The following is a 98555-nucleotide window of genomic DNA, read 5'->3' as shown; positions in this document are numbered from 1 at the left end:
TCGCCGGCATGCTCCGGCCGTGCGGACCGCGCCAGGCCTGTTCGGCGCCGTCCGGCGGGCTCCCCCTCTCTCTGTCTCTCTTTACGTCAGGCCGGCATGTTCAGCAGGGAGATCGGCGCGGCGGTCGGCCGCGGCGAACCGCCGGCCGGCTCCACCGTGACGCCGACGCCCGAGGCGCTGCCCACCGCGCCCGAAAGCAGCACCGTCTGGTCTCTTCGGCCGGGGTCCATCAGACCGGCCGGACGCATGGTTCCGGCGTCGTCGAACCAGAGCTGGTACACCTTGCCCCGAGGCGGCTCGGGCATCTGCCCCGCCAGGAAGACGGCCTGGTCGCGGTCGGCGGAGACCACGAGCGTGCCCGAACCGCCGCCCACCCGGGCCGAGCGGGTGCGGGCGTCGGGCGCGGTCAGCACGGCGGTGATCTCGTCCGCGTGCCGCTCCGCCTGAGCCGCCTGCTGCTGGGCGTCCTGCGCCCGCTCGTACTGCCACGCGGCGGTCCCGCCGAGCGCGGTCGCGCCGGCCAGGCAGGCGGCGAGCGCCCAGCGGACCGCGCCGCTCCCGTGCGGCAGCAAGCGGCGCACCCGCTCCGTCGGCGCCGCGGTCGGCGGCGCCTGGCGCACCGTGGTGATCCGGTGCAGAACCTGGTCCCGCATGTCGGGGCGGGCGCGGACGGTCGAGGCCAGCGCGAGCCGCTCCGCCGTGGCGGCGAACTCCGCGATCTCCTGCCCGCAAGAGGCGCAGTCGTGCAGATGACCCTCGAAGGCGGCGCGCTCGTCCTCGGGCAGCGCGTGCAGGGCGTATGCCCCGGTCAGGCTGTGCAGGTCCATCGTGGTCACGCCGCCACCCCCAGGCAGTCACGGAGCCGGATGAGGCCGTCGCGCAGCCGGGTCTTGACCGTCCCCAGCGGCAGCGCGAGCGCCTCTGCGACCTCACGGTAGGTGAGGCCGCGGTAGTACGCGAGGGTGACCGACTGCCGCTGCAACTCGGTCAGGGTGCGCAGGCAGCGCCGTACCTGCTCCTGCTCCAGCCGGGTCTCGACCTGCTCGGTCACCTGGTCGTAATCCGGCGTCCGGTTCAGCAGCGCGGCCTTGTGGTCGCGCAGGGCGGCGGCCTCCGCCGAGCGGACCCGGTCCACAGCCCGGCGGTGGGCGAGGGTCAGGATCCAGTTGATCGCCGTGCCGCGGTCGGCCCGGTAGCGCGGGGCGGTGCGCCACACCTCCACCAGGACGTCCTGCGCCACCTCCTCCGACTGCGCCTGGTCGCGCAGCACCGCGCGGACGACTCCGAGCACGGAGCCGGCCACCGCGTCGTAGACCGAGGCGAAAGCCTCCTGATCTCCCAGCGCCACCTCGTGCAGCAGCTTCTGCAGATCCGGTTCGGCGGATGGATTTCTGCCGATATGCACGGCTTCCTTCACTACGGTCCTCCCACAAGGTACGACGGGGTCGGATCCTCCCCGCGTAATCCGAGGCGGCGGCGGGTGCGGATTGGTCGAACCGCAGAACGGTACCCGTCACGCCGTCCGGTCCTGACCCCGCCTCACACCAGCCCGGTGACGGTCACGCGGACGCGGGCCGCGGCGGCCTGACCGGGCAGCAGCTCGGCCATCCGCTCCCGCGCCGCCCGCCCGGCGGCGCGGGCCACGTCGGCCGTGCGCTCGCGGTGCGAGACCACCAGGTGGACCTCCACCTGCCAGGGCCCGTCTCCGCCGGGCCGGCTCACGCGCACGCCGGACGTCCGCGCGCCGCCCGCGCCGCCGGGCCGGGCGGCGCGCGGCGGCCCGGCGGATCCCGGACTGAGGAAGGCCACGCCCGGCACCCGCTCCACGGTCCGGGCGATCTCCTCGGTGAGCGCGGTCTGCGCGGTGCGGTCATGCATCGTTCGCGTCCTCCTCGGCGCCGGCCGCCTCGTCCGCCGCGTCGACCAGATCGGTCACACAGATGTCCACGGCGGCCACCCGCAGCCCCAGCCGCCGGTCAGCCGCCTCTCGCACTCGCCGCCGCACGTCCTCCGCCATCTCGGTCAGCGGCACGCGAGCGGGGGCGTGCACCTCCAGACGGACCGAGACCTCGACCGGTGCGGTCGGTGCGGTCGGTGCGGTCGGTGCGGCGCCGGGCGCCGGGGCCAGGCGGCAGGAACCGGCGAGCACGCCGGAGACGGTCTCCGCCGCCGTCCGCAGGGTCCGCGCGGCGACCGTCTCCATGATCCACAGATCCTCGTCCGGCTCGCCCAGCGGCAGCGGGCGCCCCGGCCGAGGCTCCACCCGCACCACGTCCATCACCCGCTGGGCGAGCGCGGAGGCGTCCTGGCCGCCGGGCGCCTGGGCGGTCTCCTCGCGCAGCACGCGGACGGCCGTCGCCAACTCCTCCAGCTCGCGCGCGGTCGCAGTGCAGTGCGCGCAGCCGGCGGTGTGCGGGTCGTCGGCCTGCCGCTCCCAGGCGTCCCAGACCGCGGACAGCAGCCGCCCGCACGGCAGCCGCTCGTCGTCCCGGCCGCACGCCTCCGGCCCGTCGGGGGGATCGATGCGGTCAGTCATCGCCGGGCCCCCAGAGCTCGTGTCAGGGTGCGTCGTGCGCGGAAGACCCGGGCCCGCACCGCCTCCTGGCTGATGCCGACCGCGTCCGCGACGAACGCGTACGATCTCCCGTCCAGTTCCCGCAGCACCCAGCAGGCGCGCTGCTCGGCCGAGAGCAGGTCCAGGGCCGCCCGCATCCGCCGCACCTCCTCACGCGCCTCCGCGATCCGCTCGGGCGAGACCGCGTGCTCCGGCGCCGGGATCTCCCCGGCCGCCTCCAGCGGCGCCGCCGGCCTGCGCGCCCGCAGGACGTTCAGGCAGCGGTTGGCGACGATCCGGTGGATCCAGGCGCCGAACGCGGAACGCCCCTGGAACTCCGGCAGCCTGCGCCAGGCGCTGACGAACGCGTCCTGCACCGCGTCCTCCGCCTCGCCGCGGCGGCCGAGCATCCGGGTGGCCAGCCGGACCATGGCGGGCGCGTGCCGGCGCACCAGCACCGCGAAGGCGTCCTCGTCGCCCTCGGCCGCCCGCACGGCCAGCAGGCCGTCGTTCAGGTCCGGGGGGTCGTCCACCGCCACGGGGCGGCTCCTCTCCTGTCGTCTCCTGCCGTCCTCGACCGTGGGACGCGGCCGAGCCGTGCTCTGCGGCGCCGTGGCCGTCCGCCTCCTCGCGCCTACGTCGTATTCACGCATGCCCGGGGTTCCTCATCGTGTTCACGAGCGCGGGCGTCCCCCGGATGCGGTACGGGAACGCATCCCGGAAGGGAATCCGGGCATACGCGTCACAGCCGCGGCCGAGCCGGGTCCAATGCGGCAGAGAGCACTCCGCACCGCAGGAAGGACCTGGCTCATGACCGCCCACACCGTACCGGCAGCGCCCGCCGCACCCCCAGAGCCCACAGCGCCCGGGGCCTCGACGCCCCGGACCGTGACGTCCCGCACCGTGACGCCCCCGCAGGCCGCCACCGCCCTGGCCGACGGCGTCCCGGGCGCCGACCAGCCGGCCGCCACCCGCGGCAGGACGTCCGTCGCCGACGTCGTCGTGGTCAAGATCGCCGGAAGGGCGGCGCGGGAGGTCCCCGGCGTGCACGACATGGGCGGCGGCCTGTCCCGGACCCTCGGCGCCGTGCGCGACCGGGTCCCCGGCGGCCGTCCCAACGTGGGCCGGGGCGTGAAGGTCGAGGTGGGCGAGCGGCAGACCGCCATCGACCTCGACCTGGTCGTCGAGTACGGCGTGCCGATCGCCGACGTCGCCCGCGACGTGCGGGAGAACGTCATCGACGCGGTGGAGCGCATCACCGGCCTGGAGGTCGTCGAGGTCAACGTCGCCGTCAACGACGTCCGCCTGCCCGACGACGACCCGGCGCCGCCCGCCGAGTCCCGCGTGGCGTAGTCCGCGAGGCGAGGCGCGGTGGGACGGAGAGGGGAGGAGACGATGGGCACAGCGGTGGCAGGGATGTTCGCCGGGATGGCTCTGGCCTTCGCCGGCTGGTTCGGAGGCTTCGCGGCCTTTCTGCTCGTGGCCGCGCTCGGCGGCCTGGGGTGGGCCGTCGGGCACTGGGTCGACGGCGGCGGCCGCGCCCAAGACCTGCGCGACGTCTTCGGCCGGCGCCGCCGATGACCGCGCCGGCCGTCCCCGGCGCCTGGCGCGCGGCGAGCGAGCCTTTCGCGGCGCCCGGCCTGCCGTACGGATGGCCCGCACCGTCTCCGTACGGTGCGCTGTCCTTGTACGGTGCGCTGTCCCGGTACGGCCCGCTGCCCTCGTACGGTGCGCTGCTCAGGTACGGCGCGCTGTTCTCATACGGTGCGCTGCCCCGGTATGGCGCACTGCTCCCGAAGGGTGCGCTGCTCCGGAACGGTGCGCTGCTCCGGAACGGTGCGCTGTCCCGGTACGGCGCACTGTCCGGCGGCGGGACGATCGCCTCGCTGCGGACATGCGGCTGGCGGAGGCTGGCCGGCATGGCGGGCGCCCCGGCCGGGACCGCGCGGTGCGCGCTGTGGTGCGCCCGGCAGTTCCGCGGCGGCGGCCGTCGCCGCGTGCCGCTGCCCATGCCGGGCGGCCGCCTGCGGACGCGAGTCTCGGCGGACGCCGTCGCCCGGGACGCCGTGGCGCTCAAGGGCGTCGTCGCCCGCTGCCGCGCCCGGGTGCTCGGCGGCCGACGGCGGCTGACCGCGCGCCCGTCCGTGCGGCTCCGCCCGGACGTCACCCCCGCCGCGGTCCTCCCCGCCCTGACCCTGCTCCCGCGACGCGCCGAGTCAGCCGCCGCCCCGTACGCAGTGCGCGGCCGCATCCGGCCGAGCGCCCGACCCCACCGGATGCCGCATGCCCGCTGAACCCGACACCCGCCACGAGACCGTCGCCCGCGACGAAGCCGACGTCCCCCGCCGGACCGAGCCTCGTCACGAGGCCGACGCCCGCCGTGAGGCTGACGCCCGTCACGGGACCGACGCCCGCGACGAGGCTGACGTCCCCCGCCGGACCGAGCCTCGCCACGAGGCCGACGCCCGCCGTGAGGCTGACGCCCGCCGTGAGGCTGACGCCCGTCACGGGACCGACGCCCGCGACGAGGCTGACGTCCCCCGCCGGACCGAGCCTCGCCACGAGGCTGACGCCCGCCGTGAGACCGTCGCCCGCGACGAAGCGGACACCTCCCACCGGGCCGAGCCTCGCCACGAGACGGACGGTCGCCGTGTGACTGACGCTCGCAATGGGACCGTCGCCCGCGACGAGGCGGACACCACCTCCCGCCGGGCCGAGCCTCGCCACGAGACAGACGCCCGCCGCAAGCCCGGCGCCCGCCGCGAGAGCGTTGTGCCCCCGCGCGGCCGTTCCGCTCCGTCCTCCGCCTGGTGGCCGGCGTTGTGTCGGGTCCCCGGCGCCATGTGGCGCGACGACGTCACCGACCATGCCGCCGCCCTCACCTACTACGCCATCCTCACCGTGCTGCCCGCCCTCCTCGCCACGGTCATCGCCTTCGCGCTGATCAGCCCGGACACGGCCGAGCGGTTCATCGCCCAGGTCGCCGCCTACGCCCCTGCCCAGTCCGGCGCGGATCTGCACCAGGTGCTGGCCCGGATGCTGCGCGCCGACTCCACGGTGTGGACGCTCCTGGTCACCGGCGTGGGCAGCGCCCTGTGGTCGGCCTCCAGCTACCTGGCCGTCTTCCGCCGCGCCCTGCACCGCATGCACCGCGTCGAGGACCAGCGCTCGCCCTGGCGGCGGGCGCACCGCATCGTCCTCACCGCGCTGGCGGTGCTGGGACTGCTCGTGGTCAGCGCGCTGGTGCTGCTGCTGACCGGTCCCGTGGCGGAGTCCGCCGGACGCCTCATGGGCCTGGACACCACGGTCGCCTGGGCCTGGAGCCTGCTGCGCTGGCCGCTCCTGCTGTGCCTGGTGGCCGTCCTGGTCGTGGTCGTCTTCCACACCGGCCCCGTGGCGGCCCGCCGCAGCCGGCACAGCCTGCCCGGCGGCATCGTGGCCGCCGTCCTGTGGCTGACCGTCTCGGCCGGCTTCGCCCTGTACGCCTCCGCCCTCGGCGCCTACAGCAAGTTGTACGGATCGCTCGCCGGCTCGGTGGTCTTCCTGATCTGGTTGTGGCTGTCCAACCTGGCCCTGCTCACCGGCGCCCAGTTCACGGCCGAACTGAGCAAGGAACCCGCACCCGCGCACCCGGCGGCAGACCGCATCCCGCCGCACCCCGCCCAGCCCTGATCCCCGCCCCGCCGCGCCACGGAGTCGGGAAACGCGTACGCGGGCCGGTGAGCGGCGCCGCGGTCCCGGTCCCGGTCTCCGTCGCGATTGCGGATGCGGACTCCAGACCCGTCCGGCAGGCTGGCCAAGAGCGAGACCTCGGGGCCCGGCATCCGGCGCCCTCGGACACCGCGTCCGCGTAGACCCCCTGGGTGAGGCGTCCGCGCGGGCCCTCGGCAGGAGGGGTTCGCCATGACGGCAGACGCCACGGCCGCACCGGTCACCTTCGCTGACCTCGATCTGAAGCCGGAGCTGCTGCGCGCACTGTCCGGACTGGGCTACGAGGAGCCCACCCCCATCCAGACGGAGGCCATTCCACCGCTGCTGGACGGACGCGACGTCCTGGGCCAGGCGGCCACGGGCACCGGCAAGACCGCCGCGTTCGCCCTGCCGGTGCTCCAGCGCCTGCCCCGCGACCGGGAGGGACGGGGTCCGGCCGCCCTCATGCTGGTGCCCACCCGTGAGCTGGCCATCCAGGTGTCCGAGGCCGCCCACCGGTACGGCAGCGACCTGGGCGCCCGCGTCCTGCCCGTCTTCGGCGGCCAGCCGATCGGGCGGCAGTTGCGCGCCCTGGAACGCGGCGTGGACGTGGTGGTGGCGACGCCCGGCCGGGCGCTGGACCACATCGCCCGCGGCACGCTCCGGCTCGACGACCTGCGGACGGTCGTACTGGACGAGGCCGACGAGATGCTCGACATGGGCTTCGCCGAGGACATCGACGCGATTCTGGAGAACGTGCCGGAAGACCGGCAGACCGTGCTCTTCTCCGCGACGATGCCGGATCGCATCGGCGCCATGGCCCGGCGCCATCTGCGCGACCCGGTCCGCATCGAGATCGAGCGCGAGACCCCGGCGCCGGGCGAGGCCCCGCGCATCCGGGAGTCCGCCTACGTCGTGGCGCGCGCCCAGAAACCCGCCGCGCTCGGAAGGCTGCTGGACCTGGAGGCCCCGGACGCCGCCCTCGTGTTCTGCCGGACCCGCGAGCAGGTCGACCAGCTCGCGGAGACCCTCAACGCGCGCGGCTACCGTGCCGAGGCCCTGCACGGCGGCCTGAGCCAGGAGCAGCGGGACCGGGTGATGGGGCGGCTGCGCGGCGGCACCGCGGACCTGCTGGTCGCCACGGACGTCGCGGCCCGCGGAATCGACGTCGAGCACCTCACCCACGTGATCAACTACGACGTTCCCTCCGCGCCGGAGTCGTATGTGCACCGGATCGGCCGGGTCGGCCGCGCCGGACGCGAGGGCGTCGCCATCACGCTGGCGGAGCCGAGAGAGCACCGGCAGCTTAAGGCGATCGAACGGGCGACCAAGCGCCGGGTGCCGGTGGAACGGGTGCCGTCCGTCGCCGACCTGCGCGCCCGCCGCCTGGAACTGACCCGGGCCGCGCTGCACGAGAGCCTTCTGGAGGACGAGGACCTCGACCGGTTCCGCGTGGTGGTGGAGACCCTCGGGGACGAGTTCGACGTGATGGACGTGGCGCTGGCCGCGGTGAAGCTGGCGCACGAAGCGGGCGGCGCGGCGGCCGACGAGGAGGACATCCCCGAAGTGGCGCCCGCGGAGCGGGGCGGGGAGCGCCGACCGCGCGGGCGCGGGAGCGGCGGCCGTCCCGGCGAGGGGATGGCCCGTCTGTTCGTCGGGGCCGGGCGCAGCGTCGGCATCCGGCCGCAGGACCTGGTCGGAGCCATCGCGGGCGAATCGCGGCTGAGCGGTCGCGACATCGGCTCGATCGAGATCGCCGACCGCTTCTCCCTGGTGGAGGTCCCCGAGGGCGCCGCCGAGGACGTGATCCGCTCCCTGCGCGGCAGCACCATCAAGGGCCGCAAGGCGCCGGTCCGGCGGGACCGCCCGCAGTCACGCTGACCGCGTCCGCGTCCGTCGACTACGGCACGGACGAGGTGTTGCCGCGTCGCCTATGACGCGGACGAGTCCTCGCCCCGTCGCTCACGGCGCGGACGAGTTCTCGGATCGCCGCCCACGGTGCGGGCACGGCGTTGCGTGGTCGCCTCGTCGCTCACGACGCGGACGAATCCTGGATCGCCGCCCAAGGCGCTGGCACGACCTTGCCCCGTCGCCTCGTCACTCACGGCGTAGCCGCGTTCACCCGACCTGGCCCGCAGCGGGGACGGCAGGCGCCGTCACCGCGCCGACGGCGTCTTGGGGGATCCGGGCGGAGAGCGGTCCTGCGCCAGGGCCTACAGTTCCAGCGCCGCGCCGCTCGCCCAGCTCTCCGCGGCCGGACCGGAGCCGGGCGGGCCGTCGGGGCGGAGCAGGTCCGCGACGATCCCGGCCGTGACCTCGTGCCAGAGCGCCGGGCGGCGCAGCATCGCGTGATCGCCGCCGCGGATCAGCACCGCCCCGGCGCGCGCGCCGCGGGCGCGGGCCCGGCGGACGTAGGCCACGGAGTCGGGGGCGCTGGTCACCCGGTCCCGGTCGCCGTGCAGCACGACGAACGGCACGCCCCGCAGATGCTCGGTCGGCTCGCCCGGCGGCAGCCAGGGCGCGAGCGCCACCACTCCGGCCACCAGCGGATGCGCCGCCGCCCGCAGGGCCGCCCGGCCGCCCATGGAGTGGCCGACGAGCACGACGGGGACCTCGCCGACGAGCCGGCTGAGTTCGCCCAGCGCCCGGCAGGCGTCCTCGGCCGGGTCGCCCTGGTTCCACCCGCGGTGCCGGTAGCGGACCTGGGCCAGGAGGACGTCTTGCGGCGACACGGCCGACGCGGCGGCCCGCAGCACCGGACGCATGCGCAGCGCCGCGAGGTGCCACGGCCGCGAGGTCTGGTGGCTGTCCGCCCGCCCGCCGTGCAGGGTGACCACGGCCGCCCGCGTCCGGGGCGGCCGGTACCGCACCTGGAGGGCGGCGGCGCCCCGCACCTCGTCCTGTACCTCGCCCTGACCCCGCGACATCAGCATGACGTCCCTTTCCGTGTCGGCCCGCACAACGTCCGCGCGCACCGCACCTGTTCCCGGTACCGCTCTGTCCTCAAGGGAATCCGTCGCCGCGCGCCCAGCGGCTTGGTGTCCGCTCCGCGGATCCGGGGAGGCCCCTGACCCGGCCGGGGGAGACCCCCAGTGCAGCCGGACGGGTGACCCGCGGATGCGGCCCGCCGACGGCGCGCATAGCGTCGGAACCGCACACCGGCGAGGGACTCGCCAGGCGGCACGGGAGGCGGCCCGATGATCACACCCACCCAGCCGCGTCGCCGTGACGACGCGGACCGGCGGCTCGTCCGGCGGTGGCGTGAGACGGCGGACCGCCGTCTCACCCCGTTGCAGCGGTCGATGCTGATCACATGGATGTCCTTCGGGACGACCTTCGCGACCGTGCGGGTCATCACGCACGGCATCCGGGACGGCTGGCTGCCCTGGGGCAACGTCTCGGCGGGCGGCGAGCACCTGCACCACTACAACTTCGGCATCGCCGCGCTGGCGGGCGTCGGCCTGATCGCCGTACGCGGCGACGAGCGGGCCGCCGGTCATCCGGCCGTGGCCGCCGCCTACGGCTGCGGGACCGCGCTGATCTGCGACGAGTTCGCGCTGCTTCTCGACCTTCAGGACGTGTACTGGGCCAGGCAGGGCCGGATCAGCGTCGACGTCTCGCTCGGCGTCCTGTCGGTGCTGGGCGCGTACCTGACCGCGAAGCCGTTCTGGCACGAGATCGGCCGCATCACCGGGCGCCACGTCGCCGGCGCCGCCAGGCGCGGGCTGAGCGCGGCCGGCTGACGCCCTGCCGCCGCGCCCGCCCGACACGCACCTCCGACGCCTCGCCGCCCGCGCCCCGCACGACCACCACCCCCACGATCTCGACCCGCTAGGAGCGACATGGGCCGGAGCAGACGTCCCGCGGGAAACTCGGACGGTCGTCGGCGCACGCCGCCCCTGGCCGACGCCGCCACGGCACAGTGCCCCGCGGCCCCCGAGCACCGGCCTACGGCGCGTGAGGACGACGCCGCCGCCCCGACCGCCGAGGCGCGCAGCGGCGACGCCGCTCGGTCTCGCCCGGAGGGCGACGCCGCTCGGTCGCGCCCGGAGGGTGACGCGGCTCGGTCCCGCTCGGACGGCGACGGCGCTCGGTCCCGCCCGGAGGGCGACGCGGCTCGGTCCCGCTCGGACGGCGACGGCGCTCGGTCCCGCCCGGAGGGTGACGCGGCTCGGTCCCGCTCGGACGGCGACGGCGCTCGGTCCCGCCCGGAGGGTGACGCGGCTCGGTCCCGCTCGGAGGGCGACGGCGCTCGGTCCCGCCCAAAGGAGGGCGACGCGCGACTGAGCCTGGAGGGCGACGTGTGTTCCGGGGCCGAGGAAAAAGGGGAGACCGAGGCGGGGTGGATATCCCCGCCCGCGTCGCCCTCCTCGCCGCGGCTGCTGCCGACGCGCCTGGACGCCGCCGCCCCGGGGACCGTGCTGGCTGCGAGCTTCCTCGTGTCGGCGGGGCTCGTGGTGTGCGCGGCCGTCACCATGCCGCCCGTGTGGATCCTGCTCGCCGTCCTGGGCGAGGACCCCTGGCCGCCCGCGAGCTGGGTGCTCGGTCTCGCTGTCTGCGCGGTCGTGGCGTTCAGCGTGTTCGCGGCGCTCTGCGGCCTCTTCTACAACCTGATCTCGCGTTGGCTCGGCAGCATCCGGCTGACGCTCGCCGAGGAGGCCCCGGCGGCGACCGGCCCGGAACCCGGCTCGCCGTCGGACGATTCCCGGACCGGGCCGTCCGCGCCGACGGCCGCGTCATGAGCGGGTGAGCGGTCTCAGAACCGCTGCCGCGCGGTCCGGCGGCCTCCCGAACCGGCCCCGCGCTCGTCCGGCCCCGCGTCCCAGGCGTCGCCCGCGGCGGCGCCGGCCAGGCCGACCGCTCCCGCGCCGATGAGCGCCACCCCGACCAGTTCGGGCAGCACCCGGACCCCGAGGCCGATGTGCTCCTGGAACAGCACCCAGCCCAGCACCACGCTGGCGAGGGCGTCGCCGAGGGTGAGCGCGGGCTGCGACGCGGTGAGGCTGCCCGCCCGGAACGCGCTCTGGAGCAGCAGGAAGCTCACGCCGCCGGCGACGAGGACGGCGTACGGCGGCCACTGCGTCAGCAGCCCGACCACGCCGTGCCCGAGCCGCCCCATGACCTCCTTGAGCAGCGCCGCGGTGGCCGCGAACGACACCGCGGACGCCAGTCCGAGCAGCGCCGCCCGCGCGGCGCCGCGCACCAGACGGGACGCCGCCAGCACCGCCGCGACCGTGCCGAGCACCGCCGCCCCCACCGCGAGCCACCCTCCTGGCTCGGTCGTCGGGACGCCCTCGGACGGCGAGGCCGCGCCCAGGAAGAGCGCGAGACCGACGGCGAGGGCGGCGAACGCCCCCCACGTGCGCCCGTCCGGGCGGTGACGGAAGACCACGCTGCCCACGGCGAGCGTGAACAGCAGCTCGCTGGCCAGCAGCGGCTGCACGAGCGACAGGCTGCCCACGGCCAGCGCCGCCGCCTGGAACACGGTGGACAGGGCCAGCAGCCCGGCCCCGGCGATCCAGTACGGCCGGCGCAGAAGGCGGACGAGCCACCGCAGCGCCTGGCGCACTCCGGAACCGCTCGCCGACTCGTCCGTCGCCGCCCGCCGCTGGAGCACCGAGGCCGAGGCGTTGGACAAGGCCGCCAGCAGGGCGAACACGACGGTGGTCGCGTTCACCGGCGCGCGTACGCACGCGGTCGCGCCCGGCGTGCGGCGGGCCGTGGCCGCCCTGCCCGCCGCAGCGGAGGCGCGGCGGCGGACAGGACGCCGGAGAGGACAGGGAGCGCAGGGAGCACGATGGCCGACCTCGGCTGCGACGGCGGACCCCGGGTGCGGCGGACGACGCCGCGGCGACCAAGGGCCCGGTTTGGGCGGTTTGGTCACACAGTATCCCGCCGTTCGCGCCGCCGGACGCCCTCGCCTCGCGCGGCCCGCCCGGACCGCGGACTACGAGGCATGCGACTGCCGCTGTGCCGGCCGCCCCGCCTGCGGCGCCCGGTGATGGTGGTCCCAGAACCAGCGGCCGAACATCGCGCCCCCGAAGACCACGAAACCGACCCCGGTGAGCCAGGACGTCACCACCAGCACGATCCCGACCGTGCCGTAACTGACCGCGTTGTCGACGATGAGCGGGGTGAACACCAGATAGGAGAAGTACCGCAGGCCCCCCAGGCCCACCATGGTGGCGAGCGCGCCCGGCAGCAGAGCGCGCCACGGAACCTGACCGCCGAGCAGGAAGCGCTGGCCCCACCAGAAGAAGAGCGCGCCGGTGGTCGCCGACACCGCGATCCGCGGCGGACCGTGGAACTCGTGCCCGTTGAGGATCTCCTGGTACAGGTAGGCGGTCATGACGGCCAGCCAGGTCGCCTGCCGCCACACGCGGTGCCACGGCCCGGGAGGCAGTCCCCAGATCCGTTCGTAGCCGTTCTGCACGCTGCCGGCGAAGGACACGCCGAACACGGCGAGCAGGACCCCGCCCCAGACGCTGGTGGTGCCTATCACTCTCACCGGCGGGTTGATGATGTCGCTGACGGCGCGGGCGGAACGGCCGGACAGGCCCATGCCGTCGACCAGCCAGGAGGCGAAACCGCCCTCGCCGAGCGGGTCGGCGGCGGCGATGAAGATGAGCAGCGGCGCCAGCGTCACCAGGGAGAGGGTGGCGAAGCCCATCGCGCGGTGCATCAGCTCCAGATCGCGGCCGCGCCGGACGAGCGTCAGCGCGGCGAGCCGGTGCTCCCACTCCAGCACCGTCCGCTTCATCCGCGCGAGATGGCCGCTCATCCGCCGCTTCGCGATCCGCCCGTCGCCCTCCGCGTCCCTAACCGCACCCCGCAGGCCGCTCGCTCACCGTCGGGAACGGCCGGGGGCGCTCGGTGGAGACAGCGGCGGCGCGTGCGGACGGGAAGGCGAGCGGTACGAGCGAGAGCGCGAGCGGTACGGGGACGCGGGCCGCGGGCGGGAGCGGATACGCGGCGGGCCGCCGCTCCGAGCCGGCCCGCCGCCGTCCCGCACCGGGCCGCGCCACGCCGATCTGCTGGAACGTCGTGAGTTCGGCTACCCGCAAGGGATCGCGCGTCGCGGGCCGCTCCTCGATCGTCCTGGGCTGCTTCTCGATCTCCGCGTGTGCGCGTTCGACGTTCACGATGACTCCTTCGGATCCGGCGGTACGCCCCGGACGCGGCCCGCGCGACGGTCGCCGCCCTGGGTCCGCGCGGGACCGGGAGGTCCGCAGACTCCGCAGTACCCCCCGCGGCCGCCGATGACGCGGAAATCCCCGGCGCCGACGCTCACCCGGGCGGCATGCCTCGCGGCGCCGGAGGGAGATGTCCCTCGCGCATCGCCCGGCGGCCCGCCAAGATCGGGGAGACACCCCCCAAGGCGCGTGGAAGAATCTGCGGGTGTGAGCAGGCCGCAGGCCGGGCGCGTCCCCAGCGGCCTGATTCCGGCGCCGTCGACGCAGCCGGTCCACGACGACTCCTCCGTCCGTTGGGAGGCCCCCGTGAGCGAACATGCCGAGGCGTGGCCGGTGCTGGACCACGCGGAACTCGCGCCGATGACCGAGTACGTGAACCGGGTGGTGCAGGTCGCGGGCAAGTACTCGCTGGACGAACCCTTCGAGGTGGGCTGGGGGAACATCGTCCTGGAGGTCACCCCGCGCGGCCTGTGCACCCCGCCGTTCCGGCGGGACGGGGTGACCTTCTCGGTGCACTACCGGCTGCTCGACGGCGAGGTGGTCATCGAGAGCGACCGCGGCTCGCGCACCCTGTCGCTGGCCAGGACCTCGGTCGCCGACTTCTACGCCGCGTTCTGCGAGACCGCGGGCCAGCTCGGCGTACCGCATCCGCGCAGCGACCGCATCTGCGAGATCCCCCAGGCCCCGCCGCACTTCGAGGACGACGGTGTGGAGAGGGTGTGGGACGCCCGCTCGGCGCGCCTGATGTGGGAGGCCTTCGACCGGGCCGCGGACGGCCTCGAAGCGTGGCAGGCGCCGTTCCTCGGGCACCGCCCGCGCGTCGGCGTGATGTGGGGCGGCTTCGACCTCTCCGCGACCCGGTGGCGCCCGGACCGCACGGCCCCCGGGCCCGAAGGGCCGCCGTTCCAGCGCAACGCCCAGTTGCACGAGTATGTGTCGGTGGGGTTCTCCTTCGACAACACGCACAGCGGCGGCGGGAGCCCGCTGGACATCGGCATGTACGCCTACATCTGGCCGCAGCCGAAGGGCTTGGCGGACCGGTCCTGGGGCGTCGAGGGCGCCGCCTGGCATCCCGACGCGGGACTGGCGCTGCTGCCGTGGGAGGCGCTGCGCCGGGCGCCGGACCCCCGCGCGGCGATCGTGGCCTTCGGCGACGCCGTCTACGACGCGGCGGTCGCGACAGCCGGCTGGCCGGCCGACCTCGTCGACCCGCGAGTCGACGGCTGGTACATGAGCGAGCATCAGCCGGGCACGCCCGTGCGGAGCTGAGCCGGAGTCGAACCGTATCCGCCCCTTCCCGCCGGGCTGCGGCCGCCGACGACCGTTGCCCCATGCACCAAGACGACCCTTGCGCCACGCACCAAGACGGCCCCTGCGCCACGCAGCGTGACGCGCGACGAGCCGTGTCCCCGAGGCTGCCTCGTGGACACGGCTCGCCCTGTGCGCCGAGTGGGCGTGAAGGGGTGAAGGGGTGAAGGGGTCAGTGGTTCAGTGGTGATGACGGCTGCGCCGCGCCAAGCCGATGGTGAGGCCCAGGGCGGCCATCCCCAGCACTACGGTGACCGCGCCCGTCCAGCAGTTGTTCCAGATGATGCCCGCCCGCGCGCTGTGCGTGAGCGTCACCACCCAGGGCGAGATGAACAGCCATACGCCGAGCGGGACCAGCGCCCACGCCATGCGGAACATGCGTTCCGGGGCCAAGGCCAGTCCGAGCCCGATGGCGCCGATGGCGAGCCCGATGATCAGGTTGTTGACGGTCAGGGTCGACTGGATCGCGAAGTGCACGACCCAGGGGGAGATGGCGGCGTAGAGCCCGGTCAGCAGGACCAGACCCTCGATGGCCACTGCGGGGCCGCTGGACGCCGTGCGCGCGAGTCGCTGGCGCATCTCGTCCATCTCAGGATGCGTGCCCATCATCTCCTGATGAGCGCCCACGTCACTGGAGCGATGTGGATACGACATGTGCTGTCGTCTCCTCTCCCAGAGGAAAGCCTTGCCTGAGACTGGTCTTCCCCTGTTTGAGTGACTTATGCGGCTTTTATACCATTAGGTGGGTTTTGCTGGTGGAGGGGGCCACAGCGCGGCGCGACCGGCCCGGCCGCGCGCGGCGACGTACGCGCGACGTGCGGCGTCCGGCCTTCGGCCCCGGCGGCGAGGGCGCCGCACCCGCGCCGGGGGAGCGGGCGGCGAAGGGGCAACTGCACGTCTCGGCAGGGGACATGATGTGCGAGACTGCGGTGATCGACATCCCTGCTCGCGCCCTCGCACGACGGAGTCCGCCATGACGAACGGAACACCCGACACCCCGGTCCCGCAGATAGACACCAGCAAGGCTCACCCGGCCCGGGTGTACGACTGGCTGCTCGGCGGCAAGGACAACTACCCGGTGGACGAGGCCGTCGGGCGGATGCTGCCGCCGGAGGCGCACTCCGGCGCCCGCCAGAACCGCGACTTCATGCAGCGCGCGGCGGCGTGGCTCGCCGGACAGGGGCTGGACCAGTTCCTCGACGTCGGCACGGGCATTCCGACCGAGCCGAACCTGCACCAGATCGTCCAGCGGATCGTGCCCACCGCCAAGATCGTCTACACGGACAACGACCCGATCGTGCTGCGGCACGCGGAGGCGTTGCTGGTCAGCCGGCCCGAGGGCGCCACCGACTACATCGAGGCCGACGTGCGCCGGCCGGACCAGATCCTGGAGCACGCCCGGAAGGTGCTCGACTTCGACCGCCCGATCGTGCTGTCGCTCATCGCGCTGATGCACTTCATCCCCGACGACCAGGACGCCCACGGCATCGTGCGCGAGCTGCGCGCCGCGCTCCCCTCGGGCAGTTACCTGGTGCTCTCGCACGCCTCGTCCGACCTGTTCCCGGAGCTGTCGGCGCAGGTCACCGAGGAATACGCCAAGGGCGGCATCCGCCTGGGCTTCCGCACCCGCGACGAGGTGGCCCGCTTCTTCGACGGCCTGGACGTCGTCGAGCCCGGTCTGGTCACCGCCCCCGAGTGGTTCAGGACGGCCCCGGCGCCGGAGTCCGAGGAGAGCGGCGTCTACGCCGCCGTCGCCCGCGTGCCCTGAGCCAGTGCCGGAACACAGGAACCGCCGGGCGCACCGAAGTCGTCGATGACACGGACAGCGGCCCGCACCGCGGGCCGCGAGGGCTTCCCGGTGAGGGCCAGTGTCGTCATCGCGGCTGGTCGGGACCCCGGTTCTGGTCGCCGAGCTGGTCCTTCAGCCGGTCCTGAGCGGTGTCCATCTGGCCGCGGTACTTGCCCTGGGTCCGCTCGTCGACGTAGTCACCGCCCTTGTCGATGCCCTTGCCGGCCTGCTCTTCATGCCCCTTGAGCAGTCCCTTGAGCTTGTCCATCATGCTCATCGCGCGCTCCTTCACGGCGGGGTTCCCTCTCAGCATGGCCGACCGCCGCGGGGGACGCATCCGCAGCGAGCAGCGACATCCGCACACTGATCTCCTTGCCGGGATGACGGTTCGTGACCGTCATGACGTCGCTGAGCGCCCCGACGATCTCCAGACCGTGACCGCCGATCCGGTGCGCGTCCCGTGGCCGGGGGCGCGGAGGCAGGGGCGAGGCGTCCCAGACGCCGATCAGCAGGCGCCCTTGGTCGGGCCGCACCTCCACGGACAGCCCGCACGCTCCGGGAGCGTGCCGGACGACATTCGTGATCAACTCGCTGACCACGAGTTGCGCGTCTTGGATCACGCGGTCGGAAACGAGGGCGCCGCCGGTCTCGCGGACGCGGACCAGGAACGCGGCGACGGCTGCGCGGGTCTCCGCGGCGCTGATCGCACCGCTGTGCCATGCGGCGTTCCAGCGCAGCTCGCCTCGCGCGTTCCTGTTCCGTTCCGGCTCATCCGACGCCTTCTGCCTAAGCGGGACGGCCATATGGTTGCCTCAAACTGTCACACTGCGTTACTTCTTCCGCCTTTGCGGCTACCCCACCCCGCGACGATTAGACCGCGTCCGTCCGCGGAGCCGGTCCGCGCCCCCCGACCGGCGCAGCGGAATCGGACGGCGACCGGCGCCGCGGCAGTCCGACGGCTCCCGTCGCTCACCAGTAGTGCCTGCGCCCGGCCACCGCGTGGCCCATCGCGCCCAGAATCCACAGCACCGCGCCGATCACGGCGAGGATGATGCCGATCGTCCAGAGAATGGAAATGCCGGTCACGAAACCGACGACGAGAAGGATGACTCCGAGGAGGATCATGGCCGCCTCCTGTCAGGGGATAGTGCTTCCTCCACTGTGCACCCGAAGCGGCCCTGACGGATACATAACGAAACGCCCGCCCCCTCCGCTCAGGTCCCGTCCCCGCCTACATCCGCCGCCCCGCCCCCCCTCTCGGGCTCGGCGCACCGGTCGACCCCGCGCTCAGCGCACCGGGAACCCGAAGACGTACCCCTGCCGCCTCAGCCACGGCAGCACCTCGCGCAGGGCGGCCACCGTCTGCGCGCGGTCGCCGCCCGCGTCGTGGAAGAGCACCGTCGGGCCGTTCGCGATCTCCCTCTCGACGGTCGCCACGATGGCGGCGCTGCCCGGACGCCTGAAGTCCTCGCTGTCCACGTTCCAGCCCAGCGGCCGCATCCCGTGGGAGGCGGCGAGCGAGCGGCTGTACGGGGTGAACGCGCCGCCCGGCGCCCGGTAGTACACCGGCCGGACGCCCCCGGACGCCTCGGTGATCATGCGTGCGGCGTCGATGATCTCCCGCGCCTGGTAGGACGGCGGCTTGCGGTCCATCCCGGTGTCGTGCGACACGGTGTGGTCGCACAGCCGGTGCCCGGCCGCCACCACCGCCTCGACCAGGTCCGGGTGGGCCTTCGCCTGCGTCCCCACCATGCAGAAGGTGGCCTTCACGCCGTTCTCCCGCAGCACTCGCAGCACTTGAGGCGTCCACACCGGGTCCGGCCCGTCGTCGATCGTGATGTCGACGCCCCGCGCGCCGCGGTCCGAGGCGTGCGCGATCGACGCGGACACCCGCTGCCGTGCCCCCGTCCCCTGAGCGGCGCCGGGGCCCGCACCCTGCGCGGCGGGCGCCGCCGCGGCGCCCGTGCGCGCGGTGCGCCCCACGACCGGATCCGCCGAAGCGGTCCAGACCGACGTCGCGGCGGCCAGCGCGGTCACCCCGATCGCCGCCGCGAGCACCCGGCCGTGCTGTCCCCGACCCCGTTCCCCGCCGTACCGCACCATGGCCGTCCCCCGTTCTCCGCCGTCCCCGTACCGCCTTCGCACCCGGCAGGACGGCGGAACGGCGGCCCCGGATCCCGCTGTTGCCGAACTCGGACATTCTCCAGCGGAAAACGGTGACAAGCGGGGGAGACGGCCGCGGGGGAGCGGGAGGCAGTGGCCCGGCTCACATGGCGTGCGGCGGACGCCGCCGCCACCATGGGCATCCTCACCGGCAGGCCCGAAGGGATCCAGGATGTTCCGCAAGGTACTGGTCGCCAACCGCGGCGAGATCGCGATCCGCGCGTTCCGCGCCGGGTACGAGCTGGGCGCGCGCACCGTCGCCGTCTTCCCGCACGAGGACCGCAACTCGCTGCACCGGTTGAAGGCCGACGAGGCCTATGAGATCGGCGAGCCGGGCCATCCTGTGCGCGCCTACCTCTCCGTGGCGGAGATCGTCCGGGCCGCCCGCCGTGCGGGTGCGGACGCCGTCTACCCGGGCTACGGATTCCTCTCCGAGAACCCCGAACTGGCGCGCGCCTGCGAGGAGGCGGGCATCGCCTTCGTCGGACCCGACGCCGCCACGCTCGAACTGACCGGCAACAAGGCGCGCGCGGTGGCCGCCGCCCGCGCCGCCGGCGTACCGGTGCTCGGCTCCTCGGCGCCCTCCACCGACGTCGACGAACTGGTCCGCGCCGCCGAGGACATCGGCTTCCCCGTCTTCGTCAAGGCCGTGGCCGGCGGCGGCGGGCGCGGCATGCGCCGCGTCGGGGAGCCGGCCGCGCTGCGCGAGTCCATCGAGGCCGCCTCCCGCGAGGCGGCGTCCGCGTTCGGCGACCCCACCGTCTTCCTGGAGAAGGCAGTCATCGAGCCGCGCCACATCGAGGTGCAGATCCTCGCCGACGGCGACGGCGACGTCATCCACCTCTTCGAGCGCGACTGCTCGCTCCAGCGCCGCCACCAGAAGGTCATCGAGATGGCGCCCGCGCCGAACCTCGACCCGGAGCTGCGCGAGCGGATCTGCGCCGACGCCGTGCGCTTCGCCCGCGAGATCGGCTACCGCAACGCGGGCACCGTGGAGTTCCTGCTCGACCGCGACGGCAACCACGTGTTCATCGAGATGAACCCGCGCATCCAGGTCGAGCACACCGTGACCGAGGAGGTCACCGACGTCGACCTGGTCCAGGCCCAGTTGCGCATCGCCGCCGGGGAGAGCCTGGCCGACCTCGGACTCGCCCAGGACACCGTGCGGTTGCGCGGCGCCGCACTCCAGTGCCGGATCACCACCGAGGACCCCGCCAACGGCTTCCGTCCCGACACCGGCCAGATCAGCGCCTACCGCTCACCCGGCGGCTCCGGCATCCGCCTGGACGGCGGAACCACCCACGCCGGCACCGAGATCAGCGCGCACTTCGACTCCATGCTGGTCAAACTCACCTGCCGGGGAAGGGACTTCAGCACCGCGATCGGCCGGGCCCGGCGCGCGGTCGCCGAGTTCCGCATCCGCGGAGTCGCGACCAACATCCCCTTCCTCCAAGCCGTCCTGGACGACCCGGACTTCCAGGCCGGACGGGTCACGACGTCGTTCATCGAGCAGCGCCCGTACCTGCTCACGGCCCGCTCTTCCGCCGACCGCGGCACCAAACTGCTCACCTACCTCGCCGACGTCACCGTCAACAGGCCGCACGGCGAACGCCCCGACTCCGTCGACCCGGTGACCAAGCTGCCGCCGCTGCCCGCGGGCGAGCCCCCCGCCGGCTCCCGGCAGCGCCTGATCGCACTCGGCCCCGAGGGCTTCGCCCGCGCGCTGCGCGAGTCCCCGACCATCGGCGTCACCGACACCACCTTCCGCGACGCCCACCAGTCGCTGCTCGCCACGAGGGTGCGCACCAAGGACCTGCTGGCCGTCGCCCCGGTCGTCGCCCGCACCCTGCCCGAGCTGCTCTCCCTGGAGTGCTGGGGCGGCGCCACCTACGACGTCGCCCTGCGCTTCCTCGCCGAGGACCCCTGGGAGCGGCTGGCCGCGCTGCGCGAGGCGGCGCCCAACATCTGCCTCCAGATGCTGCTGCGCGGCCGCAACACCGTCGGGTACACGCCGTACCCGACCGAGGTCACCGACGCCTTCGTGCAGGAGGCCGCGGCCACCGGCATCGACGTCTTCCGCGTCTTCGACGCGCTCAACGACGTCGATCAGATGCGCCCCGCCATCGACGCCGTACGGCAGACCGGCACGGCCGTCGCCGAGGTCGCCCTCTGCTACACCGCGGACCTCTCCGACCCCGCCGAACGGCTGTACACGCTGGACTACTACCTCCGCCTGGCGGAGCGGATCGTCGACGCCGGGGCGCATGTGCTGGCCGTCAAGGACATGGCGGGGCTGCTGCGCGCGCCCGCCGCGGCCGCCCTCGTCTCGGCGCTGCGCCGCGAGTTCGACCTCCCGGTCCACCTGCACACGCACGACACGGCGGGCGGCCAGCTCGCCACGTACCTGGCCGCGATCCAGGCGGGCGCCGACGCGGTGGACGGCGCGGTCGCCTCGATGGCGGGCAGCACCTCGCAGCCCTCGCTCTCGGCGATCGTCGCGGCCACCGACCACTCCGACCGCCCCACCGGCCTGGACCTCAAGGCGGTCGGCGACCTGGAGCCGTACTGGGAGAGCGTCCGCAAGATCTACGCGCCCTTCGAGGCGGGCCTCGCCTCGCCGACCGGGCGCGTCTACCACCACGAGATCCCCGGCGGCCAGCTCTCCAACCTGCGCACCCAGGCGGTCGCGCTGGGCCTGGGCGACCGGTTCGAGGACATCGAGGCGATGTACGCCGCCGCCGACCGCATCCTGGGCCGGCTGGTCAAGGTGACCCCCTCCTCCAAGGTCGTCGGAGACCTCGCGCTGCATCTGGTCGGCGCCGGGGTGTCCCCGGAGCGGTTCGAGCAGGAGCCGAACCGGTTCGACATCCCCGACTCCGTCATCGGCTTCCTGCGCGGCGAGCTGGGCACCCCGCCCGGCGGCTGGCCGGAGCCGTTCCGCACCAGGGCGTTGCAGGGACGCGCCGAGGCCAAGCCGGTGGCCGAGCTGACCGAGGAGGACCGCGCGGGCCTGGAGAAGTCCCCGCGCGCCACCCTCAACCGGCTGCTCTTCCCCGGCCCGACGCGCGACTTCGAGAACCACCGCCAGAGCTTCGGCGACACCAGCGTCCTGGACAGCAAGGACTTCTTCTACGGGCTGAGCCCCGCCACCGAGTACGCCGTCGACCTCGAACCCGGCGTCCGGCTGCTGATCGAACTCCAGGCGGTCGGTGAGGCGGACGAGCGCGGCATGCGCACCGTGATGTCCTCCCTCAACGGCCAGCTCCGCCCGATCCAGGTGCGCGACGACGCCGCCGCCTCCGACGTCCCGGCGACGGAGAAGGCCGACCGGAGCGACCCCGGCCACGTGGCGGCGCCGTTCGCCGGCGTGGTGACGCTCGCGGTCGCCGAGGGCGACCAGGTCGACGCCGGGGCGACCGTGGCCACCATCGAGGCGATGAAGATGGAGGCCGCGATCACCGCCCCCCGGGCCGGGCGCGTCACCCGGCTGGCCGTCAACCGGATCCAGCAGGTGGAGGGCGGCGACCTGCTGATCGAGATCGCCTGACCGGTCAGTCGGGCCGCTCGCGGCGGCCCGCCGTCACGGCGTGCGTCGGCGGGCGCGGCGCCGCGAGCCGGTGAACCTTTCCGGCCGCAGCACTAGCGTGGGCCATATGTCCGATTCCTCACATGGGGGGCATGGCCGCCCGCCCACCGCCGCCGAGCGTTGGGCCGCCTTCCGCGCGTCCCCCTTCCTGCCCGCGAGCGTGCTGGTGCTCATCCTCGCCGTCGCGGCCGGACTCTTCGCCGGCTCCTACACCTACGCCATGGCCAACCCCACCCCGCACTCCATCCCCACCGCGGTCGTCGGGGCCTACGACCAGGACAGGACCAAGCGCTTCGCGGCCGGCATGGAGAAGGCCCTGTCCGCCTCCCTGCGCACCCGCCCGTACAGCAGCCTGGAGGCCGCGGAGCAGGCGGTCGACGACCAGCAGGTGTTCGCCGTCCTCGACGTCCCCCGCACCGGGAGCGGCCTCACCCTCTACGTCTCCGGCGCCTCGGGGGCGAGCGTCGCCCAGGTGCTCGTGCAGTCGGCGGTCCAGGTCGGGAAGGCGACCGGCGTGCCCGTCGCGATCCACGATCTCAAACCGCTGCAGAAGGGCGACCCACGCGGCCTGGCGATGTTCTACATCACGCTCGCGGCCACGGTCCTCGGCTTCGTCGGCGCCATTCAGCTCAACGTGCACGCGAAGGCGCTCCGTCCGGGCGAACGCATCGCCTTCACCGTGGCCTACTCCCTGCTCGGCGGGTTCGTGATCGCCGCGATGGTGGACTGGGTGCTCGGCGCACTGCACCTGCCGTTCCTGGAGTCCTGGACCATCCTGGCGCTGACGATGTTCGCCTCCGGCATGGTCTTCTCGATGTTCGACACGCTCATGGGGCGCTGGGCCATGCTGCCGACCTGGGGGCTGATGGTCCTGCTCGGCAACCCCTCCTCGGGCGGGGCGGTCTCCTGGGCGCTGCTGCCCTCCCTGCTCGGCCAGATCGGCCGCTGGCTGCCGCCCGGCGCCTCGGTGAACGCCCAGCACACGGCCGTGTACTTCCCAGGCCACCAGCACGCCTGGCCGTTCGTCATCCTGATCGGCTGGGCGGTGCTGTCCTGCGCCGTCTTCTGGTTCATGCGGGACCGGCGCCTCGACGGCCGCGAGGGCCGCCCGGCCCACGCGGCCTGACCCGGCCACTACCCGGGAGGTCATTGATCGAGGGCTCCGGCGCGTGCCAGGATCGCGCCGTGCCGAGATCCAGCGACCGACCGGAGGACGCCATGACCGCCTACGCCATCGCCCACCTGCGCGAGGCCGCCCCGCACCCGGACATCGCGGAGTACATGGAGCGCATCACCGAGACCCTCGCACCGTACGACGGCCGCTTCCTGGTGCACGGCGCCCAGCCCGAGGTCAAGGAGGGCGACTGGCCGGGGCACGTCGTGGTGATCGCCTTCCCCGGCACGGCCGAGGCGTGGGCCTGGTGGGACTCGCCCGCGTACCGGGAGATCGCACCGCTGCGTTCGCGTCACATCGACGGCGACATCATCGTCGTCCCCGGCGTCCCCGAGCACTACGATCCGGCGGACACCGCCAAGGTCTTTCGGGAGTCGCTGTCCGGCGGAGGGGAGTCGCTGTCCGGCAAAGGGGCCGCACGATAGGGGTTTCGTCCGGTCCCGGCGTCCTCGTGCCCGGTCGACGGCCCCGCTTGCGCGGGCCGCGCGCCCCGAGGGGCGGGGCCGGTCCCGACCCGCGTGACCGGACCGGCCGCGGGCGGCCCGGAACCCGCTGCCCGGCCCGTCCCCGAGGACCGTCGCGGCGATCGACCGGCTCGCGGCCGACCGGCGTCCAGGCGCCGGCGCCGCCCGCCGCCCTGCCCGGCTCCCCTACGGCGTCGGCAGACCGGCCGTCTGCTGCCGCTTCCACCGCACCGGTGCGGGGCGGAGGCCGTGGCGCGCCGCCCTGGCGCCCGGCGAGGCGACCCCCGGCGCGCCGGGCGGGTTCGCGTGCTCCAGCCACTCCCGATACGCGCGCGACTCCCGGGCCGCCTCCCAGTAGGACGCCTCCAACTCCGGGTAGGCGGCGTCCAGATCGGCTTCCGTGCGAGCCGCGAGCAGCAGCCGCACGCCGATCGGATCGCCCTCCAAGGGCCGGATGGCGCAGTCGGGCCGGGGGAGAGCGGTGGGCTGACTGACCGTCACCACCTCGCCGACCGCGGCCAGCGAGTAGGCGGTGAGGTAGTCGCCGTGCAGCATCTGGGACGCCAGTCCGGCCCCGCGCAGCATCCGGCACAGGGCGTCCCACTCGCCGTCGACCGTGGAGTCGACCATCCAGCGTTCACCGGCGAGGTCCGCGAGCCGCACCCGCCGCCGGGACGCCGCCGGATGGCCGGCGGCGAGCGTGACGAACTGCGGCTCGCGCTCCACCAGCACCCGCAGGCACAGCTCCGGCGGGACGCGCAGCGCAGCGCCCTCGACCTCGTGCACGAAGGCCACGTCGAGCCTGCCCGCGGCGACCATCGCCAGCAGGGCGTTCGCGGACACGTCCATCTGGAGCGTCGGCTCGGTGCGCGGCGTCCGGGTGCGCAGACGGCTCAGCCAGCCGGGGATGGCCCGGCTCGCGGTGGCGCCGATGCGGAGCTGGAACCCGCCGGCCGCACGGGCGGCCGCCGCCCTGGTCTCGGCGACGATCGCGGCGAACTCCGCCACCAGCGGCCGGGCGCGGCTCAGCACCGCGTGCCCCAGAGGCGTGGGACGGCATCCGGTGCGCGCCCGGACGAACAGCGGGGCGCCGAGCGCGTGCTCGATGCGGCGTAGCTGGGTGCTCAACGACGGCTGCGCCATGCCGAGTTCCCGGGCCGCCTTGTGCAGACTGCCGGTGTCGGCGATGGCGCAGAGCACCCGCAGATGCCTCACCTCCAGCTCCATGCAGGGAGCGTAGGGCGGCCCCGGGCGTCGCACCAGACGTTCAAATCCCGACGGAACCGCCCGAGTCGGCCCCTGATAGTTCGGTGCTATCCCCGACTGCCATCATCCGCACGCCCCTTGGCCTGCCCGACACTCCTGCGTAACCGATCGTTCCGACCCCACACAGAACGAGTAGGAGCCCCCATGACGTCGTCCCGTACGGGCGCCAAGTCCGCGAAGAACGCCCGGAGATCACTGGCCTTCGCGCTCGGCCTCGGCCTGGCGTCCGCCGCGCTGGGCGCAGCGACCCCGGCGAGCGCCCAGACGACCGCCGCCGGGCCTGCCGCCGGTCAGGCGCGGTACGCAGGCTCGGCCGAGAGCGCCGCCGGCAACAAGGCGTTCTTCGAGGCGGTGATGCGGTCGGTCGCGAAGAAGCAGGCCGCCCACCCGGACCTGAAGTCCGTCACCGTGTACTACAACCCCTCCCAGGCGCCGACCTTCCGGTCGCAGATATCGAGCGCCGCCTCGATCTGGAACAGCTCCGTGTCCAACGTCAAGCTCGCGTCGACCTCGGGCAGCGGCGACTTCTCCTACTACGAGGGCAACGACTCGCGGGGCTCCTACGCCTCCACCGACGGCCACGGCCGCGGCTACGTCTTCCTCGACTACGCGCAGAACCGGCAGTACGACTCGATCCGCGTCGCCGCCCACGAGACCGGGCACGTGCTCGGTCTGCCCGACCACTACAGCGGCCCGTGCAGCGAGCTGATGTCCGGCGGCGGCCCCGGCCCTTCGTGCACCAACCGCTACCCGAACTCGGCCGAGCGCGCCCGCGTCAACCAGCTCTGGGCCAACGGCCTCGCCGCCGCCGTCGCCGCCGCGGCGACCCCGGCGCGCTGACCTCCTCGGAGGCCCGGGGCCAGCGCTAGCTCAACCCTGCCCCACTCGGAACAGCACCCCCCACCCGATGCGGACCGCGGCGCCGAGCCGCGGTCCGCATCGTCGTTCCCGCCTCCTCGCCCCTACCGGGTGAGGTCCTGCGCCGTCAGGCCGCCCCGAGGTGTGGGCCGTCCGTCCCGCTGCCACGATGATCCAGAGAGGACCCGCGCGGCCGCGTCCCGGGCAGCGGAACGGAAGAGACACCGGATGACCGATTCAGCACCCCGTCGGCCCCCGCAGGAGCGGCCGCCGCGCGGGCGCGCGGACCGCGAGGGGCGCCGCCGGCTCTCGGCGCGCGGGCAGGCCGTCGTGTCCATCGGCCGCTCGGCGTGCCTCACGGCGGCCCTGGTCGCCGTCTACTACCTGCTGCCGCTGGACGCCCGCGCCACGGCCAGGACGTCCGTCGTGCTCGGGGCCGACCTGGCGGCCGTGGCCGCGCTGTTCACCTGGCAGGCGGCGGCCACCGCCCGCTCCCCGCACCCCCGGCTGAAGGCCGTCGAGGTGCTGGCGACCACGCTGCCGCTGTTCCTGCTGCTGTTCGCGGGGGCCTACTACCTGCTGGAACGCACCTCTCCCGGCTCCTTCAACGAGCCGCTGACCAGGACGGACGCCCTGTACTTCACTCTGAGCACGTTCGCCACCGTCGGCTACGGGGACATCGCCCCCCGCTCACAGACGGGCCGGGTCGTGGCCATGATCCAGATGGCGGGCGGACTGCTCCTCGTAGGCGTGGCCGCCCGGATCCTGACGGGCGCCGTCCAAAGGGGCCTGCGGCGCCGACCGGACCCTCCGACCGGGTAGCCGCCGCCTCACTCGGGCAGGCGGCGCATCTCCAGCACCCGCAGCCCCAGCGACTGGCGCCGGCCCAGCAGCCCGTACAGGTGCGCGCCGTCCACCACGGGACCGGACAGCACGGTCCGACCGGACGTCACCACATGATCCAGCTCAGGAAAAGCCCTGGTCAGCGTCTTCGTCAGGGAACCGTCGACGCGGATCCCACCGCGTGTCGACCGCTCTCCGCGATGGCCTGCCGACGAGTACGCGGCACCCGGAGGCCGGCCTCCCTCCCGGCCGGCCGGCGGACCTCGCCCGCGCAGGTGAGACGGGCGCGACGCGCGGGCGGGCGCGAACACTGAGATCCTGTCCCGAGAAGCGCTGCTCATGACATGACGGACAGTGGTGGTGAGCGCGATGCCCGCATCCGGTGAGAACGAGCCGGAACCGTCCGGCCAGCCCCTCGATCCCCTGGGCGACCCGATCCTGCGCACCCGGCTGACCGTGCCGTCGCTGCCGGCCGCCTACCAGCGCAGGCGCCGCCTGATCGACCACCTCGACCAAGCCCTCGATACGCCGCTGACGATGGTCAGCGCAGGCGCGGGCGCGGGCAAGACACTCCTGGTCGCCGACTGGGCCGCCCGCCTCGGACAGCAGGTCGCCTGGCTCACCGTAGACGCCTGCCACCAGTCGCCGGGGGTCTTCTGGGCCTACTTCCTGGAGTCCCTGCGCGCCGCCGGAGTGTGCGCGGCCGGGGACGTCGGCGCTCCGGCGGACGCCGGACCCGTCGACCACGCCCTGCTCGCCCGGCTCGCCGCGCAGCTCAGCGCCGTCGGCCCGGCCGCGGACGCACGCGGCCGGCCCCCGGTCGCCGTGCTGGACGAGTTCGACCGGGTGACCGCCCCGGAGCTGGCCGAGCAGCTCGGCTTCGTCCTGCGCCACGCCGGGCGGGGCCTGCACCTGGTCCTGGTCACCCGCACCGAGCCGACGCTGCCGCTGCATCGCTACCGCGCTGAGGGCACCCTCACCGAGATCCGGGACGCGGAGCTGGCCTTCACCGCCGAGGAGGCGCGGACCCTGCTGGCAGAGCACGGGCTGCGCCTGCCGGACGCAGGCGTGCGGGCGCTAGTCGAGCGCACCAGGGGCTGGGCGGCCGGGCTGCGGCTGTCCGCCCTCGCCGCACAGCAGAGCGAGGACCCCGAGACGTATCTGAAGCAGTTCGAGGCCGGGCAGAGCACGATCGCCGACTTCCTGCTCGCCGAAGTCCTCGACGGCCTGCCCGCCGCCACCCAGGACCTGCTGCTGCGGGTGAGCGTGCTGGACCGGTTCTGCCCGGACCTGGCGAACGCGCTCACCGGCCGCGACGACGCCCAGGCCGTGCTCGCCGCCCTGCACCGGGAGAACGCGTTCGTCGACCGCCTGGACCAGGGCTGGTACCGCCTCCACCCGCTGTTCGCGGAGACCCTGGCCGCCCACCGGACGGTCCGCCGCCCCGGCGAGGACGGCGCACTGCACCGCAGGGCCGCCCGCTGGCTGCGGGACGCCGGACGCCTGCCCGAGGCGCTCGCGCACGGCGCCGCCGCGGGCGACTGGGACGTCACCGCCCGCGCCCTCATCGACGACCTCGCCATCGGCCAGTTCCTCACCGGACCCCGCTCCGGCGGCCTGGCCGAGCTGTTCGCCCGGATGGCCCCGGACGCACGCAGTCCGGAAGCCGACCTCGTGCGCGCCGCCCGCGGACTGGCCGCCGACGACGCCGACCGCGCCCGGTCGCCCCTGGAGCGCGCGAGCGCGGCGCTGAGCCGGGACGGCGGCGGATCGGCGGCGGCCCGGCTCAGCGCCGTCCTGCTGCGCGTCCTCGCGGCCCGGCTCACCGGCGCCCCGGACCAAGCCGAGCAGGCGGCGCGGGAGGCGCGCCGGGCGTGGCCGGACGTTCCGCCGCGCCTGCTGGACGAGCACCCCGAACTGCTCGCCCTGCTGCACGCGCACCTCGGCGCGGCCCGGCTGTGGGCGGGACGCCTCGACGACGCCCGGACCGCCCTGCGGACGGCCGCCGCCCCCACGGGCGCCGCGGCCACCGCTCCCGCCCGGGACGACGCCCTCGAACAGCTCGCCCTCATCGACTGCCTCACCGGCTGGCCCGCGCGCGCCGAACGCATGGCCGTGGCCGCGCTCGGCGACGCCGAACGGTTCAGCCCCGCCGAGCCCCACGGCCGCGGACTGGCGCACCTGGTGCGGGCGGCGGTGGCCGTCGACCGGGACCGGCTGGACGCCGCCCAGGCCCTGCTGGAACGGGCGACGGCCGGGCGGCCCGCGCCACCGGACCCGGTGACGGCCGCCGCACGCGTCCTCGTCCGGGGGCGCCTCCAGTTGGCCCGCGGCCAGGTGCGCGCGGCCCTGCGGACCGCGGAGTCCGCGGCCGCCGTCACCGCCGCCTCGCCCTGGGCGCGGGACTGCACCGCTCTGCTCGTCTCCGCGGCCCACCTGGCCGAAGGCCGTCCCGAGGCGGCCCTGAAAGCGGTCCGGGACCCCGCCTGCCACCGGGCGGCCTGCGCGGTCGCCGCCGCCCGAGCGCGACTCGCCGCGGGCGACCCCGTCGCCGCCCTCCGCCTCCTCGACGACCTGCCCGCCGACGAGCGCGACGGGCCCGCGGTGACGGTCCGCGCCCTGCTGGTCCGCGCCGAGGCCGCGGAACGCACCGGCGACCGCGCTGCCGCGCACAAGCTGGCCGCCCGTGCGCTGCGCGAGGCTCGCCCCGAGGGGCTGCGGGGCCCGTTCGCGGAAGCCGGCGCCTGGGGCCGCCGCCTGCTGCACGCGTACGCAGACACGGCCGCAGCCGCAGACCTGGACGCACAGCGCGACCCGCACCCGGACTGGCCGCCGACGGCGCCCGCGCCGCAGACCGGGACGCCCGAGCAGACCGGGAACGCCGCGCGGACCGGGACGGCCAAGCGAACCAGTACGCCTGGGCGGACCAGCACGACCGAGCGAACCAGTACGCCTGGGCGGACCAATGCGGCCGAGGGCGCCAGCACCCCTTCGCGGGCCAGCGCGGCCGAGGGCGCCAGCACCCCTTCACGCACCAGTGCGGCCGACCGCACCAACACTCCTGCGCGGACCGGTACGGCCGAGGGCGCCCATACGGCCGCGCGGGGTGGAACAGCCGCGCGGGGCGGCGACACCCCGCGCCCGGGGGCGGCGCCGCCCGCTCCGGAACGGTCGCCGTTCGTAGAGGAGTTGAGCGGCCGGGAACGGGACGTGCTGCGGCGGCTCGCGCAGGCCATGTCCACCGAGGAGATCGCCGCCGACCTCTTCGTCTCGGTCAACACGGTCAAGACGCACCTGAAGAGCGCGTACCGCAAACTCGGCGTGAACCGCCGCAACGAGGCGGTCCGCCGAGCCCGGGAGCTGCACCTGCTGTGAACCCGGGCCCGCCGTCCGCCCGTTCGGGCCCCACCCGCGACGCCGACGGCCGGGCGCCTCCCGCGCGGGAGACGTCCGGCCGTCGTGATCTGGGCGCGGGCCGGCTACTTCCGCATGGCGAAGCGCATCAGGGCGTGCTCGTCGCCCTGGGTGATCTTGCCCGTCGAGTTGATCACTTCGAGCTTCCAGACGCCGCCGACCCGCAGCGCCTTGGCCACGGCGCAGCCGTTGTCCTGGGTGAGCAGGCTCGGCCAGATGTCGGCGACCTGCTGGGAGCTGCCGCCGGTCGCGTCGTATACCTTGAAGCTGATGTTGCGCGCCTTCTGGAACGAACTCCCCTTCTTGAACGCGGCGGCGACGAAGACGATCGAGGTGATGTGCGCCGGGATCCGGGAGAACTCGACCGTGACCGTCTCGTCGTCGCCGTCCCCCCGGCCGGTCTGGTTGTCGCCGCTGTGCACCAGCGAGCCGTTGCCCATCGGGTCCAGCGAGTCGAGTCCGGCCAGACGGACCGGCTCCGAGCCCTGCATGGCGATGGCGATGAGGTCCAGGTCGGTGCCGGTCTTGCGGCGGATCATCCCCATCACCCCGCCGCTGGCGCCCGCGGTGGGGTCCCAGGACACCCCGAGGGACAGATGGGTCACTCCGTCCAGGTCCGCCGGGCCGTCTTCCTTGGTCAGCGTGATCATGCGTTGTTCATCCTCTGGTGACGGGACTTCGACAGGGCAAGTGTGCCTGGAACACGCGCCGGCGCCCATGACCGGTTCCCCTCTCGTCGATTCGTCCCGTCCCCAGCGTTCATGAGGCGCCGTCAGTCGCCTCCACGAGGTGCCGTCAGTTGAGCGCGGGAGGGCCGTCGTGCGCGCCGGTCCCCCAACCGGACGGCACGGCGCCCAGCGTGTACGCGAGGGAGCGCGTGCGCCGCAGGGCGCCCGTCGTCAGATAGGTGCGGCGGTACGGGGCGCCGTCGACGCGGGCGGTCTGGACGTAGCGCCGGACGTCCGAGGCGCCCGGCGCGGTGATCGTGAGCGAACCCCGGGGGTAGAAGCGCCGGTCGAGGGAGAGGTCGACGCGCGGGAAGACCGGCGTGGACAGGCCCCAGGTGTCGTAGCCGGGCTGCACCGGGAACAGGCCGATCGAGGACAGCACGTTCCAGGCGGACATGGTGCCGAGGTCGTCGTTGCCGGTCATCCCCGTCGGCGCGTCCGTGAACAGGGTGAGCGCCGCGTGCACCACGTCGGTCGTCTTCCACGGCTGGCCGGTCGACAGGTAGGTGTACGGGGCGATCAGGTCGGGCTCGTTCTGCGGGTTGTACTTGTCGGCGTTGTAGTAGTCGTACGGGCCGTTCACCCACACCTCGCGGGCGGTCTTCGCCGGGTCCTTCAGCAACTGGTCGTAGGCGAAGAAGGAGTCCAGCCGGTCGTTGGCCGCCTTCTCACCGCCGATGAGGGAGATCATGCCCGGCAGGTCCTGCGGCACCAGCCACTGGTACTGCCAGGCGGTGCCCTCGTGGAACCCCTCGCTCCGCGCCGGGTCGGCCGGGCCGGTGAAGGCGCCGGAGGCGTCGCGGGCCCGGAAGAAGCCGGTCGACGCGTCGAAGATTTTGCGGTAGTTCTGCGCCCGAGCGGCGTAGCGCGCCGCGTCGGCGGGGTGGCCGAGGCCGCGGGCCATCTCGGCGAGCATCGCGTCCGACAGGGCGTACTCCAGCGTCGCCGACGCACCGTGGTCGAAGTCGGAGTCGCCGGGCTTGGCGTGCGGGCGGTCCTTGACGTAGGGCGCGAAGCCGTTCGCCAGGTACTCCCGGTTCGCCTCGCGGCCCACGGCCGGGGAGTCGGCGGGCGGCACGCCGTCGGCGTTCTTCTTCAGGACACGGTAGGCGCGCTCCTCGTATCCCCGGAGCAGGCCCTGCTGGTAGGCGTTGGTGAGGAACGGGGTGACCGGGTCGCCGGTCATGATGTTCGTCTCGACGGTGCCGTAGCCCCACTTGGGCAGCCAGCCGCTCTCCTCGGCGATCTTGACGACGGAGACGGCCATGTCGCGCGCCTCGTGCGGCGCGAGGAGGGACAGCAGTTGGGACTGGGTGCGGTAGGTGTCCCACAGCGACCAGTTCTGGTAGTACGTGTAGCCCCTCGCCCGGTGCACCCGCTGATCCCAGCCGGTGTAGCGGCCGTCGGCGTCGCTGCCGACGTTCGGCGCGAGGAACGACCGGTACAGCGACGAGTAGAAGGTGCGGCGCACGGTGTCGCCGCCGCCCTGGACGCGCACCTGGCCGAGCCGCCTCTCCCAGGCCCGGCGCGCCGCCTCGCGCACCCGGTCGAAGGAACGGCCGCCCTCGGCGCGGAGGTTGAGGGCCGCGCCCCGGGCGTCGACGTACGACAGCGCCGTCGTCGCCTCGACCGTGCGGTCCTTCGTCGTGTCGAAGCGCACGTACGCGCCGTCCTGCCCGGTGCGCGAACCGGCCGTCACCGCACCGCCGTTCCAGGTGCCGTAGGCGGTGAACGGACGGTCGAAACGGGTGACCGTGTAGACCGTGTAGGGCTCGGTGTCCTGGCAGAAGCCCCGGCCGGTGATCGCGGTGCGCACGGTCCGGTCGTCCAGGACCTCGACCTTGCTGGACACCGTGCGGTGCAGCGACTGGCCCGCGTTCAGCAGGACGTCGGCCTTGTCGGTGGCGGGGAAGGTGTAGCGCTGCACGCCGGTGCGCGCGGTCGCGGTCAGTTCGGCCTCGATGCCGTTCTTCAGGCCGACCTTGTAGTAGCCCGGACTGGCCTTCTCGGTGTCGTGGCTGAACTCCGCCGCATACGCGGCGTCGTCCGTCTGCGTGACGTCGCCGAGGGCGGGCAGCGCCGGCAGGTCGCCGCCCAGGCCGCAGCCGACGCCGGAGAGATGGACGAGCGAGAAGCCCCGGATGTGGTTCTGGGAGTGGTCGTACCCGGTGTTGTGCCCGGTGTCCGGCGACAACTGGACCATGCCGAAGGGCACGGCGGCGCCCGGATAGGTGTTGCCCTCGTTCTCGGTCCCGATGAACGGGTTGACCAGGTCGGTGAGGCGGTCGTGCCGCGGTCCGGCCGCCTGCGCGGCGGGCGCGGCCAGGGCGGCGCCGCACAGCACGACGGCCGCGACGACCGTCCCCGCCCGGCGGATGCGCTGGGTCCCTCTCATGGACGTGCACTCTCCCCAGGAGATGTCGACAACGTTGTCAGAGCCGCCCCATGGTGCGCTCCGGGCGTGTACTCGTCAAGGGTGACCGTGCTCGCCCTCGCCGCGGGTGACCGTGCTCGCCCTCGCCGTCCCGGCTCTGGCTTGTGAACGCCGTCGCCGCCGCGCCGATGACCGCCGCGTCAACGCTTGAAAAGTTATCCGCGTTCAGGGGGTTGCCGTCGTTGGCGAATCATCAGTTAAATCAAGTCGTGAACTAAGCGCGTGAGGCGTGCTGTTGAGATCCCCTCCCCGATGTGCCGACGGTGCGCCCGGCGCGCTCGCCCCCCCCCGCATCCCCCCATCGCACCCGCAGGGACCCCTATGAGACTCAGATCCTTGGGTGTCGCGCTCGCCGCCGCGGCGGCGCTCGTCACCCTCCCCGCGCACGCCCCCTCCGCGGCGGCGGCTGAGACCCCGCTGTCCCAGGGCAAGACCGCCACGGCGTCCACGGTCGAGAACGGCGGCACCGGCGCCGCGCTCGCCGTCGACGGCGACACCGGGACCCGCTGGTCCTCGGCCGCCGCCGACTCCCAGTGGCTCCAGGTCGACCTCGGCGCGACGGCCGCCGTCAGCAAGGTGGTCCTCAACTGGGAGGCCGCCTACGGCAAGGACTACAAGGTCCAGATCTCCGCGAACGGCAGCGACTGGACCGACCTCAAGTCCGTGACCGGCGGCGACGGCGGCGTCGACGCCCTCGACGTCTCCGGTCAGGGCCGCTACGTCCGGATGCTCGGCGTCCACCGGGCCACCCAGTGGGGCTACTCCCTCTGGGAGTTCCAGGTCTTCGGCACGGCCGGAGGAACGGCCCCCGCCTCCTGCGGAAGCGCGAACGCCGCCAAGGGCAAGCCCGCCTCGGCCTCCTCCGTCGAGAACGCCGGCACCCCCGCCTCCGCCGCCTTCGACGGCGACCCCGGCACCCGCTGGTCCAGCGCCGCCGCGGACCCGCAGTGGGTCCAGGTCGACCTCGGAGCGGTGCAGAGCCTGTGCAAGGTCGACCTGACCTGGGAGGCCGCCTACGCCAAGGACTTCCAGATCCAGGCGTCCGCCGACGGCCAGAGCTGGACGACGCTGAAGAGCGTCGCCGGCGCGACCGGCGGCACGGCCTCCTACGGCGTCAGCGGCTCGGGCCGGTACCTGCGCGTCTACGGCACCGCCCGCGCCACCGGCTACGGCTACTCGCTCTGGGAGGTCGCCGTGCACACGGCCTCGTCCGGGACCACCGGGCCGGTCCAGGGCGGCGGAGACCTCGGCCCCAACGTCATCGTGGTCGACCCCTCCACTCCCGGTCTCCAGCAGAAGTTCGACCAGGTCTTCTCCCAGCAGGAGTCCGCGCAGTTCGGCTCCGGCCGCTACCAGTTCCTGCTCAAGCCGGGGACCTACAACGGGATCAACGCCCAGATCGGCTTCTACACCTCGATCTCCGGTCTGGGCCTGAACCCCGACGACACCCAGATCAACGGCGACGTCACCGTCGACGCGGGCTGGTTCAACGGCAACGCCACGCAGAACTTCTGGCGTTCGGCGGAGAACCTGGCGATCACGCCGTCCAACGGCACCGACCGCTGGGCCGTCGCCCAGGCCGCGCCGTTCCGCCGGATCCACGTCAAGGGCGGCCTGAACCTCGCCCCGAACGGCTACGGCTGGGCCTCCGGCGGGTACATCGCCGACTCCGCGATCGACGGCACGGTCGGCCCCTACTCGCAGCAGCAGTGGTACACCCGGGACAGCTCCGTCGGCGGCTGGACCAACGGCGTGTGGAACATGGTGTTCAGCGGCGTCCAGGGCGCCCCGGCGACTGACTTCGACAGCGGCCCGTACACCACGCTCGACACCACGCCCGTCTCCCGGGAGAAGCCGTTCCTCTACCTGGACGGCGGCGCGTACAAGGTGTTCGTGCCCGCCAAGCGCACCAACGCCCGGGGAGTGTCCTGGCCCGCGAACGCCGGCGCCTCCCTCCCGCTGGACCAGTTCTTCGTGGTCAAGCCGGGAGCGACCGCGGCGACGATCAACCAGGCGCTCTCCCAGGGTCTCAACCTGCTGTTCACGCCGGGCGTCTACCACCTGGACCAGACGATCGACGTCACCCGCCCCGACACCGTCGTGCTGGGCCTCGGGCTGGCCACCCTCGTCCCGGACAACGGCGTCGACGCCGTGCACGTGGCCGACGTCGACGGGGTCCGGCTCGCCGGCCTCCTGATCGACGCGGGCCCGGTCAACTCCGACACCCTTCTCCAGATCGGAGCGCCGGGTTCGTCCGCCGACCACTCCGCCGACCCCACCACCATGCAGGACGTCTTCGTCCGCATCGGCGGCGCGGGACCCGGCCTCGCCACCAACTCGGTCGTGGTCAACAGCAACAACGTGATCATCGACCACACCTGGCTCTGGCGCGCGGACCACGGCAGCGGCGTCGGCTGGGACACCAACCGGGCCGACTACGGCCTGCGCGTCAACGGCAACGACGTGCTCGCCACCGGCCTGTTCGTCGAGCACTTCAACAAGTACGACGTCTACTGGAACGGAGAACGCGGCCGCACGATCTTCTTCCAGAACGAGAAGGCGTACGACGTTCCGAACGCCGCCGCCGTCACCCACGACGGCATCGTCGGCTACGCGGCCTACAAGATCGCCGACACGGTCAGCCAGCACGAGGCGTGGGGCCTGGGCAGCTACTGCTACTTCACCGCCGATCCCTCGATCGTCCAGGCGCACGGCTTCCAGACGCCGGTCAAGCCGGGGATCAAGCTGCACGACCTGCTGGTGATCTCCCTCGGCGGCAAGGGCCAGTACGCCCACGTCGTCAACGACACCGGCGCGCCTACCTCGGGCACGGACACGGTGCCGTCGAAGGTGACCCAGTTCCCGTGACCCGACGGTGCCGACCGCCGGGCCCGGACCGGGTCTGACCTGAGTGTGCGGCGAACCCTCGCGGGGGTTCGCCGCACACCTGCGCCTGGCCGCCCGAGCGGGCGGGCGGCAGTGATCCGTTCAGGCCGAGGACCGCGCCCGGCGAGCCCAGTCCAGGACGACGGGGACACAGGCGTCCGCGAACCGTTCGTAGTCCGCCGGGGTGTTGTAGACGTGGGCGGACAGCCGCAGGTAGCCGACGCCGTCGAAGCTGGTGAAGGCGGCCTCCGCGGCCAGTTCGGCGGTGGCGCGGTCGCGCAGCGCGTCGGCGGCCACGCGTGTCGCGCCCAGCCCGTCGGGCAGGCGGACCAGGCGCATTCCCGGCACGGGCATGCCGACGTCTGCCACAGGCGCCGCGGCCGACGACCCGGCGAGCGCGGCGGCGACCACATGGGCGCCGTAGTCGGCCAGTTCGTCGAGGTAGCGGCGCGCCGCCTGCCAGCCCCAGGCGTCCTCGACGAAGGCGAGGGCCGTGGGCGCCGCCAGCATCCCCGTGGCGTCCAGCGTCCCCTGCTGGTCGAAGGGGAGCGGGAACGGCTCGTCCGCGCTCCAGGAGTCGATCAGCGGACGCAGGTGCTCCCGCAGCGGGCCGCGGGCCACCAGGGCCGCCGTGCCGCGCGGCGCGCAGCCCCACTTGTGCAGGTTGCCGACCCAGGCGTCGCAGGCCAGCCCGTCGAGCGGCGCGGGCAGGAGGCCCGGCGCGTGCGCGCCGTCCACGAGCAGCGTGACGCCGCGCCGGGCGAGTTCGGCGCCCACGCGCTCCACGGGCAGGCGGCGGGCGGTGGCCGAGGTGATCTGGTCGAGCACGACGAGCGCGCACCGGTCGTCCACCTCGTCCAGCACCGCCCGACACGCCTGGTCCGCGTCGGCCGCCAGCGGCACGTGCGCCGTGCGCACCCGGGCGCCCCAGCGCCGGGCCAGCCGCGCCGCCCCCATGGTGACCGCACCGTAGCCGTGGTCGGTGACGACGACGTCGCCGCCCGGACGCGCGGTCAGCGCGGCGTACACGACGCTCGCGCCCGCGCTGGCGTTCGGCACGAGCGCCAGGTCCCCGGCGTCGGCGCGCAGGAACCGCGCCACCTCGGCGCGCGCGGCGGCCAGCCGGGCGGGCTGCCGCGGGAACCAGGCCACCGGCGCGCGCTCCATCTCGTCCCGCAGCTCGCTCTGCCGCTGCTGCGCGACCAGCGGGACGGCGCCGAAGGAGCCGTGGTTGAGGTGCAGCATGCCGGGATCGAGCGACCAGGCGGCAGCGGCGGGCCGTCCGTCGCTCAGCAGCAGCGGTCCGGGCGCGGTGACGACCTGGGTCTCGCTCACGTGACTCCTCGGGCTGATCATCGGATCGCCCACACGATACCCAGCCGTCCGCCGCGCCCAAGGGCCCAGGTCCGCGGGCCGGACACGACCCGAGCGCGACGCGACCGCACACGTACCGCCGGTCACCGGGAGGGCGGCGCGGCATGGTGGGTCCGGCGCGGGAGCGTGAGAGTGGCGCGGCAGCGTGAGGGCGGCGCGGCATGGTGGGTCCGGCGCGGCAGCGTAAGAGCGGGCGTCGCGCCCCCGCGTTCAGACCTCGCTCTCCGCGTTCAGACCTCGCTCTCCGCGGTCCGTACGTCGTGCCCGACGCGTCCCGTCCGCGCGAGCGGCCCCGTCCGAACACTGTGCCGCCCGGGGTCCCTCCCGCGCTCGTCCGACGGCCCGCCCGGGTGAGAGCAGGTCCCCGCCCGGACCCGTGTGGCGGCGCCGCGCGCCGACGCTGAGACTGGGAGACAGCCGCTCCAGAAAGCAGGTGGGCCATGCGCACCCCGCAGGAGACGCCCCGGACCAGGGCCAACGCGCTCGCGACGCGCGGCTCGCACGCCTCGTACGCCCCGTACGCGCGCATGCCCCGGACCCCGAACCGGGCGGGGCCGGAAGGGGCCACGACGGGTCCAGGACCGACGAGACGCCGCCGGCCGAGCGCCGCGCCGCGCTGACCGGCCCGCCGGGCCCGCGCCGTGAACAGGCCGCACCGCACATCCGCAGCCCCGGGGGGCGCGCTCGACGGCGCCCTCTACGCGGCCCTGTTCGCCGACTCGCCCCGCCCGCTGTACGTCCTGGACACCGAGCAGCGCCTCGTCGGCTACAACGCCGCGGCGACGAAGACCCCCGGCGCTCCCGCGCTCCACGACTGCCTCGACCGCCCGTTCGGGCAGTGGGCGCGATTCGCCGCGCCCGAGCGCGAGCGCCTGGAGGCGGCGCTGCGCGAGGTGCTGGCCACCGGCGCCTCCTTGCACGACACGGAGGTGCGGGCCGACGTCCCCGACGCCCCCGGCGTGGTGGTCTCGGTCGCGTCCTGCGCGCTGCACGACCCGGCGGGCCGCCCGGTCGGGCTGGCCGTCACGGTCGCGGACGTCACCGACCGCTACCGGAACCGGATCCGCCTCGACGTGCTCCGGAGGGCGGGCGAACGCATCGGGACGTCGCTGGACATCGTCCAGACCGCGCAGGAACTCGCCGATGTCACCGTGCCCGACTTCGCCGACACGGTGATCGTGGAAGTACTGGACGCCGTCCTGCGCGGCGACGCTCCCGCCCTGGACTCCACCGGCGGCGACCTGACGCTGCGCTGCGCGGGCCGCCGATGCGGCAGCGCGCAGAACGAGTCCGGGCGTCCCGACGCCCCCGCCGAGGCCGCGTATGCCGAGGCCCTGGCGCAGCGGCGGCCGCTGCTGATCGGCGGGCGGCGCGACGACGCCGGGCGGTCGCGGCGGGACGCGGACGGCGAGGGCGCCGCGGAGGCAGGGCAGTCCTCGATGGCCGTGCCGCTGTCCGCCCGCGGCGTCCTGCTGGGTCTGGCACGCTTCCACCGGGAGCCCGCGCGGCCGCCGTTCGACGACGACGATCTCAACGTGGCCGTGGAACTGGCCCGGCTCACCGCCCTGTGCCTGGACAACGCCCGCCTCTACACCCGCGACCACTCCGTCGCCCGCATCCTCCAGCGCACCCTTCGCCCGCAGGACGTGCCCGCCACCGCCGCGGTGCGCACCGCGCACGCCCACCTGCCCGGCAGCCCCGGCGGCAACTGGTTCGACGTCATCCCGCTGTCCGGCGCCCGCGTCGCGCTCGTCGTCGGATCGCCGCCCGGCCGGGGCATCCGCGCCGCCGTCACCATGGGCGGACTGCGCGCGGCCATCGGCGTCCTCTCCGTTCTCGACCTGTCCGCCGAGGAGATCCTCGAACGCGTCCACGACCTGGTCACCCGCCTCGACGGCGAGCAAGCGGCCCAGCACGACGAGGACCAGGACGCCCGCCGGGTGGGCACGACCTGCCTGTACGTCGTCTACGACCCGGTCACCAGCCGGTGCACGCTGACCTCCGCCGGCCATGTGCCGCCCGCGCTCGTCCACCCCGACGGCCGCGTGGAGTTCGCCCGGATGCCCGTCGGCCCGCCGCTCGGCCGCGGCGCTCCCCGCTACCAGACGGCCGAGACGCACCTGTCCGTGGGGTCCCTGCTGGTCCTCGGCAACACGCTCCTGTCCGGCTGCGGCCCCTCCGGCGGCGCGGTGCGACCCGATGAGGAATACGACGAACTCGGGGAATATGACAATCTAGAGGAATACGACAAACCCGAGGAACAAGCGGAATGCTGTGAAAGTCAGGAAGCGGAGCGGAAGCGGCTGACCGAGGCCGTGCGACCGCACGACCGCCCGCTGCCGGAGGTGTGCCACAGTCTCCTGGAGTCGCTGGCCCGCCAGAGTCCCGGAAGCGGGGGAGCGCTCCTGCTGGCGCGCACCCGCGGGCTGGGCGCGGACCAGGTCGCCTCCTGGACCCTGGGCAACGATCCCGCCGCCGTCGCCGAGGCGCGCGCCGACACCCAGCGCCAACTGACCGCCTGGGGCGAGGACGACATGGAGTTCACCGCGGCCCTGGTGGTCAGCGAACTGGTCACCAACGCCGTCCGCTACTCCGAGGGACCCGTCCGGCTGCGCCTCATCCGCGACCACGCCCTGATCGTGGAGGTCACCGACGACAGCAGCTCCGCCCCGCACCTGCGGCACGCCGAGGACGACGACGAACACGGACGCGGCCTGCACATCACCTCTAAGCTCACCCAGCGCTGGGGCGCCCGGCGCGAGCGCCGCGGGAAGACCATCTGGGCCGAGCTGGAGCCCGAGCCGTCGCCCTCTTCCGCGCACGGGTGATCCGAACCGCGCGATCCGCGAGCGGTGCGTCCGCCGACCGAAGCACAGGGTTTTCGGGAGCCTCCCCGCCGTTCGAGAGCCGGGCGGCGCCTCGTGAGGGCGGGAACGGCGTCGTGCGCCGGTACGGGCCGCGGCAGTGCGCCATGCGGGCTCACGTCCCGCCGCCTCGCGGCGCCGTGGGCGTATCGTCCCGGTATGAGCGCACAGGGCGAGGGGGAGCCGGAGCGGGGACGACGGGCCGAGGGCGCGCCGGTGCTCGACGCCCGGGTGGGGTCCCTGAGCGGCCCCGGAGCGGGCGGAACCACCGCCACCGTCATCGTGGCGGCGGCCGCCAACTTCGGCGTCGCGCTCGCCAAGGCCGTCGCGGGCGTCCTCAGCGGCTCCAGCGCCATGCTCGCCGAGGCCGGGCACTCGGTCGCCGACACCCTGACCGAGGTGCTCCTGCTGACCTCCCTCAAGCGCGGCACGAAGGCCGCCGACGAGGACCACCCGCTCGGCCACGGGGCCGAACGCTACATCTGGGCGCTGCTCGCCTCCGTCGCCACCTTCGTCGGCGGCGGCGTGTTCGCCCTGTACGACGGCGTCCGCGCGCTGACCCACGAACGGACCCCCGGCGACCCTCTGGTGTCCTACCTCGTGCTCGCCGTCGCCTTCGTCCTCGAAGGACTCTCCCTGCGCACCGGACTGCGGCAGGCCACCGGCAGGGCCCGGCACTTCCGCGTGCCCATCCTGCGCTACCTCCAGCACACGCCCGACACGGCCGTCAAAGCGGTCGTCATGGAGGACTCCGCCGCCCTCGTCGGCCTCGCCCTGGCCGCGCTCGGCCTGCTCGGCGGCCAGCTCACCCACTCCGGCGTGTGGGACGGCGTCGCCTCCGTCCTCATCGGCGTGCTGCTCATCGTCGTCGCCGTGGTCCTCGGCAGCGCCAACGCCCAACTCCTCGTCGGCCGCGCCCTGCCGCCGCCGATGCGGGCCGCCGTGCGCCGCGAACTGCTGGCGGTGCGGCACATCGAGGCCGTCATGGAGCTGACCACGCTGGTGCAGGGACCCGGGGAGATCCTGATCGCGGCGAAGGTCGACTTCCGCGACCTGTCCACCTCCGACCAGATCGAATGGGCCTGCGAGGAGGCCGAGTCCCGGCTGCGCGCCCTGATCCCCGCCGTCAGGCGCGTGTACCTCGATCCGACGCCGCCCCGCCCCGCGGCATCGCGTGGCGGGCCCTGATCGGGCGGCTTAGCCTGGCAGGGACGCCACCGTCGGCCCGTGCCCCACAGGACGGAAGGGGGAGCGCGCCGTGAACGCCCGCGGCGACGAGCCGCAACGCCAGGAGCCCAGGGCAGGCCGCCCCGTCCCCGAGGCCGCACCGTTCCTCCCTCCCCGCCGCAGCCGCGCGGCGGACCGGCGCGCGGCCGAGAGCCGTCGCCCCCATCGCCTACGTCGCCCGCGTCCTAGCACTGCTGTCCACGTCCCGGCGCCGCGGCGCCGGGACGTGGACTCCCGGCGAGCGGCGGGGACTCCCCGCGAGCGGCACCGAGAGCGACCGGCCGCTCGTGAGCACGTCAAGGTCACCCTCGCGGCCGCCCTCTGACCACAGACCTCACGCGTGAGGAGTCACGTCATGTCGATGTCGTTCGGTTCGGCTTTCGGTTCGTCGGACCCGTTCAGTGATCTGTTGAACCGGTTCTTCGGGATGTCGCCGGCGACGTCGCCTCCGGCGGTGCAGCGGGTGCCGATCGGCAGGCTGCTCAGCGAGGCGTCGCAGGAGCTGCTCAACCTCGCGGCGCGGCGCGCCCTGGAGGACGGGACGTCCGACCTGGACACGGAGCACCTGCTGTGGGCGACCACGCAGGTGGAGCCGTCGCGCTCCTTGCTCACGCGGGCGGGCGTCGATCCGGACACGCTCGCGGAGAAGATCGCCGAGGTGCTGCCGAAGGAGGCGTCGACGCCGTCGGCGGAGCCGGGACTGACCCCCGCGGCGAAGCGGACGCTGGCGTCGGCCTACGCGCTCTCCCAGGAGACGGGCGCTTCCTACATCGGCCCGGAGCACGTCCTCGCCGCCCTCCTGGAGACCGGTGACAGCGGCGCCGCGCGGGCGCTGCGCGCCGACGACGTGGACGTGCAGCGGCTGCGGGACCTGACCGAGAAGTCGGCCTCGCGTGGCGAGGGCGCAGGCGCCGGGGCGCCCGGCGGGCGCAAGCAGCCGGGACAGGGAACGGGCTCGTCGACGCTGGACGAGTACGGGCGGGACCTCACGGAGGAGGCGCGCGCCGGGAGGCTGGACCCCGTGGTGGGCCGGGCGGAGGAGATCGAGCAGACGGTCGAGATCCTGTCGCGGCGCACGAAGAACAACCCGGTGCTGATCGGCGAGCCGGGCGTGGGCAAGACCGCCATCGTGGAAGGTCTGGCGCAGCGGATCGTGGCCAACGAGGTGCCGACCACCCTCAAGGACAAGCGCGTGGTGTCGCTGGACCTGTCGGCGATGGTGGCCGGCGCCCAGTACCGCGGGCAGTTCGAGGAGCGGCTGAAGAAGGTCATCGAGGACGTGCAGGCCTCCGGCGGCGACATCATCCTGTTCATCGACGAGTTGCACACGGTGGTGGGCGCCGGCGCGACGGGCGAGGGATCGATGGACGCGGGCAACATGCTCAAACCGGCCCTGGCACGAGGCGAGTTGCACGTGGTCGGGGCGACGACGATCGACGAGTACCGCCGGTACGTCGAGAAGGACGCCGCGCTGGAGCGCCGCTTCCAGCCGGTGATGGTGTCCGAGCCCACGGTGGAGGAGACGATCGAGATCCTCGAAGGGCTGCGCGACGCCTACGAGGCCCATCACCAGGTGCGGTTCACCGACGAGGCGCTGGCCGCGGCGGCCGAACTCTCCAACCGCTACATCTCCGACCGGTTCCTGCCCGACAAGGCCATCGACGTCCTGGACCAGGCGGGCGCCCGGGTGCGGCTGCGCAGCGCGGACCGCTCCACCCCGTCCGTCGAGGTGGAGGACCGGCTCGCCGTGCTGCGGCGGGAGAAGGACCAGGCGGCGGCGGGGGAGGACTTCGAGAAGGCGCACGAGCTGAAGGCCCGCATCGACGAGGCCGAAGCGGAGCTGGCCGGGATCCGGGAGCGCCGTGAGGGCGTCGTGTCGGTCACCGCCAAGGACATCGCCGAGGTGGTCGCGCGCCGGACCGGCATCCCGGTCGCCGAGCTGACCGCCAGTGAGAAGGACCGCCTGCTCAAGCTCGAGGCCGAGATGCACGAGCGGGTGGTGGGGCAGGACGAGGCGGTGACCGCGGTGGCCCAGGCGGTGCGCCGCAACCGGGCCGGAATGGGCGACCCCGACCGGCCGGTGGGCTCCTTCCTCTTCCTGGGCCCGACCGGAGTGGGCAAGACGGAGCTGGCCAAGACCCTCGCCGGGCTGCTGTTCGGCAACGACGACCGGATGATCCGGTTCGACATGAGCGAGTTCCAGGAGAAGCACACCGTCGCCCGGCTGGTCGGCGCCCCGCCCGGATACGTGGGATACGAGGAGGCCGGCCAGCTCACCGAGAAGGTCCGGCGCAACCCCTACAGCGTCGTGCTCTTCGACGAGGTGGAGAAGGCGCACCCGGACGTGTTCAACACGCTGCTCCAGATCCTGGACGACGGCCGGCTGACCGACGCGCAGGGCCGCACGGTGGACTTCCGGCACTGCGTCATCATCATGACCTCGAACATCGGCGCGCAGCTCATCATCGACCACCACGGTGACGTGTCCGGGCTCAAGGACGACCTGATGGAACTGCTGCGGACCAGGTTCCTGCCGGAGTTCCTCAACCGGATCGACGACATCATCGTCTTCCACAGCCTCACCGAGGCCGACCTCACCGAGATCGTCGACCACCTGCTGAACCAGAGCAAGCACCGGGTGCACGCGCAGGGGATGACGCTGGAGGTCACCGAGCCGGCGAAGAAACTCCTCGTGGCCCACGGCTACCAGCCCGAGTTCGGCGCGCGCCCGCTGCGGCGCACGATCCAGGCCGAACTCGACAACCGCATCGCCTCACTCCTGCTCGGCGGCGAGGCCGAGCCGGGCGACACCGTGCTCGCCGACGTCGAACACGACACCCTCCACCTCACCGTCCACGCCGAGGACGAGGAGCACCGGGAGTACGAGGAGCACAGAGAGCATTAGGAGCAGGCCGGGCGCGCGCACACGGCGGAGGCGCGAACCGGCGGCGACGCGACCTCCCGCGGTGCCGACGCCGAGGAAGCGACGGCATCCGGAACGGCGCCCGCCCTGTCTCGTGACCGCCGCGACCGTCAGGCGCCCTCGCGGGGCTCGTCCCCGCGGGGGTCGCCGGGGTCGCCGAGGGACAGGACGGTCACCGACGACCGGCCGTCCGGCGCGTCGAAGTCCACGGTGTCTCCCGCGCGGCGGCCGAGCAGCGCGCGGCCGAGCGGGCTGTCCGCGGTGACCAGGGTCCGGTCCGCCTCCTCCGCCATCTCGCCGAGCCGCACCGTCTCCTCGCCGCCGTCCGCGAACCGGACGGTGACCGTCGAGCCCACGCTGACCGCGTCGGTGCTCGGCGGACCCGCGTCGGCCGCCTGGCGCAGCCGTACGTCGATCGCGGCGATCCGGTCGTCGAGGCGCCCCAGTTGCGTGACCCGTTGCAGCTCGTCCGCCTGGTCGGCCACGTCGCCGGGCGCGTCGGCGTCGCGCAGGGTCGCCGCCACCGTCGCGCGCTCGGCGCGCAGATCGGCCAGTTCCCGCTCAAGGGCCTGGCGCGCTCGCACGCTGATCGGTCGGGGATCACCGGTCATCGCTGCTCCCGTGGTGAGGTCGGGCGAAGGAGCTGGGACGACGCTCACCCCGCCCTCCTCCGCAAGGGCAGCGTAGCCCGGCGGCCACTCCCCGGCCCGCCCGGAGGCCGCGCCGACGGGCCGATCCACGGGGGCGCCGCTACGGTTGTGGCCCATGAGTTCCTGGTTGCCGGCGGCCGCGACCTCCCGGCTGGCCGTGGCGGTGGTCTTCGGAGCGGTGGTCGGCGCGGTCGTCGGCGTCCCGCGATCGACGCCCCCCTGGGCGTCCTGGCGGGCATCGCCGGGATGGAGGCGTCCTTCGTGCTGGCGGGCTGGATCGTCCTGTGGTCGATGGACGCCCCCACCACGCGGCGCACCACGGGGCGCGAGGACTTCCGCCCCAAGGTCGACGAGATCGTGGTCGTCGCGGTGGCCCTGTGCGGCCTGGCGGGCATCGCGGTGCTTCTGACCGGCAGGTCCGGCCCCGTCCACGCGGTCACCGCCCTGCTCGGCGTGTTCATGGCCTGGGCGGCCCTGCACCTGATGTACGCCACCCGGTACGCGTACCTCTATTACGCGCCGCCCGTCGGCGGCATCGACTTCAACTCCGACAGCCCGCCGGCGTACCGGGACTTCTTCTACTTCAGTTACAACCTGGGGATGACCTACCAGGTCTCCGACACCGACGTCTCCAGTACGGCTGTCCGGGCGACAGTGCTGCGGCATTGCCTGTTGTCCTATGTGTTCGGCACCGGCATCCTGGCCACCGCCATCAATCTGGTCGCGGGAATGGTCGCTGGCTGAAGCGGCCGTCTCCCGCCCGTGACCCTCGTCGATCGATGTTCCTGGGGAGTCAAAGAGGCGCCCGGGTGCGCGAGCAGCGGCGCCTGCCCGGCCGTTTCCCAGGGATCCGCGGGCCGTCAGGCGTCCGCGACGCCGATGTCGATCCGCCGCCGGGAGGGCTTCCCCGACTTGGGCAGCCGGATCGTCAGGACGCCGTCCGCCAGGGTGGCCCCGATCCCCTGGTCGTCCACGTCCCCGGGCACCCGGACGCCGTACGAGAAGGCGCCCTTGCGCCGGTTCAGCGCGTCCCCGCCGCCCGCCTCGTCCAGCGAGCCGGAGACGTGCAGTTCCTTGCCGTCCAGCTCCACCAGCACCCGCTCGCGCGGCACGCCCGGAAGCTCGGCGCGCACCACGTACGCGTCCCCGGCGTCCTCCTCCTCCGCGACCGGCATCCAGTGGCCGGGGGCGCCGGAGGCGTCCACCGAGGCCCGCTCGAACAGCCGGCTCACCTCGCCCCACAGGTGCTGGAGCTCCATGCCCGGATCGTGGGCCGCCCACCAGGCCCGGCGCGCGGGAAGGGCGCCGGGGGAGCGGCGCGTCGGTTCTTCCGCCATGGGGACTCCTGACGTCGTCGTGCGGCCGGTTCGCCGGGTCGGGAAGACCCTCGCACCGTAGGCGCGGGCCCAAGGGGCGGGCCATCGGGTGCGCGCCGTTCGGGTGACGCGGCGGCCCCCTGCGGGGAAGCGCCGGATCGCGGCGCCCGGCGCCCTGTGGAAGGATCCGGAAAGGGAACGTCCATGTCGCCCCTGCGGGGCGCGGGCCGCATCAGGAGGTTGACGTGTCCTCGAAGCGACGCCGGAAGAAGAAGGGCCGCCGTAAGAAAGCGGCGAACCACGGCCGACGGCCCCAGTGCTGAGACGCCGAAAGGGAGCCGGCCCTTGCGTCCGGCTCCCCCCTCGCGTGTTCCGTCCGCGTCAGTGCAGGTTCTGGACCGCCGGGTCGTTGAATCCGACGGCGAAGACCGAGCGCAGCGACGTGGTGACGGTGCTGCCGTTGTGCGCGTAGCAGACGTCACGCGGGTCGGTGGCGTCCGCGAAGTCCTCGGGGTAGCTCTGCTTCAGGGAGACGCTGGGGCAGATGCCCTCGGTGTCCCCCCACAGCTCGTCGACCTGCGTGGAGTCCAGCTTCGGCCAGTAGCTCAGGCCCTGCGGCGGTCCGGCCGCCCAGTTGCCGCCCGCCGCGCACGTGGTGGCGGCCCTGGTGTCGCCGACCCAGGTGTGGGAGTAGACGCCGGACAGGGTGCCGCAGCCCTTGTGGAAGGCGAAGTTGAGCACGCCCTGGGCGTCGGTCCAGGACATGCCGCCTTGCAGCCCCCGGTAGCGGGAGGCGGCGTAGGCGTCCTCGATGACGGTCTTGCCGCCCGACATGTTCAGCAGACCGGGATAGGTGCTCGCGCTGGTCGGGTTGAGCTGGTAGCGCACCACCCGGCCGCCGTCGACGTCGCCGTACCACTCACCGGTCACCAGCTTGTACGGGCTGCCGCTGGACTTGTCCAGGGAGAGCCACGAATAGCAGAGGTGGTCGGGGTCCAGGGCGCCGTTGTTCGCGTCGGAGGCGCACGAGGACGGCGTGCCCGCCTGCTGGTAGTAGTGCACCTCGGGCAGCACGTAGGGATAACCGCACGCGCTGGAACGGCCGCTGTGGATGCCGTACGTCGTCAAGCCGGAGCCGTAGTCGTCGACTTTGGCGAGCTTGTTGACGTCGAAGACGCGGATGCCGTGCGTGGTGTCGGTGACGTAGAGGTAGTTGGCGTACCAGACGATGCCGCCGCCGTGGCCCGTCACGTACTTGAAGTCGCTGGCGCCGGAAGAGGTGCTGGTCGGCTCCGCGAGCAGGACGTGACGGTACTTCCCGGTGTCCCGGTCGATGAAGGTGAGCTTCAGCAGGTTGTCCGACTTGCAGCCGGTGGTGTCGGACGCGGCGTCCCGGGCGAACGTCCTGTAGTGCCAGGCGACCGCCGCGACATGGTCGCCCTGAATGGCGCCGTCGGACCCGTCGGCGGCGCCGGTGGTGGTCATGCCCTGCGGCCACCACCGGGGAGTCGTGTCATCGGCGTACGCCGACGACCAGCACCAGGCCGTCGAGGTCGCGGCGGTCGGCAGCGCCTTCGTCTCGTCGCCGACGCAGGAGCGCATCGAGCGCAGATTGAGCCAACTGTCGGTGTCCCCAGCCGAGTTCTTCGTGTAATCGGTGGTGATGACATCGGTGAGGTCGGCGTGCCGGGTCAGGTAACGGGTGTACAGATTGTCCGTAGCCGAGGCGTAGTTGGTGTCGGACATCTTGAACTGGCTGCTGCCGAGCGACAGTTTCGTCATCGTCGGTGAGTCCGCCGTGGCCGTCGCCTGCCCGGTCAGCGTGGCGAGCACGGCCGCCGCCGCCGCGACGGCGGCCACGACCCTGGGTCTGCGGATGAGTGCCACAGGCGTCTTCTCCTCAACATTCACCGGCCTGTCCCTTTGCGGACATGCCAAAACAGCCTGATGATAAGCCGCCCGAGCACGGGGATCCGACGGACGGCCAGACGGTACGGCCGAAGGGAGCCGGATCGGTCAGCGTCCGCCGAGGCGGAGCGGCAGGCGCCGCCGAGCCAGACCGGCCGCCGCCGAGGTGTACGGGCCAGCGTCCGCCGAGGCGTACGGGCCAGCGCCCGCCGAGGCGTACGGGCCAGCGCCCGCCGAGGCGGACGGGGCGCCGCGCCCGCCCCGTTCCTCCCGCGCGCCTCGCGCCGCCCGGCGCCGGGACCGACGAAGATGACGGCCCGCCCGCCGCACCGGGCCACCGAGCCCGCACCCCCACGCCGAAGGGCACCGACATGCGCATCGACCTCACCGGACGCACCGCCCTGGTCACCGGATCCACCCAGGGCATCGGCGCCGCCATCGCGGCGGAACTCGCTCGGGCCGGCGCCCGGGTCGGCGTCAACGGACGCGATCCCCGGCGGGTGGAGGAGGCCGTCGAGCGCCTCGCCGGACGGGCGCCGGACGGCGACTTCGTCCCCGTCCCCGCCGACGTCGCCACGGAGGAGGGCGCCGACCGGGTCTGTGCCGCCCTGCCGGACGCGGACATCCTCGTCAACAACCTCGGCGTGTTCGGCGTCAAGGAACCCCTGGAGATCTCCGACGAGGAGTGGCGGCGCTACTTCGAGGTGAACGTGCTGGCCGCCGTCCGGCTCACCCGCCGATACCTGCCCGGGATGAGCGAGCGCGGATGGGGCCGCGTCCAGTACATCGCCAGCGACTCGGCGGTCGTCACCCCCGTCGAGATGATCCACTACGGCATGTCCAAGACCGCTCTGCTCGCCGTGTCCCGCGGCTTCGCCAAGCAGGCGGCGGGCACCGGCGTGACCGTCAACTCCGTCGTCGCCGGTCCCACCCACACCGAGAGCGCGGAGGACTTCGTCCGCCAGCTCGTGGGCGCCGACCTGCCGTGGGACCAGGCCCAGCGCGTCTTCATGAAGGAGCACCGCCCGCAGTCGCTGATCCAGCGCCTGATCGAGCCGGAGGAGATCGCCCACATGGTGGTCTACCTCAGCTCCGACCAGGCATCCGCGACGACGGGCGGGGCACTGCGCGTGGACGGGGGCTACGTGGACGCGATCCTGCCCTGAGCCGCCGCCCCCGGCCCTAGCCGACGGGCGCGCGGCGGGCGCGGCGGCACATGCGGCGAGGGCGCCTCGCACGCGTACTGACGGCGCCCCGCACGCGCACCACCCGCCGGGCGGGCTGGCGGGCGGGCGGCCGGTGTGCGTGCGGCTCCCGGCGGGACTGGCGCGCGCGGCGCCGATTGCCGCCGCGCGCCCTGGCTACCCGGGACCCATGACGCACAACACTCTCCCCCGGCGCGCCGCGGAGACAGCGGAGCGCATCCTGCCCCATGACGCGGGCCCCGGTCGGATCCTGCGCGCCGTCGACCGCATCGAGCAGTTCACCGGCGCCGACCGCGTCCTGGACGTGATCCAGCGCGCCGTCCTGGCCCTGCCGCTCGGCTCGGCCCGGGACGGTCTGCACGGACGGTGGCTGGGCCATCCGCTGCACCCCGTGATGGTCCAGGTCCCCCTCGGTAGCTGGCTGTCGGCGGCCGTGCTCGACGCGGTGCCCGGACAGCGGCGGGCGGCACGCATCCTGATCGCCACCGGTCTGATCACCGTCGCCCCGGCGGCGGCGTCGGGCTGGGTGGACTGGGCCGACCTGCACAAGACGCAGATGCGGGTCGGCATGGTGCACGCCGTCACCAACCTGGCGGCCGTGGCCCTGTACTCCGCCTCGCTCACCGCCCGTCTGCGCGGGCGGGAAGCGGCGGGCCGGATGCTCGGGCTGGCCGGTCTCGGCGCGGTCGGCGTCGGCGGCGCGCTGGGCGGTCACCTCGCCTACCGGCAGGCGTCCGGCGCCAATCACGCCGAAGCCGTCCCGCACCTGGTCTCCTCGGGGTGGCACCCGATCGGCGCCCTCGCCGACCTGCCGGAGGACCAGCCCGTGCAGCGCGAGATCGAGGGAATCGCCGTCGTCGCGGTCCGGCAGGGGGACCAGACGGTGCACGTGCTGGCCGAGCGGTGCAGCCACATGGCGGGCCCCTTGGCCGAGGGCGCCCTGGAGAACGGGTGCCTGCGCTGCCCCTGGCACGGCAGCGTCTTCCGCCTCTCCGACGGCTGGAACGTCCAGGGCCCGGCCACCGCGCCCCAGCCGGTCTTCGACACCCGGATCACCGGGGGACTGGTCGAGGCGAAGCTGCGCACGCGGTGAGCAAGTCCCGAACCTGACACCCGGCGCCCCCCGCCTCGGCCGGGTCGACGCGCATGAACCACTCGGTGGACGACGACTCCTCCCGCTCCCGCGACGAGAGCCCGGCGAGACGTCCGGGCAGCGCGCCCCGCTCCACCTCGGCCTCGGCGAGGGCGTGGCTTAGGCGTAGGCGGGGTCAGGCGTCGGTGGAGGTCGGGTGGGGCTGGGCGCCGGAGGACGTCGGCTGCTCGGGGGCGTCCTGCGGTGTGTAGAAGACCGACGAGCCCTGCTTGGCGCGCTGTGCCTGGTTCTTGGCCACGAGTGCTTCGAGCGTGGTGCGGACGACGGTGGCCTTGACGTCCCGGTCCGGGTGCTCCTGCCCGAGGGCGGCGGCGACCTCTCCCGCGGAGCGCGGCTCCTGCTGGGCGGCGAGGTGCTGCCGGACCAGTTCGACGAGCGTGGGCTGCGCCGCCGTCGCGGTCGCCGTCTCAGCGGTCGCCGCTTTCGCGGCGGTCGCCTTCCCGCTCGGCGCTGACTCCGCCGCCCTCTTCCCGTCGGCCGTCTTCCCGCTGACCGTTTTCGCGCCGACCGTCTTCGCGGGGGCTTGCTTCACGGGCGCGGTTTTGGCGGTCGCCGTCCTGGAGGGGGACTTGGCGTCCTCGGCCGCCGTCTTCGCCGTCGCCGGGCCCTTCGCCGCAGGACTCTTCGTCGTCCCGCTCTTCGCGGCCGTGCTCTTCGCGGTCGCGGCCTTCGGCGCCGCCGTGTGTTTGGCGGTCCGCGTTCGCTTGGCAGCGGCGGACCCGGTCGTGGCCTTCTTGCGGGGCGCGGGGACGGCGGTGGCCGCCGACGGCCGCGCGGACGTGGCCGCCGCCTTCGTGCCGAGCGCCTGCTGCATGGTCACGAGCACGCCGTGGTCGTGCTGAAGAACCGCCAACTGCTCCTGTAGCGCGCTGATTTCCGCGCCGATGCGCTCCTGCTCCTTGACGTTCTGATCCAGGTCGCCGGCCACCTGGGCGACGTACTGCGAAGCCAGGTCGGTGACAGTGGTGGAGTCGGGCATGAGTCGGCCTCTTCTCGTGTGACCGCGTTGCGTTGACACGTCCGCGTGTGCTCTGCGTAGAGATACTACGGATTGACTGAGTTGGCGGTTGCTTTCCCAGGATTCGTCGCCCAGCCGAACGCCGCAGGTGTACACGGCCGCCCGCTTGTTCGCACCGGACGGTCCCCTCCGACTCGGCCGCCTTCGGCTCCCTGGACGCCCCTCCTCACCCGTTCACTCCCATGGGTCACCATCGGTCGCGCCCCCTTGTTCCCCGGGGTGTCCTGGACCCACCCGACGCCGGCCGCGCCAGGCGTGGACACCCCAGGCCGCAGGAGGCGACCCATGGCCCCCGCCGCAGAGCGACCACCGGAGCCCGTAGCGGGCGGACGGTGCTCGGAGCTGGAGGACGTGCGCAAGCACGACGCCGCGCCCCGGCCCGACCGGTCCGGCCGGGCGGCGCATCACCGCCTGCGGTCCTTCGTCTCCGCGCTGCTCGTCGTGCTCGGCTGCGTGCTCGCCCCGTTCGGCGCCGTGGCCGCGTGGAGCGCCGCCGTGGTCGACGACACCGACCGCTACGTCGCGACGGTCGCCCCGCTGGCCGCCGACCCCGCCGTACAGGCGGCCGCGGCGGACCGCGTCACCGACGCGCTGATGGGCCACATCCACCTTGCGGACCTGCTTCAAGGGGCCGCACCCCAGGACCGGCCGAGGCTGGCGAAGGCTCTGGGCGGACTCGCCGTACCGCTACAGGACGCCGTGCGCGAATTCGTCCGCGTGCGGGCTCAGGAGGTCATCGCCTCCGGCGCCTTCCAGCGGATCTGGGTCGACGCGAACCGCGAGGTCCACGCGGCCGTGGACGAAGCGCTGACCGGCGAAGGCGCGGTGGCCGTCCACGACGGCGCCGTGACCGTCGACCTGGCCCCCGTCATCGACCAGGTCAAGCAGCGCCTCGTCGACCACGGGCTGACGATCGCCGCGCACCTGCCGCCGATCCACACCGACTTCACCGTCCTGCGGTCCGACGCACTGGGAAAGCTCAGGGTCGGGCTGTGGCTGCTGCGGATCGCCGGGCTCTGGCTCCCGGTGCTGGCGGCGCTGCTGCTGGCCGCGGGCGTGCTGTCGGCGGCTCACCGCCGACGCGTCCTCGTCGCGGGCGTGCTCGGCGCCGCGGTCGCCATGCTGGTCCTCGGCGTCGGCCTCACCGTCGTGCGCGAGCTGTACCTCGGCGCCCTGCCGAGCGGCGTCTCCCGGCCGGCCGCCGGCGCCGTCTACGACACGCTGATCCGGTATCTGCGCATCTCCATCCGCGAGGTCGTGGCCCTCGCGGCGGTGATCGCGGCGGCCGCCTGGCTCTCCGGCCGGGGCCGTCGGGCGACCTTCGCACGACAGGCGTGGCGGTCCGGGATCCGTGCGGTGCGCACCGCCGCGGACGGCGCCGGGCTGCGCACCGGTCCGGTCGGTCCCTACGTCCACCGCCACCGGACGTGGATCACCTGGCTCCTCGTCGCCGCGGCCGCCGTGACGTACCTGCTGTGGAGCTACCCCACCGGGTGGGTGGTCCTCGTCCTCGCTCTCGCGTTGCTGTGCGCGCTGGCGGTGGCCGAGTTCCTGGACGAACCGGGGCCGCCGGGGACGCGCGGCCCGGACACGGGCGCGGGCGTCCCCGGCGGCTGAGGCAGGCCGCGGTGGACGTGCCGCGGCAGGGCGGACGCGCGGCGGGGTGGACGCGCGGTGGGGTGGACGCGCGGTGGGGTGGACGGTCTTCGGCCGGTGCGCTGCCGGGCCGCTGGGCCGCCGCGTGGGCCTAGCGGGCGGCGCCGAAGTCCTGCGTCCAGTAGCTGCCGGGCTGCGCCAGCCCGACGCCGATCTCCTTGAACCCGCAGTTGAGGATGTTGGCCTTGTGGCCGGGGCTGGCCATCCAGCCCGCCATGACCTGCTCGGGGGTGCCGTAGCCGTAGGCGATGTTCTCGCCGTAGGAGCTCCAGGTGTAACCGGCCTTCGTGATGCGGTCGCCGGGGTCGGACCCGTCGGACCCGGTGTGCGACATGTTCTGGTGTGCGGCCATGTCGTCGCTGTGCGCCTGCGCCGCCTTGGTGAGGACCGAGTTCAGCGTGAGAGGCGAGCAACCGACCTTGCTGCGCTCGGCGTTGACGAGTTCCACGATGCGCGCGGCGGTCCCGGACGCGGGCGCGACGGACGCGGGGGCGCTGCTCGACGGCGCGGCCGGAGTCGGCGCAGCCGCAGTCGGCGTCTGCGAGGCCGCGGCGGAGGGGGCGGCCGTGGGCCGCGCGGTCGCGGTCTTCACTGCGGTGGGGGAGGAGGTCGTCGGCGCGGAGGCCGTCGCCGTCTCTACGGGCGCGGCCGGGGTGTGCGCGCGCCAGGTGTGCCGGTGGCGGTGAGCGGCCCTCTTCGCCCGGTGCGAGTGCGCGAGCGTCGTGGGCTTGGGCGCGGTGGACGCGGAGACGGTCGGCGCGGTGGACGCGGCGGTCAGCGTCACTGGCGCCGAGAGGGCGGCGGCCTGGTCGCCGGAGTGGTTCCACGGAGCGACGTTCCACCAGTCCGCGCTCGGGGCCTCGGTCGCGCTGGGCGTCTGGCCTCCCTTGTCCTGCGGCCAGTACGTGCAGGCCATGGCCGCGGACGGTATGCCCACCATGCCCACGGCTGCGGCGGCGATGACTATCCGCCGATAGCGTGATTGCTGACGGTGCTTGCCCATGTCTGACCTCACCCGGTAGTCGCCGTCGCCGAGCTGCCTTCGTGCGGCCGGCCTTGCGCAGACACCGCCTCTGAACTGCGGAGACGCGGTGCGGGCCTCATTCTTAGGACGCTCCGACAGGAAGGGCAAAGAGCCCGGCTACTACCGCGCCTCGTAACGTTCTCCGTCCTTGCCATACGGGTGCGGGCGTGCTGCTCCGCGTTCCACGAGTCGCGCTCGTTCTGTGAGCCCGTCAGGAGCCGTACGGCGAGGAGCGATGCGCGGACATTCCGACTGGGCGCACGGCCGTAGGGCGCAGGGCGATCCATATCCCTGTCAAGATGGACAAATCCTTTATGTCGCCAAGAGGCCCGACTACTAACCGGCTTCCTCAGATCGTCGGAGCGCTGTGACTGATGTCACGGAACCGTGGACGTCAGAGCACGTCCGCCTCTCGCCGCTCGCGCTCCCAGGGCAGGCGCTGAGCGGGCAGCCGCTGTGCGGGACCAGCGTGCGCTGCCGCACGACCATGCCGAGTGCGGCCTCACTCTGATCGGCCAGTACGGCATCCGCCGCGCCGCGCCGCGCGAACATGCCCCGATCTTCATGAGGCCCGCTCTGCGGTGCGGCCGCCGGCCCACCCTGGGGTGCGGCCGCAGGCGCGCCCCGGACGCGCTCGGAGCACCACAGGTTGCTTCGCCAGGTACTCAATCGCGTGAGCAGGCGCGCGGTTACCGATGCGGTCGACGGCGGCCAAACTCGCCATTGTCGAACTCAGTTGAGGAGGCATCACATGCGCGCACCACACTTTGGGGCCGTTCGCCGGGGAGCGGCGATGGCCGTCGCGGCGGCGTTGGCGTCCGTCACCCTGGCGGCGTGCTCGGGGCAGGACGCGGTCTGCGGCGGCGGCGAGTACCCGGTGCAGGCCGTGGGCGGCACCGGCAGCGCCTGCGTCCCGAAGGGCCAGGAACCCTCCAAGGGCTACGTCCGGTACCCGAAGGGCCAAGTGCCCGAGACCGTCGGCGATCACTGGTACGAGTACTGGAACACCCACGTGATCGACGGGAACGGCAGAGTCACCAAAGCCCGATCGGACCAGTGACCGGCCGGGAGGGGGGAGCGGCCCGCGCGGGCCGGGAGCGGGAACGCCGGATTGACGGCGTTCGCCCAGCCAGGTGAGGCGACGTGCCGAACGGCGCTCATCCGGGCGCCCGGGACGGTGCACCGGCGACTCGGACGACGTGCTGAGCCCTGCGCGCGGCACCCGCTTTCGCGCGCGGCACCCGCTTTCGCGCGCGGCATCCGCCTTCCCGGGCGGCGCCGCGCCAGTCCGCGCGGACGTACGAGGGTGGGTCCGGACGGACGCGGAGATGTCTGGAGCAACGCGGGAAGGTCCGGAGGAACGCGGGGGAGCCGCAGAGGGACGCAGAGAAGCCGCAGACGGACACACAGGACCGCGGCGGGACGAAGACGAAAAACGTCCTGCGGACCGTCCCCTCACGTGAGTGAGGGGCAATGCGCAGGACGTCCTTTTCGCCTCCCGTCCGCGGGGCGACGCCTACGGACGGGTTCTAGGGCGCCGAAAGGTCAGCCGCGGACGATGTTCTCCGCCTGCGGACCCTTCTGACCCTGGGTGACGTCGAAGGTGACGTGCTCACCCTCGACAAGCTCGCGGTAGCCGTTGCCCGCGATGTTGGAGTAGTGCGCGAAGACGTCCGGCCCGCCGTCCTGAGCGATGAAGCCGAAACCCTTTTCGGCGTTGAACCACTTCACGGTGCCACTTGCCATGTACATTCCTTCGTCTGAGCCGAGGACCACCCAACCCTAGGCGTGGGCGGTCCGCTAAGGCGGGAACGTTTCGGCCGCAGCCCGCTCCGCCTTCGCCGCGCCCATGCTATGTCGAACTCCCCCTGATTTCTCTGGTGGGCGGCCTACGCTTCGTGTCGTGACGCGGCATCCCGACCCCCAAGACCTCGCCGGCGCGCTGTACGACGCCGTCGGCCTGATCGCCCGACGGCTCCGGCACACCCGCGCGCCAGGCGAGCTGTCGTCGCCCGAGCGTTCGGCGCTGTCGCGGCTGGCCCGGTCGGGTCCGGCGTCCTCGGCCGAGCTGGCGCGGGCCGAGCAGGTGACCGCGCAGGCCATGGGGGCTGTGGTGAACCGCCTGGAGGGGAGCGGGTTCGTCGAGCGCCGCCCCGATCCCCAGGACGGACGACGGCTCATCGTCTCCCTCACGGAAGCCGGCGAGGACGTCCTCCGGCGCAAACGCCAGGCACGTGGACAGCAGTTGGCCCGCGCGCTGACCGACCATTTCTCGGCGGACGAACTGCGCGCGCTGGCCGTCGCGGCGCCGCTGCTGGAGCGGCTGGGCGAAAGCCTCTGACCGAACCGCCGGGATCGACGCCGCCGGGACGCCGCGGAGCGCCGCCGGGGCACGGCTCCCCCCAGGGCACGGGCGAACCCGCCGAGGCGCAGTCGAACTCGCCGGGCACGATTGAGCCCGTCGAGTGACGGGAGCGGAGGCAGGACCCGCCCCGGTCCCACAGCGCAGTGGCTACTCCGCCCCACAAGCCCCCTCGACTGCTGGCCGCCGGCGCACGGGTCTACGTCCGAGGCGACGGCGCCCGGATGCCGCCGAGCACGGCACGGGCGCGGACCACGTAGGGCCGCCGGTGCTCGGTGGTTCAGTCCGCGTGGGGCGCCGCGAAGTAGTGGCCCTGGTCGAGGTCTTCGAGGAGGCCGGGGCCGGTGGGTCGCCAGTCGAGCAGGTCGCGGGTCAGATCGCTGGACGTCGGGATGTCCATCCCGAGGAAGCCGCCGAGCCAGGTGAAGTGCTCGGCCGCGTCCTCCGGGGCCACGGAGGCCACCGGCACGTCCAGGTGGCGTCCGATCACCTCGGCGACGTCGCGGATCGCGACGCCCTGCTCGTCGACGCCGTGCAGCACCGTCCCCGCCGGGGCCTTCTCGACCGCCAGGCGGAACAGCCGCGCCGCGTCGAGGCGGTGGACCGCGGGCCACCGGTTGCCGCCGTCGCCGAGGTAGCCGGACACGCCCTTGTCCCGGGCGAGGGAGACGAGGGTGGCCATGAACCCGTTGTCCCCCGCGCCGTGACAGGTCGGGGAGAGCCGCACCACCGACGAGCGCACGCCGCGCGAGGCGAGGTCCAAGACCGCCAGCGCGGTCGCCGAGCGGACGGACACCGGCGAGCCGTCGACGCTGGGCATGTCCTGTTCGGTCGCCGTCTGCCCCGGCTTGAGGCCGGCCAGGCCGGAGGCGATGACGAGAGGCCGGTCGGTGCCGGACAGCGCGTCGCCGAAGGCGTCGACAGCCCGGCGGTCTGCCTCGGCGGCGCCCTGGAAGTCGCCGGAGAAGGCGATCTCGTGCTGGAAGGCCAGGTGGATCACCCCGTCGGACGCGGCGGCCGCGCGCGTCAGGACGTCGAGGTCGTCGAGGCTGCCGCGGACCGCCTCCGCCCCGGCGGCGGTGAGGGCGGCGGCGGACGCCTCGGAGCGGGCGAGCCCCACCACCTGATGGCCGCCGTCGATGAGGTCGGGCACGAGCGCGGAGCCGATCCAGCCGGACGCGCCGGTCACGAAGATGCGCATGGGAAGTCCCAAACTGATTGATGTCAGTGACTGTCATCGAGACTACACCCGATGTCAGTCGCTGTCATCGCGTACGCTCTCCCCATGGGACGATGGGAGCCGAACTCGCGTGAACGCCTGGCGGCGGCGGCGCTGGAGCTGTACGGCGAGCGAGGCTTCGAACAGACCACGGTGGCGGAGATCGCCCAGCGCGCGGGCCTGACCGAGCGCACGTTCTTCCGGCACTACGCCGACAAGCGCGAGGTGCTGTTCCACGGCGCGGCCGCGCTGGAGCAGCGGTTCGTCCAGGCGGTCGCCGCGGCGCCGGGGGCGGCGGCCCCGATGGACGCCGTGGCGGCGGGACTTGAGGCGGTCGCTGAGGTGTTCATCTGCCTGCGCGAGCAGTCACGGCGGCGGCAGGCCGTCATCGCGTCCAACGCGGAACTCCGGGAACGCGAGCTGATCAAGCTCGCCTCGCTGTCGGCGGCGCTCGCTGACGCCCTGCGCCGACGCGGCGTCCAGGATCCGGCCGCGAGCCTGACCGCCGAGGCGGGAATCGCCGTCTTCAAGATCGCCTTCGAGCGCTGGGTCGCGCCGGAGGAGCGGCGGGAGCTGTCGCCGGTGATGCGGGAGTGCCTGCGTGAGCTGAGAACGGCCGTCGCCGCAGACGGCGACCGCGACCGCTGAACTCGCGGGGACCGCGGCGCCCCGGCCGCTGGCTCTGCCGGCGGGGCCGGGCACGATCCCCGCACCCCGGGGACGGGGTGGGATGCGGGGACCGTGCGTTCTCGGCTGAACGGGGGGGTGTGTCAGCCGAGGCACAGAAACGTATCGCCCCGGCACGTCGGTGTCGTTCCTTCGCACGGGTGAAGCCTTGGCTATACGTTCGCTGCCGCGTGACCCTTTGGCCAGCCGTGGTGGGTCCGGCCGGCTCGGCGGAACGCGCGGCGACGGGAGCGCGGGGACGCGTCGCCCGAGAGCGGCGGCCTCCTGGGCGCGCCAGCGCCCACGGGACGCCGGTCCCGTGGGCGGCCGTCGACAGGGGAGGCCCGTCAGGGTGGCCCGTCAGCAGGAGAGGTTGTCGCCCGCCGGGACGCCCAGGATCTGCACGAACCGCTGGTAGGCGTCGACACGGCTCTGCACCTGCGCCGGATTCCTGCCGTCGCATTCCAGCGAGCCGTTGATGCTGCGGATCGTCTGGCCGAAGCCGGCGCGGTTCACCATCGCGTCGTGCGGGGTCATCGTGCCGGGACCCGACTGCGTGTTCCAGTACCAGAGCCCCGTCTTCCAGGCCACGGACGCGTCGGTCTCCACGAGGCCGGGGTTGTCGAGCAGATCGATGCCGAGCGCGTCGCCCGCGGCCTTGTAGTTGAAGTTCCAGCTTAGCTGGATGGGCCCGCGGCCGTAGTAGGCGGACTGGCCGGCCGGGCAGCCGTAGGGCTGGCTCCCGTCGCAGTAGTGCGAGTAGTTGGCGGTGTTCTGCTCCACCACGTACACCAACCCACCCGTCTCATGGCTGACGTTGGCGAGGAAGGCCGCCGCCTCCTGCTTCTTGACCGTGTCGTCCCCGGTGTCGGCGAAGCCGGGGTAGGCGCTCAACGCCGCCTGAAGGCCGCTGTAGGTGTAGAAGGAGTTCCGGTTCGGGAACATCTGGTCGAACTGCGACTCGCTGACGACGAAGTCGCCGGACTGGGTGCTGGAACCGCCGTCGCACGCGTAGGGATCCCAGAACCAGGTGCTGATGGTGGGGTCGTAGCCCGGGTTGTCGTGCTCCGCTACGTACGCCTTGCCGTCGGTGTACCGGACGACGTCGCCGGTCGCGTACGACCTGCCGGCCACCCAGTCCGGGTAGCTCGAACAGGACGCGGCGGACGCGCTGGAGGCCGGCAGCAGGACCGGTGCGGCGGTGCTGACCACGATCGCGGCCAGGAGGGGGGAGAGGCGGCGCTTGAACACGTGATGCATTCCTTTGCGTTGCCAGGCCGCGGCGGAGGCGGGGCCGGAACCCGCGCGGACGGCGCCGACTGACTCGGCCACGGCTCCGGGGCGGCTGCGGTGGGGGGATGACGACCTACTCAACCGGTTTGGTCTGGACCAGTCAAGAGTGCGGGGCGATCAATCTGACGACTTCGGCGTCAAGTGCGGTGCGGCGGCGGCTCGGTGGAGGGAATGGTCCATGTCGCCTCGTGTAGGCGGGAGTTGGCCCGGTCGACCAAGGAGAAGCAGGCGCACCTGCGGAATGTCTCACCGCACGATGTCGACGCTCATGTCAGGATGCGCGGCGATCCCGTCGTGACACCGGCCTCGGCGGACCGCTGCCGCGTGCGGGCACGGCGGACGAGGTCCGATGCGACGCGCAGGAGGCGGCGGCGGACCCGGCGTGGCTGAAGACGAACGTCCCTGATCCGTCCCGTCCCGTCCCGTCCCGAGAGCGTGGCAGGAGCCGTTCACCCCGACGGAGGCGGGCCCGGCCGGGGTGAGCGGACGGTGTGCCGGAGGCCGTCCCAGTCGGCTCGGCCGCCGGCGCCCAGCACTCCGGTGTCCGAGGTGAAGTCACCGGTGCTCAGTGCGCGCAGCTCCCGGCGGGCGATATGCGCCACCAGCGCCGGGAAGAACGGACGCAGGGGCTGGCACCAGCGCAGCCAGGGCGGTGCGTAGACGTGCCGGGCGCGGTGTTCGATCCCGGTGGCCAGCCAGTCCGCGACCCGGGCGGCGCTGTGGACGCGGCGGGCCGGGCCGGGCTGGTGCCGGCGCAGGGCCGACAGGACGGGATGCTCCTCGATCCCGGCCACCATGTCGGTGCCCGTCCAGTGCAGATAGCCGATGCCCACGGCGACGCCGTCCGGCTCCACCTCGCCGCGCAGCGCCTGGGCGAACGACTCCACTCCGGCCTTGGACGCGCAGTAGGCGCTCATCATCGGCGACGAGCCGAACGCGGCGGTCGAGGCGATCTGGAGGAAGTAACCCCGGCTCTCCTGGAGTTGCGGCAGGAAGGCGCGGGCGGTGTTGGCGGAGCCGATCAGGTTCACGTCGATGACCCGCTGCCACAGGTCGGCGTCCGTGGCCGCGAAGGGGCCGCCGGCCGCGATGCCGGCGTTCGCCACCACGACGCTCGCCGGCCCCCAGCGCTCGGCCACCAGTTCGCTCGCGTGCCCGATTGCGGTCCGGTCGGTGACGTCGGCCTCGACGCACAGCCCAGGAGCAGGCAGTTCCAAGGCGACCCGGCGCAGCGACGCCTCCTCGCGGCCGATGAGGGCGACCCGCATGCCGCCCGCCGAGAGGCGCCGCGCCAATGCCTCTCCGACGCCCCGCGCCGCTCCGGTCACGACCGCCACGCGCCCCCGCAGCACCGTACCGTCGCCGCTCCGTCCGGCCGGGCGGCCGCGGACTCCCCGCATGATGCAGTCCTCCTTCGAACCCGCCGTCGCCGGCTGCCGCGCACGTTTTCCCGCGTCGGGGCATCGGCACGGCCGCCAGGGACAGTGCGCTGCGCCTCCCGCCGGGCCGGTCCGCGACGAGGCCGCCGACCGTGAGGCAGTGCCCATCATGCCCGCTATGTCACGAAAACAACGGTTTCAGCACGCCGCGCGCTCCCTTCCGGCCTGGGGATCGGTAAGCGACGTGAATCCTGAGCGCGGTGTTCGGTAGTGTGAGGCTGCTGCTCTTCACGCTCGGTGACCGTGAAATGTGGTGGGACGGGCACTGAACGTGCTCATAGGATGCGTGGGAACTGCATCGACCACCTGCGGGGTACGTATTGAGTGAGCTGGCCTGCGTCGCGCCATAGGTCCGGGACCGGCTCGTCGTTCGGTTCGGCGCTGATGTGCTCGGTTGGTGTGACGAGTTGCCGGCTCTCGTCCATGAACTCGCTGCTCGTTGGAATCTGGATCTTGTTGCGTCGGGCGGCGGAGGCACCTCGAGGGTGTTCCGCTGTTCGCAGCGTGACACTGGCGCCTCGCTGTGGCTGAAGCTCACGCCAGAGCCCTTGATCGCCCGCGAGGAGGCCGAAGCCCTGCGAGCCTGGGCGGGGATATGCCGTCGGTCGTCACTCTGCTGGCAGCAGATCTCACCGTCGGGGCCCTGCTGCTGGAGCATGTGGAGCCGGGAGTGCCGGTGCGGCAGCTCGCTTGGAATGTGCCCGAGGTCGCGGCCCTTCTGCGAGACCTGCGAGTCTCGCTTTCCGTGCCAGGGAAGCACTCGGTGCTGCGGCCACTCTCACACCGGATCGACTTCCTGTTCGACTTGACTGAACGCAGGCTGGCGGCGGCCCGCGCGAACGGCGCGGTCGCCCTGCCGGTGCTCGGTCAGGCCCGAGCGGCGGCCCTGGAACTTGCAGCCAGTGGGCCTGTGGGGCTCGTGCATGGTGATCTCCATCCGGCCAACGTGCTGTCTGGTCCGGGCGCCCGCATGGTAGCGATCGATCCGAGGCCGACGTGGGGCGACCCGGACTTCGACGCTGTGGACTGGGTGCTTGGAGGAGTCGCAGATCCGGCCGTGCTGGAGCAGAGGGTCGAGGAGCTGACGGCGCTCGTGCCTGGCATGTCTCCTTGTCGTGTGCTGGATTGGTGCCGGGCCTTGGCCGCTCTCATTGCGGTCCCGAGAATGTGCGCGGGGCGGGACGATGCCGAAACCCGGTTCCTCATTGCCCTGGTCGGCGGCTGACTCGCGCGGTGCCTGTGGCCGGATCCGCTGCGACGCCCTGGCCGCCGTCGAGCGGCTGGCGGCGGCGAGCTGCTTCCACTTCTCATTGACGGTGACCCCGGTCCGGCCCAAAGGACAGCACGATGAGACGACCTCTCCTGATCGCTTGACCGCAGTACCACTGCCCCCGGTCCCACTCGTCGGCAAGAGTGGGACCGGGGAACAACCTCACTACACTCGTTTCCCACTTGCACGGCCGGGGGGTTGTTGCAGAGACTTCCGCGCCTGTGCCAGGTGAAGGGGAGGGATGCCGAAGTGGAGACGAGTCCGGAGGCGCCGCGTGGGTACGAGGCGCTGGTGCATGACACGAGTGTCCTGGATGTGTCCGGAGGCGGCCGGAGCGGGCAAGCCCGGCTGGAGTTCGCGTCCAGCACGCGGCTGCTGGAATTGATGGAGACGCTGAGATACGTGTTCGCTGCCGACCCCGTGCTGGACAGTGTGCTCCTAGTTCCGGATGGGCGCCCCGTCGGCTTTACCGCGCGCGTTCGCTTCGAGCAGCAGGTGCTCGGTACGGATCGGCGCGACGGGAGACCTCCGCTGCGCGGCGGACTGGGCGCTGGGGACCATGGCACACTCCCCGGCGCCCCCACACGGTTCACGGCGTACTGCTACCGGTGCGGGCAGTGTGGACGGGTCACCTACCGGATCGCCGCCGACGAGGCGCCGCCTGCGTGCCCGGTGGCCGGTCACGGCGCGATGCGGATGGCGCGGTGAGCCTGACCGCGGTGGGGGGGCCGCCTACCGGTGCGCTGGGCGGCCGGTTCTTCGTCATCGGTTACGTGCCGGTGTGCGCCTGCTTTCTGTTCGTGCTGCTGCTTGTCTGGGCCGGGGCCCCGGGGGCCGTCCTGGACTGGGGCGCCGCCTGGGGACGTATCGGCGCACTGGGCGCGGGCGGGGCCGTGCTGCTGTTGTTCGCGACGACCGTGGTGGCATTGGCGCTCCACCCGCTCCAACTGCCGTGTGTCAGGCTGCTGGAGGGCTACTGGCCCTCCTGGTGCGGAGTGCTGGCGCGGCGGGGTGTACGACGTCAGGAGCGTAGTCGGCAGCGGCTGATACGTGCTGCGGAACTGCCTGGTGGTGAACCGCCCGGTCCGACAGCCGTTCACCTGGCGGGGCTTGCCGACAGCGCGCTGCGCGCCGGCTTCCCGCAGCAGCCGCACCTGCTGCGCCCCACCCGGCTCGGCAACGCGCTCGCTGCCGCCGAGGACCGATGTGGCGCCCCCTACGGATGGGACGGGCCGACCGCGTGGCCGCGCCTGTACGCGGTCCTCGGCGGCGTGGCCAAGGAGACCGTTGAGGATCGGCGCGACGCACTCGACGCCGCCTGCCGCGTCAGCGTTGTCTCGGCCCTGTGCGCCGCGGCCAGTGTCGTCCTGCTGGTCCGCGCTAGCTGGTGGCTGCTGCTCGCGCTGGCGCCGCTACTGCTGTCTGTTCTGGCGTACCACGCCGCAGTTCACGCCGCGATTGCCTACGGGCAGGCTGTGCGCGTCTGCTTCGACTTGCACCGTTTCGATCTGTATCCCGCGCTGCACTTTCCCCTGCCCGGTGACTCCGAACAGGAGCGCCGGGTGAACACGGAACTGTCGGCGTTCTGGCGGCAGGGCAGGGCGTTGGAAGCGGGTTACGAACATCCTGAACCGGCGCAGGAGCGGTGCTGCTGCCGTCCGCGCCGGGGACAGACGCCCGATGGGGCAGGAGCGGGGGAGACGTAGTGATGCGCGGGGAAGCCGAGGCGCAGGAGATCTTCGGGAGGCGCGGAGCAGATGCTGTCCGATGACCTCGCCGTCGAGGCGTTGGCCGCCTACGAGCAGGCCAGGCTACGACGGGAGCTTCCCGCGGTGGAGCGGGCGCTGGTGCTGGTGAATGCGTTTCGTGAAGACTTAGCGGCGGGGTGTCCGGGACAGCAGGCGGTCGCCGCCTACCTTGCTTCTGCCCTGTTCCTGCTCCGTGCCGAATTGGAGGGCGGCGCGGCGCAGGTCGATCTCGACCACGCGCTGGACGAAGCAGGACTGGCGGTACGGCTGCGTGAACGGGCGGACGCCGATCCCCGTTTGCCCTCGGTCGCGCGGTTACTCGCGCACGCGGCCGAGGTACGGCGGGGCCGCCTCCGGCTCACTGGTGACGCACGCGAACTAGATGGTGCGATCGACGCGGCTCGGGCCGCCGCACGACACCCTGACGCCACAAGGCCGGAATGCGCTGCGATCCTGGCGGATCTGTGCGGCCTTCTCCTTGAGCGGCATCTGCTCACCGGGGCTCTGGTCGACCTTGACGAATCGGTCCGGACCGGTCGTGACGCTGTCGGAGCGGTAGGCATGGAGCGTAGGCCGTACGCGATGGCCTGCAACAACCTGGCCCTTGCGCTGCGCAATCGGTACGAACGCCAGGGGAACCGGGCCGACCTGGACAAGGCCGTCGTTCACGCGCGCAACGGAGCGGAGGCCGCCGCGGACGGATTTCTGCGCGCGGCATGCCTGAGCACGCTGATCGGTGCGCTGGTCCTGCAGTACGACTGCCAGGGCGATCCGCACACTCTTGACGAGTCCATCGCAGCAGGGCGAGCGGCACTCGCCATCATGGGCTTGCCCTCACCCGCTGAGATCGTCGATTCGGACGGCGCCGACGGTCCGGAACCGCCGGTGCACGGTGCTCCCGGTGCTGTGCCCGTGCTGCTCAACCTGGCCATTGCGCTACGCCACCGGCACGAACGCTCCGGTGACATCGGTGATCTCGATGAATCCGTCGCCGCTGTCCGAGGGGCCCTCAGTGTCTCGCCCCCACGCGGCGCTGATCACCCGGGCTGCCTAGATCAGATGGCTAGTGCGCTGCAAATCCGCTATCAGATGACAGGCGATGCGGAGGACTTGAATGAGGCGGTCGACGCAGGCTGGAAGGCGCTCCGGCGCTGTTCCGCCCGACATCCGTCGCGTCTGCTGATTCTCAACAACCACGCCCGTGCTCTGCGACTGCGGTTCGAGCGCGAGGGCGACGCTGCGGACCTGAACGAGGCGATCGCCGCTGTCCGTCAAGGTTTGCGCGCCGGGACTTCCGAGGACATAGGACACGCCCTGCTTCTGGTGCAGTTGAGCACTCTGGCTTTGCTGCGCAACTGGCTCGTCGCCGACCCTGTCGACCTCGACACGGCGGTCACCGCCGCAGCCGAGGCCGTGATGGCCATCACTCCAGGCGATCCCCATCAGGGCATGTACCTGAACAGCCTGGGCGTCGCCCATCAGGAGCGGTTCGCTAAGCGCGGGGACCCCGCCGACCTAGACGCAGCCGTGCAGCTCGGTCGGAGGGCTGTACACGCCACCCCGCGCCATCATCCGCTGCATCCAACGTGCCAGCAAAACCTGGGCAATACCCTCGTTACTCGCTGGGTCTGGCGACTGGAGCACGGCGACGACAGCGGATCGAGCCGGCGCACCGGGGAGCCGCTCCAGGGTGAAGCAGTCGATCTAGCCGATCTGGAGGACGCCATCGCAGCCCACCGTGCGGCCCTGGACACGTCGGCGGCCGCAACCGATCGGACGATGTGCTTGGCCAATCTGGGCACGGCGCTGAGCTGGCGGTACCACCAGGCGGGCATCGCCCGCGACGCACGGGAGGCAGAGGCTCTCCTGCGGGAGGCGGTGCACGCCAGCCCGGTCGGCAGCTCTGTGTTTGGTCGTCACTTGTTGGCGTTCGCCGCGCTGTTGAGCGCGCGTCACCAGCGCACCGGTGATCGAGGCAGCGCGGCCGAGGCCATCGCCGTGTGGCAACGGGCAGCGAAGCTGCCAAGCGCCGCGGCGGCCGACCGGATCGCGGCGGCCACCTCGTGGGGCGAGCTGGCGATACGGCTGGAAGACTGGGCGCAGGTCATGGAAGGCATGGCCACGGCCGTGGACCTTCTGCCATTGCTCGCCTGGCGTGGCCTGGACCGCGCACAACGCGAACGGCTGCTTGCCGACTGCGCCGGACTAGCCCAGGACGCCGCCGCGGCCGCGCTCTCTGCAGGTCGGCCGGAGCAGGCAGTCGAACTCCTCGAACGCGGAAGGTCCGTACTGTGGTCGCAGTTGCTCGAGCAGACCACCGAACTCGACGCCCTGCGCGCCGCGGTGCCTGCGCTGGCAGCCCGCCTGGACCAGGTCCGCTCCGTGCTGGACGCACCGGACGGCGCGGGAGCTGCCGCCCTGCCGGCCGCGGTTCCCCTCACCGGCGCCTCCGAGGCCGGCACGCCCCTACCGGCCGTCGCGGTGCGCCCCGTCTGGCTGGAGCGTCACGACGCCGCAGACCGCCGCATGGCACCGGCCCACGAGTGGGATGAACTGATCGAAGAAGTGCGCAGCCTGCCCGGCTTCGAGAACTTCCTGCGTCGGCCTCGTTTGCGCGAACTGCAGTCGGCGCTGCCCGGACCGGTGGTCCTGGTCAACGTGAGCGCTCTGCGCTGCGATGCCCTGATCGTGACGGGCGACGCGGTGCGCGTGGTGCCGCTGCCCGGCCTGACAGCCCGCGACACGCACACGCGCGTGATCCGGTTCCTCACCGCGCTCGACGAGGCCGACCGCGCTGTGGGCGCCGTCGGCACGGCCGCACGCATGGTCCGTGAGCAAACTCTCCTGGACATACTGGAGTGGCTGTGGGAAGCGGTCGCCGCCCCGGTGCTAGAGGCGCTGCACCTCACCTCCTCAGTATCCTCGGGCGGTCCCTGGACGCGGCTGTGGTGGTGCCCCACCGGTCCGCTCACTCTGCTGCCCCTCCATGCGGCAGGTCGCCCCGCGGATCCAGGCTCGGATCGGCCCCGTCGCGGGGATAGCGTCCTGGACCGCGTCGTCAGCTCCTACACCCCGACGCTGCGCAGCCTGGCGCACGCGCCCACCCGGGCCGGCGGCCGACGCCGGGGCCGCAGCGCGGGTGGAGACGGACTGCTTGCCGTCGCCGTCGCCGAAGCGCCCAGGCTGCCCGTCCTTCATGGCGTACGCCGCGAAGCCGAAGCTGTGACACGGCTCTTCCCCGGCCAGTTCCACACACTGCTTGACGGACCGAACGCCACCCGTGACGCCGTTCGCGCCGCGCTCGCCGAGCACGCCTGGGCACACATCGCCTGCCACGGCAGCCAGGACCTCATGGCTCCCTCCCGTGCCGGACTTCATCTGCACGACGGCCCGCTGACGGTAGCCGAGCTTGCTACCGCCCGGCCCGGGGAGCCTGGAGAACTCGTCTACCTGTCCGCCTGCGAGACGGCCATGGGAGGAACCCGCCTCCCTGATGAGGCGATCACACTCGCCCACGCCCTTCAGTTCACCGGCTACCGGCAGGTGGTCGCCACCTTGTGGAGCGTCGAGGACGCCGTGGCGATACAGGCGGCCGAGGACTTCTACACTCGCATAGCCCGCCCCGCCGGCCCGGACCCAACGCTGGCTGCTGAGGCCCTCCACCACTCGGTCCGCACTTTGCGTGCGCAGATGCCCCACGCCCCCGGCCGGTGGGCCTCGTACGTGCACGTGGGCGCGTGAACCCGCGCTCGGTCGGACCACTCGTGAACGGCCCGTTCCCTCCGCGAGCAACTCCGAGTCGTTATCGGTCGTCAGTCATGCGCGACCACGTCGTCTACGAGCAAGGTCCTCACCGGGGACGGCAGCGCGGACTACGACCGGCAGGTGGCCCGGTTCGCCCGGGAGGCCGCGGTCACCGATGGCTTGTCCCATCCCCGGATCGTCACCGTGCACGACTTCGGCGCCGCGACGTGCCACGGACGGCCGTACGCCTACCTGGTGATGAGCTGCTCCCAGGCAAGTCCCTCAGCGCTGTTCTGGAAGCCGGCCAGATGCCGTTGCCGACTGCCCTGTACACGGGGGCTTGCGCCGCCGACGCCCTGGACGCCGCGCATGAGGCGGGCCTCACCCACCGGGACATCAAGCCCTCCCACATCATGGTCCGGAACAACGGTGAAGCGACAGTCGTCGACTCCGGCATCACCAAGGGAAGCGACGCCGGGCACGACATCACTGCCACCGACGCCCTGATCGGCACCCCGGCCTACATGGCGCCCGAAGCGCTGTCCGGCACTTTCGATCACCGATCCGACCTGTACTCGCTCGGATGTGTGCTCTTCGAGGCGATCACCGGCCGCCGACCCTTCATCGGTACGTCCTGGCACCTGACCAACCAGCACCTCAAGGAACCGCCAGCCCTTCCGCGGACCCTGCGCCCGGATGCTCCTGTGGAGCTGGAACAGTTGGTCAGCCGGCTCTTGGCCAAGGATCCCGCCCACCGACCGGACAGCGCCGATGAGGTCTACGACCTCATCGAAGAGATCAACGACCGCTACTTCGGTGACACCCCGCCGCCCAGCCGCGGGGCGGGTATCACCCCGGAGGTCTGGCTCTCCTTGAGCGGAGCCACCGGCGGCGCGGCCATCCCCATGCGCTTGACCGCCCCTGAGAACCGTCGGCCTGGTCGTCGTCGACGCCCCAGGATCGTCCGCCGGCTGGGGGCTGCCTCTGGTCCCTTTTACAGCGGGGCCGGCAGGCTCATCGGACACCGGATGAAGGCCTGGCGCATCGGCATGAAGTTCAGCCGAGGCTTCGGACGCGGAACCGACTTCGTATGGAAGGCGAGCCGCAAGTTCGGCCTCCACAGCCATAGAATCAAGGCGATGTCTCGCTGGAAGTTCATCCACTACCACCGGCGCGGTCCCGGTGGAATCGGCAATCACCGACCTTGGCAGGGCAAGGGGTAGAAGCGCCTCACTCGGTCAGCAGCACGGACGCCCCGCGCAGTCCGCTAATCATCGTGGACGATGACCAGTGGGTGTACGTCTACTCCACCGCGGAAGGCCTCGCACACGACGTCGAGCCGGCCTTTGCGGACGACATCGTGGACGCCTTCGACGGATCAGCACGCCCGCTGCTGATCACATGGGCGGAGGACTCTGCCCATGTAGTCGTCGCTGACGTGACGCCCCATCTGCGACAACTGACAAGAGCACGTGGACTCCTTTTTCCGCGCATGGACGACAAACGCTCCTCCGTCGCATACAGCAACGGCGGAAGAGTACGTCCGGAGCGTGCTTGAGGCATACGCCTTGAGGAACGATTTGCTCGCAAGAACAAGCGGCGTCGGAAGGACGAGTAAGCAGACACAGCCTGATAGGTGAAACGGCGGGGCTCTCCGGACGCGCAGTCGCTCCGGAGAGCCCCGCCATCTCCTTATGCGGGCTCACCTACGCACTTGGCGCGGAGGTGCAGCAAAAACACGGCAGTTCCCAGAGCAGCACCTGCACCTGCACCGTCGACAGCGGTACGTCGTGCCCGCCTCGCGGGCCGGCCTGTGTCAGACGGCGAGGCCGTTGCTGCCGTCGGCTCGGGTGCGCCCGCAAGGTGGCGGGGTCGCGAACATCGATGATGAGGCGGTTTTCGCCGCGATCGTCTATGTGCTGGTCAGCGGTTGTGCTTGGCGGGCGTTGCCGCCGTGCTTCGGGGCGTCGAAGGCGACCGTTCACCGCCGGTTCGTCATCTGGTCGAGAGCCGGGGTCTGGGGGCGGCTGCATCAGAAGGTTCTCCAGCTCCTGGACGAGCGGGACTTGATCGATCTGTCCCGGGCGGTCCTGGACTCCGCGCACGTCCGCGCTAAAAAAAGGGGGCGAACTCACAGGTCCGAGCCCCGTGGACCGGGGCAGGCCCGGTTCCAGGATGCATGTCCTGTCCGACGCGGACGGACTGCCCCTACGCGTCGGGCTCTCCGCGGCCGACACCCACGACAGCCAGGCCCTGCGGGTCACTGGCGGCCACTGTGGGCGCTTCTCCGGTCTGAGGCTCGGCCGCTCCCCGGCAGGGCTGCGGGGCGGTGGCGTGTCCTCCACGCCACCGCCCGCGATCCTGTGTGCGGCTCGGGTCAGCTGGTGAAGTAGAAGTAGTTCCAGGCGCCGTAGGTCGTGGCGTTCACGTAGTCGCCCGAGGAGGGGTCGATGTACGACGTGCGCACGCGGGCCCGGACGCCGGAGGTTCCGGGGTGGCCGAGGTTGACGACGCACCTGCCGCCGGCGCCGAGGGAGAAGTACTCGGAGTCCGTGGTGTACCACTGGCCGCCGGAGTAGACCTGCAGGTCCAGGCGCTCCTTGCGGCCCCAGTAGTAGGTCATCGTGGTGGTCAGGACGGCGTCGGTGTTCTTGTGGTAGTAGCGGTAGCGGGTCGATCCGATCGTGCCGGTGCGGTAGTACTTGGAGAGTGAGCTGACGGTCTGCACGCGTGCATAAGCGGTGGACTTGACGGTCCGGCCGGCGTAGCGGGCGTCGCCCTTGAAGACGGCGGTCACAGCGGTGTCGCGGGACAGGTTGACGGTGGCCGAGAGGTTGCCGTGCGAGTCGGTCTTGCCGGTCTTCAGGAGCTTGTTCGGTCGGTCGCCGCCGTAGGGGTCGGCCCAGATCTCCACCGTGCGGTTGCTGTAGGTGGTGCCGAGGTGGGCGGTGAAGACGACGTTCTTGCCGTAGTCGTACGACTTCTTGTCGTTGGTGAGCGTCAGGTCGGGCATGGTGCGGGACACGGTGACGCTGTCGGAGGCGGACACCGCGGTGTGCGCGGCATCGCCGGCGTAGGTCACGGTGTAGCGCACCGAGCTGCCGGCCGGAGGCGCGTCGGTGAAGGACCATGCGCCGTTCGCGCCCAGCGTCTTGGCGCCGAGCGAGGTGCCCGACGGGGACAGCAGGTCGGTGCGCACGACGTTCAGCCGCGTTCCGGCGGGCAGCTTCTGACCCGACGTCAGAGTGCCTTTGACGGTCAGTGTCTTGCCGCGCGTGCCGGTGGCCGGAGCGTCGACCGTGAGTTTGGTGACGTACTTGCGCGGCTCCGTCACGGTCTGCAACTGCTGGGAGCCGTAGGTCTCGGTCAGCACGAACAGCTTCGCGCCGTCCGACGACCAGGCCGTCGAGTGCCCGCCCCACGGCATCCATGAACCGGAGAGGTTGCGGACGCTGGCCGGGGCGTCGGCCCCGCCGGGGAAGACGTAGGTGTCGCCCGTGTTCGCGGTGTCGAGCGTGGTCGCGGCGACCGTGCCGTCCGGTGCGACGCTGACGGTCTCCGGCTCGTCGTTGACAGGGTAGGTGTGTACCTTCTTGAGGTCGGAGAGCCGGAATTCGTCGACCGCGCTGCTGCCGGCCACGACGATCGACTGTGCGTCCGGGGCGAGCGCACCGTCGTGGTAGAAGCCGCCCTCGTCCGCGGCTACGCGGATGACCGGGGTGCCGGAGGAGATGTCGTAGACGATGATCGGACCGCTGCTGATGCCGGGGTCCAAGGCGACCAGGGTTGTCGGGTTCGCCGGGTCGGCGAACAGCCTCGGCGTGGTGCCGAAGTCGTGGTCGCCGGCGAGGTCGAGGGTCACCGCGGCCGGGGTCGTGCTGAGGTCGACCCGGCCGAGCCCGGAGTTCCACTGGTCGCCGTAGCCGAACCACAGCCGGCCCTCGGTGAGTGCGATCCAGCGCGGCTGCGTCCCCTGGCCGGTCGGGTACTCGGCGGTCTTGGTCAGCGTCGCGGTGTCGTAGGCGAGGATCTTGTCCGCGCCGGTGACCGCGGCGTACAGGGTGCCGCCGTCCGGGCTCAGTTGGAGATCGGATACCTGAGGCAGGCCAGTGATCTTGCTCAGCGCCTCGCCGTTGTAGCCGACGACGGAGATCGTGTTGTCGCCGCTGATGTAGAGGCGCTGGTGGGCGCCGTCGACGACGGTGTCGTTCACGGTGCCGACGTTGATCGGCACGCTGGTGTCGGCTGCCGCCGGCTGGGCGGCCGTCAGCGCGACGGAACCGAACAGAGCTGCCGTCGCGACGGCAGCCGGAAGTGTGCGGATGCGCACGGTGATTGAAACCCCCAAGGTCCTGCAGCCGCTGTGCGCGGCCCGTGTCGGTCCTGTGACCGGTGAGTGAAGGGTAGGGCAGGGGTCGGACATGCGGAGCGGCGCCCCTGACTCCGCGCAGCGCGCCAACCCGGCCTCCACCGCGAGCCGTCGGCGTAGGGCAGATGCTCGGTGCCCAGGTGGAGAAGGCGGTGGGCGAGACACGGGTGTGGCCTGCGGCTAGGCGCGCGTGCCTCGCGGCACCGCTCGTGGGCGGACTGCCGCTCACGAGCGGCGGCGATCTGGGGACGGGGTCGGGGGGAAGCGGCTGCCCCCTCCGGCGCGGCTCGTACAGACCGCCGCCCGCCATCGCGACCTCGCCGCGCAGAATCCGTTCGTCGACGCGGCCGTGGCTAACCCACTTGGCCGGGGGCCAGGTCGGCGTTCGCCGCGAACATCGGAGCGAGGGAACGGTGCGGCTATGGGAGCGGATCGAGACGGTGACGGTGCTGTCCGCGTCGAGGGGGCCGGCCGGGACCGGAGACCTTCATCCTGCGCGTCGACGGCGTCAGGCAGCGCCTGCGCCGCCCGCGCCTTGGCGGCCTGCCGCCGTCGAGGCTCCGACGGGCCCGGCAGGGACTCCTGGCGCCCTGAACCGGCCCCTGAACCGGCCCCTGACCCGGCCGACCGCTCGACGGCCACCGGGGCTGGGCGAAGCAATGACTCTGCCCCCGTATGGTGCGACCGGCATCGTTCTCATCGTCGACACTCCGATGATCAGTCACTCATCAGCGGCGTCCGGGTTGCCTCCCTGGCCGAATCGCTGGTGCCAGTGCAGGGCGCCCAGGTTCTGCCACAGCACACCGAGCTCGATCTGGGCCGGAGTGAGCCCGGTCGCCTCAACCAGCTAATCCTCGCTCATGCCGGCAGGGTGCTCGTCCATCGCGCGACGGATCTCGCCCGCCCATAGCTCAGCGTCAATGAAGGTCGCTGCCGGTACTGGCCTTGCACGTCCACAGATGCTCGCGAGAGCAGCCGACGATCATTCGGCGGCCATCGAGTCTCGATTCGTGGGCGTGGATCACGGAGGAGTCCCGCACGACGGCATACAACTCGGAGCCGTGGTCGATCACGGCCCCGCACTGGTCACACAGCTCGGGCTGAGCCTCGTCCTCGCCGACTGCGTCCGGCTCGCCGTCCGTCACCCTTCCTGTCTACCGCTCCGCAGCGGCTACCGCGTCCTGAGGCCCGAAATTCCGGCACCCGGCGCCCTCGCAGCGCGAGGGCCAGACGTGCTCTCGCTCATGCAGCAGGACAGCGGAAGAGGGACTGGGGCAGGGGGCAGGCCATGCCTCCAGGGTTCAGACTTGCGAAAACCACCCGGATCACCCGGGTGGCTTTCGTGCTGCATCGGCCTCCTGCGGCGGTAGGGCGGCTACGGGGTGCAGTAGCGGTCGTGGAGGGGGCAGGGCGGCCCGTCGGTGGTCTCCAGCCGTACATCGCCGCCTACAGCGTGCCAGGCATCGGTGCTGTTGATCGGGCCTGGCCCGGCGGTCGCCCGGATGCGGCGGAGAAGGGGCGAGTAGATCGAGGGTGGATCGCAGGGCGAGGCGACGGCCGCCGCGTAGGCGGCGCGTTCCGCGGGTGTCCAGTCCGACTTGGGCTGCAGCAGGTCGTAGTCGGGGACGAGGCGGTTGACGACGCGATCCCACCAGTGGGGATTGAAGCCGGTGAGCAGGATGCTGGCCGGCATGCCTGGGCGGTACAGGCAGATGCCGCCCCTCCCTCTGCGGTAGCGGAGGCCAGGCACGCCGATAACCCAGTCTTGGGGACTCGAGAATTCGTCGTAGTCGTTCAGCCGGGGGAGGAGGAACTCCGCCCAGCGGTGGGTCACATATGGCTCAGCGGCGAGCCGGAGGACAAGCTGGTCCTCATCTGGCCGGACCTGGACGATGCCCAGAGGGTGCTCGCAGACACCGCCGATCGTGCAGCAGGCGAGGAAGACCGCGGCCTCCAGCATCGCCTGTTCCGGGCGGCGGGCTGAGGGGACGGGAAGCGGCTGGCCGTCGTCTTCGAGGAGTGCGCTGAGGGCTTGGTGAGATTCGCCGGTACAGCGGCGGCGGTCTTCGGTGAGGGCCAGGGTGGCCTGAGGAGGCATGGCTGCTTTTCCGCGCCGGACCGGCCCCCGGCGGTGAGCGCATTGTTGAGATGGTGCTGACGGTGTCGTGCGTGGGTGATGCTTCTGGCCGGTCCTCGGCGAAGGAGCTGCGGGGGCTTCTTCCATCGCGCGGCCGGGCGTTCACGCTGCCCGCGCTGATGACATCCGTTACACGGCCGAGGAGCAAGGAGGCGCGGCGGCTGACGCTTCGATCGGGTGAAGCAGTCAACGCCGTCACCACCTGGCCTGCCCGGCCCGACGGACGCGGACAGGCGTCGTCCCTCCCGTGGGGAGGCTGGGAGGGACGACGCCTGTCCGCACCACGACAGCACGGCCTTGTCCGTCCGCTGCTGCCGGTGTCGTTGCGTGGGCGGAAGCGGCTGGACGACCGCACCGTGCTCAATGGGATCGTGTGGAAGTTCCGGACCGGCACGGCCTGGCGGGATGTGCCGGAGCGGTACGGCTCGTGGCACACGCTGTACACCCGCTTTCGCCGGTGAGACCTGGACGGCACGTTCGACCGGATGCTCCGGGCCGCACAGGCCCGGGCGGACGCCGCCGGGAAGATCGACTGGCTGGTGTCGGTCGACTCCACCGTCGTGCGCGCCCACCAGCATGCCGCCGGAGCCCGAAAAGGGGGGTCCGCAGCCCTGCACTCGGACGTTCCCGAGGCGGTCTGACCACCAAGATCCACCTGGTCCGTGATGCCTTCGGGCGTCCGCTCGCTCTCGTCCTCACGGGCGGTCACGCCAACGACTGCACCCAGTTCATCACGGTGACGGAGGCGATCCTGGTGCCCCGCACGGGCCCGGGACGTCCCCGGGTACAGCCCACCCATGTGCTGGGCGACAAGGGCTACAGCTCCCGCGCGATACGGACCTGGCTGCGACGCCGCGGCATCAGCCACATCATCCCCGAGCGGGCCGACCAGGTCCGCAACCGGCTCCGGCGCGGCAGCCGCGGCGGACGCCCGCCGGACTGTTCGAGGACTGCGAGGACGCCGTGCAGGGAGCCGTCCTCGCCGCTGCCGTCCCGGCCGGCCGAGGGCATCCCGCACCACCCGCGCGGCTGGCTGGCGACGGTCGCCTCCCGCCGGCTCATCGACCAGATCCGCATCGACTGCGCCCGCCGCGCACGGGAGGCGGGCCCCGCCGCACAGGCCGCGCCCGCCGACGTGCCGGACACCGACGACACGCTCGTCCTACTGTTCCTGTGCTGCCATCCGACGCTGACTGCGGCCTCCCAGACCGCCCTGACGCTCCGCGCGGTCGGCGGCCTGACCACCGCCGAGATCGCCCGCGCGTTCCTGGTGCCGGAGGCCACGGTGGCGGCCAGGATCAGCCGGGCCAAACAGCGCGTCAAGGCCGCCGCCAGCACCTTTACCCTGCCGGACGGCGCGGAACTCGCGAAGCGGCTGCGGGTCGTCCTGCACGTGCTCTACCTGATCTTCAACGAGGGTTACACCGCCTCCTCGGGCAGCCGCCTGCACCGCGCCGACCTCGCACACGAGGCGATGGTCACCCTCAACCGGGCGATCGCGCTCGCTGAGACCGACGGCCCTCACGCCGGGCTCACCCTGCTGTCCGCGCTGGACGGCGACGACCGCATGGCCGGGCACCACAGGCTGCTGTCCGTCCAGGCGCATCTGCTGGAGAAGACCGGCGACGCGGCGGGGGCGTACGAGCACTACCGGCGCGCCGCGAAGTCCACCGCCAGCCTCGCCGAGCGCCGCCACCTGGAGGCACGGGCCGGCCGCGTGGCGCGCCCCGCACCGCAGGCGTCGTGACCGGGACAGCGCTGAGGCCGCCGCCGCTGAGATGCGAGCCGGCGCCGGCCTCTCGCCGCGCACTGCCGTCCCTGATGCGAGGCGGCTTCTTGGCGGGTCAGGGCAGGTAGTGGACCGTCACCGGTGCGGTGTTGTCGGTCTGGTTCGGGTCGGTGGCGGGGTCCGAGGTCACAGTGATGCTGCCGCGGGCGCCGTTCACCCGCCGGTCGATGCGCACCCCCAGCTCCGTGCCGATCTCCGTCGGTCCCGGGCACAGGACGGAGCCGTCCCCCGACGGACTCGCGGAGCAGTAGCGGACGTCGCCCTCCTGCCAGCCGGGGCCGTGCTCGACCAGGGTGAGGCCGGGCGGAAGGACCACGCGCAGCGCGGTGTTGCCGCCGGCGACCCAGTCCTCGCCTTTCGGATACGGGACGGGGACGAAGACGACCCGGCCGACCCTGCCCGTGACGGTGATGCCGACGGCCTTCACGTCGTGGACGTGCGTCGTCGTGAAGGGCACGCCCCCGCTGGAGGCGACGTCGACGCGCAGCGCGTCGCCCCGGGCCTTGAACGCGCGGCCGTCGACCGGCCGCAGCCGCAGCGTGCCGCCGGCGCCGCGCGGGGCGGACGCGGGGACGGCGGCCAGCGGGGGCACGTCGGTGAGGCGGTACACGCTGTAGCGCAGGGCCCCGTTCTGCGCGTCGGCGCATGCGCCGGCAAGCAGGGGAGCGTCCGTCTCGAAGGCCGCTCCAGCGGGCAGCGGGCCAGGGAAGTCGCACTGCGCCGTGGACTGGTGGGCGACGGTGGCGTAGCGGCAGTTGCGGTACCGCAGGGCGAAAGCGGCGCTCTCGGCGCTCAGGACCACGCTGACGCCGGCTTCGACGCCGACGTCCCCGCTGTTGCCGAAGGCCGGGGTGATCTCCATCGGACCGCCGGGGCGCACACCGGTGAGTTCCGGGTAGTCCTCACGTGCCGTCAGGATCGGGGTGCCGACGACCACGCGGGTGACGTGCCGGACGGCGGGCATGCCCGGGGCGCTCACGGTGGTGGTGACCGTACCGGCGGGACCCCGGAACGCGCGGGATCCGGCCAGCGGAAAGAACGGGCTGAACAGCCACCGCGTGCCGGCGAACGGCCTGCACCGCACCACGAGGTCCGTGCGGACGCATCCCCACTGCTTGTTCACCTCGCCGAGCCGCACGAGACCGGCCAGACCGGACAGATCGAACGTCAGCTCGGGGCGGATCGCCGGACCTTCGGGAGATGCGGACGACGCCACGTCGACCCTCCACTCGGGGGTGGACAGCGGCCGCTCGTAGGTGATGTGACCTGGCAGGTAGTAGACGTTCGGCGCGGACAGGAGAGCGAGCCGGGGCGGGCCCGCCGAGCCGTGCGGCCCGGCCCCGGCCGGGCTTCCGTGCGCCGGACTCGTGCGAACGGCGCCCGCAGGGCTCCCCTGGTGCCCGTGACGGTCGCCGCTCGCCCCGAATGACACCGCCGCCAGCACGACGGCCGCGACACCCACCGCGACCAGGCGCCGCCACGGCCAGGTCCCCGTATCCCGCCAGCGTCGGCCCATACGACGTCAGACAACCGTCATCGAGGAACGGTTGCACGGCGGACCTAGGGCGGCGACCGCGGAGCCTCGGCCGCGGAGCACGCACCGGCCCCCAGTCTGGAGGGCAGGTTCCCACTGCTCGTGCCTCGGGGGCCGGTGACGGGGATCGGCTACCCCCACGCTTGTCCGATATGCGGCATCTCCTCCCGACGGCCGGAACCGTCACCGCTCGCGCACCCGGCGCAGGGCGGGCATGAGGGTGGGGCCCAGCCGTCATGGGCCGGGCCCCACCCTCATGCCGCGCCTCAAGCAACAGGTCAGGTCCGGGTGCACGCCGGTGAGGGTGCGGGCTCCGCCCAGGTGGTACTTCAGGCCGGTGACGGTCTCGTCGAAGACCAGCACGGTGCCGTGCTGGGTGCACAGTTGGCGCAGCCGGGCGAAGAACGCCCGGTCGGGCGGGGTGAAGCGGACCGGCTCCAGGATGAACGCCGCGAGGTTCTGACCGTGTTCGGCGAAGAGCCGCTCGATGGCCGCGGTGTCGTTGCAGGGGAAGTCGAGGGTGCGGGTGGCGGGCTCGGGATGGGCGCCGCCGCGGGCGGCGGTGGTGCCGATGAACCAGTCGCCGGTGGAGAAGAGCGGATGGTCGGCGCACTTGGCCACCCGGGTGCGGCCGGTGGCGTAGCGGGCGAGTTTGGGGCGCCGTCGACGCTGGAGATCCCGTTCTCCTGTGAGGCGTCGCTGTCGTTGTCGCTGAAGCGGTTGGCCCGGGAGTTGATCAGCTCGCGAGTGCGGTCCATGCACGCGTCCACTCAGCGGGGCCGCCGTCGCCCTGCCACGTCCGCGACTGCTCGTTGATCGTCGTCATACGGCCATCCTTCGCTGGATTGTTGTGAACTCGAACCCCTAGCGGACACGTGGTTCTCGGAGACAAGCGGGCCGACGCGGAGGGCGACAAGCTCCTCGGCCCGGCTGGTGAGAAGTTCCTCGTGGATGCGCTGGGTGATGACCTTGGCGCGTTGGACTCGCGCTGGCTGCTGGAGCATGCTTCGGCGCGCACGGTGGCGGAGACGAGTCTGCGGGGGGTGCCTCTATGTTTTTCGTCAAGCGTCTGGGCAGCCTCTGCCGGGGTTCGATCTTCTCTGTGGGGCGTGAGACGTTCTGGTGGTGCCAGAGATGACGAGTGGGTTGGAGGCGGCCTTGGCTGAGGCGTCGTCTCCTTCGTGGACCCGGCGTGTTCGTGCCGGGCGTGACCTTGCTTCCTTCGTTGATGTTTCGGAGGCTGCGGAAGCGTTGGTGGGGCTGCTACTGGACGTCGAGGACACGGCGGTGACCCGGCAAACGGCAGAGGCTTTGACCCGGGTGGGGACGGTGGCCGCCATAAGGCTTATCGCTCTCGCGGTTGCCGAGGCTGACGACAACCAGGCCGATTGGCTGCAGACCGGGGTGCATGATGTGCTCGTGGGACCGGGCGGTGTGCCGGACGTCGCAGCGGCCTGCGGGAAGCTCGCCCGGGACCCGGAAGAAGCTGTCCGTCGGGGGGCCGCAGATATCTCGGCACGGGCAGACAACCCAAGGTGTTGATCTGCGTCAGCCCCCTGTGGGCTGGTTCATGCAGCCGTCGCCTGGGGGACGCGGGGTTCGTAGAAGGTGCCGTCGCGGAGCATGGCGAACAGGACGCTGATGCGTTGGCGGGCGAGGCGGAGGAGGGCTTGGGTGTGGGTCTTTCCGCGGGCGCGTTGTCTGTCGTAGTAGGTGCGGGAGGCGGCATCGGCGTTCATGCAGGCGAAGGCGGAGAGGAACATGGCGCGTTTGAGCTGCCGGGTTCCGCCTCGGGGTGCGTGTCCGCCGTGGATCGAGGGCCCCGACGATTTCGTGGTGGGCGCGAGGCCGGCGTAGTAGGCGAGGTGGACGGCGCTGGGAAAGCCGGCGCCGTCGCCGAAGACGGCCAGGAGGACTGCGGCGGTCCTGACTCCGACTCCGGGCATCGAGGTCAGGACCTGGTGAAGAGGGTGGGCCTCCAGCAGGGTGCCGGTCTGGGTTTCCAGTGCCCGGCGCTGGTCGTGGACCGCGGCGAGCGAGGCGGCCAGGGACGGGATCACGATGTTCGGGGGCGCCGGTTCCCGGCACCACGACGGTCTGCTCGTCCAGGGCTTCGAAGACCTCGTCGATCAGCCGTGCGGCCATGCGCGGTGCTTTCGGGCGGATCAGTTCGACGAGTCTGCGGCGGCCTGCTTTCCGCGGTGCGGCCGGGGATCCACAGCGCTCGAGGAGCCAGGTGACGGCTGGGTGGTCGAGCCGGGGCCCGAGCACGCGTTCCAGCGAGGGGTGGAGCTGGGTGAGCAGGCCGCGTAGGCGGTTGCCGGTGCGGGTCGCCTCGGCGGCGAGGTCCTGGTCGAAGCCGGTCAGCACCGTGAGCTCGGCGGTGATCTCGTCGGTCAGCTCCAGCGAACGCAGAGTGTGGGGCATCGTCCGGGCGGCGTCCGCGATCACCGCGGCGTCCTTCGCGTCGGTCTTCGCCTCGCCCGGATACAGATCGGCGATCCGCCGCATCGCCAGCCCGGGCAGGTAGGCGACCTGGCAGCCGGTGTCGCGGGCGACGGTCAGCGGCAGAGCCCCGATCGAGGCGGGCTGGTCCACGATCACCTGCACGGCGCCGAACTTGGCCTTGAGCTTGTCGAAGACGGCCCGCAGCCTCGGCTCGCTGTCGGGCATCGCCTTGTCGAAGACCTTCTTCCCGGCCGGCGTGAGCCCGTGACCGTGATGGGCGCTCTTGCCGACGTCCATCCCGAGGAAGACGCCTGCGCTTCGATGTCGACCATCGCACCCTTTCCAGGTCTTTGAACGTGCCGGCCATGGCGGTGGCACCGTACTCGCGCATCCACGTCATGCAGACCTGCCGCCCGCGAACTGCCCGGCATTGCGCCGGACCAGGCGGTGGCCGGGTCTCTCATCAGCGTCTCCGACAGCACCCCACGGACCCGGCGACACCACCCCCCCAGGTCATCCGTTCGACAGAGGGGACACAGTCATACCGGACCCGGAGACCAGCGGTCCCATTGCAAGGACCGCGAAAAACATAACGGGGGGAGGTCGGGATGTAAGTGCGTCGGGTCGTAGGGGCTAGAGCGCGTCAGGAGACGTACACGGTCGTGGACGGCGACGGGCGGGTCGTCGAGGCAGTGGATGACTACCTCGCGCTGTGCACCGACCGGGAGCACTCGCCGAACACGCTGCGGGCGCGCGCCTTCGGCTTGAAGACGCGGCTGGTCTTCCTGCATCTTCTGGGCGCCTCGATCCGCTGGAACGCGGCGGCGGAACGGTGACCGTCGCCGGCGTCGCCGCCCGGGCCGGGGTCTCCTGGCCTTTCTCTACAACGCTGCCCAGGCGCCATTGCTTGTAAGGCTGCGCAGCCTTCCCGACAAGTAGCCCTCCACGGGGCGACCCGCTCTGCCCGAACAGCAGCGAATCACCACCAGGTCACACGAGACAGTGGTCAGAGCACTGCGAGACGCCAACCGCAAACCGCACGACGAGAACGAACGCCTTCGCAACGAACTTGTAGTGGCCCTCGGCCAGCTCCGAGATCTCCGCCGAGGCGTCCAAGTTCCACACGGCTAATGTCCGGTCTCGGGGTATGGCCCGGCATCGGCGAACCGGCGGATCCGGTCCTGTTCGGCGGTCTCGTCGGAGGCGTCGAAGTGCCGCACCTGGTTCCACCAGCGATCACGGTCATAGCCCTCGCAGTGGTTGAACTGGTGGGCCGTACTGCGTAGCCGCTGCCACTCGCGCACGATCGCGGCCCGCTGCCACGTCTCTGGCCGCTCCACTGCGAGCAGGGTGAGCAGGAGCCCGGCCGAGTCGCAGACCAGGATGAGCAGAGACCGCATCGCGAAGGACGTCTCACCAGTCTCGCCGACCTCTTCGTACACCTGCCCCAACTGGACGTTGAGGAACGTCTCCAGGGCGTGAACGTCCCCAGGCCTGAGGTCTTCCGCGTAGATGAGGGTGCGGTCGGACGGCGGGGTGGTCATGCGGGCGGGTCCTCCCATTCGCGCGGTGCCAGCCGAACCAGCACCGGTGACACTCAGCAACTCTACGACAGGTGACTGATGCTGTGAGCCACACAAAAAACCAGCTCATCATGCCTGCTGAGTGCAAGAGATCCAGATAGCGGCCTGCTCATCACTCCGAAAATCCATCGGCACGAGGCGGACCGCAGCCAGCGCCGGCACCCGCCCGGCGATGTCGACCGCCTGCCCGCCCGGCGCCCCCGCCAGCCCCTGCCCCGCCCCGGATCTGCGACGGCCGCGTGCCGTCGGATTCCGCGTCTTGATCGACCCCGCTTGTTCGCGCGGCGGGCGTCCAGAGACGATGGTGCGCATGCCGTCGAGCAGTGAGGGGTCCGACCGGGCCCCGGTGGTGGTCAGATCCGAGCGGGAAGGGCCGCTGTGGGTGATCGCCCTGCGCGGTGACTTCGACCCGGAGTTCATCGACCTGGTGGAGGAGGCGACGACTGTCGCGCTGGTCGCCTTCGACGGGCCGCTCGTGTTCGATCTGCGGGAGGTCGGCTTCTGCGACTCCTCGCTCCTGAACCACCTGATACGCACCAAGAACCGGCGCCCCCTCGCACTCGTCGGCGCCAACGGCTCCGTGCGGCGGCTGCTGATCGTCACCGGCCTCGACCCGCACCTTCCGTGCCATCCGGATCTGGACGCCGCCTGCGACGCCCTGGTCCCCGGACCGCTCCCCTGCGAGCAAGCGTGAGCGGCTCGGGCGGCGACCGGAGTGGTCCGGTACGAAACGGGCAGCAGAAGACTGGATGTGCGAGCGCGAGAGGGGTTCATGTTCACGGCCCGGTCTGATGCCTGTGCGCCCGCCGACGCCCGGCGTCTGGCGGTGGACTACCTGCGCGCACACTGTCCCGCCGCGGATCTCGAAGCGGTCCAGATCGTCCTGAGCGAGCTGGTGACCAACGCCGTCCGGCACACGGCCACCGGCATCTGGTCCCTCGCTCTCCTGGTCGCCGACGGCACGCTCACCCTGGAAGTCCGCGACGAGAGCCCGCACGTGCCGCGGCCCCGCAACACGCCTCCCCTGGACGGGCACGGCGGCCTGGGCATGGGCATCGTCGACCGCCTCGCCGACGATCTGGCCCTGCGCGTGACCGAGACCGGCAAGACGATCACCGCCCGCTGGAAACTGACCCGCTGACTCACTAGCGGACCCGCTGCCCCCCGGTGCGCTGACCCCCTGGCCCGCGGCCTAAGCAACCCCGCCCACGACACCGCCCGCGGCCACAGCGCCCCGCCCGCGGCCACAGCGCGCTGCCCCCCGCCCCCGCCCACTGCCCAGCGCGCGGCCGAGGCGGTCCCCGCGGCCCGCCCCACGCGACGGATTGTCCGCCGGAGGCGTTGACGGCGATCACGGCGGGCGGTACACAACAGAAGCCCCCGCGCGAGAGCGCTCTCAGACGAGGTGGGCGAGGCACAGCCAGACACCGTCAGCTCCACAGGACACCCACGGTTCAGGAGACGCCATGTCAAGCGCCACCCTCGTGTCAGGGCGCCGGCCCGCCGGGCGCCGGTCCCGGTTCCCCCTCCTCATCGCCCTGACGACCGCCCTGCTGGCGGCCTTCGTCGTCGCGCTCGGCCAGCCGTCCGCCCACGCGGCCGGCAACCCCACCGGCAGCGCGTTCTGGGGCGACACCAGCACCATTCCGGCCGCGCGCAACGCGATCGAGGTGAAGATCCTCAACCGCACCGACGGGGCGTACCCGGACAGCAAGGTCTACTGGAGCTTCAACGGCCAGACGCACTCCCTCGCGGACCAGCAGTACCTGGACATGCCGGCCAACTCCTCCGGGCGGATGTACTTCTACGTCGGCTCGCCGAACGGCCAGTACTCCGACTTCATCGAGTTCACCGTCGGCGGCGGCGTCTTCAACGGCAACACGACCCGGGTGGACGCCTGGGGTCTGCCGATCGCGATGCGGCTGCACGCCAAGGACGGCTACGACGTCCAGGTGGGCGACACGCAGAAGCTGTTCGACGAGTCGCGCAACCAGGTCTTCACGGACTTCGCCAATGCGGTGCCCCAGCCGTTCCAGACGCTGGCCAAGTCCCAGGCGCCGTACCGGATCATCGCGCCCGGCAGTTCCCCGAGCTTCCAGCCGGGCGGCGCCAACGCCGGCTACTTCACGTCCTACGCCAAGTCGGCCGGGGTCAACGAGACGACGCAGCACATCTTCCAGTGCGCCGGGTCGCTGGCGAACAACGCGACGACGTGCGCGGCGCTCAACCGGCACGTCGCCACGCTGCCGCCCGCGCAGCAGTCCGACCCGAGCCGGTACTACAAGGCCGCGCCCGCGAACTACTACGCGAAGTTCTGGCACGACAACGGCATCGACAACCGTGCCTACGGCTTCCCCTACGACGACGTGAACGGCCAGTCCTCGTTCGTCTCGCACGCCAACCCCCAGTGGCTGGAGGTCGCGGTCGGCTTCTGACCGGGCGCCTGGAGCAGGGACGAGTCGGCGAACTCCAGGCGGCGCAGGTCGACCACGACCTCCGCGTCAGCGATCTCGAGGTCTTCGAGGAGCGCCCGGCGGAGCGGCTGGGCGTCGTGCCAGTCGACGCTGCCGGCGATATGGACGGCGCAGTCGCCGTCCATATGACAGATCACCAGCGAGTAGCCGTCTCCGTCGAATTGCCGGGAACCGGGCGCCCCGGGGTGGCGGCAGGGGGGCGGGGTCCGCGTGCCAGGGCGTTCATCAGGCTGGACGTCCTTGCGAAGGATCGCCGGATCGGGCGGTGCGGCCCGCCGCGTCCGTGTCCTATGCGACGCACTCGGCGACGCTGCCTCCCTGCTCGTGAGCGGCCCCGGCGCTTCAGGCCCGCGGCCCGCGTGTTCGCGACTCTCCGAGGTGGGTTGCACCCGCGGAGTGAAATGCGGGACTGTGACCGGAGGACATCCGGTCGCTATGGCAGGAAGGTGGTGAGGTGCGCGTCGTGCGTGCCTCCGTTCGTGACTGTTCCTCGCGGCTCTTCCGCCCGTCCCCCCGACGCCCAACTCAGGGTCGGCGCCACGTGGACTGAGGCCCCCTGTCCCGTGCTGGTCGTCGACCGGCACGGCGGTCTCGTCCGCGTCAACGAGGCCGGCCAAGAGCTCCTGCCCGAGGCCGCCGACGGCGACTGGCTGCACGAGCGGGTGCCGTCCTGGCTCTCCGACGCCCACCAGCGCATCAGCGACGGGCTGCGCCACGCCTCCGGCGGTCCGCTGAGCGGACCCGTCAACGATCGCCTCTTCGAGGCCCACCCCACCCTGGGAAGCGACGGCAATGTGGTGTGGTGGCTGGTCGACGAAACCGACCGGCGCCTGGCCGAGACGGCGCTGAAGGACGCGCAGACGCGGTCCGAGATCCTCGCCGAGGTCTCCAACGCACTGCTGTCCACGCTCAACGTGCCGCGCAGTATGGAGGTGGCCGCTTCCATGGCCGCGGAGCACCTTGCCGAAGCAGCCGTCCTCGTCGCACCGGCCCAGGGGCGGCGCCATGCGCTGACCTACGTGCGCCGGGGCGGCCCCGTCACCCAGGTCACCCGCCAGATCGACGTCTCCGCCGTGCCGGGCCTGGCCGAGGCCCTCCAGGGCTTCCCGCCGGTGCCCACCCGCTGGATCAACCCCGACGACATCCACGACTGGGTGATCCCGGAGGGGTTCGCCGGACCGGTCGGCTCCGTGATCGTCGCACCGCTGCTCGGCCACGGCGTGCCCGCCGGAGCGCTGATCCTGCTGCGCTCCCTCACCGAGCAGGCATTCACCGAGGGCGAGGAGATCTTCGCCCGCCTCTTCGCCGCCCGCGCCGGCGCCGCGCTCTCCGCGGCTCGCATGTACAGCGAGCAGGTCGGCATCACCGCCACGCTGATGCGCGAACTGCTGCCCCCGAGGCTCGGCAACGTGCACGGCGTGGAGTACGCGGGCGGTTATCGCGCCGCCGGGGACCAGGAACGGGTCGGAGGGGACTTCTACGACGTCCACCCCGGCTCCGACCCCTCCCAGGAGACCCTCGTCGTCCTCGGGGACGTCGCCGGCAAGGGCTTGGACGCCGCAGTGCTCACCGGCAAGATCCGCGACACGCTGCACGCCCTGCTGCCGCTGGCCGAAGACCACGAACGGGTGCTCGACCTGCTCAACGGCGCCCTGCTCAACTCCCGCCACACCCGCTTCGCCACCCTGGTGCTCGCCTCGATGCGCCGCCGGGAAGGGCGGGTGGAGGTACGGCTGACCAGCGCCGGACACCTGCCGCCGCTGATCGTCCGCACGGACGGCACGGTGGAGGAGGTCCCCACGCACGGCACCCTCGTCGGCGCCCTGCCGACCGTCGCGGTGCGGACGGTCCGCACGGTGCTCGCGCCCGGCGAGACGTGCCTGCTCTACACCGACGGCATCACCGAAGCGCGCGGCGGCCCGCTGGGCGACGAGCTGTTCGGCGAGCGCCGCCTGCGCCGGGCGCTCTCCGAGTGCGCGGGCCTGCCCGCGGAGGCGGTCGTGGAGCGGGTGCAGATGCTCGCCGCCCAGTGGCTGGGAACGGGCCGCCACGACGACATGGCCGCCGTCGCCTTCAGCGCCCCCAGGAAGGATCCGCTGAAGGCGGTCGACGGGCGCACGAGCGGCCGGAACAGCAGGAGGAGCACGTGAGACACCCCACCGCGACGGCCGACCTGGCGGATCGGCTGTGGCAGGCAGTGGCCGACGGCGACGAGTACCGCGCCGTCGACGTCGTCCACCAGGCACTCGCCGAGGGCGTCGACGAAGAGGGCCTGCTGCTCGAGGTGATCGCGGCGGTGCAGGAGAGGGTCGGCGCCGAGTGGGCCGCCGACCGCATCACCGTCGCGCAGGAGCACGCCGCCACCGCGATCAACGAGCGGGTCGTCGCCTCGCTCGCCCACCGCCGGCCGCCCGGCCAGCGCCGCGCCCCCGTACGCGGGCGGGTCACGGTCGGCTGCATCGACGGAGAGTGGCACGCCTTCCCCGCCCGGCTCGTCGCCGAGGTGCTCCGCCTGCGCCACTGGCGGGTCGACTACCTCGGCGCCCAGGCCCCCACCTGGCACCTGGTCGCCCATCTGCACCAGACCGACCCGGACGCCGTCCTGCTGTCCGGCTCGATCCCCACTCACCTGCCGTCCGCCCACGCCGCGATCACCGCCTGCCAGGCCGTCGGCGTCCCCGTCCTGGTCGGCGGCCGCGCCTTCGGGCCCGACGGCCGCTACGCCAGGGCTCTGGGCGCCGACCGCTGGGCGGCCGACGCCCGCAGTGCGGCCGCCGTGCTCGAAGCGGGCGTGCCCCGGCCCCGCCAGGCGGGCATCCGGCAGGCCACGGACGACCTGCCGCACCTGGCCGACCAGGAGTACACGATGGTCGTCCAGTCCCGCTCCCAACTGCTCAAGCAGACCCTGGTCGACCTGGAGGCGGCCTTTCCCGCCCTGCGCGGGTACAGCGACGACGCACGCGAGCGCACCGTGGAAGACCTCGCCCACGTCGTCGACTTCCTCGGCGTCTCCCTCTACGTCGACGACTCCGAGCTGTTCACCGCGTTCCTCGTCTGGACCGCGGACATCTCGGAGGCCCGCAAGGTCCCCTTCCGCTCCCTGGCGGCCGTCTTGGAGATCCTGGCCGGCCAGCTCCGCGACTTCCCGCGTACGGTGCACCTGCTCCGCGAGGGCGCCGCAGCCCTGTGCGACCGCCCGACCCGTCCTGTCTCCGGCCCCGACACCCGAGCATGACCAGCCTGCGACCGTCTGAGTTCACCCTCTGCATCTTTCCCGAGCCCGCCAAGCTGACCGTGCGGGTGGCCGGCGAACTCGACTACGACACCGGCGACGACCTGGTCCGCGTGGTCGTCGAGCACCTGGGCGGACAGGAGCGCGTCCGCGACGTGCACCTGGACTTCCGCGACCTGACCTGGATCGACTCCGCGGGCCTGTCGGCCCTGCTGATGATCCACCGCCGGTCCGGCGGCGCCGGTGCGACGCTGCACCTGGACAACCGGCCCGAGGTCCTGGACCGCCTGCTCCACGTGACGAAGGTGCTGGACCACCTCACCGCCCCGGCCGTTCTCGGCGACGGCGCGACGGAGGCGGGCGTCACCTGAAGGCGCCGGCGGAGAACCGGTCGGGAACGCGTGCGGTGAAGTCGGCATACGGGGGTACCGGCAGGGCAGTCCGTCATGGGTCGGCACGGGAGGGTGACGGTGGGTGCGGTGAGTCAGTTGCGTCAGCTCAGGGCGTTGTACGGGGGTGGAGTGGTCGCCTGGACCCTGTGCCTGGTGCTGACCATGGTCCGAGGCGACGGCTCGGCACGGCAGACGGTGGTGCTGCTCGGCCTGCTCGCCGTCTTCCTGGTCCTGCTGCTGTGGTCGACCTGGTGCATATGGGAGATGGAGGCCGGACGGGCCGGACCGGGGCGTGCGGCGCCCGCCGTACGCCGCTGAGAGCCGTACGTCGCTGAGCACCGTACGTCGCTGACGGGCGCAGCACGCCCGCACGCCGCTGAGGGCCCCTCAGCGGCTCGGCTTCGGCGTACCCGAAAGACTTTCAGCGGCCGTCCTGGTCAGCGGGCGAAGAGCGCGCGCACCGTCTTGCCGCGCGTGTGCCGCAGGACGTGGTACGCCTCGGTCAGTTCTCCGACCAGCATCATGCCGAGTCCGCCCGAGCCGTGCGCCAGGTCCGGCACCCGGGCCCGGGGCAGGGTCAGGCAGTCGTCGTCCACGTCCAGGACGAGCCGGCCGACGTGGGTGTGCAGGCGCAGCCGCCACCAGCCGGTGGCGTGCCGCAGGGCGTTGGTGCACAGTTCGGACGTCACCAGCTCCACGTGCCCGGAGGAGACGCGCGGGCAGCACACCGCCGCGTACTCGCGTGCGGCCCGCCGGGCGGATCCGATGGACGTCCGGTCGCTGTCGACGCACAGCACCGCCGGGGACTCGCCGAGCGCCGCCGGCCACGCCTCGTCTCCGACGCCCCGCAGACACGCCGGACACCCGTCCACGTCGATCGTGCCGCCCCCTGGGCCCGCTGCGGCCGGGCCCGTCTCATAGGCCCTCATGCCCGTCCCTCTCCGCCTGCCGCGTCCGCTTCGAACCGGGCGAGCACGCCGGTGAGCCTCATCAGCTCGGAGAGCTGCGGCTGTAAGGGCCCGATGAGCCGCACGCGCAACCGGTCGGCCATCCGCAGCATGAGGTTCAGCAGGGTGGAGTCGGCGAACCGGACGCCGGACACGTCCAGATCGACGGACTCCGCGCGCGAGGCGAGTTCCAGCACCAGTTCGACGTCGAGTTCCGACGCGACGTCGAACTCTCCGCGCAGACCGATCATCAGACCCCTGCCGTCGTCGACCCAGGTGACGTCGACCGCGCAGTGGCCTTCCGACGTCTTTTGCTCGTCACATCCACTCATCGGTTCCACAGTGACCGCGCCAAAGGCCGCGCGGGGCCGCCATGCCCCTATGGAGGACCACGGAAACATGTGATCGATGAGCGGCGTGGGCCTGTGCGCTCTGGTCGTGCAGCGGTCACTGGGCGGGTCATCCCAGCTCAGGGTGGGGCCGCTCAGGGCGGGCTGTCGCCGCGGCGCCGCTCCTGGTCGAGGAGCGCGTCCAGGTCGCGCAGCCGGTCCAGGCCGCGGACCGCCTGCGACATCCGGACGTTGCCCTTCAGCCGGTCGCGGTGCCTGTGCAGGAAGGCCCAGTACCCGGCCGTATAGGGACAGGCCCGCTCACCGACGCGGTCGGCCGGCCGGTAGGCGCACCCGCCGCACAGGTCGCTCATCCGGTGCACATAGGAACCGCCGGAGGTGTACGGCTTGGTCGTCATCATGCCGCCGTCGGCGTACTGGGACATGCCGACGACGTTCGGGACCATCACCCAGTCGTAGCCGTCGACGAAGCAGCGGTGGAACCAGTCGGTGAGCGCCAGCGGGTCCCAGCCGCGCTGGAGGGCGAAGCTGCCCAGCAGCATCAGCCGCGGGATGTGGTGGGTCCAGCCGGAGTCGCGCACCTGGGTCAGGGCCGTGGCCAGGCAGTGGGCCGTGACCGCGTCCCCGTCCAGCTCAAGGAACCACTCCGGCAGCGGAGCGCGGTGGTTCAGGGCGTTGTGACGGCGGTAGTCCTCCCCGAAGTACCAGTAGAGCTGCCACACGTACTCGCGCCACCCGGCGATCTGCCGGACGAAGCCCTCCACGCTGTTGACCGGCGCCGTCCCCGCCCGCCAGGCGTCCTCGGCGCGGGCGACGACCTCGGCGGGGTCCAGCAGGCCGAGGTTGAGCGACGAGGACAGCAGACTGTGGCTCATCACCGGGTCCGCCGCCAGCATGGCGTCCTCGTACGGTCCGAACAGCGCAAGCCGGTGCTGGAGGAAGCGCCGCAGCGCGGCAAGCGCCTCACGCCGCGAGGCGGGGAACCGGCGCGGGCCGTCCCGTCCGACGAACCGGATCCCCTCTTCGCGCTCCCAGCGGTCCAGGTCGTGCCGCACCTCGTCGTCGACGTCGTCCTCGCGGGGCCGGTAGGGCGGCGGGACGTCGAGCGAGCGGACGTCCTTGGGCGGTGGCTCACGGTTGTCGTGATCGTGGTTCCAGCGTCCGCCGACGGGGGCGCCGCCGTCGTCCATCAGCATGTCGTGATCGCGCCGGACCCAGCGGTAGAAGTCCTCCTGCCGCAGGCGCCGCCCGCCGTGCCCGTCGGCCCAGGCGCGGAAGTCGGCGTGCGGGACGAGGAAGCCGCGCGCGGGCAGCACGGTCGCGTTCTCCAGCGACCGGACGAACCGCAGAGCCGCGTGCGAGGTCGGGTGGTGCACCGTCACCGGCCCGTCCCCGACCGCCTCGCGCAGCCCTTCGCGGTACGTCTCGCAGCGCACGTAGCTGACCCGGTCGCCGAGTTCGGCGGCGCGGCGGCGCATCGCGGACAGGATCAGATGGGCCTTGGCGCGGTGGAAGCGCCGGCGGCGGAAGACCGAGCGGGCCTCGATCATCACGACGGGCGCGTCGCGGTCCGGGCCGTCCTCACCCGGGGTCAGGAAATGCGGCCCGAGCTGGTCGCCGAACAGCCAGTGGGCAGTGACCATGTGAGCGCCGCCTCCGTCGCGTCGGGGCGCGTCCGGGGAGCCGGTACGCGGGCGCGCGCTGCCCTCAGCATCGCGGCGGTCCGCTCGGGGCGCACCTCGGGCGGCGCCGGGGTGAGACGCGGCGCCGCCGGGCCCGAGAACAGAGGGGCCCGGCGGCGCTGAGCCGACTCCCGCTCGGCGGGTGTGGGCGCGGCGCTCGCGTGGTCGTCGCCGTGGCCGCCGGTCCGAGGCCTCAGCGCGACAGAGCGGCGTTCAGCGCGTCGGGCAGGCTCTGGACGACCTCGTCGCCCAGCCGTTCGAACTCGCGGCGCAGGAAGGGATCGGCCAGCCGCGCCAGGCCGTGGAACTCGATCGTGGCGTCGTAGGTGATCCGGGTGCCGGTGGGAGTGGACTCGAAGGTGAGGTCGTCCGTGGAGGTGGCGGTCCGATTGGAGCCCACGAACGTCAGCCGGTCGTCCTGGAGCCGTTGCAGCCGGTAGTCCAGCTCGGTGCGGCGGCCGCGGAACTGGGAGACGTTGTGCCAGGTGGCGCCCTCTTCCAGCGCGCCGTCGCCGTCCGTGCGGGTGCACTCCTCGGTGCCGGGGTCCCAGTCGACGGCGTGGGCGAAGTCGGCGAGGTAGTCCCGCACGGCGGGCAGAGGCTGGGACACGGTGACGGACCGGCTGACGTGGACCATGGTGTTCTCCCATACGGAGGCGGTGGGCTGCCGTCGGTCGGGTACCCCCGAACGCCGCTTGGCCGACACGCCTGTGCGTTCTCGGGCGTTGGGCATCGCCGGGGCGACCGGCGCGAGGCGACGTGAGGCGATCCGCCGAATGTCGCGTGCGCGGCTGAATGTCGAGTGCGCGGCCGAACGGCGGGTGGCTGGCCGAATGTTGCGTGCGCGGCCGAACGTCGCGTGCGCCGCCGCCCGCGGGGGCGACGGCGCACGCGACGGGGGAGCCGGGCTCCCGGGGGATGCCTAGCTGATCTGGGCGCCCTTGGCGGCGGCCTCCTTCTCGGAGTGGGCGTCGCCGGTGGCGAGCGTGCCGCCCGCGCTCTCCAGGTGCGCCCGCACGAACCACTGGAACTGCTCCAGGTCGCGCAACTGCCCGATCAGCATGTCCTCGGTGGCGGGGTCGATGTCGCCCGCCTCCTTGATCGAGGCCCGCAGGTCCTCGACCAGTCCCGTGTAGACCACGTTGAGGGCGCCGAGGTGTGCGATGGCGTCCGCGCGTCCGATCGAGTAGTCCTCCCAGCTCCGCTCGGCCACCAGCGTCCCCGGCGTGCCGTGCGCGACACCGCCCAGGGCGGCGATGCGCTCCGCCACGTCGTCGGCCATCTCACGCACGCTGTCCACCTGCGGGTCGATCATCTCGTGCACGGCGATGAAGTGCGGTCCGACGACGTTCCAGTGCACGTGCTTCAGCGTCAGGTGAAGATCGTTCAGCGCGTGGAGACGCAGACCCAGCAGACCGATCAAGCGGCCGGCGGCCTCACGCTCGATCCCCGGAACGGTGTACTTGGGGGTCAGGTCCTTGGTCTGCTCAGTCATGGTCACCTTCCGACATGAGGGGTGAAGGGTTCTTGCCTGACCACGTGTGCCCACGACTGGCCCACCCAGACCTGTCCGTCCGTTCTGCCGCACGGACGAGCGACGCGCGGTGACATCGCAGAGCGCTCCAGTGGGGCGACCGCGACCGGGGCGCGCCTGCGTCGCGAACTGGGCGCCTCCGCCGGGACCGGGGCGCCTCCGCCGAGACCGGACGCGGCGACGCGTCGAGACGGCCGTGAGGGGTAGCCGGGGGCCATGAGCGAAGCGAACCCGAGCAAAGACCCGCAGGACTGGGCGACCGGCGACGAGCCGGCCACCGGCCCGCAACTCAGCTACCTGCACACCCTGGCCCGCGAGGCGGGCGAAGAGGTCCCCTCCGACCTCACCAAGGCGGACGCCTCACAGATGATCGACCGCCTCCAGAAGGCGTCTCCCCGCACGAGCCCGTCCGCTGCGACGGACTCCGAGGCGCCCGGCGCGGACTTCTGACGCGAGGGCTCCCTCGGCGTGCCACGCGTCCGGGCCGCTCCTGCCGAGGGGCCGCCCGGGACGGCACGAAGGCCACCGCGGCGAGACGTCTGCGCCGCCACGGGCCCGAGCGGCCGACCGGCGTCAGAGCGACTTGATCCTGGCGATCAGCCGTGCGAGGACGCCGGCGCGGTCGCTGTCGCGGGGGAGACGGGCAAGGCAGTCCTCCAGTCTCTCGACGTCTCCATAGCGCAGTCCGCTCCGACCGGCCGTGTCGGCCACGGCGGCCATCGCCTGAAAGCCCCAGTACTGGTTGAACGGGAGCCCGTCGGCCAGGACGGCGTCGGTCAGGGCACCGAATGCGTCGGCCTGGGGTCGCGCGTAGAGACGTGCGTACGCGGCGAGCCGGATTCCAGGGCTCTGGGACGTGAGCGAGCCTTCGACGTCGAAGGAGCGGTCGCGCACGGTGGCGGTCACCAGGTCCGCGAAGATGTGCTCCATGCGGGTGGTCCGCGCGGGCCCATGGTCCATGTGCTCCCGCACCTGCGTGTAGGCGGCGGCGAGTCGCGCGACGTCGTCGCGCGCGGTGGAGTCGGCGGCCGTCTGGTCGTCCGAGCCGCTGGCGGCGACGAAGGCGAGACGGGCCGCGCGTGACGCGTCGTCAGCCGCCTGCCCGGCACGGTCGGTGCGTTCCTCGGCCGCTGACACGCGTCGGGCGAGCTTCCTGTACTGGACCTTGGCCCCACCGGGCAGTTCGATGCTCTCGAACAGGGCGCCCAGCCATGGCAACGCGGCTACGGCGAGGAGCACCGCGGTGATCGCGTCGATCTTCAGCCCGGGATCGAGGACGTGAGCGACCGCCGCTCCGACCGCCGTGCAGGTGATCAGGCCCGCGATCACGTTTCGCTGACGGTCATTCCCGTGTTCCGCGTCCGCGTCCCGCTCGGGACCTTCCTCCGACATGTCGGCCACTCTCGCAGACGCGGTCGTGCGCGCGCCGCCCGCACCCTCGCCCAGGCGCGGCAAGCAGTCCGGTGACTCCCAGTCAGCCAACCGCGGGGCGATTTAAACCCTTTCGCGCGGTGAGCCTTCTACGCGCTGATCGTCGTTTTCGCGAAACTGGGCATGGCTGTCGGGGGTCTGGGCACACGGTGCGTGACAACGGACAGCGGCGACCTCGGAGGCTCCCAGATGCTGATGGCACACCCCGCAGTGTTGAAAGACTTGATCGAGCAGTACGAGACGCTGCGGATGGTGCACGCCGAGAACGGCAGCGCGGAGGCAGGTCGGCGCATGGAGGACGTCGCGTACACGCTGTGCGTCTCCACCGGCACCCGTGACGTCGACGCCGCCCTCCTCGCCGCCCGCCACCGCCTGCCCGCCGCCCGCGCCGAGGACGACGCGCTGCTCGCCACCTGAGTCCCCCCAAGTCGGTGCTTTCACCGGCCTGTGAGTCGTCGGCTCAGGCAGCGGGCCGGTCGGCGCCAGTGATGCGCAGCAGGCGCGGCGCGCGTACGGCCGGTTCGGGCAGGCGCAGCGGCGAGCGCCCGGGAGTGATGCTGCCGAGGACAGTCGCCCGCCGGGCGCCGGTAGCCGACGGCAGCGCGCCAGGCAGCCCGTGCACGCTGAGAAACCCGAGCACGGCGAAGGCCAGGGCCTCCTTCGCGTCGGAGGGCAGGCCCAAGTCATCACTGGAACGCAGTTCCACGCCGGGAAGTTCCTCGGCCAGCATGCGCATCAGCACCGGATTGCGGACGCCGCCCCCCGACACGACGAGCGCGGTGACGGCGTGGGCACGGCAGGCGTCGGCCACCGTGACGGCGGTCAGCCGGGCGAGAGTGGCGAGGACGTCGTCGGGCTCGGCGGTGGGCGCCGCGTCCAGCGCTCTGCGCAGATAGGGCAAGTGGAAGTGCTCCTTGCCGGTGCTCTTCGGCGGCGGCCTGCGGTAATAGGGGTCGTCCAAGAGGACGTCGAGCAGTCTCCCCTCGATCCAGCCGGCGGCGGCCCGGCGCCCGTCCTTGTCATAGGCGGCCGCGCCGTCGGTGAAGTGCCGTACGGCGGCGTCCATCAGCGCGTTGGCCGGGCCGGTGTCGAAGGCCAGCGGTTCGGCGCCCGGCGCGAGAACGGTCACGTTGGCGATGCCGCCGAGGTTCAGCGCCGCTGGGACGCCGGGCAGGCCCCGTAGCAGCAGAGCGTCGGTCATGCCGACCAGCGGCGCGCCCTGCCCGCCTGCGGCGACGTCCCTGCTGCGCAGGTCGGACACGACCGGAAGCCCGGTGGCCTCGGCGATCCAGGCGGGCTGGCCGAGTTGAAGCGTGCCGCGCACCACGCCGTCCTCCACCCAGTGGTGCATGGTCTGGCCGTGCGAGACGACGAGGTCGGCGGCGCCTTCGCACAGCTCGTGCAGGGCGCGCTCGGCGGCGGTCGCGAAGGCGCGTCCGATCCCGGTGTCCAGGGCGCAGACGGCCTGGGTCGTGGTGGCGGTCGGCGGCAGGGTGGCGGCGATCAGGTCGCGCACCTCGTCCGGATAGCGGACGGAGAGGTGGCCGAGGGGCCGCAAGCTCAGGATGTCGCCGTCCAGGGCGAGTTCCGCGGCGGCGGCCTCGATGGCGTCGTACGAGGTTCCGGACATCAGGCCGATCACGCGCACGACGCCTCCCGGCGGAGGTTCGGCCTCGCGGATCGCGGCTGCGGCATGGGGTCTCCCGGAAAGCGTTCGCGGTGGAGTGCGGTGGAGTGGGACGCGGGGTCGAGACGGGCCTCGGACGGGCGGGACACGGGGTCGAGACGGGCCGCCGGACGGGCGGGATGCGAGGCCGAGACGGCCCCGGGACCGGAGCGCACCCTCATTCGTGCCCGGCGGGCGCGGCGACGCGCCCGGGGCCCGCGCCGGGCTCGCCGGCGCCGTTCGCCGCCCCGGCCGTCTCCGGGGAGCGAGGGAGCAGGCTCGCCAGCCCGCCGGTCACCAGGGTCACGACCACGCCGATCGGCACCAGCCACTGCGGGGCGATCGCCGTCGGCACGGTGGCGCCGGCGACCGTGACGTCGATCTTCACAGAGCGCACGACGTACGTCATCACGCCGACCGTCACCAGGAACGCCACTATGGCGTCGACCTCGTTCGCGCGCCGTACGAGTCGGCCGAGCAGGAAGGCGCCCAGCAGCGCGCCGTAGGTGTAGCCGGCGATCGTCAGTCCGGTGAGGTAGACGTTGCCGGTACTGGTGCTGAACGCGCAGGCGAAGACGGCCATCAGCGCGGCCCACACCAGCGTCATCACCCGGGCGAGCTTCAGCAGCGATGCCTCGGAGGGGGTTTTGCGGATGAAGCTGTGGACGATGTCGGCCACGGTCGAGTTCGACATCGAGTTCAGCGCCGACGACAGCGAGCCCATCGCGGCCCCGAGGATGCCCGCCACGAGCAGGCCCGAGACCACCACCGGCAGCCCGTGCAGGATGAACTCCGGGTAGAGGTTGTCCGAGCTGCTCAGCCCCAGCTCCTTGAAGCTCTTGCCCTGGTGGTAGGACCACAGCAGCGCCCCGACCAGGGAGAAGGCGGCGAACTGGAGCGTGACGAAGACTCCGGAGGCGATCATGGCCTTCTGGCCGTCGCGCAGCGAGCGGGTGGCCAGGATGCGCTGCACGATCAACTGGTCGGAGCCGTGGCTGGCCATCGCGAAGACGGCGCCGCCGACGATCGCGGTGGGCAGGGCGAACGGGCTGGTGAGGACGTGCGCGAGACCGAAGTCGGTGTCGAAGAGCCGGAACTCGCCCGCGTGCAGGGCGCGCGAGAAGCCGTCGCCGCCGACGTGTCCGCTGAGGACGGCGATCGCCAGAAGGGCGCCGCCCAGATAGAGGCCCATCTGGATGGCGTCGGTCCAGATGACCGCCTTGATGCCGCCGAGGTAGGTGTAGACGACCGTGATCACCGTGAGCACGATGATGATGGCGCGGTAGCCCGCGTGCACACCGAACTCGTCGAGCAGCAGCTTGATCGGGATCGCGGAGGCGAACAGCCGCACCCCCTCGGCGAGAAGCCGGGTGAAGACGAAGGTCACCGAGGCCAGCCCCTGCGACTTCAGCCCGAACCTGCTGCCCAGGTACTGGTAGGCGCTGACGAATCCGCCGCGCTTGTACAGCGGGATCAGCACGGTCGCCACGACGACCCGGCCGATAACGTAGCCGAGGGCCAGTTCGACGTTGCCGAAGCCCTGGCCGCTGTAGGCGCCGCCGGGCACGCTGATGACGGTGAGCACGCTGGTCTCGGTCGCGACCACCGAGAACGAGACCGTCCACCAGGGCATATGGCCCTCGCCGACGAAGTAGTCCTTGGCGGACTTCTGGCGTCCGGCCAGCCGCAGTCCGATGACGGCGATCGCCACCAGGTAGACGACGACCACGACGAGGTCGAGTTGGCGCAACGTCACTCCTAGGCATGGGCCGACGGCGTCGCCGGCGGATTGGGCAGGGGCGGGAGGGGGGCGGTCCGCCGTACGCGGACGACATGGGCTTCGTGCGGCGCCTTCGGGTCCAGCGCCAGCAGGCGCGCGCCGTCCAGCGGGTCTCCCAGCGGCGGCCGAAGATCGAGCGGGCGCGGCGCGTCGGCGAGCACCGCCCGCACCGGACCGAGAAGCGGCTCGCCCAGGCCGGTGAGCCCGCCGGTGAGGGCGACGGGCACGGCGGAGGCGGCCGGACCGCCGACGCGGCCTGCGGCGGCGAACACGGCCTCGCCGAGCGCGAGGGCGGCCTCCCGCAGGATGCGGCGGGCGGCCGGGTCGCCCGCCGCGGCCGTGCGCGCGACGTCCGGTGCGAAGGACGCGGCCGCGCGGGCGGGGTTGCCGTCCCGCCCGACGGCCAAGGGCAGCCGGTCGGCCGCGCCGAAGCGCTCCTCGGCCGCGGCCCGCAGCGCGGTGTCCGGCCCCCGGCCGTCGTGGGCGCGCAGCGCGGCGCGCAGCCCGGCGGCCCCGATCCAGGCGCCGCTGCCCTCGTCGCCGAGCCAGGGACCCCAGCCGTCGACGCGGGCGTACGACCCGTCCGCGCCGATGCCGACGGCCACCGCGCCGGTGCCGATCGCCAGCACCACGCCGGTGCTCCCGCCCAGGGCCCCCGCGTGGGCGGTGATCGCGTCGCTGGTGACGGCCGCCTGGTCGGCGGGCAGGTCCGCCAGCAGGCCGTCGGCCAGCGCGCGGGCTGCCTCGGGCGCGGAGGCCGCCCCCGCGGCGCCGACGCAGACCACGGCCAGGCGCAGC

At 72.7% G+C, this 98555-nt stretch carries 87 protein-coding genes and 5 pseudogenes (1 of these 92 only partly in view); 46 read left to right on the top strand and 46 right to left on the bottom strand.

What is annotated here, in order from left to right; translation table 11 throughout:
* Positions 1–86 precede the first annotated feature (86 nt).
* The 5 genes from ABZ861_RS24900 to ABZ861_RS24880 all read right to left on the bottom strand — a co-directional run bounded on the left by ABZ861_RS24900 (position 87) and on the right by ABZ861_RS24880 (position 3093).
* Positions 87–836 carry an anti-sigma factor gene (locus tag ABZ861_RS24900; RefSeq protein ID WP_361633933.1) on the bottom strand — a complete coding sequence of 250 codons (750 nt, stop codon included), beginning with the start codon at positions 834–836 and terminating at the stop codon, positions 87–89.
* On the bottom strand, positions 833–1417 hold the full coding sequence (locus tag ABZ861_RS24895) for a sigma-70 family RNA polymerase sigma factor (RefSeq protein ID WP_361633930.1): 585 nt from the start codon (positions 1415–1417) through the stop codon (positions 833–835). Before ABZ861_RS24895 ends, ABZ861_RS24900 begins: the two co-directional genes overlap by 4 nt.
* Before the next feature lie 122 nt (positions 1418–1539).
* Entirely contained in the window at positions 1540–1878 is a 339-nt protein-coding gene (locus ABZ861_RS24890) for a hypothetical protein (protein ID WP_361633927.1), read from the bottom strand.
* Positions 1871–2536, bottom strand: a complete 666-nt coding sequence (locus ABZ861_RS24885) for an Asp23/Gls24 family envelope stress response protein (protein WP_361633924.1) — start codon at positions 2534–2536, stop codon at positions 1871–1873. Before ABZ861_RS24885 ends, ABZ861_RS24890 begins: the two co-directional genes overlap by 8 nt.
* The gene (locus ABZ861_RS24880; RefSeq protein WP_361633921.1) at positions 2533–3093 is read right to left on the bottom strand and encodes a sigma-70 family RNA polymerase sigma factor; all 561 of its coding nucleotides are present in this window, start codon (positions 3091–3093) and stop codon (positions 2533–2535) included. Before ABZ861_RS24880 ends, ABZ861_RS24885 begins: the two co-directional genes overlap by 4 nt.
* Positions 3094–3442: 349 nt before the next feature.
* Between ABZ861_RS24880 and ABZ861_RS24875 the strand changes: the two genes are divergently transcribed.
* The 5 genes from ABZ861_RS24875 to ABZ861_RS24855 all read left to right on the top strand — a co-directional run bounded on the left by ABZ861_RS24875 (position 3443) and on the right by ABZ861_RS24855 (position 8125).
* Complete coding sequence (locus ABZ861_RS24875) at positions 3443–3907, top strand: Asp23/Gls24 family envelope stress response protein (protein WP_361633918.1); 465 nt, start codon at positions 3443–3445, stop codon at positions 3905–3907.
* Between the two features lie 42 nt (positions 3908–3949).
* Positions 3950–4135, top strand: a complete 186-nt coding sequence (locus ABZ861_RS24870) for a hypothetical protein (RefSeq protein WP_361633915.1) — start codon at positions 3950–3952, stop codon at positions 4133–4135.
* Positions 4132–4848: a hypothetical protein gene (locus ABZ861_RS24865; RefSeq protein ID WP_361633912.1), complete on the top strand. Its 717-nt coding sequence runs from the start codon at positions 4132–4134 to the stop codon at positions 4846–4848. Before ABZ861_RS24870 ends, ABZ861_RS24865 begins: the two co-directional genes overlap by 4 nt.
* Before the next feature lie 478 nt (positions 4849–5326).
* Entirely contained in the window at positions 5327–6226 is a 900-nt protein-coding gene (locus ABZ861_RS24860) for a YihY/virulence factor BrkB family protein (protein WP_361633959.1), read from the top strand.
* Between the two features lie 231 nt (positions 6227–6457).
* The gene (locus tag ABZ861_RS24855; RefSeq protein ID WP_361633909.1) at positions 6458–8125 is read left to right on the top strand and encodes a DEAD/DEAH box helicase; all 1668 of its coding nucleotides are present in this window, start codon (positions 6458–6460) and stop codon (positions 8123–8125) included.
* Between the two features lie 332 nt (positions 8126–8457).
* On the opposite strand, the gene ABZ861_RS24850 is transcribed toward ABZ861_RS24855, so the two are convergent.
* Complete coding sequence (locus tag ABZ861_RS24850; RefSeq protein WP_361633957.1) at positions 8458–9171, bottom strand: alpha/beta fold hydrolase; 714 nt, start codon at positions 9169–9171, stop codon at positions 8458–8460.
* A gap of 270 nt (positions 9172–9441) precedes the next feature.
* On the opposite strand from ABZ861_RS24850, the gene ABZ861_RS24845 reads away from it, so the two are divergent.
* Positions 9442–9987, top strand: coding sequence for a hypothetical protein (locus ABZ861_RS24845; protein WP_361633906.1), 546 nt, complete (start codon positions 9442–9444; stop codon positions 9985–9987).
* Positions 9988–10545: 558 nt separating this feature from the next.
* Positions 10546–10986 (top strand): hypothetical protein, encoded by a 441-nt coding sequence (locus ABZ861_RS24840; protein ID WP_361633903.1) that lies wholly within the window; start codon positions 10546–10548, stop codon positions 10984–10986.
* Positions 10987–11000: 14 nt separating this feature from the next.
* Here the strand turns inward: ABZ861_RS24840 and ABZ861_RS24835 are convergent, their stop codons facing one another.
* The 3 genes from ABZ861_RS24835 to ABZ861_RS24825 all read right to left on the bottom strand — a co-directional run bounded on the left by ABZ861_RS24835 (position 11001) and on the right by ABZ861_RS24825 (position 13386).
* Positions 11001–11921 carry a DMT family transporter gene (locus ABZ861_RS24835; protein WP_361633900.1) on the bottom strand — a complete coding sequence of 307 codons (921 nt, stop codon included), beginning with the start codon at positions 11919–11921 and terminating at the stop codon, positions 11001–11003.
* Between the two features lie 270 nt (positions 11922–12191).
* The gene (locus tag ABZ861_RS24830; RefSeq protein WP_361633954.1) at positions 12192–13004 is read right to left on the bottom strand and encodes a ribonuclease BN; all 813 of its coding nucleotides are present in this window, start codon (positions 13002–13004) and stop codon (positions 12192–12194) included.
* Positions 13005–13062: 58 nt separating this feature from the next.
* Positions 13063–13386, bottom strand: a complete 324-nt coding sequence (locus ABZ861_RS24825) for a hypothetical protein (protein WP_361633898.1) — start codon at positions 13384–13386, stop codon at positions 13063–13065.
* 357 nt (positions 13387–13743) lie between these two features.
* On the opposite strand from ABZ861_RS24825, the gene ABZ861_RS24820 reads away from it, so the two are divergent.
* On the top strand, positions 13744–14706 hold the full coding sequence (locus tag ABZ861_RS24820; RefSeq protein WP_361633895.1) for a DUF5996 family protein: 963 nt from the start codon (positions 13744–13746) through the stop codon (positions 14704–14706).
* Positions 14707–14925: 219 nt separating this feature from the next.
* Here ABZ861_RS24820 and ABZ861_RS24815 read toward each other — a convergent pair whose 3' ends face one another.
* Positions 14926–15399, bottom strand: a complete 474-nt coding sequence (locus tag ABZ861_RS24815; RefSeq protein ID WP_361633892.1) for an SPW repeat protein — start codon at positions 15397–15399, stop codon at positions 14926–14928.
* Between the two features lie 319 nt (positions 15400–15718).
* Between ABZ861_RS24815 and ABZ861_RS24810 the strand changes: the two genes are divergently transcribed.
* A complete protein-coding gene (locus tag ABZ861_RS24810; RefSeq protein ID WP_361633889.1) occupies positions 15719–16513 on the top strand; it encodes an SAM-dependent methyltransferase in 795 nt (264 codons plus the stop codon).
* 106 nt (positions 16514–16619) lie between these two features.
* Here the strand turns inward: ABZ861_RS24810 and ABZ861_RS24805 are convergent, their stop codons facing one another.
* From ABZ861_RS24805 to ABZ861_RS24790, 4 genes are all read right to left on the bottom strand, one after another.
* Positions 16620–16811: an antitoxin gene (locus ABZ861_RS24805; RefSeq protein ID WP_361633887.1), complete on the bottom strand. Its 192-nt coding sequence runs from the start codon at positions 16809–16811 to the stop codon at positions 16620–16622.
* Positions 16768–17337, bottom strand: a complete 570-nt coding sequence (locus ABZ861_RS24800) for an ATP-binding protein (protein ID WP_361633884.1) — start codon at positions 17335–17337, stop codon at positions 16768–16770. The genes ABZ861_RS24805 and ABZ861_RS24800 overlap by 44 nt, the downstream gene beginning before the upstream one ends.
* A 166-nt stretch (positions 17338–17503) precedes the next feature.
* The gene (locus ABZ861_RS24795; RefSeq protein WP_361633881.1) at positions 17504–17659 is read right to left on the bottom strand and encodes a DUF6131 family protein; all 156 of its coding nucleotides are present in this window, start codon (positions 17657–17659) and stop codon (positions 17504–17506) included.
* A gap of 162 nt (positions 17660–17821) precedes the next feature.
* Positions 17822–18637: a polysaccharide deacetylase family protein gene (locus tag ABZ861_RS24790; RefSeq protein WP_361633878.1), complete on the bottom strand. Its 816-nt coding sequence runs from the start codon at positions 18635–18637 to the stop codon at positions 17822–17824.
* Between the two features lie 232 nt (positions 18638–18869).
* Between ABZ861_RS24790 and ABZ861_RS24785 the strand changes: the two genes are divergently transcribed.
* The 3 genes from ABZ861_RS24785 (at position 18870) to ABZ861_RS24775 (ending at position 23882) form a co-directional block, all read left to right on the top strand.
* Positions 18870–22244 carry a pyruvate carboxylase gene (locus ABZ861_RS24785; protein WP_361633875.1) on the top strand — a complete coding sequence of 1125 codons (3375 nt, stop codon included), beginning with the start codon at positions 18870–18872 and terminating at the stop codon, positions 22242–22244.
* A gap of 106 nt (positions 22245–22350) precedes the next feature.
* A complete protein-coding gene (locus tag ABZ861_RS24780) occupies positions 22351–23409 on the top strand; it encodes an ABC transporter permease (protein ID WP_361633873.1) in 1059 nt (352 codons plus the stop codon).
* 92 nt (positions 23410–23501) lie between these two features.
* Positions 23502–23882 carry a DUF1330 domain-containing protein gene (locus tag ABZ861_RS24775; protein ID WP_361633952.1) on the top strand — a complete coding sequence of 127 codons (381 nt, stop codon included), beginning with the start codon at positions 23502–23504 and terminating at the stop codon, positions 23880–23882.
* A 225-nt stretch (positions 23883–24107) separates the two neighbouring features.
* On the opposite strand, the gene ABZ861_RS24770 is transcribed toward ABZ861_RS24775, so the two are convergent.
* Positions 24108–25148, bottom strand: a complete 1041-nt coding sequence (locus tag ABZ861_RS24770; RefSeq protein ID WP_361633870.1) for a LysR family transcriptional regulator — start codon at positions 25146–25148, stop codon at positions 24108–24110.
* A gap of 183 nt (positions 25149–25331) precedes the next feature.
* On the opposite strand from ABZ861_RS24770, the gene snpA reads away from it, so the two are divergent.
* The gene (snpA, locus tag ABZ861_RS24765) at positions 25332–26027 is read left to right on the top strand and encodes a snapalysin (protein WP_361633867.1); all 696 of its coding nucleotides are present in this window, start codon (positions 25332–25334) and stop codon (positions 26025–26027) included.
* 246 nt (positions 26028–26273) lie between these two features.
* Positions 26274–26867, top strand: a complete 594-nt coding sequence (locus ABZ861_RS24760; protein WP_361633864.1) for a potassium channel family protein — start codon at positions 26274–26276, stop codon at positions 26865–26867.
* An 8-nt stretch (positions 26868–26875) separates the two neighbouring features.
* Here the strand turns inward: ABZ861_RS24760 and ABZ861_RS24755 are convergent, their stop codons facing one another.
* Positions 26876–27061, bottom strand: coding sequence for a hypothetical protein (locus ABZ861_RS24755; RefSeq protein ID WP_361633949.1), 186 nt, complete (start codon positions 27059–27061; stop codon positions 26876–26878).
* 196 nt (positions 27062–27257) lie between these two features.
* Here ABZ861_RS24755 and ABZ861_RS24750 point away from each other — a divergent pair, with 196 nt between their 5' ends.
* Complete coding sequence (locus ABZ861_RS24750) at positions 27258–30263, top strand: LuxR C-terminal-related transcriptional regulator (protein WP_361633861.1); 3006 nt, start codon at positions 27258–27260, stop codon at positions 30261–30263.
* A gap of 104 nt (positions 30264–30367) precedes the next feature.
* Here the strand turns inward: ABZ861_RS24750 and ABZ861_RS24745 are convergent, their stop codons facing one another.
* Both ABZ861_RS24745 and ABZ861_RS24740 read right to left on the bottom strand, forming a co-directional pair.
* Positions 30368–30952, bottom strand: coding sequence for a TerD family protein (locus ABZ861_RS24745; RefSeq protein ID WP_361633858.1), 585 nt, complete (start codon positions 30950–30952; stop codon positions 30368–30370).
* Between the two features lie 145 nt (positions 30953–31097).
* On the bottom strand, positions 31098–33425 hold the full coding sequence (locus ABZ861_RS24740; protein ID WP_361633855.1) for a GH92 family glycosyl hydrolase: 2328 nt from the start codon (positions 33423–33425) through the stop codon (positions 31098–31100).
* A gap of 360 nt (positions 33426–33785) precedes the next feature.
* Here ABZ861_RS24740 and ABZ861_RS24735 point away from each other — a divergent pair, with 360 nt between their 5' ends.
* Positions 33786–36332, top strand: coding sequence for a discoidin domain-containing protein (locus ABZ861_RS24735; protein WP_361633852.1), 2547 nt, complete (start codon positions 33786–33788; stop codon positions 36330–36332).
* Positions 36333–36452: 120 nt separating this feature from the next.
* Here ABZ861_RS24735 and ABZ861_RS24730 read toward each other — a convergent pair whose 3' ends face one another.
* Positions 36453–37685 (bottom strand): aminotransferase class V-fold PLP-dependent enzyme, encoded by a 1233-nt coding sequence (locus ABZ861_RS24730; RefSeq protein ID WP_361633849.1) that lies wholly within the window; start codon positions 37683–37685, stop codon positions 36453–36455.
* A gap of 680 nt (positions 37686–38365) precedes the next feature.
* Between ABZ861_RS24730 and ABZ861_RS24725 the strand changes: the two genes are divergently transcribed.
* The 3 genes from ABZ861_RS24725 to ABZ861_RS24715 all read left to right on the top strand — a co-directional run bounded on the left by ABZ861_RS24725 (position 38366) and on the right by ABZ861_RS24715 (position 44720).
* Positions 38366–40552 carry a SpoIIE family protein phosphatase gene (locus tag ABZ861_RS24725; RefSeq protein ID WP_361633846.1) on the top strand — a complete coding sequence of 729 codons (2187 nt, stop codon included), beginning with the start codon at positions 38366–38368 and terminating at the stop codon, positions 40550–40552.
* A gap of 195 nt (positions 40553–40747) precedes the next feature.
* Complete coding sequence (locus ABZ861_RS24720; protein WP_361633843.1) at positions 40748–41776, top strand: cation diffusion facilitator family transporter; 1029 nt, start codon at positions 40748–40750, stop codon at positions 41774–41776.
* Between the two features lie 394 nt (positions 41777–42170).
* On the top strand, positions 42171–44720 hold the full coding sequence (locus ABZ861_RS24715; RefSeq protein ID WP_361633840.1) for an ATP-dependent Clp protease ATP-binding subunit: 2550 nt from the start codon (positions 42171–42173) through the stop codon (positions 44718–44720).
* A gap of 128 nt (positions 44721–44848) precedes the next feature.
* On the opposite strand, the gene ABZ861_RS24710 is transcribed toward ABZ861_RS24715, so the two are convergent.
* Complete coding sequence (locus ABZ861_RS24710; RefSeq protein ID WP_361633947.1) at positions 44849–45349, bottom strand: GreA/GreB family elongation factor; 501 nt, start codon at positions 45347–45349, stop codon at positions 44849–44851.
* Between the two features lie 154 nt (positions 45350–45503).
* Between ABZ861_RS24710 and ABZ861_RS24705 the strand changes: the two are divergent.
* Positions 45504–46132 (top strand): annotated as a pseudogene (locus tag ABZ861_RS24705) (DUF1345 domain-containing protein).
* Between the two features lie 116 nt (positions 46133–46248).
* Here ABZ861_RS24705 and ABZ861_RS24700 read toward each other — a convergent pair.
* Together ABZ861_RS24700 and ABZ861_RS24695 are read right to left on the bottom strand one after the other, a co-directional pair.
* Positions 46249–46725: an Hsp20/alpha crystallin family protein gene (locus tag ABZ861_RS24700; RefSeq protein WP_361633837.1), complete on the bottom strand. Its 477-nt coding sequence runs from the start codon at positions 46723–46725 to the stop codon at positions 46249–46251.
* 360 nt (positions 46726–47085) lie between these two features.
* The gene (locus ABZ861_RS24695) at positions 47086–48591 is read right to left on the bottom strand and encodes a hypothetical protein (protein ID WP_361633834.1); all 1506 of its coding nucleotides are present in this window, start codon (positions 48589–48591) and stop codon (positions 47086–47088) included.
* Between the two features lie 392 nt (positions 48592–48983).
* Between ABZ861_RS24695 and ABZ861_RS24690 the strand changes: the two genes are divergently transcribed.
* Positions 48984–49778: an SDR family oxidoreductase gene (locus ABZ861_RS24690; protein ID WP_361633831.1), complete on the top strand. Its 795-nt coding sequence runs from the start codon at positions 48984–48986 to the stop codon at positions 49776–49778.
* 208 nt (positions 49779–49986) lie between these two features.
* A complete protein-coding gene (locus ABZ861_RS24685; RefSeq protein WP_361633828.1) occupies positions 49987–50910 on the top strand; it encodes a Rieske 2Fe-2S domain-containing protein in 924 nt (307 codons plus the stop codon).
* Positions 50911–51085: 175 nt separating this feature from the next.
* On the opposite strand, the gene ABZ861_RS24680 is transcribed toward ABZ861_RS24685, so the two are convergent.
* Positions 51086–51949 (bottom strand): BlaI/MecI/CopY family transcriptional regulator, encoded by an 864-nt coding sequence (locus ABZ861_RS24680; protein ID WP_361633825.1) that lies wholly within the window; start codon positions 51947–51949, stop codon positions 51086–51088.
* 324 nt (positions 51950–52273) lie between these two features.
* Between ABZ861_RS24680 and ABZ861_RS24675 the strand changes: the two genes are divergently transcribed.
* The gene (locus tag ABZ861_RS24675; RefSeq protein WP_361633823.1) at positions 52274–53605 is read left to right on the top strand and encodes a hypothetical protein; all 1332 of its coding nucleotides are present in this window, start codon (positions 52274–52276) and stop codon (positions 53603–53605) included.
* A gap of 130 nt (positions 53606–53735) precedes the next feature.
* On the opposite strand, the gene ABZ861_RS24670 is transcribed toward ABZ861_RS24675, so the two are convergent.
* Positions 53736–54647: a CAP domain-containing protein gene (locus tag ABZ861_RS24670; RefSeq protein WP_361633820.1), complete on the bottom strand. Its 912-nt coding sequence runs from the start codon at positions 54645–54647 to the stop codon at positions 53736–53738.
* A gap of 772 nt (positions 54648–55419) precedes the next feature.
* Here ABZ861_RS24670 and ABZ861_RS24665 point away from each other — a divergent pair.
* Positions 55420–55728: a hypothetical protein gene (locus ABZ861_RS24665; protein WP_361633817.1), complete on the top strand. Its 309-nt coding sequence runs from the start codon at positions 55420–55422 to the stop codon at positions 55726–55728.
* A gap of 485 nt (positions 55729–56213) precedes the next feature.
* Here the strand turns inward: ABZ861_RS24665 and ABZ861_RS24660 are convergent, their stop codons facing one another.
* Complete coding sequence (locus ABZ861_RS24660; protein WP_361633814.1) at positions 56214–56414, bottom strand: cold-shock protein; 201 nt, start codon at positions 56412–56414, stop codon at positions 56214–56216.
* Positions 56415–56571: 157 nt separating this feature from the next.
* Here ABZ861_RS24660 and ABZ861_RS24655 point away from each other — a divergent pair, with 157 nt between their 5' ends.
* Positions 56572–57009 carry a MarR family transcriptional regulator gene (locus ABZ861_RS24655; RefSeq protein WP_361633811.1) on the top strand — a complete coding sequence of 146 codons (438 nt, stop codon included), beginning with the start codon at positions 56572–56574 and terminating at the stop codon, positions 57007–57009.
* A 301-nt stretch (positions 57010–57310) separates the two neighbouring features.
* Here ABZ861_RS24655 and ABZ861_RS24650 read toward each other — a convergent pair whose 3' ends face one another.
* Positions 57311–58231, bottom strand: coding sequence for an SDR family oxidoreductase (locus tag ABZ861_RS24650; RefSeq protein WP_361633808.1), 921 nt, complete (start codon positions 58229–58231; stop codon positions 57311–57313).
* 84 nt (positions 58232–58315) lie between these two features.
* Between ABZ861_RS24650 and ABZ861_RS24645 the strand changes: the two genes are divergently transcribed.
* Positions 58316–58897 carry a TetR family transcriptional regulator gene (locus tag ABZ861_RS24645; RefSeq protein WP_361633805.1) on the top strand — a complete coding sequence of 194 codons (582 nt, stop codon included), beginning with the start codon at positions 58316–58318 and terminating at the stop codon, positions 58895–58897.
* 378 nt (positions 58898–59275) lie between these two features.
* On the opposite strand, the gene ABZ861_RS24640 is transcribed toward ABZ861_RS24645, so the two are convergent.
* Together ABZ861_RS24640 and ABZ861_RS24635 are read right to left on the bottom strand one after the other, a co-directional pair.
* Positions 59276–60166 carry a glycoside hydrolase family 19 protein gene (locus tag ABZ861_RS24640; RefSeq protein WP_361633802.1) on the bottom strand — a complete coding sequence of 297 codons (891 nt, stop codon included), beginning with the start codon at positions 60164–60166 and terminating at the stop codon, positions 59276–59278.
* Between the two features lie 491 nt (positions 60167–60657).
* Complete coding sequence (locus ABZ861_RS24635) at positions 60658–61608, bottom strand: SDR family oxidoreductase (RefSeq protein WP_361633799.1); 951 nt, start codon at positions 61606–61608, stop codon at positions 60658–60660.
* A 634-nt stretch (positions 61609–62242) separates the two neighbouring features.
* On the opposite strand from ABZ861_RS24635, the gene ABZ861_RS24630 reads away from it, so the two are divergent.
* From ABZ861_RS24630 to ABZ861_RS24600, 7 genes and pseudogenes are all read left to right on the top strand, one after another.
* On the top strand, positions 62243–62872 hold the full coding sequence (locus ABZ861_RS24630; RefSeq protein ID WP_361633796.1) for an aminoglycoside phosphotransferase family protein: 630 nt from the start codon (positions 62243–62245) through the stop codon (positions 62870–62872).
* Between the two features lie 294 nt (positions 62873–63166).
* Positions 63167–63625 carry a hypothetical protein gene (locus tag ABZ861_RS24625; protein ID WP_361633793.1) on the top strand — a complete coding sequence of 153 codons (459 nt, stop codon included), beginning with the start codon at positions 63167–63169 and terminating at the stop codon, positions 63623–63625.
* Positions 63622–64623, top strand: coding sequence for a hypothetical protein (locus tag ABZ861_RS24620; protein ID WP_361633791.1), 1002 nt, complete (start codon positions 63622–63624; stop codon positions 64621–64623). Before ABZ861_RS24625 ends, ABZ861_RS24620 begins: the two co-directional genes overlap by 4 nt.
* A 51-nt stretch (positions 64624–64674) precedes the next feature.
* On the top strand, positions 64675–68406 hold the full coding sequence (locus tag ABZ861_RS24615) for a CHAT domain-containing protein (protein WP_361633788.1): 3732 nt from the start codon (positions 64675–64677) through the stop codon (positions 68404–68406).
* 311 nt (positions 68407–68717) lie between these two features.
* Positions 68718–69632, top strand: coding sequence for a serine/threonine-protein kinase (locus tag ABZ861_RS24610; RefSeq protein ID WP_361633785.1), 915 nt, complete (start codon positions 68718–68720; stop codon positions 69630–69632).
* A gap of 53 nt (positions 69633–69685) precedes the next feature.
* The gene (locus tag ABZ861_RS24605; protein ID WP_361633782.1) at positions 69686–69967 is read left to right on the top strand and encodes a hypothetical protein; all 282 of its coding nucleotides are present in this window, start codon (positions 69686–69688) and stop codon (positions 69965–69967) included.
* 208 nt (positions 69968–70175) lie between these two features.
* Positions 70176–70656 (top strand): annotated as a pseudogene (locus tag ABZ861_RS24600) (IS5 family transposase); the annotation flags it as partial.
* Positions 70657–70786: 130 nt separating this feature from the next.
* Here ABZ861_RS24600 and ABZ861_RS24595 read toward each other — a convergent pair.
* The 3 genes from ABZ861_RS24595 to ABZ861_RS24585 all read right to left on the bottom strand — a co-directional run bounded on the left by ABZ861_RS24595 (position 70787) and on the right by ABZ861_RS24585 (position 74876).
* Positions 70787–72739 (bottom strand): Ig-like domain repeat protein, encoded by a 1953-nt coding sequence (locus ABZ861_RS24595; protein ID WP_361633780.1) that lies wholly within the window; start codon positions 72737–72739, stop codon positions 70787–70789.
* Positions 72740–73695: 956 nt separating this feature from the next.
* Positions 73696–73923 (bottom strand): hypothetical protein, encoded by a 228-nt coding sequence (locus ABZ861_RS24590; protein WP_361633777.1) that lies wholly within the window; start codon positions 73921–73923, stop codon positions 73696–73698.
* Positions 73924–74153: 230 nt separating this feature from the next.
* A complete protein-coding gene (locus ABZ861_RS24585) occupies positions 74154–74876 on the bottom strand; it encodes a hypothetical protein (RefSeq protein WP_361633775.1) in 723 nt (240 codons plus the stop codon).
* Positions 74877–75223: 347 nt separating this feature from the next.
* Between ABZ861_RS24585 and ABZ861_RS24580 the strand changes: the two are divergent.
* Positions 75224–75852, top strand: a pseudogene (locus ABZ861_RS24580) (IS5 family transposase); the annotation flags it as partial.
* A pseudogene (locus ABZ861_RS24575) lies at positions 75852–76662 on the top strand (sigma factor-like helix-turn-helix DNA-binding protein); the annotation flags it as partial. The pseudogenes ABZ861_RS24580 and ABZ861_RS24575, both read left to right, overlap by 1 nt.
* 97 nt (positions 76663–76759) lie before the next feature.
* Here ABZ861_RS24575 and ABZ861_RS24570 read toward each other — a convergent pair.
* Positions 76760–78166, bottom strand: a complete 1407-nt coding sequence (locus ABZ861_RS24570; protein WP_361633773.1) for a hypothetical protein — start codon at positions 78164–78166, stop codon at positions 76760–76762.
* Between the two features lie 306 nt (positions 78167–78472).
* Positions 78473–78859, bottom strand: a complete 387-nt coding sequence (locus ABZ861_RS24565) for an aminotransferase class III-fold pyridoxal phosphate-dependent enzyme (RefSeq protein ID WP_361633770.1) — start codon at positions 78857–78859, stop codon at positions 78473–78475.
* A gap of 513 nt (positions 78860–79372) precedes the next feature.
* Here ABZ861_RS24565 and ABZ861_RS24560 point away from each other — a divergent pair.
* Positions 79373–79780 (top strand): hypothetical protein, encoded by a 408-nt coding sequence (locus ABZ861_RS24560; protein ID WP_361633944.1) that lies wholly within the window; start codon positions 79373–79375, stop codon positions 79778–79780.
* Between the two features lie 26 nt (positions 79781–79806).
* On the opposite strand, the pseudogene ABZ861_RS24555 reads toward ABZ861_RS24560, so the two are convergent.
* Positions 79807–80983 (bottom strand): annotated as a pseudogene (locus tag ABZ861_RS24555) (IS110 family transposase).
* 365 nt (positions 80984–81348) lie between these two features.
* Here ABZ861_RS24555 and ABZ861_RS24550 point away from each other — a divergent pair.
* Positions 81349–81522: a hypothetical protein gene (locus ABZ861_RS24550; protein WP_361633768.1), complete on the top strand. Its 174-nt coding sequence runs from the start codon at positions 81349–81351 to the stop codon at positions 81520–81522.
* Positions 81523–81813: 291 nt separating this feature from the next.
* Here the strand turns inward: ABZ861_RS24550 and ABZ861_RS24545 are convergent, their stop codons facing one another.
* Positions 81814–82230: a hypothetical protein gene (locus tag ABZ861_RS24545; RefSeq protein WP_361633766.1), complete on the bottom strand. Its 417-nt coding sequence runs from the start codon at positions 82228–82230 to the stop codon at positions 81814–81816.
* Positions 82231–82338: 108 nt separating this feature from the next.
* Entirely contained in the window at positions 82339–82581 is a 243-nt protein-coding gene (locus ABZ861_RS24540; protein ID WP_361633763.1) for a hypothetical protein, read from the bottom strand.
* On the opposite strand from ABZ861_RS24540, the gene ABZ861_RS24535 reads away from it, so the two are divergent.
* The 3 genes from ABZ861_RS24535 to ABZ861_RS24525 all read left to right on the top strand — a co-directional run bounded on the left by ABZ861_RS24535 (position 82580) and on the right by ABZ861_RS24525 (position 84704).
* Positions 82580–82963: an STAS domain-containing protein gene (locus tag ABZ861_RS24535; RefSeq protein ID WP_361633760.1), complete on the top strand. Its 384-nt coding sequence runs from the start codon at positions 82580–82582 to the stop codon at positions 82961–82963. The genes ABZ861_RS24540 and ABZ861_RS24535 overlap by 2 nt on opposite strands.
* 78 nt (positions 82964–83041) lie before the next feature.
* A complete protein-coding gene (locus ABZ861_RS24530; RefSeq protein ID WP_361633757.1) occupies positions 83042–83410 on the top strand; it encodes an ATP-binding protein in 369 nt (122 codons plus the stop codon).
* 325 nt (positions 83411–83735) lie between these two features.
* Positions 83736–84704 (top strand): glycoside hydrolase family 64 protein, encoded by a 969-nt coding sequence (locus tag ABZ861_RS24525; protein ID WP_361633754.1) that lies wholly within the window; start codon positions 83736–83738, stop codon positions 84702–84704.
* Here the strand turns inward: ABZ861_RS24525 and ABZ861_RS24520 are convergent.
* A complete protein-coding gene (locus ABZ861_RS24520) occupies positions 84626–84868 on the bottom strand; it encodes an STAS domain-containing protein (protein WP_361633752.1) in 243 nt (80 codons plus the stop codon). The genes ABZ861_RS24525 and ABZ861_RS24520 overlap by 79 nt on opposite strands.
* Positions 84869–85306: 438 nt before the next feature.
* Here ABZ861_RS24520 and ABZ861_RS24515 point away from each other — a divergent pair, with 438 nt between their 5' ends.
* The 4 genes from ABZ861_RS24515 (at position 85307) to ABZ861_RS24500 (ending at position 88685) form a co-directional block, all read left to right on the top strand.
* Positions 85307–86893 carry a PP2C family protein-serine/threonine phosphatase gene (locus ABZ861_RS24515; protein ID WP_361633749.1) on the top strand — a complete coding sequence of 529 codons (1587 nt, stop codon included), beginning with the start codon at positions 85307–85309 and terminating at the stop codon, positions 86891–86893.
* Positions 86890–87978: a cobalamin-dependent protein gene (locus ABZ861_RS24510; RefSeq protein WP_361633746.1), complete on the top strand. Its 1089-nt coding sequence runs from the start codon at positions 86890–86892 to the stop codon at positions 87976–87978. The genes ABZ861_RS24515 and ABZ861_RS24510 overlap by 4 nt, the downstream gene beginning before the upstream one ends.
* The gene (locus ABZ861_RS24505; protein ID WP_361633743.1) at positions 87975–88346 is read left to right on the top strand and encodes an STAS domain-containing protein; all 372 of its coding nucleotides are present in this window, start codon (positions 87975–87977) and stop codon (positions 88344–88346) included. The genes ABZ861_RS24510 and ABZ861_RS24505 overlap by 4 nt, the downstream gene beginning before the upstream one ends.
* Before the next feature lie 108 nt (positions 88347–88454).
* The gene (locus ABZ861_RS24500) at positions 88455–88685 is read left to right on the top strand and encodes a hypothetical protein (protein ID WP_361633740.1); all 231 of its coding nucleotides are present in this window, start codon (positions 88455–88457) and stop codon (positions 88683–88685) included.
* A gap of 119 nt (positions 88686–88804) precedes the next feature.
* On the opposite strand, the gene ABZ861_RS24495 is transcribed toward ABZ861_RS24500, so the two are convergent.
* The 5 genes from ABZ861_RS24495 to ABZ861_RS24475 all read right to left on the bottom strand — a co-directional run bounded on the left by ABZ861_RS24495 (position 88805) and on the right by ABZ861_RS24475 (position 92841).
* Complete coding sequence (locus tag ABZ861_RS24495) at positions 88805–89296, bottom strand: ATP-binding protein (protein WP_361633737.1); 492 nt, start codon at positions 89294–89296, stop codon at positions 88805–88807.
* Entirely contained in the window at positions 89293–89646 is a 354-nt protein-coding gene (locus ABZ861_RS24490; RefSeq protein ID WP_361633734.1) for an STAS domain-containing protein, read from the bottom strand. The genes ABZ861_RS24495 and ABZ861_RS24490 overlap by 4 nt, the downstream gene beginning before the upstream one ends.
* Before the next feature lie 152 nt (positions 89647–89798).
* Positions 89799–91307 carry a cryptochrome/photolyase family protein gene (locus tag ABZ861_RS24485; protein ID WP_361633731.1) on the bottom strand — a complete coding sequence of 503 codons (1509 nt, stop codon included), beginning with the start codon at positions 91305–91307 and terminating at the stop codon, positions 89799–89801.
* 232 nt (positions 91308–91539) lie between these two features.
* Complete coding sequence (locus ABZ861_RS24480) at positions 91540–91983, bottom strand: SRPBCC family protein (protein WP_361633728.1); 444 nt, start codon at positions 91981–91983, stop codon at positions 91540–91542.
* 285 nt (positions 91984–92268) lie between these two features.
* Positions 92269–92841 (bottom strand): DNA starvation/stationary phase protection protein, encoded by a 573-nt coding sequence (locus ABZ861_RS24475; protein WP_361633725.1) that lies wholly within the window; start codon positions 92839–92841, stop codon positions 92269–92271.
* 255 nt (positions 92842–93096) lie between these two features.
* Between ABZ861_RS24475 and ABZ861_RS24470 the strand changes: the two genes are divergently transcribed.
* Positions 93097–93330: a DUF3072 domain-containing protein gene (locus tag ABZ861_RS24470; protein ID WP_361633722.1), complete on the top strand. Its 234-nt coding sequence runs from the start codon at positions 93097–93099 to the stop codon at positions 93328–93330.
* A gap of 123 nt (positions 93331–93453) precedes the next feature.
* On the opposite strand, the gene ABZ861_RS24465 is transcribed toward ABZ861_RS24470, so the two are convergent.
* A complete protein-coding gene (locus tag ABZ861_RS24465) occupies positions 93454–94272 on the bottom strand; it encodes a hypothetical protein (protein WP_361633719.1) in 819 nt (272 codons plus the stop codon).
* A 228-nt stretch (positions 94273–94500) separates the two neighbouring features.
* Here ABZ861_RS24465 and ABZ861_RS24460 point away from each other — a divergent pair, with 228 nt between their 5' ends.
* A complete protein-coding gene (locus tag ABZ861_RS24460; protein ID WP_361633941.1) occupies positions 94501–94728 on the top strand; it encodes a DUF5133 domain-containing protein in 228 nt (75 codons plus the stop codon).
* A gap of 43 nt (positions 94729–94771) precedes the next feature.
* Here the strand turns inward: ABZ861_RS24460 and ABZ861_RS24455 are convergent, their stop codons facing one another.
* The 3 genes from ABZ861_RS24455 to ABZ861_RS24445 form a co-directional block, all read right to left on the bottom strand.
* On the bottom strand, positions 94772–95959 hold the full coding sequence (locus tag ABZ861_RS24455) for an anhydro-N-acetylmuramic acid kinase (RefSeq protein ID WP_361633716.1): 1188 nt from the start codon (positions 95957–95959) through the stop codon (positions 94772–94774).
* Positions 95960–96155: 196 nt separating this feature from the next.
* Positions 96156–97727 carry a sodium:solute symporter gene (locus ABZ861_RS24450; protein WP_361633713.1) on the bottom strand — a complete coding sequence of 524 codons (1572 nt, stop codon included), beginning with the start codon at positions 97725–97727 and terminating at the stop codon, positions 96156–96158.
* A gap of 8 nt (positions 97728–97735) precedes the next feature.
* Positions 97736–98555, bottom strand: the 3' portion of a protein-coding gene (locus ABZ861_RS24445; protein ID WP_361633710.1) for a BadF/BadG/BcrA/BcrD ATPase family protein. The gene runs 200 nt beyond the window's last position; only the last 820 of its 1020 coding nucleotides appear in the window; the start codon falls outside the window, past its right edge; the stop codon is at positions 97736–97738.

This window comes from Streptomyces sp. NPDC046985 (assembly GCF_040644415.1).
Taxonomy (GTDB): Bacteria; Actinomycetota; Actinomycetes; order Streptomycetales; family Streptomycetaceae; genus Streptomyces.
This window is presented reverse-complemented; position numbering and strand designations above follow the sequence as displayed.

Coding starts and splice junctions, on each gene's coding strand:
- ABZ861_RS24745 (WP_361633858.1), bottom strand. CDS start 30,952: ATGATCACGCTGACCAAGGAAGACGGCCCGGCGGACCTGGACGGAGTG.
- ABZ861_RS24700 (WP_361633837.1), bottom strand. CDS start 46,725: ATGGCGGAAGAACCGACGCGCCGCTCCCCCGGCGCCCTTCCCGCGCGC.
- ABZ861_RS24525 (WP_361633754.1), top strand. CDS start 83,736: ATGTCAAGCGCCACCCTCGTGTCAGGGCGCCGGCCCGCCGGGCGCCGG.
- ABZ861_RS24770 (WP_361633870.1), bottom strand. CDS start 25,148: ATGGAGCTGGAGGTGAGGCATCTGCGGGTGCTCTGCGCCATCGCCGAC.
- ABZ861_RS24530 (WP_361633757.1), top strand. CDS start 83,042: ATGTTCACGGCCCGGTCTGATGCCTGTGCGCCCGCCGACGCCCGGCGT.
- ABZ861_RS24585 (WP_361633775.1), bottom strand. CDS start 74,876: ATGCCTCCTCAGGCCACCCTGGCCCTCACCGAAGACCGCCGCCGCTGT.
- ABZ861_RS24715 (WP_361633840.1), top strand. CDS start 42,171: ATGTCGATGTCGTTCGGTTCGGCTTTCGGTTCGTCGGACCCGTTCAGT.
- ABZ861_RS24665 (WP_361633817.1), top strand. CDS start 55,420: ATGCGCGCACCACACTTTGGGGCCGTTCGCCGGGGAGCGGCGATGGCC.
- ABZ861_RS24520 (WP_361633752.1), bottom strand. CDS start 84,868: ATGGACGGCGACTGCGCCGTCCATATCGCCGGCAGCGTCGACTGGCAC.
- ABZ861_RS24495 (WP_361633737.1), bottom strand. CDS start 89,296: ATGAGGGCCTATGAGACGGGCCCGGCCGCAGCGGGCCCAGGGGGCGGC.
- ABZ861_RS24460 (WP_361633941.1), top strand. CDS start 94,501: ATGCTGATGGCACACCCCGCAGTGTTGAAAGACTTGATCGAGCAGTAC.
- ABZ861_RS24535 (WP_361633760.1), top strand. CDS start 82,580: ATGCCGTCGAGCAGTGAGGGGTCCGACCGGGCCCCGGTGGTGGTCAGA.
- ABZ861_RS24870 (WP_361633915.1), top strand. CDS start 3,950: ATGGGCACAGCGGTGGCAGGGATGTTCGCCGGGATGGCTCTGGCCTTC.
- ABZ861_RS24740 (WP_361633855.1), bottom strand. CDS start 33,425: ATGAGAGGGACCCAGCGCATCCGCCGGGCGGGGACGGTCGTCGCGGCC.
- ABZ861_RS24845 (WP_361633906.1), top strand. CDS start 9,442: ATGATCACACCCACCCAGCCGCGTCGCCGTGACGACGCGGACCGGCGG.
- ABZ861_RS24660 (WP_361633814.1), bottom strand. CDS start 56,414: ATGGCAAGTGGCACCGTGAAGTGGTTCAACGCCGAAAAGGGTTTCGGC.
- ABZ861_RS24635 (WP_361633799.1), bottom strand. CDS start 61,608: ATGCGGGGAGTCCGCGGCCGCCCGGCCGGACGGAGCGGCGACGGTACG.
- ABZ861_RS24690 (WP_361633831.1), top strand. CDS start 48,984: ATGCGCATCGACCTCACCGGACGCACCGCCCTGGTCACCGGATCCACC.
- ABZ861_RS24805 (WP_361633887.1), bottom strand. CDS start 16,811: ATGAGCATGATGGACAAGCTCAAGGGACTGCTCAAGGGGCATGAAGAG.
- ABZ861_RS24505 (WP_361633743.1), top strand. CDS start 87,975: ATGACCAGCCTGCGACCGTCTGAGTTCACCCTCTGCATCTTTCCCGAG.
- ABZ861_RS24850 (WP_361633957.1), bottom strand. CDS start 9,171: ATGTCGCGGGGTCAGGGCGAGGTACAGGACGAGGTGCGGGGCGCCGCC.
- ABZ861_RS24675 (WP_361633823.1), top strand. CDS start 52,274: ATGGCCCCCGCCGCAGAGCGACCACCGGAGCCCGTAGCGGGCGGACGG.
- ABZ861_RS24775 (WP_361633952.1), top strand. CDS start 23,502: ATGACCGCCTACGCCATCGCCCACCTGCGCGAGGCCGCCCCGCACCCG.
- ABZ861_RS24560 (WP_361633944.1), top strand. CDS start 79,373: ATGACGAGTGGGTTGGAGGCGGCCTTGGCTGAGGCGTCGTCTCCTTCG.
- ABZ861_RS24545 (WP_361633766.1), bottom strand. CDS start 82,230: ATGACCACCCCGCCGTCCGACCGCACCCTCATCTACGCGGAAGACCTC.
- ABZ861_RS24790 (WP_361633878.1), bottom strand. CDS start 18,637: ATGGTGCGGTACGGCGGGGAACGGGGTCGGGGACAGCACGGCCGGGTG.
- ABZ861_RS24750 (WP_361633861.1), top strand. CDS start 27,258: ATGCCCGCATCCGGTGAGAACGAGCCGGAACCGTCCGGCCAGCCCCTC.
- ABZ861_RS24800 (WP_361633884.1), bottom strand. CDS start 17,337: ATGGCCGTCCCGCTTAGGCAGAAGGCGTCGGATGAGCCGGAACGGAAC.
- ABZ861_RS24720 (WP_361633843.1), top strand. CDS start 40,748: ATGAGCGCACAGGGCGAGGGGGAGCCGGAGCGGGGACGACGGGCCGAG.
- ABZ861_RS24815 (WP_361633892.1), bottom strand. CDS start 15,399: ATGTCGTATCCACATCGCTCCAGTGACGTGGGCGCTCATCAGGAGATG.
- ABZ861_RS24465 (WP_361633719.1), bottom strand. CDS start 94,272: ATGTCGGAGGAAGGTCCCGAGCGGGACGCGGACGCGGAACACGGGAAT.
- ABZ861_RS24610 (WP_361633785.1), top strand. CDS start 68,718: ATGCCGTTGCCGACTGCCCTGTACACGGGGGCTTGCGCCGCCGACGCC.
- ABZ861_RS24885 (WP_361633924.1), bottom strand. CDS start 2,536: ATGACTGACCGCATCGATCCCCCCGACGGGCCGGAGGCGTGCGGCCGG.
- ABZ861_RS24645 (WP_361633805.1), top strand. CDS start 58,316: ATGGGACGATGGGAGCCGAACTCGCGTGAACGCCTGGCGGCGGCGGCG.
- ABZ861_RS24685 (WP_361633828.1), top strand. CDS start 49,987: ATGACGCACAACACTCTCCCCCGGCGCGCCGCGGAGACAGCGGAGCGC.
- ABZ861_RS24670 (WP_361633820.1), bottom strand. CDS start 54,647: ATGGGCAAGCACCGTCAGCAATCACGCTATCGGCGGATAGTCATCGCC.
- snpA (WP_361633867.1), top strand. CDS start 25,332: ATGACGTCGTCCCGTACGGGCGCCAAGTCCGCGAAGAACGCCCGGAGA.
- ABZ861_RS24615 (WP_361633788.1), top strand. CDS start 64,675: ATGCTGTCCGATGACCTCGCCGTCGAGGCGTTGGCCGCCTACGAGCAG.
- ABZ861_RS24735 (WP_361633852.1), top strand. CDS start 33,786: ATGAGACTCAGATCCTTGGGTGTCGCGCTCGCCGCCGCGGCGGCGCTC.
- ABZ861_RS24830 (WP_361633954.1), bottom strand. CDS start 13,004: ATGAAGCGGACGGTGCTGGAGTGGGAGCACCGGCTCGCCGCGCTGACG.
- ABZ861_RS24650 (WP_361633808.1), bottom strand. CDS start 58,231: ATGCGCATCTTCGTGACCGGCGCGTCCGGCTGGATCGGCTCCGCGCTC.
- ABZ861_RS24485 (WP_361633731.1), bottom strand. CDS start 91,307: ATGGTCACTGCCCACTGGCTGTTCGGCGACCAGCTCGGGCCGCATTTC.
- ABZ861_RS24785 (WP_361633875.1), top strand. CDS start 18,870: ATGTTCCGCAAGGTACTGGTCGCCAACCGCGGCGAGATCGCGATCCGC.
- ABZ861_RS24710 (WP_361633947.1), bottom strand. CDS start 45,349: ATGACCGGTGATCCCCGACCGATCAGCGTGCGAGCGCGCCAGGCCCTT.
- ABZ861_RS24795 (WP_361633881.1), bottom strand. CDS start 17,659: ATGATCCTCCTCGGAGTCATCCTTCTCGTCGTCGGTTTCGTGACCGGC.
- ABZ861_RS24490 (WP_361633734.1), bottom strand. CDS start 89,646: ATGAGTGGATGTGACGAGCAAAAGACGTCGGAAGGCCACTGCGCGGTC.
- ABZ861_RS24855 (WP_361633909.1), top strand. CDS start 6,458: ATGACGGCAGACGCCACGGCCGCACCGGTCACCTTCGCTGACCTCGAT.
- ABZ861_RS24865 (WP_361633912.1), top strand. CDS start 4,132: ATGACCGCGCCGGCCGTCCCCGGCGCCTGGCGCGCGGCGAGCGAGCCT.
- ABZ861_RS24890 (WP_361633927.1), bottom strand. CDS start 1,878: ATGCATGACCGCACCGCGCAGACCGCGCTCACCGAGGAGATCGCCCGG.
- ABZ861_RS24470 (WP_361633722.1), top strand. CDS start 93,097: ATGAGCGAAGCGAACCCGAGCAAAGACCCGCAGGACTGGGCGACCGGC.
- ABZ861_RS24780 (WP_361633873.1), top strand. CDS start 22,351: ATGTCCGATTCCTCACATGGGGGGCATGGCCGCCCGCCCACCGCCGCC.
- ABZ861_RS24810 (WP_361633889.1), top strand. CDS start 15,719: ATGACGAACGGAACACCCGACACCCCGGTCCCGCAGATAGACACCAGC.
- ABZ861_RS24630 (WP_361633796.1), top strand. CDS start 62,243: ATGCCGTCGGTCGTCACTCTGCTGGCAGCAGATCTCACCGTCGGGGCC.
- ABZ861_RS24540 (WP_361633763.1), bottom strand. CDS start 82,581: ATGCGCACCATCGTCTCTGGACGCCCGCCGCGCGAACAAGCGGGGTCG.
- ABZ861_RS24760 (WP_361633864.1), top strand. CDS start 26,274: ATGACCGATTCAGCACCCCGTCGGCCCCCGCAGGAGCGGCCGCCGCGC.
- ABZ861_RS24475 (WP_361633725.1), bottom strand. CDS start 92,841: ATGACTGAGCAGACCAAGGACCTGACCCCCAAGTACACCGTTCCGGGG.
- ABZ861_RS24680 (WP_361633825.1), bottom strand. CDS start 51,949: ATGCCCGACTCCACCACTGTCACCGACCTGGCTTCGCAGTACGTCGCC.
- ABZ861_RS24480 (WP_361633728.1), bottom strand. CDS start 91,983: ATGGTCCACGTCAGCCGGTCCGTCACCGTGTCCCAGCCTCTGCCCGCC.